This window comes from Streptomyces sp. NPDC046759 (genome assembly GCF_040645475.1).
Lineage (GTDB): Bacteria > Actinomycetota > Actinomycetes > Streptomycetales > Streptomycetaceae > Streptomyces.
The window spans coordinates 184,695-279,682 of record NZ_JBEYYJ010000003.1 but is presented as its reverse complement, the minus strand read 5'-3'; the positions used below and the strand labels follow the sequence as shown (position 1 = coordinate 279,682).

Here is a 94,988-nt window from a genome sequence, read left to right as displayed (position 1 = left end):
ACGCCGCGGGGTGCCCGGTTCGCCGGGGCCGCGCCGTCGGCAGGGCCCGAGCCCGGGGCGGACCGTGTCGCGACGGCGGACGCCGGGGCGGGGGCGGCGGTGGCCGGTGCCGTGGAGCGGCTGGCACGGTTGCGGGCCGAGGGGCGCAGCGGGGAGGCGCACGCCCTGCTGGTGGAGGTCGCGCAGTGGCCCGCCGGGCGTTTCCCGGCGCTCGCGGAAGCGCTGCACCGCGCCGGGCTCGGCGCCGACTGGGCGACGCTGCTGTGGGAGGCGCCCTCGCTGCCCGCGGAGCGGCTCGTGGCCGCCGCCGGCGCGCTCGCCGCCGCCGGCCGGGAGGCCGACGGGCGGCAGATCCTGCGGCAGGGCGTGGCCCGGCCGGCCGAGCAGATCGGCGCGGCCGTGCTGCGGCTGGACGGGGCGGGGCACCGGCGGGAGGCGGAGGCGTTGCTGGACGCCTGTGTGCGGGTCCGTACGGCCGAAGAGGCCGCCCGGAGCGTCGCACCCGATCCGGCCCGTCTCGTGCCGCTGCTGCTGCGGGCCGCGCGCGAGGTCTCCGACGAGCGGCACTGGGACCTGGTGCACGCGTTGCGGGTGGCCGGTCACATGACGTGACCCGTGGCGGGCGCGACTGTCCCGGTATGCTCCGATTCATCCCTTCGAGTGTTCCCCTTGCTCGCCCACCGGGGTGTGAAACGTGATCGACTCCGCGGGTTGACGACGATGGTCTTGGCAAGGGCCTCCCGGAGGCATACTTTCGTCCCTCTACGACCTGCTCTACGGGCGTAGAGGCTCTGACGGTCCCGTCGAAGGAGCAGCTCATGGCCAACGTCGTACGAGCCGCACTGGTCCAGGCCACCTGGACCGGCGACACCCGGTCCATGGTGGCCAAGCACGAGGAGCACGCCCGCGAGGCGGCCCGGCAGGGCGCGAGGGTCATCGGGTTCCAGGAGGTCTTCAACGCCCCCTACTTCTGTCAGGTCCAGGAGCCCGAGCACTACCGCTGGGCCGAGCCGGTGCCCGACGGGCCGACGGTGCGGCGGATGCAGGACCTCGCGCGGGAGACCGGGATGGTCGTCGTGGTTCCCGTCTTCGAGGTCGAGCAGTCCGGTTTCTACTACAACACCGCCGCCGTGATCGACGCCGACGGCAGCTACCTCGGCAAGTACCGCAAGCACCACATCCCGCAGGTCAAGGGCTTCTGGGAGAAGTACTACTTCAAGCCCGGCAACCTGGGCTGGCCCGTCTTCGACACGGCCGTGGGCAAGGTCGGCGTCTACATCTGCTACGACCGCCACTTCCCGGAGGGCTGGCGGCAACTCGGGCTCAACGGAGCCCAGTTGGTCTACAACCCCTCCGCCACCCATCGCGGCCTCTCCGCCTACCTGTGGCAGCTGGAGCAGCCCGCGGCGGCCGTCGCCAACGAGTACTTCGTCGCCGCCATCAACCGGGTGGGGCGGGAGGAGTACGGCGACAACGACTTCTACGGGACCAGTTACTTCGTCGATCCGCGTGGGCAGTTCGTCGGCGAGGCAGCGAGCGACAAGTCCGAGGAACTCCTCGTCCGCGACCTCGATTTCGACCTGATCGAGCACGTGCGGCAGCAGTGGGCCTTCTACCGCGACCGCCGTCCCGACGCCTACGAAGGACTGGTACAGCCGTGAACGATCTCTACTCCCGCCACCGCCAGGTCCTGCCCGACTGGCTCGCCCTCTACTACGACGAGCCGATCGAGATCACGCACGGCGAGGGCCGGCACGTCTGGGACTCCGCGGGCAACAAGTACCTGGACTTCTTCGGCGGCATCCTGACCACGATGACCGCCCACGCGCTGCCCGAGGTGACCAAGGCGGTCAGCGAGCAGGCCGGGCGGATCGTCCACTCCTCGACCCTCTATCTCAACCGGCCCATGGTCGAACTCGCCGAGCGCATCGCCAAGGTGAGCGGCATCCCGGACGCCCGGGTCTTCTTCACCACCTCCGGCACCGAGGCCAACGACACCGCCCTGCTGCTCGCCACCACCTACCGGCGCAGCAACACCGTCCTGGCGATGCGCAACAGCTACCACGGCCGTTCCTTCAGCACGGTCGGCATCACCGGCAACCGCGGCTGGTCGCCGACCTCCCTGTCGCCCCTGCAGACCCTGTACGTGCACGGCGGGGTGCGCACCCGGGGGCCGTTCGCCGAGCTGGACGACCGCGAGTTCATCGACGCGTGTGTCGCCGACCTGCGGGACGTCCTCGGCCACACCCGGCCGCCCGCCGCGCTGATCGCCGAACCGATCCAGGGCGTCGGTGGTTTCACGTCCCCGCCCGACGGGCTCTACGCCGCGTTCCGCGAGGTCCTGAAGGAGCAGGGCATCCTGTGGATCGCCGACGAGGTGCAGACCGGCTGGGGCCGCACCGGCGAACACTTCTGGGGCTGGCAGGCGCACGCCCGCAGCGGCCCTCCCGACCTCGTCACCTTCGCCAAGGGCATCGGCAACGGCATGTCGATCGGCGGCGTGATCGCCCGCGCCGAGATCATGAACTGCCTGGACGCCAACAGCATCTCCACCTTCGGCGGCACCCAGCTGACCATGGCCGCCGGTCTCGCCAACCTCACCTATCTCCTCGAACACGACCTCCAGGGCAACGCCCGCCGGGTCGGCGGACTGCTCATCGAGCGGCTGCGGGCCGTCGCCGCCCAACTGCCCGGCGTGCGCGAGGTGCGCGGGCGCGGCCTGATGATCGGCATCGAGCTGGTCAGGCCCGGCACCGACGAGGCCGACCCGCAGACGGCCGCCACCGTACTGGAGACGGCCCGCGAGGGCGGCCTGCTCATCGGCAAGGGCGGCGGCCACAACACCAGCGCCCTGCGCATCGCACCGCCGCTGTCGCTCACCGTCGCTGAGGCCGAGGAGGGCGCGGCGATCCTCGAACGCGCGCTGAGGAGCACGAACTAGAGAACGGGTGCACGGCCATGACCACCACCTCGGAATCCCGGTACGGCTGGGAACCCGCCCTCTCGGTCCGCCAGGTGCTCACCCTGGAGCGGGTGCTCGCCGGGGAGCCCGAGGTGGTCGCGGGCCGAGCCCAGCTCGACCGCCCGGTGCGCTGGGTGCACGTCGCCGAGGCCGCCGATGTGGGCGTGATGCTCAGCGGCGGCGAGATGGTGCTCACCACCGGCGTCCTGCTCGCCGGCGACGAGGCGAAGCAGGCCGAGTACATCCAGTCCCTGCACCGCGCGGAAGCCGCCGCCGTGGTCCTCGGACTCGGGCGCGCCTTTCCCGCGCCGCCCGAGGTGATGCGCCGGGCCGCCGAGCGGTGCGGGCTGCCGATGGTCGTCCTGCACCGGCCCTTCCCGTTCGCCGAGCTGACCGAAGAGGTCCAGAGCCGGCTGGTGCGGCGGAAGTTCGCCGCCGTCAGCCTCTCGGAGACCGTCCGGACCGAACTGACCGCCCTGATCACCGGGGGCGCGCCGCTGCAGCGCCTGCTCGATGAGGTCGCCCGGCACAGCGGCTGCCCGGTCGTCGTCACCAACCTCGCCCACCGTGTCCTCGCCACGGCCGGAGAGCGGTCCGCGGTGGACGACGTGCTGCGCGACTGGGAGCGGATCGCCCGGCAGGCCTCCGCCCGCGCGGACGGCGGCTGGATCAGCGCCGAACTCGGCGGCCGCGGGGAACGCTGGGGCCGGCTGCTGCTGTGCGGCTACCGGGGCGACACGGCCACCGGGCGGCTGCTCGCCGACCGGGCCGCCGAGGCACTGGTGCTGCACCGCATGCTCGGCGGCGGCTCCGCGCACTCCTGGGAGGAGGAGTCCGCGCAGAGCCTGCTCACCGACCTGGTCTCCGGTGCCGTACCGGCCTGCCGGCTGCTGCCCCGGGCGCGCGCGGCCGGGCTGCCGGTCAACCGGCGCACCTTCGTCCCGCTCGTCGTCCTCGGCCGCGCCGCCGACGAACTCGACCGTGTGCTGCGCCTGCTGGGACTGCCCGGGCTGGTCGCCGAGCTCGCCGACGGCGCGGCCGCCGTGCTGCTCAGCCTCGCCCGCGACCAGGACGCCGAGACGCTCACCGCCCACTTCGCCACCCGGCTGCGCTCCGCCTCGCCGGCCGTGGTCGCCGCCGCCGATCCCCGCACCGCCTGGGACGAGGTGCCCGCCGGGCTGCGCGAGGCCCGGCATGTCGCCGACGCCGTCACCGGCTCCTCGGCCGCACTCGACCTCCCGGCCGTCGTCCGCCTCAAGGACGTACACCTGCGTGGACTGGTCCGGCTGCTGCGCGACGACCCGCAGGTGCAGTCCTTCGCCGAACGGGAGCTCGACGGGCTGCTGCGCGACGCCGAGCCGGAGCTGCTGAACGTCCTGCGCACCTATCTGTCGACCGGCCGCAACAAGTCCCGCACCGCCCAGCTCCACCATGTCTCCCGGCCCGCCCTCTACCGCCGCCTGGAGGCCATACAGGTCCGGCTCGGCGTCGACCTGGACGACTTCGAACAGGCGGCCTCCGTCCACATCGCACTTCTCGCGCACGATGCGCAACAGGGCTGAAACATGCGACGAACTGGGAAAACGGCGGTGAAACATGGGACTGCGCAGACGTGACACGGTGGCACGCCGCACGCCCGCAGACGTGACACGCTGCCAATCGAACGGCCCGCGCGGGCTTCCTAGGCTCACGGCACACCGAGCTACCGGAGGTCCCGATGAGCCGAGTGATCCGTGCCGCCCTGTTCCAGACCGCGTGGACCGGCGACAAGGAATCCATGATCCAGGTCCACGAGCAGGCGGCCCGCGACGCGGCCGCGCAGGGCGCCCAAGTCCTCTGCTTCCAGGAGCTGTTCTACGGCCCCTACTTCTGCCAGGTCCAGGACAAGGCCTTCTACGAGTACGCCGAACGGATCCCCGAAGGCCCGACCGTCCGGCGCTTCCAGTCCCTCGCCCGCGAGCTGGGCATCGTCCTGGTCCTGCCGATGTACGAGGAGGAGCAGCCGGGCGTCCTGTACAACACCGCCGCGGTGATCGACGCGGACGGCTCCTATCTCGGCAAGTACCGCAAGACCCACATCCCCCAGGTGCGGGGCTTCTGGGAGAAGTTCTACTTCCGCCCGGGCAACAGCGGCTGGCCCGTCTTCGACACCGCGGCCGGCCGGATCGGTGTGTACATCTGCTACGACCGTCACTTCCCGGAGGGCTGGCGGGCGCTGGGCCTCGCCGGAGCCGAGATCGTCTTCAACCCCTCGGCCACCTCCCGGGGTCTGTCCCGCTACCTCTGGCAGCTGGAGCAGCCGGCGGCGGCCGTCGCCAACGAGTACTTCGTCGGCGCCATCAACCGGGTCGGCGTGGAGGACCTGGGCGACAACGACTTCTACGGCACGACCTACTTCGTGGACCCGGAGGCCCAGTTCGTCGGCGAGGTCGCGAGCGACAAGGAGACCGAACTCGTCGTCCGCGACCTGGACCTGGCCAAGCTCCGCGAGGTCCGCGACCGCTGGCAGTTCTACCGCGACCGGGCGCCGGGCGCGTACGAGCCGCTGACGGCGCCCTGACCGGAACCGAGTGACTGAGGGAGCAGCATGAGCAGCCGTACCGTCATCCGCGGCGGTCTCGTCGTCACCGCGTCGGACGAGATCCACGCCGACGTCCTGATCGAGGACGGCCGCGTCGCCGCCCTCGCCGCCGCCGGCACCCCCGCCGCCGAGGCGTTCACTGCCGAACGGGTCATCGACGCCACCGGCAAGTACGTCGTTCCGGGCGGTGTCGACGCCCACACCCACATGGAGATGCCGTTCGGCGGCACCACCGCCGCCGACACCTTCGAGACCGGCACGCGCGCCGCCGCCTGGGGCGGTACGACCACCATCGTCGACTTCGCCATCCAGAGCGTCGGCCGCACCCTGCGCGAGGGCCTCGACGCCTGGCACGCCAAGGCGGAGGGCAACTGCGCGATCGACTACGGCTTCCACATGATCGTCTCCGATGTGAACCAGGAGACGCTGAAGGAGATGGACCTGCTGGTGGAGGAGGGCGTCACCTCCTTCAAACAGTTCATGGCCTACCCCGGCGTCTTCTACAGCGACGACGGGCAGATCCTCCGAGCCATGCAGCGCGCCGCCGAGAACGGCGGGCTGATCATGATGCACGCCGAGAACGGGATCGCCATCGACGTCCTGGTCGAGCAGGCGCTCGCCCGGGGCGAGACCGACCCGCGCTTCCACGGCGAGGTCCGCAAGGCCCTGCTGGAGGCCGAGGCCACCCACCGCGCCATCCGGCTCGCCCAGGTCGCGGGCGCCCCGCTGTACGTCGTGCACGTCTCGGCGATGGAGGCGGTGGCAGAGCTGACACGGGCGCGGGACGAGGGGCTCAACGTGTTCGGCGAGACCTGTCCGCAGTACCTCTTCCTGTCCACCGACAACCTCGCCGAGCCCGACTTCGAGGGCGCCAAGTACGTGTGCAGCACCCCGCTGCGCCCCAAGGAGCACCAGGCCAGTCTCTGGCGGGGGCTGCGCACCAACGACCTCCAGGTGGTCTCCACCGACCACTGCCCGTTCTGCTTCACCGGCCAGAAGGAGCTGGGCCGCGGCGACTTCTCCAGGATCCCCAACGGCCTGCCCGGCGTGGAGAACCGTATGGACCTGCTCCACCAGGCCGTCGTCGAGGGGCACATCTCCCGCCGCCGCTGGATCGAGATCGCCTGCGCCACCCCGGCCCGGATGTTCGGCCTCTATCCGAAGAAGGGCACCATCGCCCCGGGCTCCGACGCCGACATCGTGATCTACGACCCGCACGCCGAGCAGGTCATGTCGGCCGGGACCCACCACATGAACGTCGACTACTCCGCCTACGAGGGCAAGCGCACCACCGGCCGGGTCGAGACGGTGTTCTCGCGCGGCGAGACGGTCATCACCGAGCGGGAATACACCGGACACGCCGGTCACGGCGTGTTCACCCCGCGCTCCACCTGTCAGTACCTCAACTAGGAGTGGCGCCCCCATGGACTTCGGACTCGTCCTGCAGACCGACCCGCCGGCCTCACGTGTGATCAGCCTGATGAAACGGGCCGAGCGCAACGGGTTCACCCACGGCTGGACGTTCGACTCCGCCGTGCTCTGGCAGGAGCCGTTCGTGATCTACAGTCAGATCCTGGCGAACACCACCAAGCTGACGGTCGGCCCGATGGTCACCAATCCGGGCACCCGCACCTGGGAGGTCACCGCCTCCACCTTCGCCACCCTCAACGACATGTTCGGCAACCGCACCATCTGCGGCATCGGCCGGGGGGACTCCGCGATGCGGGTCGCGGGCCGCAAACCCAACACCCTGGCGCGCATCAGCGAGGCGATGAAGGTCATCCGGGCGCTCGGCCGCGGTGACGAGGCCGATCTCGGCGGCACCAGCATCCGGCTCCCGTGGGTCGCAGAAGGCGCCGAACTCCCGGTCTGGATGGCCGCGTACGGCCCGAAGGCGCTGAAGATGACCGGCGAGGAGGCCGACGGGTTCATCCTCCAGCTGTCCGACCTGTATCTCACCGAGTACATGGTGAAGGCCGTCAAGGAGGCGGCCGCAGCCGCGGGCCGGGATCCGTCGCAGGTGACGATCTGCGTGGCCGCCCCCGCCTACGTCACCGCCGACGACTCGCCCGAGGCCCTCGCCCACGCCCGCGAGCAGTGCCGCTGGTTCGGCGGCATGGTCGGCAACCACGTCGCCGACCTGGTCGCCAAGTACGGCGAGCACTCGGCCCAGGTTCCCGAGGAACTCACCGACTACATCAAGGCACGGCAGGGCTACGACTACGCCCACCACGGGCGCAGCGGCAACCCGGACACCCAGTTCGTGCCCGACGAGATCGTCGACCGGTTCTGCGTCATCGGGCCGGCCGAGAGGCACATCGAGAAACTGGCCGCGCTGCGCGCGCTGGGCGTGGACCAGTTCGCGGTGTACGACATGCACGACGCGCAGGAGGCCACCATCGACGCCTACGGCGCGAAGGTGATCCCGGCCGTCAACGCCTGAAACCCGTCCCTGTCCCTCCTCTCCACCCCCCACCTCTGGTCACCCCTCCCCGCCGCACCGGGGAGGGGCTGGTGCCGCACGGCCGCTCCCGTCCCCTCTTGTTCGATTGGCCTGCTCATGGCCGGCACGGCTCCCACAGCCATACCACCGACCGCCCAAGTCACCCTCCGCGACGGCCGGGTGACGCTCGCTCCCGGTTCGCCGCAGCCCATCGGCCCTTGCAGGGTGCTGACCGGCGACTTCGTCGTCTGCTCGCGGGTTGGTCGGCTGGTTCGTCGCTCGTCGCACTTCCGGGGATGAGCTGAGCTTCCCGGAGTCCGCAATCGTCACATGAGTCTTGCGATACGAGGTGGTCCTGATGCCCTCCAGTGGAAGAACCCTGGCCGATCCAGCCGTCGCGCAGCAGGTGTATCCGGACGGCCGGGTGGCGTTGTCCGATCCGGCGGTGCTGGATGATTCGCGTTTCGCCAACGCGGACCTGGTGCCGGTCCCGATCGAGCGCCGGACATGGGGGACTTATAACTATCTCGCCCTTTGGGTGGGAATGGCGCATTGTATTCCGTCGTGGACGCTCGCCTCGGGGCTGGTGGCGCTGGGGATGGACTGGAAGCAGGCGGTGTTGACGATCGCGCTGGCGAACGTGATCGTGCTGGTGCCGATGCTGCTGACCGGTCATGCCGGCACCAAGTACGGGATCCCCTTCCCGGTGTTCGCGCGGGCGTCGTTCGGGGTGCGTGGGGCGAACCTGCCGGCGATGGTGCGGGCGGCCGTGGCGTGCTGCTGGTTCGGCATCCAGACGTGGATCGGTGGGGAGGGCATCTTCCTGCTGGCCGGCAAGCTGTTCGGCCACGGATGGCTGCACGCCGGCTCGATCGGGGGCACGCCGTGGACCCAGTGGCTGTCGTTCGGTGTGTTCTGGCTCGTCGAGGTCGCCATCATCACCCGCGGCATGGAGACGCTGCGCAGGGTGGAGAACTGGGCGGCGCCGCTGGTGATCGTCGGTGCGCTGGTGCTGCTGGGGGTCATGGCCGCCAAGGCGGGCGGCTTCGGCCCGCTGCTCGACCAGCCTTCCGGCCTGGGCTGGGGGAGCGGGTTCTGGAAGGTGTTCTTCCCCTCTCTGATGGGCATGATCGGCTTCTGGTCCACGCTGTCGCTGAACATCCCCGACTTCACGCGGTTCGGCGGCAGCCAGCGTGCCCAGCTGTGGGGCCAGGCCCTGGGCCTGCCGACCACGATGACGCTGTTCGCGATCCTGTCGGTGTTGGTGACGTCCGGATCCCAGGCCGTCTACGGGGCGCCGATCTGGGATCCGATCGCACTGAGCGCGAAGATGAGCAACACCGTCGGCGCCCTGTTCGCGCTGCTGATCGTGATGGTGGCGACCTTGTCGGTGAACATCGCCGCCAATGTCGTCTCCCCGGCGTACGACCTGTCGCACCTGCTGCCCCGCCTGGTCAGCTTCCGGACCGGCGCGCTGATCACCGGCGTGGTCGGCATCCTGATCATGCCGTGGAAGCTGATCGCCAACCCGCACGTGTACATCTTCACCTGGCTCGGCTTCGTCGGCGGACTGCTCGGCACCGTGGCAGGCATCCTCGTCGCCGATTACTGGATCGTGCGCCGTACACGCCTGGCACTGGGGGAGTTGTACCAGCCCGACGGCCGCTATTGGTACACCGGCGGCTGGAACCTGCGCGCGGTGGTCGCCTTCCTGATCGGCGGCGTCCTGGCCGTCGGCGGCTCGTACTCGACCGTGGTCAAGGGCGTCAAGCAGGGCCCCTTCCCCCCAGACGGCATCATCCCGTTCCTCAAGCCCCTGGCCGATTACGGCTGGGCCGTGGGCCTCGCCTCTGCCCTGCTGCTCTACACCCTGCTCAGCCTCCCCACGAGGACACGGCGTTAGCTCCCGTCCCGGCCGCCGTCGCCCCACACACCGGGGGCGGGCGTGGTTCCTCGCCCCCAGGTGGAGCGCGCCACTGTCCGCGCGCTTCAGGTCGGTTCGGGTCTTCGCGCCGTAGCCGGCGCACGCGGCCCCGGGGGAGCGGGAGTTCGAAGGCCCGATCACCCGGGGCGCGGGAACCACCACGTACGAGCACGACGCCTGACAGCGGTAACCACCCCGGACGGCAGTCGCCGGCGCTACTCCTACGACCCCTTGCAGAGCGGTCCCGGCGGCAGGAGGACGGCCGGCTCCTCCGTCCCACAGCGGAATGCGGTCAGGACTGCGCCTGCCCGCTCCCCAGAGCTCCGGCCGCCGCCCGCGCCGCCTGGATGGCGCCCTTGTTGATCTCGTCCGTACCGGGCGCCTTCTTCGTGTCGAAGTCGCTGCCGTTGTAGGTGACGATCACCAGGGCGTTGGACACCCGGACCATCACCACACCCTCGCGGGTCTGCTGCTTGTCCTCCGTGGTGAGGTTGACCACGGAGTAGGCGCTGTCCCCGAGCCCCGGCACGGCCCCGCCGCCGCTCTTCTCCTTCACCCGCTGCTCGTACTCCTGCTGCGCCTCCTGGGCCGACTCGCCGATCTCGAACGACACGTCGAGCCAGCGGTAGGAGTAGCCCTGCAGCGCGTTCCACGAGCAGGTGCGGCGCAGTGTGGTGTCCGTCGAGGGGATCTCCTTGCCGGCCGTCTTCGCCCCGGGTACCAGGGACTTGACGGTCGCCGCGGGCACGCTGGTGCAGGGGGAGGGCGCGGCGGAGTACGCCTTCGCGCCGGACGAGGGGCCGGAGGAGGACGAAGAGGAAGAGGAGGAGGACGAGGACTGGGGGGACGTCTTCTGGCCCGCCTCGTGTCCGGCGGCCGCCGGCGCGGCCGGGCCGGACGTCAGCGCCCAGCCGACACAGGCGAGTACCGCGACCGGCGAGATCCGCGCGGTGAGAGCGAGCGGCAGAGGAAGAGATCGCACGGCGCACTTCTCGTGTGGGGGAGGGGTACGGAAGGGGTCCGCAGGGTGGACGGGGACGCCAGTCTCACACGAGTCCCTGTGAGGCGGAAGGGAAAACTCGCTGCGTGCCCGGCCGGTCACGACAACGCGTTCACGGCGTACCGCTCTGTCCTTTTTGCACCTCCAGCCAGCGGCGGGCGCCGACCTCGCTGGGGTATGCGCGGACGGTGAGCATGCCGACGCTCCATCCCACGGCCCAAGCGGCCAACGCAGGCATGACGGGCGCCGCGACGAGCCAGAGGAACCGACCGGCGACCACCAGACCGGTGGAACGGCGGGTCTCGTCCCGTTTGGCGGCACGGAACTCGTCGGGGGCGGGCGGGGCAAGGAGCTTCCTGCGGTGGTCCCGGCGCTGTACCAGCCACCCCCAGACCAGGGCCACGACGGATGCCGCAGCCTGCGCCCAGTCCCACACCGTGCGAACGCCCGGGGACAGGTCGCGGCGGAAGCTTCCGTACAGGACGAGCGCGATGTAGCAGCAGAAGGCCAGGACAGCGAGCCACAGGACCGCGGTCAGTGAACGGCGCAGCCAGTACCGCGGACCGCGGCGGTACCACGTGGTGCCGAGCCCCTGCACTGCGGGGATCCGGACGGCGGCCGTGCAGGCCGCGCCCTCAGAAGATGCTTTTGATGCCATGCCACACGTCATCTTTCAGCCGTACGAAGTCGTCCCCGGTCTTGGACAGGACGTGACCCGAGCCGTGGAGTATCCCGCCGACCACTCCGTGGTCGTGGATGTCCTCGCTCCAGTGCTCGTGGAAGGCGTGGTCGATGATGCCGGTCGCGCCGATGACGATGCCACCGCCCACTCCGGCGACCACGGCGACGGGTACGTCGACGGGCGCAAGGGCCACGAGACCCGCCGTGACGGCCGTGCCGGCGGCCAGGCCGGCAATGTTGGCGCCGCCGTCGACCGTGATCGAGCGCTGCCACGACCAACCGGCGTCATGATCGTCGGACGCCTCCAGCAGCCCGCAGGCACCGGCCGCGGCGACGTCCAGGACCGGGATTTCTTTGAGGAAGTCCGGGACCTTCTCCAGGCTCTCCCCCGCGCGCAACGCGTCTGCGGCATCGGCCAGCTTCACATTGAGCTGACGGTCGTAGGGGAGCTTGGTGCTGCCGTTGTCGGCGCGGGCGATCGCGTCTTCCAAGGAGTCCACCTTGGTCAGCGCGTCACTGTAGGCACTCTTGGCGGGCAGGTCCTTGGGCAGCGCCTTGCCCGCCTTCTGGTACGCCTTGCGCTCCGCCCGGAGTTCCTTCTTGGCGGCCTGTGCTGCGTTCTTGGCGTCGTCGAGCTTGGCGCGGGCCTTCGCTCCGCCGGCCCGGGCGTCCTCGGCGTCATACGCGTACAGGCCACGCAGATAGTCCGCGATGGTGAGCTTGTCCGAGGTGGACGCGCCGTCCGTCGCCGTCACCTGGGCATACAGGTCCGACAACTGCTTCGCCGCCACCAGCCGCGCGTGCTGGGCGGTGTGCAGGATCCCGTCGCGCACCTTGGCGTACTCGTTCATCGCGGCGATCGTCTTCTGGTCCTCCGCACTCGGCGGGTCCGCCGTCATGATCGGCTGCGGCGCGCCCTTGGCGTCCGTCACCACGCCCTTGCCGGCCGCGATGTGCTCTGCGTTCTGCAGCGCCGTCTCGCAGGCCGACAGCGCGTCGGCAAGCGTTCCCAGGTACGTGCCCGCCTCGTGCACCAGTTCGGCGAAGCCGCCGGCCGTGATCTCGTCCTCGCTCCACTTGCCGCGGAAGGTCTTGGCCGCCTCGCCCTGCCAGCCCGAGTCACCCGCCAGCTTCTCGACGGCGCTGCTGAGCGGCTTCACCACGCCGTCGAGTTTGTCCTTGGCGTTCTTGTACGTGTTGGCCATCGTGTGCAGGCCATCGATGTCGCCGCCGACCCAGCTGTCACCCATCAGTGCAGATCCTCCGTGAGGTCCTGGAAGACACCATGGATGTCCACGTCGTGCCGGTGGAAGGAGTCCCGCGCGTACGCGGCCTTGTCCCCGTGCTCGTCCAGCCGGTCCGCGAGGAGGATGTGCAGGCTCTCGATGAGGTCGGCGACCTCCTTGATCGCGCTGTCCAGCCCGGGGTCGCCGCCGCTGACCAACGGCGGAGTCACGTCCGGTTTCAGCTTCCGGTAGTCACCGGCCTGGTCGTGGAAGGTCTTCGCAAGTGTGGAGAGGTCGTCGTAGATGACCTTGAAGTCGGCCGTCATCCGCGCACCTCCCGTGCGTAGGCGGCCAGGTCCTCCGGACGCCAGTTGGCTTCCCCGGGCGCGACCCGCGGATCCAGCAGAACGGTGACGCCCTGCTCATCCATCGCCTCGGCCAGCGGCCCGATCGAGGCGGCGACCCATGGCTGTGCCTCGCCGAGCGCCTCCACCAGCTTGCCCAGCGTGGTGAAGGCGAAAGCCACAGTGCGGTGCGCAGGATGGGCGTACAACTCGCAGAGGATGAACGGCACCCGTGCCGGACGCCCGTTCGTGCCGGTTCCCGCGACGGACCGCTGATGCGCGGGCACGAACACCGGCGTGTGATAGGCGGGCACGCCCGGCTTGGGGCGAGGCCGGTCGTCCTCGGCCGGGTTCGGGGGAGGCGCCGTCTCGACGAGGTCCAATAGAGTCGAACGACGTGTGTCAGGCCCCTGATTCGGGCCCGGGACGTCGGCTTCCGGTGGAGCCGGCTCCACGAAATCGAGCAGGCGTGAACGTATCGGCGCCCCCACCGCCGTCACCTCTTCCCCGTGGTTCTCCATGGCCGATCGGGCCAGACCACGGTAGCCAGCGGGCAAGAGGGCAAATCCGGCTATGTCGGGGAGATGACGCGGGTGCACACGGAACCCATACGACCGCTTGGGCAGACCCGGTGCAGCCCTTGACCCATTGCTGAACCAGGGCTTCCCGCCGGGGCTACGGCACCCGCGCCGTCCATTCCGGCGAGGCGAACTTGGTCCGCGCCAGCTTCTGCGCGCGCGCCAGCTCGTCGTCCGTGATCCTGCCCGGCGCCAGGCCGTACCGGGCGTGGAACGAATCGATCATCCGGTCGATGACCGCCGTACGCGGCAGGCCGGTCTGCCGGCGCAACGGATCGACCCGCTTCTTCGCGCTCGTCGTCCCCTTGTCGGACAGCTTCTCCCGCCCGATCCGCAGCACCTCGGTCATCTTGTCGGCGTCGATGTCGTACGACATGGTCACGTGGTGCAGCACGGCGCCCGGGCCCCCACCGGGGCCGACGATCCGCTTCTGCGCCGCGCCCGCGATCTTGCCCTGGTCCGTGGCGATGTCGTTCAGCGGCTGGTACCAGGCCCGGACGCCCATGTCGCCGAGGGCGCCCAGCACCCAGTCGTCCAGGTAGGCGTAACTGTCCTGGAACGACAGGCCGTGCACCAGGGACTCGGGCACCGACAGCGAGTAGGTGATCGTGTTGCCGGGCTCCACGAACATCGCGCCGCCACCGGAGATCCGCCGCACCACCTCGATGCCGTGCCGGGCGGCGCCCTCCGGGTCCACCTCGTTGCGCAGGGACTGGAAGCTGCCGATGATCACCGCCGGGGCGCCCCACTCCCACACGCGCAGGGTCGGCGGCCGCCGGCCCGTGGCGACCTCGGTGGTCAGCACCTCGTCCAGCGCCATGTGCAGGGCGGGCGGCTGCGGGCCCTCGTGGATCAGCTGCCAGTCGTAGTCCGTCCAGTCCGTGGCGTGCGCGAGGGCCCGGCGCACCGCTATGCCGACGCCTTCCGGCGTCAGGCCGTACATCACCGTCCCCGCCGGCAGCGCCCGGTCGATGCGCGCGGCCAGACCCGCGGCGTCCGTGTCCGCGGGGGCGCCCTCCAGCGCCCGGTTCATCGCGGCCAGCGCCTCGTCCGGCTCCAGGAAGAAGTCGCCCGCCACGCGCACGTGCCGCAGCACGCCGCCCTCGGACTCCACGTCCACGACGACGAGCTTGCCGCCGGGCGCCTTGTACTCACCGTGCACCGTCCGGACCTCCGTTCCTCCGTAGAAGATCAACGCCGCAGCTCGCCGCCGTGTTCCCCGGCCCTGATCACGCTCGTACGATCACCCGGAAGACGTATCCCGAGCCGAGGAGGCGCCCGTGTTCACGACCCGGCCCACCCTGCAGGGCACTTTCGGGATGGTGTCCTCCACGCACTGGCTGGCCTCCCAGTCGGCGATGGCGGTCCTGGAGGGCGGCGGCAACGCCTTCGACGCCGCCGTGGCCGGCGCGTTCGTGCTGCACGTGGTGGAACCGCACCTGAACGGGCCGGCCGGCGAGGTGCCGATCCTGCTCGCCCCGGCGGGCGGCGCGGTGCGCGTGCTGTGCGGGCAGGGCGTGGCCCCGGCCGGCGCCACGGTCGCGCACTACCGGGGGCTCGGCCTGGACCTCGTGCCCGGCACCGGGCCGCTCGCGGCCGCCGTGCCCGGCGCCTTCGACGCCTGGATGGTGCTGCTGCGCGATCACGGCACCAAGTCCCTGGACGACGTCCTGAAGTACGCCGTCGGGTACGCGGAGCACGGGCACGCGCCCGTGGAGAAGCTCGGCGCGACCGTGGAGGCCGTACGGGAGCTGTTCGAGACCGAGTGGACCACGTCGGCCGAGGTCTACCTGCCCGGCGGCCGGGCACCCCGGCCCGGCGAGCGCTTCCGCAACCCCGTTCTCGCCGCCACCTGGAAGCGGTTGCTGGCCGAGACCGCCGGCTGTGGCGACCGGGAGGCCCGGATCGACGCCGCGCGCGAGGTGTGGCGCTCCGGGTTCGTCGCCGAGGCGCTGGTACGGCAGTCCGGCCGGCCCGCGATGGACACCAGCGGCGCCCGGCACACCGGCACGCTCACCGCGGCCGACCTGGCCGGCTGGTCGGCGACCTACGAGACTCCGGTGACCTACGACTGGAACGGCTGGACCGTGTGCAAGGCCGGCCCCTGGAGCCAGGGCCCCGCCTTCCTGCAACAGCTCGCCCTTCTCCCGCCCGAGCTGCCCGCGTACGGCTCCGCCGAGTACGTCCACCTGCTGATCGAGGGCTGCAAGCTCGCCATGGCCGACCGTGAGGCCTGGTACGGGGACGCCGCCGAGGTGCCGCTCGCCGAACTCCTCTCGGACGACTACAACGCCGGCCGACGGGCCCTGATCGGCGCCAAGGCCTCCTTCGAACTGCGGCCCGGCGGGCCCGGCGGACGCACCCCACGGCTGCCGGAGCAGGCGCACGCGCGCGTGGAGACCGGCGACCGCGGATTCGACCCGATGGGCGCGGGCGAGCCGACGGTGGCGGAGATCCGCGGCGAGCCGCACGTGGCCGTCGACGGCACCACCCGCGGCGACACCTGCCACCTGGACGTCGTCGACCGCTGGGGCAACATGATCGCGGCCACGCCCAGCGGTGGCTGGCTGCAGTCCAACCCGGTCGTCCCGGAGCTGGGCTTCCCGCTCGGCACCCGCCTGCAGATGACCTGGCTGGAGCAGGGGCTGCCGAACTCCCTCACCCCGGGGCGCCGCCCCCGCACCACCCTCACCCCGTCCCTCGCGCTGCGCGACGGGGTACCGGTCCTGGCGTTCGGCACGCCCGGCGGCGACCAGCAGGACCAGTGGCAGCTGCACTTCTTCCTCGCCACGGCCCTGCGCGCTCCCGTTCGCGGCGGCCTCGACCTCCAGGGCGCGATCGACGCCCCGAACTGGCACAACGACAGCTTCCCCAGCTCCTTCCACCCGCGCGGCCGCCGCCCCGGTGGCGTCACGGTGGAGTCCCGCATGGCGGCGGCCGTCATCGAGGACCTGCGGCGGCGCGGCCACGACGTCACCGTCGGCCCCGCCTGGTCCGAGGGGCGGCTGTGCGCGGTGGCCCGGGACCCAGGGACCGGCGTGCTGTCCGCGGCGGCCAACCCGCGCGGGATGCAGGGATACGCGGTGGGCCGCTGAGACCGGCTCCGGGCGGCCCCTGTTCTTCATTCCGAATCCACCCGGCGTACACCGGACGGGCGGGGATTGTCAGTGGGACGTGCTCTCATGTAGGCATGATCGAAGAGATGACGGAAACCATCGACGAGTTTCTCACCCGCTGTTCGGCCGGCGTGGAGGAAGCGGTCCGCAAGGCTGCCGCCGCCGAGATCCTGCCCCGCTTCCGGCACCTCGCCGCAGCCGAGGTGGACCAGAAGAGCGGACCGCACGACCTGGTGACGGACGCCGACCGGCTGGCGGAGCTGCGGCTCACCGAGGACCTCGGCGCGCTGCTGCCCGGCTCCGTCGTGGTCGGCGAGGAGGCGGTGCACGCCGACCCGGCGACCTACGCGGCGCTCCAGGGCGACGCGCCGGTCTGGATCGTCGACCCGGTCGACGGCACCCGCCAGTTCGTGCACGGCGACGACGGGTTCTGCACCCTGGTGGCGCTCGCCCACCGGGGTGTCGTCCTCGCCTCCTGGACCTACGCCGCGGCACGGGACCAGATGGCCACGGCGGTCCGCGGTCACGGCGCCTTCCTCGACGGTGAGCGGCTGCTCGCGGGGCCGCCTGCGCCCGGCCGGGACCTCGCCGTCGCCACCTCCCACCCGGACTACACCACCGACGAGCAGAAGCGCGCGCTGCGCGCCCTGTGGACCGACGGCGTCGCCCCCCGCCCCTGTGGTTCGGCGGGCCTGGAGTATCTCGCCGTCGCCCGGGGTGAGTTGGATGCCGTCGCGTTCTCCTGGGAGGCGGCCTGGGACCACGCGGCCGGGCTGCTCCTCGTCGAGGAGGCGGGCGGCGCGCACCTCACCCGCAGCGGCGAGCCGTTCCGCGTGACCGGCGGCAACGTACTGCCGTTCACCGCGGCCCGGGACGCCGCGACCGCCCGCCGGGTGGCCGGACTGCTGCGCACGGGAGCCTGAGCCCAGGGTCACGCAGCACCGGATCCGCGTCCGCGGGCTCACCCACGGGATCCGCGTCCGCGGGTTCACCCACGGGATCCGCGTCCGCGGGTTCACCCACGGGATCTGCGTCCGCGGGTTCACCCACGGGATCCGCGTCCGCGGGTTCACCCACGGGATCCGCGTCCGCGGGCTCACCCACCGGGCCATGGATCCCACCTGCCACCAGGGGGCCACACCCACGGGGGGCCGTTCGGTTGCCGGGCCCCAGCCACCGACGCGTCCCGCCGGGCCACCGGCCACCGGCCCATCCCGCCGGGCCACCCGGCTGGAGGGCCACCCGGCTGGCAGGCCGCCCCGCCGCCAGGCCACCTCGCCGCCGGGCCACCCGGCCCGGGGAGCGTCAGTCCTGCGGCATATCCTGATCCTGAGTGGCCATCGGCTGACGAAGGGGTCCGAAGGTGCCGTCGATGCTCGATGCGGTCGTGGTGGGTGCGGGACCGAACGGACTGACCGCTGCCGTGGAGCTGGCCCGCCGCGGCTTCTCCGTCGCGCTGTTCGAGGCGAAGTCCACCGTGGGCGGCGGCGCCCGCACCGAGGAACTGACCCTCCCCGGCTTCCGGCACGACCCGTGCTCGGCCGCCCACCCCCTCGGCATCAACTCACCGGCGTTCCGGGCCCTGCCCCTCGACCGTTACGGTCTGCAGTGGCTGCACGCCCGGTTGCCGATGGCGCATCCGTTCCCCGACGGCTCCGCGGCCGTGCTGTCCCGTTCGGTGGCCGAGACGGCCGCCTCGTTCGGACCGCGCGACGCGGGCGCGTACCGGAGGCTGGTCGAGCCGTTCCTCGCCCACTGGGACACCCTGGTCGGGGACTTCATGTCCCTGCCGCTGAGCGCGTTGCCGCGCGACCCCGTCACCCTGGCCCGCTTCGGCCTGGCCGGGCTGCCACCGTCCACATGGCTGATGCGCCGCTTCAAGGACGAGCGGGCCAAGGCCCTGTTCGCGGGCCTGGTCGCCCATGTGATCGCGCCGCTGAACGGCCTCGCCACGGGCGCCGTCGGTCTTGTCTTCGCCCTGGCCGCGCACGCCCGCGGCTGGCCGGTGCCCCGCGGCGGCTCGCAGGCGATCTCCGACGCCCTCGCCGGATATCTGAAGGACCTCGGCGGCGCCGTGCACACCGACTACGAGGTCAAGCGCCTGGACGACCTGCCGCCCGCGCGCGCGTACGTCTTCGACACCTCGCCCACCGCGCTCGCCCGCATCGCCGGCTTCGGCGACCACTACGCGCACTACCGCTACGGCCCGAGCGTCTTCAAGATCGACTACGCGCTCGACGGCCCCGTGCCCTGGACCGCGCCCGAGGCTCACGCCGCGACGACCGTGCAGATCGGCGCGAGCCAGGCCGAGATCGGCACCGCCCTGCGCGCCGCCTCCCGGGAGGGCCGCGCCCCCGGCCGCCCCTTCCTGATCACCGTGCAGCCCAGCGTCGTCGACCCGACCCGCGCCCCCGAGGGCAAGCACGTCTTCTGGGCGTACGGCCATGTCCCCAACGGCTGGTCCGGTGACCTGACCGACGCGATGGAACGCCAACTGGAGCGCTTCGCCCCCGGCTTCCGCGACCGCGTCCTCGCCCGCGCCGTCGCCGGCCCCGCCGAACTGGCCGCCCACAACGCCAACTATGTGGGCGGCGACATCGCCTGCGGCGCGGCGTCCGGACTCCAGCTGCTGCTGCGCCCCAGACTCTCCCTGTTCCCGTACCACACCCCGCACCCGGCCGTCTTCATCTGCTCCTCGGCCACCCCTCCGGGACCCGGCGTGCACGGAATGTCGGGGCACAACGCGGCCAAGGCCGTCTGGCGGAGACTGAGGCAGACATGACCCGCATCACCCTCGTGCAGGGCGACATCACCCGGCAGAGCGCCGACGCGATCGTCAACGCGGCCAACTCCTCCCTCCTCGGCGGCGGAGGCGTCGACGGCGCCATCCACCGCCGCGGTGGCCCCGCCATCCTCGAGGAGTGCCGCGCCCTGCGTGCCTCCCGGTACGGCAAGGGCCTGCCCACCGGTCGGGCGGTCGCCACGACGGCGGGCGCGCTCGACGCCCGCTGGGTCATCCACACGGTGGGCCCGGTGTACAGCCAGAGCGAGGATCGCTCCGCCCTGCTGGCCTCCTGCTACCGCGAGTCCCTCCAGGTCGCCGACGAACTCGGCGCCCGCACGGTCGCGTTCCCGGCCGTTTCCACCGGGGTGTACCGGTGGCCGATGGACGACGCGGCCCGGATCGCCGTGGAGGCGGTGCGGCAGGCGGCGACGGCGGTCGAGGAGGTGCGGTTCGTCCTCTTCGACGAGCGCGCGTACGACGCTTTCGCCCGGCAGGTCGGCTGAGCTACTTCCGCGCGCGGGCAGGTCACCGGCCGCCGGCTGCGGCAAGTCCGCGCCGTGGCCCGCCGGTCGGCGCGAGACGGGCGGCACCCCGCGCTCACCATTCCCTCCCCTCTCCCTCCCCTTCCCTCTCCCTCCCCTTCCCTCTCCGCCCTGTACCCGCTGCCACGGTCCGGGTCAGTCGCCGAAGGCGAACTCCGGCGCCGCCCGGGTGAGCACGGCCGCCTCCGTGACGGCTCCCCAGTGGGCCGCCACCTCCGCCCCGACCGTCTTCAGCAGCTCGGGCACGATCTCCGCGCCGCCTTCGTGCATGGCCTCGGCCACCACCAGCACCCGGCGGGTGTGTTCGCCGACCGCCGAGTGGCCGCTCTGCCGGTGGGTCCAGCGGCGGGCGTGCGCGCGTTCCGCGGAGTCGACGAAGGTCACCTCGCCGGGCGCGGGATGCTCCACGGCCCCGCCGAACGCCGTGTACGGCTCGTCGCCGCCGGCCGGCCGCACCTCCAGCAGCGGACCGGTGATCCGGTCGACGTCGAGGACCGCCACCGGGACGGCGTACGCCACCGACAGCGCGCCAGGCGTGCCCGCAGCGCAGGCACACGAAGGAATAGGCTTCGGGTATCGGCTCGGAGGTCATCGTCATCACCTTCGGCACCGGATCCGTCGTGCCCGCTCGGTCGCTCGGTCCGGTGACCCTCAGCTTACTATTGCATTCTGCAATGATCACCGGGGGTGACCGGTGGTGTCCGGATCGTGGCCAGGCGGACGTGGCCAGGCGAGCGTGGCTACGCACCGCGGACAGGTGAAGGGGGACGGGGGAAGGGGAACGTGGACAGGGGCATGGGGAGCGAGGAAGCCATGGCCGAGCAGGACAGCGGCCCGCAGCGCGACACGGCACCGGGGAGTGCGCCGTCCGAGGACGAGGCGCTGGACCGGGAGGCCGAGGAGGTCACCGTCGCCGTGATGGCCGCCTCCCGGCTGGTCGTCGCGCTGTCCGCCCGGGCCCTCGCCTCCGTCGACGTGCCGCTGACCCTGCCTCAGCTGCGCTCCCTGGTCGCCCTGCACACTTGTGGGCCGATCAAACTGGCCGCCATGGCCGCCACGCTGGGCGTCACGCCGTCCACCGCGCTGCGCATGGCCGAGCGCCTGGAGGCCCAGGGGCTCATCGACCGGCGGGTCAACCCGGACAACCGGCGAGAGGTCGTCCTCCGGCTCACCCCGGCCGGCGAGGAACTGGTGGGGCGCGTGCTGAGTCACCGTCGAGCGGAGATCCGGATCCTGGTCGAGCGGCTGCCCGCCCGGGAGCGCGCCGGCCTGCTCCCGGCGCTCACCGCGCTGACGGCCGCCGCGGGCGAGATCGACCCCGGTCTCGCCCCTTCCGCGGAGGCGGGCCGCCTGGCCGGCGTGGTCGACGATCCGCTCAACCCTGCGCCGTAGGGATCCATGGCCCGGCGTGCCCACAGGGACGTCCAGCAGTACACCCGCGCGCCCGCGGCAAGGGCCCACCCGGTGAGCCGGACCCGTTCCCCGGCGAACCCCGGCGAACGGTCGTACGCCCTCGGCACGGGCCCCTCGCGGCGCCGCCGCTCCCCGACGGCGGCGCCGAGCTCGGTCACGTACGGTCCCGTCGCCCAGCGATCGTCCTCGCACCCGTCGAAGACGCGCTCCGCGCGGACGGCCGGAGAGCCGACAGGCCCCCGGACCGGGGCGCCGGCGTCCCGCGTGACATCATCGGCCGGGGTCACGCACGCCGTCGTACGAGGAGCACGATGAACCCCGCTCTCACCCTCACCCCGGCGGTCGGTGCCGCTCTGCTGGACGACTTCTCGCTAGAGATGACCGGCAAGGACGTGCCCCGGCTCCAGGAGGCGCAGGGCAGCATCCCGCGGGGCACCCGGATCAACATCACCTTCCTCGCCGGAGAGGACCTCGGCATGCGGCTGGCCGCCGCCCGCGCGGTCAAGCGGCTCGGATTCGTCCCCGTCCCCCACATCTCAGCACGCCGCCTGCCCTCCCGTGCGGCCCTGGAGGAGTTCCTGTCCGGGCTGGCCGCGGACGGCACCGCCGAGCACGTCTTCGTCGTCGGCGGCGACCCCGCCCGGCCCGAGGGGCCCTACGAGGATGCCCTCGCGGTCCTGCGCACCGGACTGCTCCAGCGCCACGGCGTCCGGCACATCGGCGTCAGCGGCTACCCGGAGGGCCACCCTGCCATAGCCGACGGCACGCTGTGGTCGGCGCTCACCGACAAGGCGGCCGCCATCGCGGCGCACCGGTTCGGCGGCGACGTCATCACCCAGTTCGGCTTCGACGTCGAACCCGTCCTCACCTGGCTGGAGCAGGCCCGCGCCCGGGGCGTGCACCTGCCCGTCCGCATCGGCGTGCCCGGGCCGGCGGGCGTCCGCAGGCTGCTGGGCTACGCCACCCGGTTCGGCGTCGCGACCAGCGCCTCCGTCGCCCGCAAGTACGGCTTCTCGCTGACCAACCTCATGGGCACGACCGGCCCGGACCGCTTCCTGGACCAGCTCGCGCACCGCTACGACCCCGAACGGCACGGCGCCGTCAAGGTGCACTTCTACACGTTCGGCGGACTCCGCCACACCGCCGAGTGGGTCACCGGGTTCCGCCGGGCCACCGCCCGGACCCCAGGGGAGTCTGGACGGCCCGCCGGAGCGTGATCCGCAGGACGCCGGGCCGTCGCGTCGCGCGGGCGCGGGCCGCCGACCACGGAGAGCGGCAGCAGCCGCTCCCGCGTCCGGCGCCGCGGCCGGGGACGCAGCGCGGGGCTTCCGCAGGCCGGTGGACGCTGGTGTCGGATTTCCGCCAGCGTCCGCCACCCCGGGTGGACGATGCTGGACACATGCAGACAGCGACGCACCTCGACCGGGAACACTGCGTACGCGCCGTGCAGTCCAAGGACGCGCGGTTCGACGGATGGTTCTTCACGGCCGTCCTGACCACCCGGATCTACTGCCGGCCCAGCTGTCCCGTCGTCCCGCCCAAGCCGGAGAACATGACGTTCTACCCGAGCGCGGCCGCCTGCCAGCAGGCCGGGTTCCGGGCCTGCAAGCGCTGCCGCCCGGACACCAGCCCCGGCTCCCCGGAGTGGAACCAGCGCGCCGACCTGGTGGCCCGCGCCATGCGGCTGGTCGCCGACGGTGTCGTGGACCGCGAGGGCGTGCCCGGACTCGCCGCCCGGCTCGGCTACAGCACCCGCCAGGTCGAGCGGCAGCTGCTCGCCGAACTGGGCGCCGGCCCCCTCGCGCTGGCCCGGGCCCAGCGCGCCCAGACCGCGCGGCTGCTCATCGAGACCACCGCGCTGCCCATGGCGGAGATCGCCTTCGCGGCCGGTTTCTCCTCCATCCGCACCTTCAACGACACCGTCCGTGAGGTCTTCGCCCTCACCCCGAGCGAGCTGCGCGCCCGCGCGCCGAAGACCGGGGCCGGTACCCCCGGCGGGCTCAGCCTGCGGCTGCCGTTCCGTGCCCCGCTCAACCCCTCCAACCTGTTCGGCCACCTCGCCGCCACGGCCGTACCCGGCGTGGAGGAGTGGCGTGACGGCGCCTACCGGCGCACGCTGCGGCTGCCGTACGGCCACGGGCTCGTCTCGCTCGCCCCGCGTGCCGACCACATCGCCTGCCGCCTCACCCTGAGCGACCTGCGCGACCTGCCCGTGGCGATCAGCCGCTGCCGCCGCCTGCTCGACCTGGACGCCGACCCCGTCGCCGTGGACGACCGGTTGCGCACCGACCCGCTGCTCGCGCCCCTCGTCGACCGGGCCCCGGGCCGCCGGGTGCCACGCACGGTCGACGAGGCCGAGTTCGCCGTCCGCGCCGTACTCGGCCAGCAGGTGTCCACCGTCGCCGCCCGCACCCACGCAGCCCGCCTGGTCGCGGCGCACGGCAAGCCCCTCGACGACCCCGAGGGCGGTCTCACCCACCTCTTCCCGTCCACCGATGCGCTCGCCGCCGTCGATCCCGAGACGCTGGCGATGCCCCGCACCCGGCGCACCACCTTCACCACCCTCGTCCGCGAACTCGCCGACGGCACCCTCCACCTGGGAGTCGAGTCCGACTGGGCGGAAGCCCGCGCCCGTCTGCTCTCCCTGCCCGGCTTCGGGCCCTGGACGGCCGACGTCATCGCCATGCGCGCCCTCGGCGACCCCGACGCCTTCCTCCCCACCGACCTCGGCATCCGGCGCGCGGCGGGGGAGCTGGGCCTGCCCTCCACCCCGGCCGCGCTGACCGCACGCGCCGAGGTCTGGCGGCCCTGGCGGGCGTACGCCGTGCAGTACCTGTGGGCGACCGACAGCCACCCGATCAACTTCGTGCCCGTGTAGGGCCCGACCGAGAAGGTTCCCTCCGTGACGTACACCGTGACCGACAGTCCCTACGGCCCCCTCACCCTGGTCGCCGACGCCGACGGCGCTCTGTGCGGCCTGTACATGGCCGGCCAGCGCCACCGCCCGCCCGAGGAGACCTTCGGCCTCCGCGACGACGGCCTGTCCTGCTTCGCCGCCGCCGAGGAAGAACTGTCGGCGTACTTCGCGGGCGAGCTGACGCGGTTCACCCTCCAACTCGCCCTGAAAGGAACGCCGTTCCAGCGCAGCGTCTGGGAACAGCTCACCCGCATCCCGTACGGCGAGACCCGCACCTACGGCCAGCTCGCCGACGCCCTCGGCAGTCCCCGGGCCTCCCGCGCGGTCGGTCTCGCCAACGGCCGCAACCCCGTCGGCATCGTCGTCCCCTGCCACCGCGTCATCGGCGCGAGCGGCGACCTCACCGGCTACGGCGGCGGCCTGGACCGCAAGCGCCGCCTGCTGGACCTCGAACGGGGAGCGGCGCTGTTCGCGTCATGACCTGCCACCCGCCACCTGCCACCCGCCACCGTCACCCGATGAGCACCGTGCGGTGCTCATTCCTTCGGTGCCCCAGGTTCTAGTCGGTGCCTGCACCGCGCACCGTGTGCAGCAGCTCGGGCAGCACGGTGCCGATCGGTTCCCGGATGACCTCGTGGGCCAGTTCGTCGTACGGCGTCGGCTCCGCGTTGACGACGATCAGGTGGGCACCGTGGTCCGCGGCGACGCCGACCAGGCCGGCGGCGGGCTGCACCTGCAGGCTGCTGCCGACGGCGATGAACAGGGTGCACGCCTTGCTGATCGCCACGGCCTGGCCGAGGACCAGGGGATCGAGCCGTTCGCCGAACATCACGGTCGCCGACTTCAGGATCCCCCCGCAGGCCAGGCAGGCCGGGTCCTCCTCGCCGGCGTCCACCCGGGCGAGGGCGTCCTCCATCGGTCCGCGCGCATGGCACCGGGTGCACACGACACTGCGGGCGCTGCCGTGCAGTTCGAGCACCTTCCGGTCGGGCATCCCGGCGAGCTGGTGCAGCCCGTCCACGTTCTGCGTGATCACCCGCACCGGCGTGCCGGACCTCTCCAGCTCGGCCACGGCCCGGTGGGCGGCGTTCGGCTCGGCCATGAGCGTGCGGTTCTTGCTCCGCATCTGCCAGGACCGCCGCCGGATCTCCGGATCCGCCATGTAGTACTCGTACGTGACGAGTTTCTCGGCCTCGGGATCCCGCCGCCACAGCCCGTTCGGCCCGCGGTAATCGGGGATCCCGGAATCGGTGGAGATACCTGCGCCACTCAGGACGGCGACGAGAGGCTTGTTCATGGGCCGAGAGTAGGACGCCTGCGCGAGCGGAGGCGAACGGATATCAGGTGCGCCCGGGCCGGGGCGCCCTCGGTCGGCGCGGTGCCTCACGGCGTGGCGTGCCATCCGGGTTCGAGGGCGTCGAGGAGGGCGTGGAAGGCCTTGTCGGCCCGGTCCCAGTCGCCGGTGGCCAGCGGGGTGATCATCAGGCCGAAGGAGGCGCCGGACAGGAGGGCGGCCTGGGTCTGGGCCCGCTCCCGGGTCATGCCGAGATCGCGGAAGACCCGGGTCAGCAGGTCCGTCCATTCCGTGATGATGTCGTGGACGACGGGCCCGTAGCGGTCCGGATGAAGGACGCTGACGCTCATGATCTCGAGATAGAGGGGGAGCGAGGCGCGTACGTCGGGGTCGCTGAACTGGCGCCACACCTCCTCCATGAAGCGGCGCAGGCCCGGTGCGTCCGTCGGTGAGCCCAGGGTCTCGAGCAGTTCGCGGCTGCGCCGGAGGGGCCGGCGTTCGTAGACGGCGAGGGCCTCGGCGACGAGGCGTTCCTTGGAGCCGAAGTAGTACAGCAGCATGCGGTCGCTGGTGCCCAGTTCTCGGGCGAGGGGGCGCAGGGAGAGATCCGACAGACCGTTGTGCAGGACGTAGGCGCGAACCCGGTCCAGCAGGTCCCGTCGTTTGGCCGGGTCGGGCGGGCGAGGCATGGGGCTCCTGGGGGCGGTGGCGGACAGCGGGTCCTTTACGTCCGATATAAAACTTTTAGGTAGGTGTTTACCGTAGCACTCGCTACGTCTATATTGGAGGTGTAGCGACCGCTACATGCATGGTTTGCTCAGGAAGGACTGATTCCCATGGCCAGCCGCGCCATCGGCCGCACCGTCACCCCGGGCGGTGCAGATCGGTCCTCCCGCGAAGGCGGCCTCTCCTGGGCCACCCGTCAGTGGGCCCTGTGGTCCCGTGCGCTCGCACCCGTACGACCGCTGGACGCGCCCCGTGGCCGCGCCACGGCCTGGGACGCCTCCTGGCCGCTGCAGCGGGATCTGACCTCGGCGGGCCGAGCCCGGCGGCTGGTCACCGCGCAGCTGGGCGACTGGGCACTGACCGATCTGGCCGACACCGCCGAGCTGCTGGTCAGCGAGGTGGTCACCAACGCCCTGCGCCACACCCGCGGACCGCTCAGGCTCAACCTGCGGGTGCGTGACTCCCGCCTGGCGTGCGAGGTCGAGGACACCGAGCCCGCCGGCCCCCTGCGCAGCGTCGCCGACACCGACGCGGAGGGCGGGCGCGGAACGGAACTCCTCGACCTGCTCGCGGACGCCTGGGGCAACACACGGACCGCCACGGGCAAGACCATCTGGTTCGAACTGCAGTCCCCCGCTCCGGGCAGCGCCGGGAACGCGTGAGGGACGCCCGGAGGGTCGACCAGGCCCTCCGGCGCCCGCCAACGACGGCGCTCGGCGCGGTCACGCCCACCGCGCGGCGGCCATGTCGCCCGCGGCCGGGGCCGGTGCCACTCGTCCCCGCCCGCGACACGCCGGACCGCAGGCCGCAACCGCACCAGGCCGCAGCCGCACCGGATCACAGGCCGCAGCCGCAGCAGCGTCGCGGCCCCCGTCGGCACGACGCAGAAGCCGTACCGGGGTCAGGCGACCCGGTGGCCGTTCTCCAGTTCCGCCGTGCCGGAGGTGTCGGTGAGGACGTCCAGGGCGGTCAGGACGCGGCGGCCGAGGGCGCCGGGCAGGTGGTCGGTGATCTCCTCGCGGGGGACCAGGCGCCAGGAGAGCAGCTCCTCCTCCTGCAGACGGATCGCTTTGAGGTCGGCGTCCGTCAGGACACCGCCGTCGTAGAGGTACGCGACCAGCGGCGGCCGGCCCGCGCCGTGCACCCAGTCCACCGCCAGCAGCCGGCCGAGCTCCCGGTCGAGCCCGATCTCCTCCAGCGTCTCCCGGCGGGCGCCCTGGCGCGGGGTCTCCCCGTCGTCCGACTCGATCGTGCCGCCCGGAAGCGCCCAGCCCTCGCGGTAGTTCGGCTCGACCAGCAGCACGCGTCCCTCGGTGTCCCGGAAGAGCGCGGCGGCACCGGCGAGGACGCGGGGCAGGCTCGCGATGTACGTGGCGAAGTCAGGAGTCGTGGTCATTGGGGAAGGGTAACCAGGCCCGGTGCGGCTACAGGCCGGCCGTCGCCAGGCGCAGGGTGCGTTCGGCCAGCGCACTGATCCGTACTCCGTCGAACCCGAACACCGCGCTCCGTACGGTGTCCTCCAGTGGGTCCTTCCACTGGGCGGGGATGGCGTCCGCGCCGACGAGGACGCCGGCCACCGAGCCGGCGGTCGCCCCGTTGGAGTCGGTGTCCAGGCCGCCGCGCACGGTCAGCGCGACGGTCCGGGTGAAGTCGCCGTCGCCGTACAGCAGCCCGGCGGTCAGGACGGCGGCGTTCGGCACGGTGTGGATCCAGCCGAGCCCGGACGTCTCGGCGGCCAGCGTGGCCAGGGTCTCCTCCCAGGGCAGCCGCGTCTCGTGCAGGGTCATGACCCGCCGTACGGCACGGGCGAGCCGGCTGCTCGCCGGGATCACGCCGAGCGCCCTCTCCAGCGCGTCCTGCACGGTCCGCGCGGTGAACGCCGCCGAGACCAGCGCCGCCGCCCACATCGCGCCGTACACGCCGTTCCCGGTGTGCGACAGCACCGCGTCCCGGCGGGCCAGACCGGCGGCACCGGCCGGGTCGCCGGGGCGGGCCCAGCCGTGGACGTCGGCGCGGATCAGCGCGCCGATCCACTCCTGGTACGGGTTGTCGTACGTCGCCGTCAGCGGCGGCTTCATACCGTTCGCGAGGTTGCGGTACGCCGCCCGTTCCGCGGTGAACGTCTGCAGGTACGGCAGCCGGAGCAGCCACAGGTCGCCGACCTGCTCGGTGCTGAACCCGAAGCCGTGCGTCTCCAGCAGGTGCAGGCCGAGGATCGCGTAGTCGACGTCGTCGTCGCGCACGCTGCCGTGGATCCGGCCGCGCACGCACTGGCGCCACTCCGGGCGCAGTACGGCCGTCTCGGCCGGGTCGGCGGGCTCGGGCAGGTAGTCGGTGAGCGGCAGCGCCTCGGCCCGCCGCAGATAGCGGTCGATGCGCTCGCGGGTCCACACCTCGCCCTGCTCCACCGGCTTGCCGAGCATGTTGCCCGCGATCCGGCCGAGCCAGCCGCCGTGGATGCGGTCGGCGAGGGCGGTGCGGTCAGCGGGCTGCGGGCGCTGGCTGGTCATGGCTGGGGTCTACCCGTTTTCCCCGGGGCGTTCCCAGCAGCTTCCCAGCCTTCGGTCGGGGCATGACGACGGGGGTGTCCTGCGGTTAAGGTCGCAGCGGCGCGACTGGCCCCGACGTGCGCGGGGCCCGGAGAGCAAGGGGAAAGCAAGGTGGCGGACGCTGCAGTGAACGAGACCCGTCGGGTGCTCATCGCCGCGGACAAGTTCAAGGGCTCGCTGACGGCCGTGCAGGTCGCCGAGCGGGTGTCGGCCGGCCTGCGCCGGGTCGTGCCGGATCTTCGCATCGAGGCGCTGCCCGTGGCCGACGGCGGCGACGGAACCGTCGACGCCGCGGTCGCGGCCGGTTTCGAGCGGCGCGAGGTACGGGTCGCCGGACCACTGGGCCGGGAGGTGACCGCCGCGTTCGCGCTGCGCGGCGGCACCGCGGTCGTGGAGATGGCCGAGGCGAGCGGGCTCCAGCGGCTCCCGGCCGGTGTCTTCGCCCCTCTGACGGCTTCGACGTACGGCTCCGGCGAGCTGCTGCGGGCCGCGCTCGACGCGGGCGCGCGGACGATCGTGTTCGGCGTCGGCGGCAGCGCCACGACGGACGGCGGCGCGGGCATGCTGTCGGCGCTGGGCGCCCGGTTCCTGGACGAGGACGGTGAGCCGGTGCCGCCGGGCGGCGGCGGACTCGCCGATCTGGCCCGGGCCGACCTCTCCGGCCTGGACCCCCGCCTGTCCTCGGTGGAGCTGGTGCTGGCCAGCGACGTCGACAATCCGCTGACCGGGCCGAAGGGCGCGTCCGCGGTGTACGGCCCGCAGAAGGGGGCTTCGCCGGACGACGTCGACACCCTGGACGCGGCTCTCGCCCGCTTCGCCAAGGTGCTGGAGGCCGAGGCCGGGCCGCGGGCGGCCGAGTACGCGGCGGCGCCGGGCGCGGGCGCGGCGGGCGGTATCGGGTACGGCGCCCTGCTGCTGGGCGCGCGTTTCCGCCCCGGCATCGAGGTCATGCTGGACGTCCTGGGCTTCGCGCCCGCGCTGCAGCGGGCCTGGCTCGTGATCACCGGTGAGGGCTCCCTGGACGAGCAGACGCTGCACGGGAAGGCGCCGGCGGGGGTGGCCGCCGCGGCCCGGGCGGCGGGCAAGCCGGTCGTGGCGGTGTGCGGGAGGCTGGCCCTGTCACAGGAGGCGCTGCTGGCGGCCGGGATCGAGCGGGCGTACCCGCTGACCTCCGTCGAGCCGGATGTCGCCACGTGCATCGCGGATGCGGGGCCGATCCTGGAGCGGGTCGCCGTGCGCATTGCTGAGGACCACTGGGGCTGAGGTCCCTGGGGTGCCGCCCCGGGTCGGCCGCACAAGCGCAGGGCCCCGGATCCGACACGGATCCGGGGCCCTCGGGCGAAGCGCCGGGCTACGGCAGCTGCGCCGCCCGCGCCTCGCGCCGGTTGTCGCGGAAGTTGTTCACGCGCCGGGCCGTGGCGAACAGCGGAATCACCGCGCCCATGACCAGCTGCAGCGCACAGCCCGTCTGCAGCAGCAGCTGACCGCTGGGCGCGTCGAAGGCCCAGGCCGCCAGGAGGCCCATCGACAGGACGATCCAGGACAGCATGGCCCCGGCGAGGCGTCCCCTCGGCTTCGGGTACTCGACCCGGCTCACCATCAGCCACGCCGTACCCAGGATGGCCAGCAGCGTCGCCACGAAGGGCAGCTCCAGCAGCACGATGGAGACCACCGTCAGCGCGCCGAACGGGCTCGGCATGCCCTGGAACATGCCGTCCTTCATCGTCACGCACGAGAAGCGCGCCAGCCGCAGGACGACGGCCAGGAGCACCACGATTGCCCCGAGCGCCGCCACTCTCTGGTGCGCGTCGTCCGCGACCATGCCGTAGACGAGGACGAAGTACGCGGGCGCGAGCCCGAAGCTGATCAGGTCGGACAGGTTGTCCAGCTCCGCGCCCATCGGCGAGGAGCGCAGCTTCCGTGCGACCAGCCCGTCGAACAGGTCGAAGACGGCCGCGCAGAGCATCAGGATGACGGCCGTGGCGGCGCTGTGCCGGGCCATGCCCGCGGACTCGTCGTTCCCGGTCAGGTGGGGGATCAGGATGCCCGTGGTGGTGAAGTACACCGCCATGAAGCCGCACGTGGCGTTGCCCAGGGTGAGGGTGTCCGCTATCGACAGGCGGAGCGAGAGGGGCATCTCCTCCTCTTCGTCCACCTCGTCGGCCTCGGGCACCCAGCCCGCCTGGGTCTCCGGATCAATCACGGTCAATGCGAGTCACCCCAGCCACGGTCTTCTGTCCGACCTCGACCGCGACCTCCACGCCCTCGGGCAGGTAGAGGTCGACACGCGAGCCGAAGCGGATCAGACCGATCCGGTCGCCCTGCTCGACCTTCGTGCCCTCAGGGAGGTAGGGCACGATGCGGCGGGCCACCGCGCCGGCGATCTGGATCATCTCGATGTCGCCGAGTTCGGTGTCGAAATGCCAGACTACGCGCTCGTTGTTCTCGCTCTCCTTATTGAAAGCAGGAACAAAGCCGCCGGGGATGTGCTCGACGGACGTCACCGTGCCCGCGAGGGGAGCGCGGTTGACGTGGACGTTCAGCGGGCTCATGAAGATCGCGACGCGGGTGCGCCCGTCCTTCCACGGCATGATGCTCTGCACCACGCCGTCGGCCGGCGAGATCACCCGGCCGGAGCCGATCTCGCGCTCGGGGTCGCGGAAGAACCACAGCATGCCCGCGGCGAGCGCGGTGGCGGGCACGGCCACGGCCCGGGCCGCACCGGAGCGGCGGGCGCGGGCCAGGCTGAGGGCTGCGGTGGCGACGGTCGGGAGAAGCCACGGCGATGCTCCGCGCGCGAGGCGTACGCCGGCTCGGCTGTCGCGAGGTGCAGAGGTTTGGCTGTGGGGCATGGATGACCTTCGTAGCGGATGATGCCGCGCAAGACGGGGGACGGCGGCTTTCCGGGGATCGTACCGGTCGCGGGCTGCAACTGGGCAAGCCAGCCAGACGAGTCGGCGACCGAAGACCGTCTACGGGGTGTGATCTTCTTCTCGAAGAAAACACCCCGTATACGGACAATCAGCCCTGGAATCGATACTCTTCGAGCAACCTGCGCCCGATGATCATTTTCTGGATCTCGGCGGTGCCTTCACCGATGAGCAGCATCGGGGCCTCGCGGTACAGGCGCTCGATCTCGTACTCCTTGGAGAAGCCGTAGCCGCCGTGGATCCGGAAGGCGTCCTCCACGACCTCCTTGCAGTACTCGGAGGCGAGGTACTTCGCCATCCCGGCCTCCAGGTCGTTTCGCTCTCCGGAGTCCTTTTTGCGCGCGGCGTTGACCATCATCGCATGGGCGGCCTCGACCTTGGTGGCCATCTCCGCCAGCTTGAACTGGATGGCCTGGTGCTGGGCGATCGGCTTGCCGAAGGTGTGCCGCTGCTGGGCGTACTGGACACCGAGCTCGAAGGCGCGCTGGGCGACGCCACAGCCGCGCGCCGCCACGTTGACCCGGCCGACCTCGACGCCGTCCATCATTTGGTAAAAACCTCGGCCGGTGACGCCGCCGAGCACCCGATCGGCCGGAAGGCGCAGGCCGTCCATGATCAGCTCGGTGGTGTCGACGCCCTTGTAGCCCATCTTCTCGATCTTGCCGGGAATGGTCAGGCCCGGGCGGACCTCACCGAAGCCCGGCTCCTTCTCGATCAGGAAGGTGGTCATGGACTTGTGCGGGGCCGTGCCCTCGGGGTGGCCTTCGTCACTCCGGACGAGGACGGCCACCAGGGACGACGTGCCGCCGTTCGTCAGCCACATCTTCTGGCCGTTCAGGACGTACTCGTCGCCGTCCTTGACCGCTTTCGACGTGATCGCCGAGACATCGGAGCCCAGGGCCGGCTCCGACATCGAGAAGGCGCCCCGGATGTCGCCGGCCGCCATCCTCGGCAGGAAGTGGTCCTTCTGCTCCTGCGTGCCGTGCTGCTTGAGCATGTACGCGACGATGAAGTGGGTGTTGATGATGCCGGACACTGACATCCAGCCGCGGGCGATCTCCTCCACGCACAGCGCGTAGGTGAGCAGCGACTCGCCCAGGCCGCCGTACTCCTCGGGGATCATCAGACCGAACAGGCCGAGCTCCTTGAGCCCGTCCACGATCTGCTGCGGGTACTCGTCGCGGTGCTCCAGCTCGGTCGCGACAGGAATGATCTCCTTGTCGACAAAGTCCCGGACGGTGGAGAGGATCTCCTGCTGGACGTCGGTCAGACCGGCGGTCTGGGCGAGGCGTGCCATTACTTCTCCTGCTGCTTCAGCTCCGGGCGGCCCGGCTGCTCGCCGCCGCGCTCCTTGATGTACGTCTCGGTGGGCACCATGACCTTGCGGCGGAAGACGCACACCAGGGTGCCGTCCTGCTTGTAGCCCTTGGTCTCGACGTAGACGATCCCGCGGTCGTTCTTCGACTTCGACGGCCACTTGTCGAGCACGGTCGTCTCGCCGTAGATCGTGTCGCCGTGGAAGGTCGGCGCCACGTGCTTGAGCGACTCGATCTCCAGGTTGGCGATCGCCTTGCCGGAGATGTCCGGGACGGACATGCCGAGCAGGAGGGAGTAGATGTAGTTCCCGACGACGACGTTCTTGCCGAAGTCCGTCGTCTTCTCCGCGTAGTTCGTGTCCATGTGGAGCGGGTGGTGGTTCATGGTGAGGAGACAGAACAGGTGGTCGTCGTACTCCGTGACCGTCTTGCCCGGCCAGTGCTTGTACGTCGCCCCGACCTCGAACTCCTCGTAGGTGCGTCCGAACTGCATCGCGCTCAGGCCTCCGGGATCTCGAACTTGCTGGTGCGCTGCATGCCGGCGGCCCGGCCCTTGCCCGAGATGACGAGGGCCATCTTGCGGCTGGCCTCGTCGATCATCTCGTCGCCGAGCATCGCGGAGCCCTTCTTGCCGCCCGCCTCGGACGTGTAGTAGTCGTACGCGTCCAGGATCAGCTCGGCGTGGTCGTAGTCCTCCTGGGAGGGCGAGAAGATCTCGTTGGACGCCTCGACCTGGCCCGGGTGCAGCACCCACTTGCCGTCGAAGCCGAGCGCGGCGGCGCGCTGCGCGACCTCGCGGTAGCCCTCGACGTTGCGGATCTGCAGGTAGGGGCCGTCGATCGCCTGGAGGTTGTTGGCGCGGGCGGCCATCAGGATCTTCATCAGGATGTAGTGGTAGGCGTCCGCCGGGTAGCCGGGCGGCTGCTCGCCCACGACCAGCGACTTCATGTTGATGGAGGCCATGAAGTCGGCCGGGCCGAAGATGATCGTCTCGATGCGCGGGGAGGCCTGCGCGATCTCGTTGACGTTGTTGAGGCCCTGAGCGTTCTCGATCTGCGCCTCGATGCCGATCTTGCCGACCTCGAAGCCCATGGTCTTCTCGATCTGGGTCAGCAGCAGGTCCAGGGCGACCACCTGCTGGGCCGTCTGCACCTTCGGCAGCATGATGCAGTCGAGGTTCTGGCCGGCGCCCTCGACGACCGTGACGACGTCCCGGTACGTCCATTCGGTCGTCCAGTCGTTGACGCGCACGACCCGCGTCTTGCCCGTCCAGTCGCCCTCGTTGAGGAACTTGACGATGGTGTGCCGCGCCTCGGGCTTGGCGAGCGGCGCGCACGCGTCCTCCAGGTCCAGGAAGACCTGGTCCGCCGGCAGGCCCTGCGCCTTCTCCAGGAAGCGCGGGTTGCTGCCCGGTACGGCCAGGCAGGAGCGCCGCGGGCGAAGGCGGTTGACGGTCGTCATGCGGGGACCTCCAGGGGGTCGAGCTTGTTCGCTGTCCGGATCTCGTCGACGATGCGGCCGATGATGCCGGTGATGTCGAAGTCCTTCGGGGTGAAGACGGCGGCCACTCCGGCGGCCCTGAGCTGCTCGGCGTCCCCGTTGGGGATGATGCCACCAGCGATCACGGGTATATCTGTGGCACCGGCCACACGGAGGCGCTGGAGCACGTCCGGCACCAGCTGGGCGTGCGAGCCGGACAGGATGGACAGGCCCACCGCGTGGACGTCCTCGGCGAGCGCCGCGTCCACGATCTGCTCGGGGGTGAGCCGGATGCCCTGGTAGACCACCTCGAAGCCGGCGTCGCGGGCCCGGACGGCGATCTGCTCGGCGCCGTTGGAGTGACCGTCCAGGCCCGGCTTGCCGACCAGGAAGCGCAGCTTGCCGACGCCCAGGTCGCGGGCGGTGGCGTCCACCTTGGCGCGGACCTCGCCCAGGGCCGAGCCGGCCTCGGCGGCGACCGCCACCGGGGCGGAGGAGACCCCGGTGGGCGCCCGGTACTCGCCGAACACCTCGCGCAGGGCGCCGGCCCACTCGCCGGTGGTGACCCCGGCGCGGGCGCACTCCAGCGTGGCCTCCATCAGGTTGTCGGTGCCCTTGGCGGCCTCCTTCAGTCGCTCCAGCGCCTTGCAGGGGCGCGGGTGGTTGAAGGGCGGCTGGTAGCGGGTGTCCCGCCAGCGCCGCAGGGACTCAACGACCCGGGCCTCGACCGCCGGGTCGACCGTCTGGATCGCGGTGTCCAGGTCCGCCGTGAGCGGGTTCGGCTCGGTGCCCTCGAAGATGTTGACACCGACGATCTTCTCCTGGCCGGACTCGATCCGGGCCCGGCGCTCGGCGTGCGAGGCGACCAGCTGCGACTTCAGGTAGCCGGACTCCACGGCGGCCATCGCGCCGCCCATCTCCTGGATGCGGTCGATCTCCGCTAGGACGTCCTCGACCAGCTGCTCGACCTTCGCCTCGATCACCTTCGAGCCCTCGAAGATGTCCTCGTACTCCAGCAGGTCGCTCTCATAGGCGAGCACCTGCTGGATGCGCAGCGACCACTGCTGGTCCCAGGGCCGGGGCAGGCCCAGGGCCTCGTTCCAGGCGGGCAGCTGCACGGCACGCGCGCGTGCGTCCTTGGAGAGGGTGACCGCCAGCATCTCCAGCACGATCCGCTGGACGTTGTTCTCCGGCTGCGCCTCGGTCAGCCCGAGGGAGTTGACCTGGACGCCGTAGCGGAAGCGGCGCTGCTTGGGGTCCTCGATGCCGTACCGCTCACGGGTGATCTTGTCCCAGATGCGGCCGAACGCCCGCATCTTGCACATCTCCTCGATGAAGCGGACGCCCGCGTTCACGAAGAAGGAGATGCGGGCGACCACGTCACCCATGCGCTCCTGCGGCACCTGGCCGCTGTCGCGCACGGCGTCCAGGACGGCGATCGCGGTGGACATCGCGTACGCGATCTCCTGCACCGGCGTGGCCCCGGCCTCCTGCAGGTGGTAGCTGCAGATGTTGATCGGGTTCCACTTCGGGATGTGGGAGACCGTGTACGCGATCATGTCCGTCGTCAGGCGGAGCGAGGGCCCCGGCGGGAAGACGTGCGTCCCGCGGGACAGGTACTCCTTGACGATGTCGTTCTGGGTCGTGCCCTGGAGCTTGGTGATGTCCGCGCCCTGCTCCTCGGCGACGACCTGGTAGAGCGCCAGCAGCCACATCGCCGTGGCGTTGATCGTCATCGAGGTGTTCATCTGCTCCAGGGGGATGTCCTGGAACAGCCTGCGCATGTCGCCGAGATGGGCCACGGGCACGCCCACCCGGCCGACCTCGCCGCGGGCGAGGATGTGGTCGGAGTCGTAACCGGTCTGCGTCGGCAGGTCGAACGCCACCGACAGACCGGTCTGCCCCTTGGCGAGGTTGCGCCGGTACAGCTCGTTGGACGCCTCGGCCGTGGAGTGGCCGGCGTACGTCCGCATGAGCCACGGACGGTCCTTCTGACGCTCTGTCATCTATGGCTCTCAGACGTTCCGGAAGCGGTTGATGGCGTCGATGTGCTTGGCCCGCATCTCCTCGTCACGCACGCCGAGGCCTTCCTCGGGGGCGAGGCACAGGACGCCGACCTTGCCCTGGTGCAGGTTGCGGTGGACGTCGTAGGCCGCCTGGCCGGTGTCCTCCAGCGAGTACACCTTCGAGAGGGTCGGGTGGATCTTGCCCTTGGCGATGAGGCGGTTGGCCTCCCAGGCCTCGCGGTAGTTCGCGAAGTGGGAGCCGATGATCCGCTTCAGGGACATCCACAGGTAGCGGTTGTCGTACTCGTGCATGTAGCCCGAGGTCGAGGCGCAGGTGGTGATGGTGCCGCCCTTGCGGGTGACGAAGACGCTCGCGCCGAAGGTCTCGCGGCCGGGGTGCTCGAAGACGATGTCGATGTCCTCGCCGCCGGTGAGCTCGCGGATGCGCTTGCCGAAGCGCTTCCACTCCTTCGGGTCCTGGGTGTTCTCGTCCTTCCAGAACCTGTAGCCCTCGGCGTTGCGGTCGATGATCGACTCGGCGCCCATCGAGCGGCAGATGTCCGCCTTCTGCTCGCTGGAGACGACGCAGATCGGGTGGGCGCCGCCCGCCAGCGCGAACTGCGTGGCGTAGGAGCCGAGGCCGCCACTCGCGCCCCAGATGAGGACGTTGTCGCCCTGCTTCATGCCGGCGCCGTTGCGGGAGACCAGCTGGCGGTAGGCGGTGGAGTTCACCAGGCCGGGGGCGGCGGCCTCCTCCCAGCTGAGGTGGTCCGGCTTCGGCATCAGCTGGTTGGACTTGACCAGCGCGATCTCGGCGAGGCCGCCGAAGTTGGTCTCGAAGCCCCAGATGCGCTGCTCGGGGTCGAGCATCGTGTCGTTGTGCCCGTCGGAGGACTCCAGCTCGACGGACAGGCAGTGCGCGACGACCTCGTCACCGGGCTTCCAGGCGTTGACCCCGGGGCCGGTGCGCAGGACCACGCCCGCGAGGTCGGAGCCGATGATGTGGTACGGCAGGTCGTGGCGCTTGGCAAGCTCGTTGGTGCGGCCGTAGCGCTCCAGGAACCCGAACGTGGACAGCGGCTCGAAGATCGAGGTCCACACCGAGTTGTAGTTGACCGAGGAGGCCATGACGGCCACCAGGGCCTCGCCCGGGCCCAGCTCGGGCACCGGGACCTCGTCCAGGTGGATCGACTTGCGCGGGTCCTTGTCACGGGTCTGCAGGCCCGCGAACATCTCCGTCTCGTCCTTGTGCACGGTGATCGCGCGGTACGAGTCGGGGAGCGGCAGGGCGGCGAAGTCGGCGGACGTGGCGTCCTTCGACTGGATCGCGTCCAGGATGTCCTTCACGGTCACGGTGTTGCCTCCGGCGGTAAGCACCCTGAGGGAGGGGTGCTGGGGGTTCGTCGGTGCTGCGATGAGTGCTGCTGAGGGTTTTTCTGAAGGTGCCGTCGGTTCGGCTCGGTGGTGCTTCGGCAGCGCTTTGTGGCGCGGGAGGTTGCCTGTGACGCAGGCGTCCGGGCGCGCAAGCCGTGGCTTGCTGGGACAGCCGGCGAGCGAACGGTCTCTGCTCGCCGGCCGCCCGGACATCTTCAACGTATGACACCGCGTGTCAGGTGACAAGGCACTGAGTGCCAGAACTTGGCCTCAGATGAAATCTTTACGTAACAAATGAGCGATGATCGATCGAACGGGCTCTGAAATCTGCTAAAAAAACGGGGCCTGACATGGCAAAACGGCCACCCGGTCGGGTGGCCGTCATCACAGCGGTGGAGCGGGGTCAGCGCTCCTTCAGTGCCTGCTCGATGGTCCGCATGACCTCGTCCAGCGGCGCGTCGGTGCGGGCGACCGTGACGAGCACCTCGCCGTGGCCCGAGACCCTCGCCGGCGCCGAGGTTGCCGCGGGCTTCGCGGCGGTCCCGGCGCCGCGCCCCGCTCCGATCCCGGTGCCGAACGTCTTCCGCACGATCGCGAAGGCGTGGTCCAGCTGGGTCTCCACGTCGCCCTGGCCGCCCGCCCGCAGCCAGCGCCTGAGGACGTGGTTGTGGGCGGTGACGACGGCGGAGGCGGCGACCTCGGCCAGCAGCGGGTCGTCGTTGGCGTCGTCGGCGTGCGCGTGCTCGTCGAAGTGGCCCAGCAGGTAACGGGTGAACAGGCGTTCGTAGCGGGCCACCGAGGCGATCTCGGCCTCGCGCAGGGTGGGCACCTCGCGCGTGAGCTTGTAGCGGGCCACCGAGATCTCCGGCGCGGCCGCGTACATCTTCATGACTTCCTTGATGCCGCGGCACACGGTGTCGAGCGGGTGCTCGTGGGCGGGCGCGGCGTTGAGGACCGCCTCGGCGCGGATCAGCGTGTCGTCGTGGTCCGGGAAGATCGCCTCTTCCTTGGAGCGGAAGTGGCGGAAGAAGGTGCGGCGGGCGACGCCGGCGGCGGCCGCGATCTCGTCGACGGTGGTCGCCTCGTACCCCTTGGTCGCGAACAGCTCCATGGCTGCGGCCGCCAGTTCCCGGCGCATCTTGAGCCGCTGGGCGGCGGCGCGACTGCCTGCGGCACTTTCCGGCGCGTCGGGCGTAGCTGGTGTACGTGAGGACTTGGCGGGCTGGGACATGACCCGAACGTACTGCATGTGTGCAGTTCGGTGCGCGGGTGAGGGGTTCCCGCCCCCGCCCCACAGGGGCGGGGGCGCGTCCGCGGGGTCGAGCAGTCCGCCCCAGTCCGGCTCCGCGTGCAGCCAGTCGCCGGCGCCGTCAGCGGCGGGCATACTCGCGGAAGCCGCGGCCCGTCTTGCGGCCGAGGCAGCCCGCGGCCACCAGGTGCTCCAGCAGCGGGGCCGGGGCCAGGCCCGGGTCGCGGAACTCGCGGTGCAGGACCTTCTCGATGGCCAGTGAGACGTCCAGGCCGACCACGTCCAGCAGCTCGAAGGGACCCATCGGGTAGCCGCCCCCCAGCTTCATCGCGGCGTCGATGTCGTCCAGGGACGCGTAGTGCTCCTCGACCATCTTGATCGCGTTGTTGAGGTACGGGAACAGCAGCGCGTTCACGATGAAGCCGGCCCGGTCGCCGCAGTCCACCGCGTGCTTCTTGATCCTGGTGCAGACCTCGCGGACGGTCGCGTGGACGTCGTCGGCCGTCAGCACGGTCCGCACGACCTCGACCAGCTTCATGGCGGGCGCCGGGTTGAAGAAGTGCATGCCGATCACGTCCTGCGGGCGCGAGGTGGCGCGGGCGCAGGCGACGACGGGCAGTGAGGAGGTGGTGGTGGCGAGGATCGCCCCGGGCTTGCAGACCTTGTCCAGCGAGGCGAACAGCTGCCGCTTGATCTCCAGGTCCTCGGCGATCGCCTCGACGGCCAGGTCGACCTCGGCGAATGCGTCGTAGGACCCGGCCGGCGCGATCCGGTCCAGGATCTGCGCGGCGGACTCGGCGGTCAGCCGGCCCTTGTCGACGGAACGCGCGAGCGACTTGCCGATCCGCGCCTTGGCCGCCTGGGCCTTCTCCTCGCTGCGGGCCGCCAGCACGACGTCGTAGCCCGCCTTGGCGAACACCTCGGCGATACCGGAGGCCATCGTGCCGGAGCCGGCCACGCCCACCGAACGGACTTCGCGCCCCTGGACCGTCGCGCCGTCCGCCGCCGGGGTCAGCACGTCCGCCACGACCGTGGCGCTGCCCGGCGCCTCGTAGGTGTAGAAGCCGCGCCCGGACTTGCGGCCGGTCAGGCCCGCCTCGCTGAGCTGCTTCAGGATGGGGGCCGGGGCGTGCAGCCGGTCGCCGGACTCGGCGTACATGGCCTCAAGGACCGTACGCGCGGTGTCGACGCCGATCAGGTCCAGCAGCGCGAGCGGACCCATCGGCAGGCCGCAGCCGAGCCGCATCGCCGCGTCGATGTCCTCCCGGGAGGCGTACCGTGCCTCGTACATCGCGGCGGCCTGGTTCAGGTAGCCGAAGAGCAGGCCGTCCGCGACGAAGCCGGGGCGGTCGCCGACCGCGACCGGCTCCTTGCCCAGCTCGATCGCGAGGTCGGTGACGGCGGCGACGGCCTGCGGCGCGGTCAGCACCGAGGAGACCACCTCGACCAGCTTCATCGCCGGCGCCGGGTTGAAGAAGTGCAGGCCGAGCACGCGCTCGGGGTGCGCCGAGTCGGCGGCGAGGCGGGTCACGGACAGGGCGTTGGTACCGGTCGCGAGGATCGCCTCGGGGCGGACGATGCCGTCCAGCTCGCGGAAGATCTGATGCTTGATGTCGTACGACTCCGGGGTCACCTCGATCACGAGGTCGGCGTCGGCCGCCGCCGTGAGGTCGGTGCCGGTGCGCACCCGGGCCAGGGCGGCGGCGCGCTCCTGGTCGGTGAGCCGGCCCCGCTCGACGCTGCGGGCGGTGGAGGCCTCCAGGGCGGCGAGCGACTTCGCTGCCTGGGCCTCGCTGATGTCGATGCCGATCACCTCGCGGCCCGCCTTGGCGAGAACCTCGGTGATGCCGGTGCCCATGGTGCCGAGGCCGACGACGGCGACCGTCTTGAGCGGGGACAGGGATGAGTCGGAGAGGGGAGTGGCCATCGCGGGACTCCAGGAATGAGGGTGACGACAAGGAGCGCGCCGGGTGCGCCGAGGGCGCACCGCGGAGCGAGGAAGGATGCGGGTGTTGCCGGGCTGCGAGCGCACACGCCCGGTGCTGCCGGTGCCACGGGCGCGCACACGCCCGCGAACGGCTGAGAAACCGACCGGCCCTGTCCCGGAGCCGGGTCGTACTGCGGTACACGGGTACCGAACCGACAACTCCCCCTGCCTCGAAGGCGGGGAGTGCCCCTGACGGCGGCCGCGTCACCAAACCGTCGTCAGCGGAAGCGCGAGTGGGTAACTCGCTCGTCTGAGCTTAACCCGTGAGTAACGAGCGCGCCAGACCTGGGCTCCACCCGACTTTGTGATGTGGCTCCCTCGGGCCGCGCACCCGCATACGCTGGACTTCGTGGACGAAGAGTTGCGATCGCTCACGGAGCGCTTACGGCAGGAGTCGCGCGGCTCGGCGGCGTTCGACCGGCTGCGCGCGACCGAGGACCACGACGAACTCGCGGAGGTGCTGACCGCGCCCGGGCAGCCGCTGTGGGCCAGGGAACTGGCCGCCTTCCGCCTCGGCCTCGCGGGTGACCGGCGCGCCTTCGAGGCCCTGGTGCTCCTGCTCAACCACCGCGACCCCCCGCGCTGCGCCTCCGCCGCACACGCCCTCGCCCGCCTGGCCGACCCGCGCACGGCCCGCGCGGCGGCGGCCCTCGCCACGAACGAACTCCGCGTGGCCTACGCCCTGCATCCGGTACGGCTGCTGGTCGAACTGCGCGCCCCGGAGGCCGTGCCCGCGCTGATCACCACCCTGGAGCGCCGCCTGCACCCGCACGACCCCCACCGCAGGGTCGCCCTCGCCTGCGTGGAGGGTCTCGGCACCCTGGGCGACCCCCGGGCCCGGCGCGTTCTGAAGGAGGCCCTGGCCCATCCGGCCCTGGCGAGGGCGGCCGCGCACGCCCTGACGCGGATGCCGGAGGAACAGCAGGCCCGGTGAGGGAGGCCGGTGGTCAGCCGGGCGTCCTTCGCCCGGAGCTACTCGGGCACGACCGCCAGTGCCTCCACCTCCAGCAGGAACTCGGGCGCCACCAGCCCGGCGACCTGCACGGCGGAGGACGCCGGAAGGCGGTCGTCGGGTATGTGGGCGGCGCGGGCCGCGCGTACGGCCGGCATGTGGGCCATGTCCGTGACGAAGTAGGTCAGTTTGACCACGTGGGCGAAGCCGGCGCCTGCCGCGGCCAGGCAGCGCCCGAGGTTGTCGAACACCTGGCGGGCCTGGGCCGCGGGATCGCCCTCGCCGACCAGCTTGCCGTGCTCGTCCAGGGCCAGTTGGCCGGAGACGGCGACGAGACGGCCGGTCGCCGAGACGACATGGCTGTACTGGGTCGCTGGTGCGACACCGGCGGGGGCGGGGATGCGGGCCGGTTCGGTCGTGACTCCGTGGTGATCACTCATGGCTCCATGGTGGACCAGCCCACCGACAACGCCCCCGAGACGTCGCCGGGTTGCCGGGCCGGCGGACGGCCGTCCTACCGGCGGAAGCGCAGCAGGCCGTGCAGGGCCGAGCCGCGCGAGGACACCGGCGCCGCCTTCACCGACAGCGGCTTCGGCTCGGGCGACTTCTGGCAGACCGCGTCCGCGACACCGGTACCGGCGCCGCGCGGGACCCTGCCGTCGGCCAGATACGCCGTCAGGTACTTGTCCAGGCAGGCGTTTCCGCTCAGCGTGATGCCGTGGTTGCCGCCGCCCTCCTCGACCACCAGGCTGGAGCGGGCCAGCAGGCGGTGCACCGTCACACCGCCGCGGTACGGGGTCGCCGCGTCGTCCGTCGCCTGGAACAGCAGGGCCGGCGGCAGTCCGGCGTTGACGATGTTCACCGGCTTCCGCCTCGCGGTCGGCCAGAACGCGCACGGCGCGTTGTACCAGGCGTTGTTCCAGGCCATGAAGGGAGCCTTGCGGTACACCTCCCAGGTGTCCGCGCGCCACCGGTTCCAGTTGCCGGGCCAGGAGGTGTCGTGGCACTGCACAGCGGAGTAGACGCTGTAGCCGTTGTCCCCCGAGCCGTCCACGGCACCGTACTTCTCGTACGCCTTCACCAACGGCCCGGTGTTCTTCTGCCGCACGTACGCCGCGAACGCCTCGGCGAGATAGGGCCAGTAGCCGTCGTAGTAGCCACCGGGGATGAAGGTGTCCTCCAGTTCGGAGGCGCCCACCATGCCGCCGGCGGGCCGCTTCGCCAGGGCCGCCCGCATCGCGTACCACTCGGCCTCGATCCTCTCCGGGTCCCTGCCGAGGTGGTACGCCGAGTCGTTCCGCGCGATCCACGCCATCAGCGCGCGGTGGCGGTCGTTGAAGGCGTAGTCCTGGCCGAGGTTGTCCTCGTACCAGACGCCGGTCGCGTCGACGACGGAGTCCAGTACCAGACGGCGGACCCGCTGGGGGTACAGCTTCGCGTAGACCGCGCCGAGGTAGGTGCCGTACGAGTAGCCGAAGTAGCTGATCCTCGGCGCGCCGAGTGCCCGCCGCACGGCGTCCATGTCGCGTGCCGCGCTGACCGTGTCCATGTACGGCAGCACGTCGGCGTACTTGCGTCCGCAGGCGGCGGCGAAGGACTTCGCCCGCGTGAGGTTCGTCAGCTCCAGCACGGCCGTGGCGGGCACGGTGTCCGGGCGCACGGGCTTGAAGTGGCGGGGCGCGCAGTCCAGGGCCGGGCCGCTTCTGCCGACCCCGCGCGGGTCGAAGCCGACGACGTCGTACTGCGCGGCGAGGGCCTTCGGCAGTGCCGAGGCGACGACCCCGGCCAGGGTCAGGCCGCTGCCACCGGGCCCGCCGGGATTGACCAGCAGGGGCCCCTGGGAGGTCTTCGCGGTGTGCGGGACCCGGGAGAGGGCGAGCGTGATCTGCCGGCCCGAGGGCTTCGCCTGGTCCAGCGGCACCTTCAGGGACGCGCACTGGAGCGCCGGATAGTCACCGGTGCCGCACTTCTTCCAGGCGAGCCGCGCGGCGGCGGGCGCGGCCTGTGCCCCCTGCGCGGGCAGGGCCGCAAGCGGGCCCGCCAGGACGACTGCGGCTGCGCACAGCACGGCTGCGCGTGTTCTCATGCGTTCTCCCGGGACAGAGGTGTCGGCGGACCGAGAGGCACGCCTCTCTCGCCGCATCGTCCCGGAGCCGAAGCCCTGAAGAACGCGTTATAGGCAGAGTTGACCCGATTGGGTCGCCCGAAGCCCTCGAACGTCCCCACCCGAGGCGGGCGTCGCCCTCACAACAGGGTGAGCTGGGTGGGTTCGGTCGCCGGGGAGGGCTCCGCCGGGCGGATCCGGCGGGCCAGGCCCGCGCGAGTGGGCCCGATGCCGAACTCCTGTGCCAGCTCGTGCACCTGACGGGTGATCCGGCGCTGATACCACTTGGGCGCGTAGGCGCCCTCGGCGTACAGCCGCTCGTAGCGCCGTACCAGATGCGGATGGTGCTGCGCGAGCCAGGCCATGAACCACTCCCGCGCGCCGGGCCGCAGATGCAGGACCAGGGGTGTGACGGAGGTGGCGCCCGCCGCCGCGATCGCCCGCACCGTGGCCCGCAGCCGGTCCGGATGGTCGCTCAGGAACGGGATGACCGGAGCCATCAGCACCCCGCATCCGATGCCGTGCTCGCCGAGGGCGCGTACGACGTCCAGGCGGCGCTCCGGCGCCGGCGTGCCCGGCTCCACCGTGCGCCACAGCTCGGTGTCGAGAAAGCCCACGGAGACCGAGATGCCCACGTCGGTCACCTCGGCCGCCCGGACCAGCAGCTCCAGGTCGCGCAGGATCAGGGTGCCCTTGGTGAGGATCGAGAACGGGTTGGCGTGCTCGGTGAGGGCGGCGATGATGCCCGGCATCAGCTGGTAGCGGCCCTCCGCGCGCTGGTAGCAGTCGACGTTCGTGCCCATCGCCACGTGGTCGCCCTGCCAGCGGCGGGAGGCGAGCTGGCGGCGCAGCACCTCGGGCGCGTTCACCTTGACCACGATCTGGGTGTCGAAGCCGATGCCCGTGTCGAGGTCCAGATAGCTGTGCGTCTTGCGGGCGAAGCAGTACACGCACGCGTGCGTGCAGCCCCGGTAGGGGTTGACGGTCCACTCGAACGGCATGCGCGAGGCGCCCGGCACCCGGTTCAGCACCGAGCGCGCCCGGACCTCGTGGAAGGTGATCCCGCGGAACTCGGGCGTGTCGAAGGTACGGCTGACCACGGCGTCCGCGCCGAACAGCGCCGCCTCGGCGGCCCTGCCGTGCTCGGCGGGCTGCCCGGATTCCCCGGACGCCGCGGATCCGACCGTGAGGTTCTCCCAGCGCATGACGCCTCCTCGGTAGCCCTGCCGCACACAATAGAACATCTGTTCCCATGATCGTGCGGCCCGTGCGAGCGCCCCCCGATTTGGGCGGCCGGGCACCGGGGTGGTTGGCTTGCCCCAACCCCGAGGAACCAGGTCGTGGAGGAACGCAATGGCGCAGGTCGAGGCCACTACGGAGCGGGTCGTCGCGGCGGACGCGGAGAAGGTGTTCGACGCCCTCGCCGACTACCGCGGCACGCGGCAGAAGCTGCTGCCCGAGCACTTCAGCGAGTACGAGGTCCGCGAGGGCGGCGACGGCGAGGGCACCCTCGTCCACTGGAAGCTCCAGGCCACCAGCAAGCGCGTGCGCGACTGCCTGCTGGAGGTCGGCGAGCCCACCGAGGGCGAGCTGGTCGAGAAGGACCGCAACTCCTCCATGGTCACCACCTGGCGTGTCACCCCGGCCGGTGAGGGGAAGTCCCGGGTCGTCGTCACCACCACCTGGAAGGGTGCCGGCGGCATCGGCGGCTTCTTCGAGAAGACCTTCGCGCCCAAGGGGCTCGGCCGGATCTACGACGCCGTGCTCGCCAGGCTCGCGGCCGAGGTCGAGAAGTAACCCCAAGGCTCCACCGGTGAAGGGGTGTTGCGCCTCTTCACCGGTTCGAGTGGATCTCCACCTTGTCCGGAACGATGCCGTAACTCACCGCAGTTGTTCACAGTTGGCGCTTGACGCGGGAATTGTGACAGGTGTGACGAGGGGAGCGGTACGTGCGCGGCACGACACTCGTGGAGCGGGAGCCGGTACTGACACCGGCCGAGGAAAAGGCCGTCGCCGCGCCGCAGGCCCCCGCACCGGACGCCGGGCTCGGCGCGCGCCGCGTGCGGCTGGTGTTCTTCGGGCTGATGCTCGCCCTGCTGCTCGCCGCGCTCGACCAGATGATCGTCGCCACCGCGCTGCCGAAGATCGTCGGTGAGCTGCACGGCCTGGACCGGATGTCCTGGGCCATCACCGCCTATCTGCTCACCTCCACCGTCGGCCTGCCGCTATACGGCAAACTCGGCGACCTCGTCGGCCGCAAGGGCGTCTTCCAGTTCGCCATCGCCGTCTTCGTCGTCGGCTCGGCGCTGGCCGGCCGGTCCCGGTCCATGGACCAGCTGATCGCCTTCCGCGCGCTCCAGGGCGTCGGCGCGGGCGGGCTCATGATCGGCGTGCAGGCGATCATCGCCGACATCGTGCCGCCCCGGCAGCGCGGCCGCTACATGGGCCTGATCGGCGCCGCCTTCGGCCTGGCCTCCGTCGCCGGGCCGCTGCTCGGCGGCTACTTCACCGACCACCTCTCCTGGCGCTGGTGCTTCTACGTCAACGTCCCCTTCGGTCTGGTCACCCTCGCCGTCGTCACCCTCGTCCTGAAGCTGCCCAGGCCGCGCAGCCGCGGCCGCCTCGACGTCCTCGGCACACTGCTGCTCGCCACCGCCTCCACCTGCCTGGTCCTGCTGACCAGTTGGGGCGGCACCGAGTACGCCTGGGACTCACGGCAGATCGTCGGACTCGGCGCCGGGGCGCTCGCCGCGGCCGTCCTCTTCCTCGTCGCCGAGCGCTTCGCCGCCGAACCCCTCATCCCGCTCCGGCTGTTCCGCGACTCCGTCTTCAATGTCTCCGGCCTGGTGGGCCTCGTGGTCGGCGTCGCCCTGTTCGGTGCCGCCAGCTATCTTCCGACGTTCCTGCAGATGGTCGACGGGGCCAGCGCCACCGAGTCGGGCCTGCTGATGCTGCCCCTGATGGCCGGGATCGTCGGGGCCTCCATCATCGGCGGGCAGCTCATCAGCCACACCGGCCGCTACAAGATCTATCCCGTGCTCGGCGGCGCCGTCTCCGCCGTCGGCATGTGGCTGCTGTCCCGGCTCGAAGTGGACACGCCCCGGCTGCACTACAGCATCTGGATGGCCGTGCTCGGCGCCGGGATCGGCATGGTGATGCCCGTCCTCGTCCTCGCCGTCCAGAACTCCGTGCGGCCCGCCGACCTCGGCACCGCCACCAGCGCCAACAACTACTTCCGGCAGATCGGCGGCAGCGTCGGCGCCGCGGTCTTCGGCACCCTCTTCGCGAACCGGCTCACCCACGCCCTGCGCGCGGAGCTGCCCCCGCAGACGGGCGGCCGGCTGCCCGACCCCGACTCCGTCACCCCGCAGCTCGTGCACGCGCTGCCCCCGGCCCTGCGCGACGCCTACATCCGCGCCTACGCCGACGCGATGCCCCGGATCTTCCTCTACCTGGTGCCGGTGCTCGTCCTCGGCCTGCTCATCGCCTTCTTCCTCAAGGAGAAACCACTGGTGTCCCACCACACCGCCGAAACGGAGCCCGAGGCCGTGACCCCCCCGATCCCGCAGGCGCGTTCGCCCCACGCCGCCGGAGTCCCCGTCTGCGGCACGGTGCAGCACGCCGACGGCACCGTCGTGCCCCGCGCCGCGCTCACCCTCATCGACGTCTCCGGACAGCAGATCGGGCGGGGCGCGAGCGGCGAGGACGGACGGTACGCGCTCAGCACGCCCGGCTCGGGGGCGTACGTGCTGATCGCCGCCGCCGGCGGCCACCAGCCGCAGGCCGTCTCCGTCACCGTCGGCGAACGGCCCGTCGAACTCGACGTCGTCCTCGGCGGCGCCGGACGCCTCGCCGGCAGCGTGCTGACCGCCGACGGCAGCCCCGTGCGGGACGCCACCGTCACCCTCACGAACGTGCACGGCGAGGTCGTCGCCGCCACCCGCAGCGGACGCGAGGGCGGCTACGTCATCACCGAACTGGTCGCCGGCGAATACACCCTCGCCGCCAGCGCGCCCGCCTTCCGGCCCGCCGCCCTCCCGGTCAGCGTGCAGGCCGCCCGGGAGACCCGACAGGACGTCGAACTCGCGGGCGGCGCCGTGCTGAGGGGTACCGTCCGGGCCGGCGGCGGACGGCCCGTGGAGGACGCACGCGTGACGCTCCTCGACGCCGCCGGGAACGTGGTCGACACCCTCACCACCGGAGCGGACGGCACGTTCCGGTTCGTCGACCTCTCCTCCGGCGAGTACACCGTCATCGCCGCCGGTTACCCGCCGGTGGCCACCGTGCTCCAGGTGGCGGGCGGCGGCCGTACCGAACGGGACCTGCAACTGGGTCACGAGGACTGACCAGGGCGCGGGGCGGGGGCGCCCGCAGGGCGCTGAGCTGCGCGCCGGTGCGATCCTGTGAAATCAATTCCAGGATTGCCACACATCGCGACCAGCCGTCGCCGTACCGTAGTGGCGGGCGGCACAGATCGTTTTGCGTACAGCCGTGGGGAGAGAGGGCCTGGGCCATGGACCGTGGCAGCGAGCGGGACACACCTCCCGAGCGCGGCGCCGGCGACACCGCGGCGGGCCGGATCCCGCTGGCCGTGGTCGTCGTCGACCGCGACGGCCTGGTGTCCCACTGGAGCAGCGGGGCGCGGCGCCTGTTCGGCGTCGACAGGGAAGAAGCAGTGGGGCACGCCGCGGGCGACCTGCTGCCGGTCTCCGGTGCCCTGCCCGACGACCTGCACGGCGATCCGATGCCGGACGCCTACGAGGAGTACGACGGGCTCGGCCCCGACCTGGAGGCCTCGCTCGGCGGCCACACCGCCTACGCCACCGCAGGCCGCGCCCGGCTCGTCCCGCACGGCCAGGAACCCGACGGCGAGCGCCTCGACGTGCTGTGGTGGGCCTACCCGCTGGTCGGCCCGGGCCCGGCCCGGCTGCTGGTGCTCGCCGCCGACGCCACCCGGCTGCGCGACGAGCGCGGGTACGACGACGAGACCGCCGAGCGCATCTCGCCCGGCTTCGCCCGCCACACCGAGCTGCCCGAACCCGACGAGCTCGAACGACGGCTGCCCGAGATCCTGCCCAACATGGGCCCGGGGCTGAGCGGCCGCATCATCTCCCAGATGCTCGAACTGGGCTACCCGGTCCTGGAGTTCAGCCAGTACGACCGGGTGCCCGTGACCCCGTACTGGGGCGTGCCCCGCCGTCCGGGTCGCCGGCGCGCCGAGGCGGTCGTACCGCAGACCCGGCCGGTGGCCGCCGTGGTCCCGGAGGGGGCCGAGCAGGACCTGGAGTACGCCGCCGCGCGCGAGCGGCTGGAATTCCTCAACGAGGTCAGCTCCGCCATCGGCACCTCCCTCGACCTCGGCGAGACCATCCGTGAGGTCACCAGCGCCGCCGTCCCCCGGTTCGCGGACTTCGCCGGCACCCATCTGCGCGCCGCCGTCCTGGCCGGCGAGGGCTTCCCGGACGGCCCGCCGGACGCCAGCACCGTGATGTTCCGGGTGTGGGTCGAGCACAACGACGAACCGTGCCGCTGGGACGACACCGTGCCGGTCGGCGAGGCCTTCGCCTTCCCCGAACACACCCCGTTCTACAAATGCATGGTCACCGGTGAACCGGTCCTCGTCCCCCGGGTCACCGACGAGCTCAGCGAACGCATCGCCGGCGAGTTCGAGAAGCGCGACCTGAGGCCGCTCATCGGCGGGCGCTCCCTGCTGATCGTGCCGCTCAAGGCCCGCAACGTCGTTCTCGGCTTCATGGTGCTGATGCGCCGCCCGGACCGGCCGCAGTTCGACGACATGGACCGCACGACCGGCGCCGAACTCGCCGCCCGCGCGGGCCTCGTGCTCGACAACGCCCGCATGTACACCTACCAGGAGAACGTCGCCGACACCCTGCAGGACAGCATGCTCCCGCAGGTCAACCCGCGGATGGCCGGCTGCGACGTCGCCACCCGCTATCTGCCGGGCACCCGGCTCGGCCGGATCGGCGGCGACTGGTTCGACACCATCAAACTGCCCGGCTCGCGCACCGCCCTCGTGGTCGGCGACGTCATGGGTCACGGTCTCAACTCGGCCGCCATGATGGGTCAGTTGCGCACCGCCGTGCAGACCATGGCCACCATGGAGACCCCGCCCGCCCAGCTCCTGCGCAACCTGGACGACCTGGCCCGCCGGCTCGGCGACAACTACCTCGCCACCTGTCTGTACGCCGTCTACGACCCCATCCGCGGCGAGCTGCACCTCGCCAACGCCGGGCACATCCCGCCCGTGCTGGTGCGTGCCGAGGACGGCAGCAGCGAACTCCTCGACCTCCCCACCGGCGCTCCCATAGGCGTCGGCGGCGTGCCCTTCGAGGCCATCCGGATCAAGGTCGCGCCCGGCGACCGGCTGGTGCTGTGCACCGACGGCCTGGTCGAGGTGCGCGGCTCCGACATCGGCGAGGGCCTCGCCGCGCTCTGCGAGTCCGCCGCACACCCCGCCGCCTCCATGGACGACGCCTGCGACACCATCATCCGCGCCCTGAACACGCGGGGCGGCCGCAAGGACGACGTCGCGCTGCTCATGGCCCGCCTCAACGGCATCCCGGAGGACCACGTCGCCGAGTGGCGGCTCGACGCCGACCCGCGCGAGGTCGCCCGGGCCCGCCGCCTGGTGCGCGAACGCCTCCTGCGGTGGGGTCTGCCGCAGGCCGTGTCCACCGCCGAACTGCTGGTCAGCGAGGTCGTCACCAACGCCGTACAGCACGCCGTGAGCGAGCCCGTCGGGCTGCGCGTGGTGCGCACCGACGCGCTGCTGTTCGAGGTCACCGACGACGAGCCCGCCCTGCCCGCCATGCTCGCCGCCGAACCCGAAGACGAGTCGGGCCGCGGCCTGCGCGTCGTCAGCCGGCTGGCCCGGGAGTGGGGCGCCAGCGCCAGCGGACACCGCAAGACCGTCTGGTTCGAACAGGCCATCGCCGGAAGGAGATGACCAGGGGGCGCGCGGTCTGCCGGTGCGCGTCCCCTCAGGTTGTCCGGGGTCCGTACATCCGGTGAAGGAGACCTCCGGACCCTTGCCCCGGTCCGGCCCTCCGCGATATTCCGATCACGGAACCGAACCGTGGGGAGATCGCATGAACGTCTCGGACAAATACCGTAGCAATTGGGAGAGTTACTGGAGCGAGACCTCCGACGAAGCCGGCGAGGCGATCTGGGACTGCGATCCCGCCCTCTCCGCCGAACCGCACAGCGCCCTGCTGCTGCCCTATGCGGACCCGGCGCGCACCATCGTCGACCTCGGTTGCGGCAACGGCACACAGACCCGTTACCTCGCCACCCGGTTCGCCCGCGCTGTCGGCGTCGACCTCTCGCACGCCGCCGTCGAGCACGCCCGCCGCGCCACGCGGGACGACGCCGTGGACTTCCAGCAGCTCGACCTCACCGATGCCGACGCCGTACGCGCCCTGCACGAGCGGCTCGGTGACGTCCATGTCTACATGCGGGCCGTCATCCACCAGAGCGAGCCCGCGGCGCGCCCCGCGGTCGCCGCCGCCGTCGCCGAGCTCGTCGGCACCGAGGGCCGTGCCTTCGTCGTCGAGCTGACCTCCGGTTCCCGGGAGGTGCTCAAGGCGGCCGCGTCCCAGCCCGGCGGCCCCGGACCCAAGCTGCAGCGCGTCTTCGACCACGGGCTCAAGCCGGCCGACGCCGACGACGGGGAGATCCCGCGCCTGCTCGGCGCGGCCGGTCTGAAGCTCCTCGCCGAGGGCGAGACGGCCCTGCCGCAGACGGAGTACCTGTCCGACGGCACCCGCATCGACCTGCCCGCTCGCTGGTTCGTCCTCGCCGGCGCATAGGGGCACCACCGTGGAAAGCGGGCGGGGCCCCCGGCCGCTCCTCCCGGGAGCGGGCGGGGTCCTCGCGGTGGTCGGGGTGGTGCGGGTCGGTGCAGGGCGCTCTCGTCACCTCGGGCCGCTGGTCTCGGACGGGGCCGGTGAAGGGTTCGTGGTCCGTGGCTCCTTGCGCGTCGTCAGGGAGTGAGCAGGAACCCGACGCGGCCACGGGTGCCGTGGTCCGGTGCCCGTTCTGCGCGTAACGTGACCTGGCATGAAGATCCTCATCAGTGCCGACATGGAGGGGGCCACGGGCGTCACCTGGCCGGCCGACGTGCTGCCGGGGACGCCCCAGTGGGAGCGCTGCCGGGCGATGTTCACGTCGGACGTGAACGCCGCCGCGGAGGGCTTCTTCGACGGCGGTGCCGACCAGGTGCTCGTCAACGAGGCCCACTGGAGCATGCGCAACCTGCTGCTGGAGCGGCTCGACGAGCGGGTGGAGATGCTCACCGGACGGCACAAGTCCCTGTCCATGGTGGAGGGCGTCCAGCACGGTGACGTCGACGGCATCGCCTTCGTGGGTTACCACGCGGGCGCCGGGATGGAGGGCGTCCTCGCCCACACCTACCTCGCCAACCAGATCACCGGGGTGTGGCTGAACGACGTCCGCGCCAGCGAGGGCCTGCTGAACGCACAGGTCGTCGCCGAGTACGGCGTCCCCGTCGTCCTCGTCACCGGCGACGACGTGGCCTGCGAGGACGCGCTCGGCTACGCGCCGGAGGCGCTGAAGGTCGCCGTCAAGGACCATGTGTCGCGGTACGCGGCGGTGTGCCGGACGCCCGCGCGCACCGCCGCCGGCATCCGCGCCGCCGCCAAGGAGGCCGCCCGGCTGGCGGTGCGCCGGGAACCGGTGGACGCCGGGCCGTTCACGGTCGCGGTGGAGTTCGACGCCGAGCATCTGGCACAGGCCGCCACCGTCGTGCCCGGGGTCACCCGGATCGGCGAGCGGAAGGTGGCGTACACCGCCGCCACCATGTACGAGGGCATCAGGACGTTCAAGGCGGTCACCACGATCGTCTCGGCCGCCGTGGAGGAGCAGTATGGCTGACCAGCAGGCTCTGGACGAGGTCGTGGAGTTCACCTCCGGGCTGATCCGCATCGACACCACGAACCGGGGCGGCGGGGACTGCCGGGAGCGGCCGGCCGCCGAGTACGCGGCGGAGCGACTGGCCGGCGCGGGCCTGGAACCGCTGCTGCTGGAGCGGACCCCGGGCCGCACCAACGTGGTCGCCCGGTTCGAGGGCACCGACCCGTCGGCCGACGCGCTGCTGCTGCACGGCCACCTCGACGTGGTGCCCGCCGAGGCCGCCGACTGGAGCGTGCACCCCTTCTCGGGCGAGATCCGCGACGGGGTGGTGTGGGGGCGGGGCGCCGTCGACATGAAGAACATGGACGCGATGATCCTCGCCGTCGTGCGTGCGTGGGCCCGGCTCGGGGTGCGGCCGCGCCGGGACATCGTCATCGCGTTCACCGCCGACGAGGAGGCCAGCGCCGAGGACGGATCCGAGTTCCTCGCCGGCCACCACCCCGAGCTGTTCGAGGGCTGCACCGAGGGCGTCAGCGAATCCGGTGCCTTCACCTTCCACGACGGCGCCGGACGCCGGCTCTACCCCATCGCGGCGGGGGAGCGGGGCACCGGCTGGCTGAAGCTCACCGCGCGCGGCCGGGCCGGACACGGCTCCAAGGTGAACCAGGAGAACGCGGTGACCCGGCTCGCCGCCGCCGTCACCCGTATCGGCGAGCACGAGTGGCCGCTCCGGCTCACCCCGACCGTCCGGGCCGCACTCACCGAACTCGCCGCGCTGTACGGCGTCGACCCGGACTTCCGGGACGTGGACCGGCTGCTGGACAAGCTCGGCCCGGCGGCCGGGCTGGTCGAGGCGACCGTCCGCAACAGCGCCAACCCGACCATGCTGAATGCCGGTTACAAGCTCAACGTCATCCCCGGCGAGGCGGTCGCCCACGTGGACGGCCGCTTTCTCGCGGGCGCGGAGGAGGAGTTCGCCGCGACGCTGGACGCGTTGACGGGCCCGGACGTGACGTGGGAGTTCGTCCACCGGACGCAGGCCCTGCAGGCGCCGGTGGACTCGCCGACGTACGCGAAGATGCGCGCCGCGGTGGAGGAGTTCGCGCCGGAGGGACACGTGGTGCCGTACTGCATGTCCGGCGGGACGGACGCCAAGCAGTTCTCCCGGCTCGGTATCACCGGATATGGTTTCACCCCGTTGAAGCTGCCTGAAGGCCTCGACTACCAGGCGCTGTTCCACGGCGTGGACGAGCGTGTGCCCGTCGAGGCACTGCACTTCGGCGTCCGGGTGCTCGACCGCTTCCTGCGGACGGCCTAGGGGAGGGGGACGAGGTGCTGACGTCGCCGTACGGATCGTGGCCTTCGCCCATCGACGCGGCGCTGGCCGCCGCGCACGACGGGCAACCGGAGTGGGTCGGTTTCGTCGGGGACGAGGTGTGGTGGACCGAGCCCCGGCCGGCCGAGGGCGGGCGCCGGACACTGGTGCGGCGCACGGCCGAGGGCGCGGAGGAGGTCGTGCTGCCCGCGCCGTGGAACGTGCGCAACCGGGTGGTGGAGTACGGCGGCCGGCCCTGGACCGGCGCGGTGCGGGCCGGCACACCGTTCGTCGTGTTCACGCACTTCCCCGACCAGCGCCTCTACCGGTACGAGCCCGGCGGCGCCCCGCGGCCGCTGACCCCCGTGTCCCCGGTGGGCGGGGGACTGCGCTGGGCGGACCCGCACCTGGACCTCGCACGCGGCGAGGTGTGGTGCGTGCTGGAGGAGTTCACCGGGGACGGCCCCTCGGACGTGCGGCGGGTCCTCGCGGCCGTGCCGCTGGACGGCTCCGCGGCCGAGGACCGGTCCGCGGTACGGGAACTCACCGACGCCCGGCACCGGTTCGTCACCGGGCCCCGGGTCTCGCCGGACGGCCGCCGGGCCGCCTGGCTCGCCTGGGACCATCCGCGCATGCCCTGGGACGGGACGGAACTGCTCGTCGGCGAGATCGGCGGCGACGGCCTGCTGCACGCCGTCGACACGGTGGCCGGCGGGCCGGACGAGGCGATCGCGCAGGCCGAATGGTCCACCGACAACCGTCTGCTGTACGCGAGCGACCGCAGCGGCTGGTGGAACCTGTACCGGGACGGCGTGCCGCTGTGCCCGCGCGAGGAGGAGTTCGCCGGCCCGCTGTGGAAGCCCGGACTGCGCTGGTTCGCACCGCTGGGCAACGGCCTGGTGGCGGTCGTGCACGGCCGGGGCTCGACCGTACTCGGAGTGCTGGACCCGGAGTCCGGGGAGATCGTCGACGCCGCCGGGCCGTGGACCGAGTTCGCCGCCACCCTCGCCGTTCAGGGCGAGCGGACCCCGGCCGGGGGCTCGGGGAGGGTTCTCGGTGTCGGCGCCAGCCCGCGCACCGGGTTCGAGGTGGTCGAGCTGGACACCGCCACCGGCCGGGCCCGCGTCCTCGGCGCCCGGCACCGGGATTCCGTCGACCCCGCGTACTGTCCGGAGCCGCAGATCCGCGTCTTCACCGGTCCGGACGGCCGCGAGGTGCACGCCCACGTCTACCCCCCGCACCATCCCGGACGGACCGCACCCGACGGCGAGTTGCCGCCCTACGTCATCTGGGCACACGGCGGCCCCACCAGCCGTGCGCCGCTCGTGCTGGACCTGGAGATCGCCTACTTCACCTCGCGCGGCATCGGGGTCGCCGAGGTGAACTACGGCGGCTCCACCGGATACGGGCGGGCCTACCGCGAGCGGCTGCGCGAGCAGTGGGGCGTGGTCGACGTCGAGGACTGCGCGGCCGTCGCCCGTGCCCTCGCCGACGAGGGCACCGCGGACCGCGCCCGGCTCGCGATCCGCGGCGGCAGCGCGGGCGGCTGGACCGCCGCCGCCTCCCTGACCACGACCGACGTGTACGCCTGCGGCACCATCATCTACCCGGTCCTGGACCTGGCCACCTGGGGGCCCGGGGAGACCCACGACTTCGAGTCCCGCTACCTGGACACCCTGATCGGCCCGCTCGCCGAGGTGCCCACCCGGTACGCCGAGCGCTCCCCGGTCACCCACGCCGACCGGCTCACCGTGCCGTTCCTGCTGCTCCAGGGGCTGGACGACGTGATCTGCCCGCCCGCCCAGTGCGAACGCTTCCTCGCCCGGATCGCGGGCCGGGACGTGCCGCACGCCTACCTGACCTTCGCCGGAGAGGGGCACGGGTTCCGGCGGGCCGAGACCATGGTGCGCGCTCTGGAGGCCGAACTGTCCCTGTACGCCCAGGTGTTCAAGCTGGACGTGCGCGGTGTCCCGAGACTGGAGCTGCACACGTGAACGCGCTCACCCGTCCGAAGCGGCTGGCCCCGGGTGCCCGGGTGGCCGTCGTCGCCCCGAGCGGACCGGTGCCCGAGGAACGGCTCCAGGCGGGCCTCGACGTGCTGCGCGGCTGGGACCTCGACCCGGTCGTGGCGCCCCATGTGCTGGACCGGCACCCCGAGTTCGGCTACCTGGCCGGCCGCGACACCGACCGCGCGGCCGACTTCCAGAACGCCTGGTGCGACCCGTCCGTCGACGCGGTGCTGTGCGCCCGCGGCGGGTACGGGGTGCAACGCGTGATCGACCTGCTGGACTGGGACGCCATGCGGGCGGCCGGGCCCAAGGTGTTCGTGGGCTTCAGCGACATCACCGTCCTGCACGAGGCGTTCGCCACCCGCCTCGGCCTCGCCACCCTGCACGGCCCGATGGCGGCCGGCATCGACTTCGTCAAGAACGCCCGGGCCCAGGAGCACCTGCGGGCCACGCTGTTCGCTCCCGAGACGGTCCGTGTCCTCGCCTCCGCCGGCACGGCCCTGGTGCCCGGCCGGGCCCGCGGCGTCACCCTCGGCGGCTGTCTGTGCCTGCTCGCCGCGGAACTCGGCACCCCGTACGCGCGCGCCTCGGCGGCCGGCGGGCTGCTGTGCCTGGAGGACGTGGGCGAGGAGACGTACCGGCTGGACCGGTATCTCACCCAACTCCTGCGTGCGGGCTGGCTGGACGGGGTGCGTGGGGTGCTGCTCGGCTCGTGGGAGCGCTGTCCGGACTACGCCGAGGTACGGCCGCTGCTCGCCGACCGGCTCGGCGGACTGGGGGTGCCCGTGGTGGAGGCGTTCGGGTTCGGGCACTGCGAGGGTGCGCTGACGATCCCGTTCGGGGTCGCGGCGCAGCTCGACGCCGAAGCCGCGACGCTGACGCTGGACGAGCCGGCACTGCGCTGACGAGCCGGCACTGCGCTGACGCACCGGGTGGTCTGGTGCACGGGCTGCGCTGACGCTCCAGCCGGCCTGGTGCACGGGCTGGGCCGGCGCTCCGGCTGGGCTCGCGCGCCGGTTCCGGTTCCTGGGCGCGGCGCGCGGCTGGGCCACCACCGGCGCAGTCGTGGCAGACGGCGCCGGCAGGTGCGCCGTACGCTGGTCCGATGCCGCACACTGCGCCCCACTACCTCGCCGAGGGCCCCCGCGTCGCCATCCGCCACTTCACCCTCGAGGACGGCCCGGAGTTCACCGCCCGCGCCCGGGAGAGCAAGGACCTGCACCGGCCGTGGTTGTTCCCCCCGGACAACGAGCAGGCCTACGCCGACTACGCCGGCCGGCTGATCGAGGATCCGGCGAAGGCCGGCTTCCTGGTGTGCGAGAAGGACAGCGGAGGCATCGCGGGATTCATCAACATCAACAACATCGTGCGCGGTGGCTTCCAGTGCGGCGCGCTCGGCTACGGGGCCTTCGCGCACGCCGCCGGGCGCGGTCTGATGCGCGAGGGCCTCGACCTGGTCATCGGGTACGCCTTCGGCCCGCTCGGGCTGCACCGGCTGGAGATCAACGCGCAGCCCGAGAACACCGCCTCCGTCGCGATGGCCCGCGGCGCCGGATTCCGCCTGGAGGGCTTCTCCCCGGCCATGATCCACATCGACGGCGCCTGGCGCGACCACGAACGCTGGGCGCTCACCGCCGAGATGCGCACCACCGGCTGAAGCGGCCCCGCAGGGTCCGCTTCCCCGGCCTTTGCGCAATCCTGACCGGCACATCCCCTGGCCGACTCCACCTGCGCCGGGTTCCATGGTGATCGTGACGCGCATCCGACGTGAGGTACTGACGCTGCCCGCCGCGCAGTTGGGCCCCGACAACCCCCTGCCCCCGCTGCGCCCTCTCGACGAGGTCCCCCGCGTCGAGAGCCGCGACCGGGACGGCATGCCGCGGGACATGGCCCGCCAGCTCGGCCACGAGCCGCTGCGCAGTCTGCTTCCGGTCCGCGTGCGCGACGGCTACGACAGAACCCGCGAGCCCCGCGCCTTCGACGCCCTGGTGATCGAGAACGACCGGTTGCGCGCCACCGTCCTGCCCGGTCTCGGGGGCCGTATCGCCTCCCTGGTCCACCTGCCCACCGGACGCGAACTCCTCTACCGCAATCCGGTGTTCCAGCCCGCCAACTTCGCCCTCAACGGCGCCTGGTACTCCGGCGGCATCGAATGGAACATCGGCGCCACCGGCCACACGACGTTGTCCTGCGCTCCCCTGCACGCCGCCCGCGTCCCCGCCCCCGACGGCGGCGAGATGCTGCGCCTGTGGGAGTGGGAGCGGCTGCGCGACCTGCCCTTCCAGGTCGACCTGTGGCTGCCCGACGGCTCAGACTTCCTCCATGTCGGCGTCCGCATCCGCAACCCGCACGAGCGGCCGGTGGCGACGTACTGGTGGTCCAACGTCGCCGTGCCCGAGGAGGTCCGGGTCCTCGCCCCGGCGGACGAGGCCTGGCTGCCCCACTGCCTCGAGGGCGTGGGAGGTACCCCCACCGGCTCCGAACGCCGGCTGCGCCGCATCCCCGTTCCCACGTACGACGGCATCGACCGCACCCATCCCCTCAACAGCCCCTACGCCGCCGACTACTTCTACGAGGTGCCGGAGGGCCGCCGCCGCTGGATCGCCGCGCTGGACGCCGAGGGCCACGGGCTGGTGCAGACCTCCACCGACGTCCTGCGCGGCCGCAAGCTCTTCGTGTGGGGCCACCTGCCCGGCGGCCGGCGCTGGCAGCAGTGGCTGACCGAACCCGGCACCGGCGGCTACTGCGAGATCCAGGCCGGACTCGCCCGCACCCAGCTGGAGCATGTCCGGCTGGAGGCGGAGAGCGAGGTGTCCTGGCTGGAGGCGTACGGGCCGCTCGACGCGCCGCCCGCGGGGGAGTGGACCCAGGTGGTCCGGGGCGCCGGGGAACGGCTCGAGGACGCCCTGCCCCGCACCCGGGTCGACGAGGCCTACGCGGCGTGGCGGCCGTGCGCCGACACCGAACCCGCCGAGATCCTGGCCGCCGGATCCGGCTGGGGTGCGCTCGAAGTGCTGCGCGCCGACTGGAAACTGCCCGGCACCCCTTTCCCCGAGTCCACCCTCGGCGTGGCCCAGAAGCCCTGGCGGGAACTGCTGCGCACCGGCTCGCTGCCGGAGCCGCGCCGGGTACGCCCGCCCGGCGAGACCCTCGTCGCCCCGCACTGGCGCGACATGCTGGAGACCGCGCCCGCCACCCCGCACACCGAGTACCACCTCGGCGTCGCCCAGTGGCACGCCGGCGACCGCGCCCAGGCCGTCCGCAGCTGGGAGCGCGCCCTCCACCTCGCCCCGTCCCTCTGGCCGTTGCTGCGCTGCCTGGCCGTCGCCGACCAGGAGTCCGGCCACCACGAGCGGGCCGCCGAGCGGTACGCGGACGCCTTCGACGACCTGTGCCGCGAGCGGCGCGACGACGGCGCGGCGTGGACCGCTGCCGTGGCCGCGCTCGGCCGGGAGACCCTGGAGGCGTTGCTGAGGGTGCGGCGCACGGCGGACGCCCGGGCCGTCTGGGACCGGCTGCTGCCCGCCGTCCGCCGGCGCGGCCGGTTCCGGCTGCTGGAGGCCGAACTGCTGCTCGCCGAGGGGCGGGTCGCCGAGGCACGGGCCGTCCTCGACACCGGCTTCGAGGTCGCCGACCTCCGCGAAGGGGAGGAGACGATCGGCCGGCTGTGGGCCCGGCTCACCGACGAGCCGCTGCCCGCCCGTCACGACTTCCGGATGCGGCCCGGTCCGACCTGACCGGCTCAGCCCCGCTGGTCGACGTACTCGAAGACCGACCCGTCCGGATGCATCGCGAGGAGATTGCGGCCCGCCGGTGTCGGCACCGGTCCGGCGATGATCCGGGCGCCGAGTTCCGTCAGCAGCCGGTGGGCCTCGTCCACGTCCTTCACCGCGATGGTCGCGGCGACCCTGCGCAGGATCTCCAGTTCCTCCTCAGGGCCGCTCATGAGCAGAAAGGATCCGATCGCGGCGACCTGCACCCCGCCGCGCTCGAAACGCAGCGCTCTGCCACCCGCCAGCCGCTCGTAGAAGGGGACCGCGGTCTCGAGGTCGTCGACGCAGATGCGCAGCGAGGCGCCCACAATGTCCATGCGTCCGAGCCTAGTTGGGGCGGCCGGGGCCGTGCAGGACGCCCGCGTTACCGGCTGTGTCCGGCGGGTACCCGCACGTCATGAACGGTTCTGACCATCTGGAACATCTGGACAAGCACCTCGTCGAAGAGCTCGCGCAGGTGGCGCGGGAGACGGTGCGCGACGAGCTGCGCGAGCAGACCCGCAAACAGCGCCGCACCGCCTTGCTCTACGCCGGGTCAGCCGCCGCCGCCCTGTACGCGGGTGCCGCGGTGGCCCTCGCCGTGGGCCTGGCCCTGGCGATCGGTCTGCCCGGCTGGGCGGCCGCGCTGATCACGGCGGCGATCATGGGGGTGGCGGCCTGTCTGCTGCGCGGTGCCGCCCGTCCGAAGCACGCTCACCCGTCGGCGCCCGGTCCCGCCATCGGCGCCACCGGCCCGGCCGGGCTGGGCGTGCCGTACCCGCCGATGCCGACGGAGCCCCCGGAGACCGGCCACCACAGGGCCTGAAGCAACCTGAAGCCACGGGGCTTGAAGCACCTGGAGCGCCGGAGCACTGGAGCAGCGGGGGGTGCCCGCACCAGCGGTGGGCGGGCATCCGCGCCCGGGGACGCGCGGGTACCGCCCCCGCTTCACCCGCCGAGCCCCTCACCCGCCGAGCCCCTCACCCGCCGAGTCCCTCACCCGCCGAGTCCCTCACCCGCCGAGCTGCGGCAGCACCTTGGTCCGGTAGAAGTCGAAGAAGCCGCGCTGGTCCTTCCCGATCTGGTTCACGTACACCCGGTCGAACCCGGCGTCCGCGAACGCCTTCAGCGTGGACACGTGCTGCTCGGCGTCGTCCCCGCACACGACCTTCTCCCGCACCATGTCCTCGGTGACCAGCTCCTGCAGCTGCTCGAAGTGCCGCGGCGAGGGCAGCACCTGTCCCATCTCCCCGGGCAGCAGCTCGTTGTACCAGAGCGAGCGCACCGTCCGGACGCACTCCTGGCGATCGGTGCCGAAGCAGACCTTCGTCCCGCCGTTGACCGGTTTCGTCCCGCCACCGCCCTTGCGGAACTGCGTGACCATCTCCTCCTCAGGCATCATCGTGATGTAGCCGTCGCCCACCCGGGCGGCCAGGGACGTGGCCTTCGGCCCGAAGCCGGAGATGTCGATCGGGACGGGCTCGTCGGGGACGGTGTAGAGGCGGGCGTTCTCCACGGTGTAGTGCGTGCCGTGGTGGTTGACCTCCTCGCCGGTGAACAGCCGGCGCATCACCTGGATGGCCTCTTCCAGCATTTCCAGACGCACGTGCACCGGCGGCCAGCGGTCGCCGAGGATGTGCTCGTTCAGTGCCTCGCCGGTGCCGACGCCGAGCCGGAAGCGGCCCTCGGTCATCACCGCGCTCGTCGCCGCCGCCTGCGCGGTCACCGCCGGGTGCATCCGCACGGTCGGGCAGGTGACCGCCGTCTCGATCGGCAGCGACACCGCCTCCGACAGGGCGCCGATCACCGACCACACGAACGCGCTCTGCCCCTGCGCGTCGTTCCAGGGGTGGAAGTGGTCGGAGATCCACAGCGCCTGGAACCCGGCCTGCTCGGCCATCCGGGCCTGTTCGACGAGCGCCGCGGGGTCGTGCTCCTCGCTCGCCAGGAAATAGCCGTACTCAGGCATGGGGAAACCTCCGCGCGGGCGCAGCTGTGATCCGGTCCCGCGCCGGGTAACCGGTGCGGGACCGGGCGAAACACCCCGGTACGGCGCGGCGTTCGGGTGCTCCGACCGGCGTACGGGTGACCCGCGCGGCGTTTGGGTGCCCCCGCCCCGGTTACGCGGAAGACCTCGGACGAGCCACACCCGCCGGAGGCGCACCGTGAGCCGACCCCACGTCGTGATCGTCGGCGCCGGTTTCGCCGGGTACCGGGCTGCCCGCACACTGGCCCGTCTCACCCGGAACCGGGCCGACATCACCCTGCTGAACCCGACCGACTACTTCCTGTACCTGCCCCTGCTGCCCCAGGTCGCGGCCGGCATCCTGGAGGCGCGCAGGGTCACCGTCTCGCTGCCCGGCACCCTGCGCGGGGTACGGCTGGTGCTCGGCGAGGCGGACCACGTCGACCTCGACGGACGCGCGGTCCACTACAGCGATCCCGAGGGCCGCGTCGGCGCCCTCCGCTACGACCGGCTGGTGCTGGCCGTCGGCAGCGTCAACAAGCTGCTGCCCGTCCCCGGTGTCGCCGAGCACGCGCACGGCTTCCGCGGGCTGCCCGAGGCGCTGTACCTGCGCGACCACGTGACCCGGCAGGTGGAGCTGGCCGCCACGGAGGACGATGCCGAGCTGCGCGCGGCCCGGTGCACCTTCGTCGTCGTCGGTGCCGGCTACACCGGCACCGAGGTGGCCGCACAGATGCAGTTGCTCACCGACCGGCTGGTCCGACGGCATCCGCTGCCCGGCGGGCTCCGGCCGCGCTGGCTGCTGCTCGACGTGGCAGGGCGCGTGCTGCCGGAGATGGACGAGCGGCTGTCCCGTACGGCCGGCCGCGTGCTGCGGGGGCGGGGCGTCGACGTGCGGATGGGCACCTCGGTGAAGGAGGCCACCCGTGACGGGGTGCTCCTCACCGACGGGGAGTTCGTCTCCTCCCGGACGCTGGTGTGGTGCGTCGGGGTACGGCCCGATCCGCTGGTGGAGGCGGTCGGCCGGCCGCTCGAGCGCGGCCGTCTGATCGTCGACCCGTACCTGCGGGTGCCGGGCCGCGAGGACGTGTACGGCTGCGGGGACGCGGCCGCCGTACCCGACCTGGAACACCCGGGGAGCGGGGAGTCCGGGGGACCTCCCCCGGAAAGGCGCAGCACGCCGATGACCGCCCAGCACGCCTGGCGGCAGGGCCGGGTGGCCGCGGAGAACGTGGCCGCCTCGCTCGGTCTGGGCAGGCGCCGGCGGCCCTACCGCCATCGCGACCTGGGTTTCGCGGTCGACCTCGGCGGGGCCCGGGCCGCCGCCAACCCGTTCGGCGTACCGCTGTCCGGGCCGGCGGCCGGCGCGGTCACCCGCGGCTACCACCTGGCCGCGCTGCCGGGCAACCGGATCCGGGTCGCCGCGGACTGGCTGCTGGACGCCGTACTGCCCCGTCAGGGCGTCCAGTTGGGCCTCGTCCGCTCCTGGTCGGTCCCCCTGGACACCGCCTCCCCCGAGCTGCCGCGCGTACCGGGCGGGCCGCGACGCCCGGACGCACCGGAGCAGCCGGAGCAGCCGGCCGAACCGGAACGCACCAGCGCACCGCGAGCCACCGGACGCGAGGACCACCCCGCCCCCGGCCCCGTCAGGCGGACCGATCCACCGGACCCCGCCGCCCGGTGACCCTGCGGTCCGCCCCCCTTCGAATCACCGCAAGGAGACTCATGAACACCGACGAACTGGCCGAACTGGGACAGCAGTTGCGCGTGGACAGCGTGCGGGCGTCCGCCGCCGCCGGATCCGGGCACCCCACGTCGTCCATGTCCGCCGCCGACTTGATGGCCGTGCTCCTCGCCAACCATCTGCGCTACGACTTCGAACGCCCCGAGCACCCCGCCAACGACCGTTTCGTGCTGTCCAAGGGACACGCATCACCCCTGCTGTACGCCGCGTACAAGGCGGCCGGCGCCATCGAGGACGGCGAGCTGCTCACCTTCCGCAAGATCGGCAGCCGGCTGGAGGGACATCCGACGCCCCGCCGGCTGCCCTGGGTGGAGACGGCCACCGGATCCCTCGGCCAGGGTCTGCCGGTCGGGGTCGGCATCGCCCTCGCCGGCAAGCGGCTGGAGCGCACCGGTCACCGGGTGTGGGTGCTGTGCGGTGACAGCGAACTGGCGGAGGGCTCGGTGTGGGAGGCGGCGGAACACGCCGGGTTCGAGCACCTGGACAACCTGATCGCGATCGTGGACGTCAACCGGCTCGGCCAGCGCGGACCCACCCGGCACGGCCACGACCTGGACGCCTACGCCCGCCGTTTCCAGGCCTTCGACTGGCACACCATCGAGATCGACGGCCATGACGTCGACAAGATCGACCGGGCCTACGGCGAGGCTCTGTCCACGACCGGGCAGCCCGTGGTGATCCTCGCCCGCACCCTCAAGGGCAAGGGCGTCGCCGCCGTCGAGGACCTCGAGGGCCACCACGGCAAGCCGCTCCCGGACGCCGACGAGGCCGTCGCCGAGCTCGGCGGCCCGCGCACGCTGCACGTCCGAGTCGGCGAGCCGCCGGCCGCCGCGGCGCTGCGCGACCGGACGACCGAGGTGCTGCAGCTGCCGCGGTACGACGAGGGTGACGAGGTGGCGACCCGGGACGCCTTCGGCGCGGCGCTCGCCGCGCTCGGCTCCGCCCGCGGGGATGTCGTGGCCCTGGACGGCGAGGTCGGCGACTCGACCCGTACCGAGGAGTTCGCCAAGGCCCACCCCGACCGGTTCTTCGAGTGCTATATCGCCGAGCAGCAACTGGTCGCCGCGGCCGTCGGGATGGCCGCACGGGGCTGGCTGCCGTACGCGTCGACGTTCGCCGCGTTCCTCACCCGCGCCTACGACTTCGTGCGGATGGCGTCCATCAGCGGCTCCGGCATCAACCTGGTCGGCTCGCACGCCGGAGTCGCGATCGGACAGGACGGGCCCTCGCAGATGGGTCTGGAGGACCTGGCGATGTTCCGTGCCGTGCACGGCTCGACGGTGCTGTATCCGTGCGACGGCAACCAGACCGCCAAGCTGGTCGCGGCCATGGCCGGTCTCGACGGAGTCCGCTACCTGCGCACCTCGCGCGGCAAGACACCGGTGATCTACGGCCCCGACGAGGACTTCCCGGTGGGCGGCAGCAAGACGCTCCTGTCCAGTGAGGAGGACCGGCTGACCGTCGTCGCGGCCGGGGTCACCGTGCCGGAGGCGCTCGCCGCGGCCGACCGGCTCGCCGAGGACGGCATCCGGGTGCGGTTGATCGACCTGTACTCCGTCAAACCCGTCGACGTGGACACGCTGCGCCGGGCCGCCGAGGAGACCGGCTGTCTGCTCACCGTGGAGGACCACCACGCCGAGGGCGGCCTCGGTGACGCGGTCGCCGAGGCCTTCGGCGACGGCCGGCCGGTGCCCCGGCTGGTCCGGCTGGCGGTGCGCACCATGCCGGGCTCCGCCGCTCCGGACGAGCAGCTGCACGCGGCCGGCATCGACGCCGCGGGCATCGCGGCGGCCGCCAAGCTGCTGGTGGAGGAGGCGGTCGTGCGATGAGCGGCGCGGACGCCCGGGAGATACGGGCGGGGCGCCGCACGGTGGAGATCCAGCGGCCCGGGAAGGTGCTCTTCCCGGGCGGCGCGGACACCGGGGAGTACACCAAGGGCGACCTCGCCGAGTACTACAGGCGTGTCGCTCCCCACCTGCTGCCGCACCTGCGAGGCCGTCCGCTGATGCTGGAGCGCCGTCCGGACGGCCTGGACGGGCAGCGGTTCATGCAGAAGAACACCCCCGACCACTACCCGGAGTGGATCACCCGGGCGAAGGTCGCCAAGGAGGGCGGCACAGTCACCCATGTCGTCTGCGACGACACCGCCACCCTCCTCTACCTGGCCGACCAGGCATGCATCACCCTGCACCGCTGGCTCTCGCGCACCGACCGGGCCGGCGGCGTCGACCACCCCGACCAGCTCGTGTTCGACCTGGATCCGGCCGACGGCGACTTCGCCCGGGTCCGCGAGGCGGCGGGCTGGGTGAGGGAGCTGCTGGACGAGCTGGGACTGCCCGCCGCCCCCATGACCACCGGCTCGCGCGGCCTCCATCTGGTGGTCCACCTCGACGGCCGGCACGACTTCGACGAGGTGCGGCAGTTCGCTCACGACGTGGCCGGCCTGGCGGCGGCCCGGCATCCGGACCGGCTCACCACGGCCGCCCGCAAGCAGGACCGAGACGACCGCCTTTACCTCGACGTGCAGCGCAACGCCTACGCGCAGACAGCCGTCGCTCCCTACACCGTCCGGGCTCTGCCGGGCGCGCCCGTCGCGGTGCCCCTAGCCTGGGAACAGGTGGACGATCCCGGCACCGACGCCCGGCGCTGGACGATCGGCGACGCCGTGGACCAGGCGCGCACCGATCCCTGGGCCGGGGTGCCCAGCCGCGGCCGCTCCCTGAGGGCCGCTCGCAGCAGGCTCGCCGCACTGAATGGCTGACACAGGTACCCCTTCCGACCAGGCATGACGGGCAGACCGCCGCATGCGATGGCTCTCGGAGGTTTGGCCCCGGACGTGGCGGCCACACGCAGGGGAGAGGTGGCCATGTCGAACGCAAAAGACACATCCCAGACACAGAGTTCACGCGAGTCACAGGACTCGCACGACTCACAGCCCAAGACGGACCACGCGGCGGACGACCACCGTGCGACCCCGATGGAGGTCCTGCGCCAGGCCCGCGCCCAGCTCGCCGAACTCACCGGCCTCGTACCGGAGTCGGTGTCCTCGTTCGAGCAGACGGAGGACGGCTGGTCGCTGGAGGTGGAGGTCCTCGAACTGGCGAGGGTGCCCGACACGATGAGCCTCATGGCGAGCTACCAGGTCGAACTCGACCCGGAGGGACAGCTCAGCGGCTACCGGCGTGTCCGCCGCTACGAACGCGGGAGGGCCGACCCGCGCGGCGGCCACTAGGCCCCCCGCGTCGCCCAGAGAACCGTGTACGACCACGTACCGACTACTCAGGAGGAGGAATCGCCGGCATGACTGTTGTTCCGGCGCAGCAGACCGGAGGCGGAGGCGGCAGCAGCGGTCTCTACGACGTGCTCGAGCTGGTTCTCGACAGGGGGCTCGTGATCGACGCGTTCGTGCGCGTTTCCCTGGTCGGCATCGAGATCCTGAAGATCGACGTCCGTGTGGTGGTGGCCAGCGTCGACACCTATCTGCGCTTCGCCGAGGCGTGCAACCGGCTCGACCTGGAGGCCGGGCCCCGCAAGAGCCCCGGGCTGCCCGACCTCGTCGGCGAGGTCACCGAGTCGGGCGCCCGCGGCAAGTCCAAGGGCGCGCTGTCCGGCGCGGCGGAGACCATCTCCGACGCCTTCAAGCAGGCACGCCAGGAGGGTGAGGGCGAGTCCCGGCCGCGCCCCCGCAAGGCCACGACGCGCCGTAAGGAGGAGCAGGAGTGAGCACCTACGTCTACGGGATCACCACGCGTGCGCACCCGGCCCTTCCCGAGGGCATGGCCGGAGTCGGGGAGCCGCCCCGGCCGGTGCGGGTCCTCACCGCCGGTGAGCTGGCCGCCGTGGTCAGCGACGCCCCCGAGGACCTGCGTCCCAAGCGGCGTGACCTGCTCGCGCACCAGAACGTGCTCGCCGAGTCCGGCGCGGCCGGCTGTGTGCTGCCCATGCGCTTCGGCAGTATCGCCCCCGACGACGACGCCGTCACCCAGGTGCTCAGCGAGCGGGCCGACCACTACCAGGAGCGGCTGCGCGAACTCGACGGCAAGATCGAGTACAACGTCAAGGCCACCCACGTCGAAGAAGCCGTCCTGCACATGGTGATGGCGGAGAACGCCGGCATGCGCGAACTCGCCGAGGCCAACCGCCGCGCCGGCGGCGGCAGCTACGACGACAAGATCCGCCTCGGCGAGATGGTCGCGGCCGCCGTCAAGGCCAAGGAGGCCGAGGACGCCGCCGAGGTGCGGCGCCTGCTGACGCCGGCCGCGGCCGCGATCAGCGTGGGCCCCGAGTCCACCGGATGGCTGGTCAACGTCTCGTTCCTGGTCGCCCGGGACACGGCCGAGGACTTCCTGGCCGCGGTGGAGGAGGTCCGCAAGAGCCACCCCCACCTCGACCTGCGCGTCAACGGCCCGCTCCCGCCGTACAGCTTCGTCGAGCCCGGGCCCGCCGAGCCCGCGGGCACCACGGCCGGTGCGGACGCCGGAGCTCACTAGCAGGGCTTCTCGGCCCGAGCGGAAGGAGGACACCGTGGGACTGATCGGTGAGGTGCTGATGCTGCCGTTCGCCCCCGTGCGCGGCAGCGCCTGGGCCATCAGACAGGTACTCCGCGAGGCGGAACGGATCTACTACGACCCCGCCACCGTCAGGGCCGAACTCGCCCGCCTCGAGGAGAAGTTGGAGGCGGGCGAGATCACTGAGGAGGAGTTCGACCGGCAGGAGGACGAACTGCTCGACCGGCTGGAGATCGCGCTGCGCTCCGGCGACACGACAGGTAACGGGACGTGACATGAACCGAACCGCACTGGGCCTCGCCGTAGGGGCCGGATACTTTCTGGGACGCACGAAGAAGCTGAAAATGGCGCTCGCGGTCGGCTCCCTGGTGGCCGGCAAGAAGCTCAACCTCAGCCCGCGCATGGTCGCCGATCTGGTGAACCAGCAGCTGAAGAACAACCCGCAGTTCAAGGAGATCGGCGACCAGCTGCGCCAGGATCTGAGGGGGGTCGGCAAGGCCGCCTCCGGCGCCATGGTCGAACGGCAGATGAACTCCCTCGCCGACCGGCTGCACGGGCGTACCGAGCAGGTCCGCGACCAGCTCTCCGGCGGGCTGCCCACGGACTCCGGCGAGCGGGACGACCGCGACGACGAGGACGCCTACGACGACGATCACGAGGACCGGGCGGACCGGCGCCGCGAGGACCGCGAGGACGAGGACGGAGCCGACGACCGCGAGGGCGAGCAGCGCGGCCGCAAGCCCGCCGGGAAGGCCCCGGCGAAGAAGGCTCCCGCCAAGAAGGCCGGAGGCGGCAAGGCCCCGGCGAAGAAGGCGGCCCCCGGCAAGAAAGCGGCCGCCAAGAAGACGAGTACGGCCCGGAAGAAGGCTGCCAGGACGACGACCGCCGTCGGCGGCGCCGCCCGCGGTGGCGAGTCCCGGCAGTCGAAGGACGGCGATGACCGATGACCGAGACCCTCGGATCGGCCACCTCCGCGGCCGACAAGGCCGCGGGCGCGGCCAAGGAGAATCCGCTGGCTGACCTGGCCCACAGCGAGGCCGCCGACCGGCTCAAGGCCGAGGCGCAGGAATACCTCGCCGCGCAGGCCACGAAGCTGCTCACCGGCCTGGGACGCAAGCTGGGCGAGACCACCCTGAAGCTCAACGACATAGCCGAGGGCAACAGCCCGGGCTTCGCCAAGCTGGCTCTGGAGGGTGGCCGCAAGCTCGCCGAGGGCAAGGGGCCGGTGCGCTCCGCCCTGGAACTCGGCGCCTCCCGCGCCAAGGACAGCGTCATGGGCGCGGTCAAGAACCTCGGGGGCGGCAAGGGGAGAAAGAAGGGCGGCGGAGGCAACAAACCCACGGTCATCATGGAGTCCGTCGACGTCGGAGTGCCGCTGCGCACGGCTTACGACCAGTGGACCCAGTACCAGGACTTCTCCACCTTCGCCAAGGGCGTCAAGAGCGCGAGCCGCGCCGACGACACGCATTCGGACTGGCAGGCGAAGATCTTCTGGTCCAACCGCAGCTGGAAGGCGCACACCACCGAGCAGGTCCCCGACCAGCGCATCCAGTGGACGTCCGAGGGCGCCAAGGGCACCACCAAGGGCGTCGTCACCTTCCACGCCCTCGAAGAGAACCTGACCCGGATCCTGCTGGTCATCGAGTACTACCCGAGCGGTCTCTTCGAGAAGACCGGCAACATCTGGCGCGCCCAGGGCCGCCGGGTCAGGCTGGATCTGAAGCACTTCGCCCGCCACATCACCTTCAAGGCCGAGGCGGATGACGGCTGGCGCGGCGAGATCCGCGACGGCGAGGTGGTCCGCAGTCACGAGGACGCCCTTGCGGAGGAGGAGTCCGAGGCGCAGGAGGAGTCCGAGGAGCCCCGGGACGAGAACGAGGAGGAGCCCGAGGGGTACGAGGACGAGAACGAGGAGGGGGAAGGCGAAGAGGAGGAGTCCGAGGAGCCCGAGGAGTACGAGGACGAGGAAGAGGGGCCGTACGAGGACGAGGAAGAACCTGAGGGCGCGGACGAACCCGAGGACGAGGGCGAGCCCGAGCGCGAGGACGAGGAGGAGTACGAGGACGAGGAGGACGAGCCGGAGTACGCCGGGCGCGGGAGTCGTCGATGACGACGCCCAGCCGGTTCCCCGAGCCGTACGGTCACAGCAGCGGAGCCAACCTCGCCGACATCCTGGAGCGCGTGCTCGACAAGGGTGTGGTGATCGCGGGTGACATCCGGATCAATCTGCTCGACATCGAACTGCTCACCGTCAAGCTGCGGCTCATCGTCGCCTCGGTGGACAAGGCCAAGGAGATGGGGATCGACTGGTGGGAGAGCGACCCGGCCCTCTCCTCCCGTGCCCGCCGCGACGAGCTGACCCGGGAGAACGCCGAGCTGAGAGAGCGGCTGGCCCGGCTGGAGGAGCTGGAGCCGGGCCGTGCGCCGAAGGAGGCACCATGACCGGACTGCGCTACGTCTACGCCGTCTGCCGCCCCTTCGGGACACCCCTGCAGTCCCAGCTCACGGGCGTCGGGGGCGCCCCGCCGGCGTTGCTGCGCCACCACGGGCTGGTCGCGGTCGTCAGTCAGGTACCTGCGGCCGACTTCTGCGAGGAGGCGCTGAAGTCGCACCTGGAGGACCTGGACTGGCTGTCCGCGACCGCCCGTGCCCACCAAGGCGTGATCGACGCACTCACCACGGTCACCACCCCGCTGCCGCTCCGTCTGGCGACCGTCTTCCGCGACGACAGTGGGGTGCGCTCCATGATCGAGGCCCGTGAGGAGGACTTCTGCCGCACCCTGGACCGGCTGGACGGCCGGGTGGAGTGGGGCGTGAAGCTGTACCTGGAGGCCGAGCCCGCCGAGCCGGCCCCCGCCGCCCCCGCGAAGCCGGCGAGCGGCCGGGACTATCTGCGCCGGCGCCGCGAGAGTACGCACGCGCAGGAGGAGCAGTGGCAGCACGCCGAGGCGTTCGCCCACTCGCTGCACGAGCGGCTGTCCCGGCACGCGGAGGATTCCCGGCTGCACGCCCCGCAGAATTCCGCGCTTTCCACCGCGGCCGGCCGGAACATTTTGAACGCTGCTTATCTGGTACCCCGTGCGCATTCCGAGGAATTTGTGGAACTGGTGGATCGCACAAAGGACGAGGCGCCCGGAATTCGGGTGGAACTCACCGGCCCCTGGGCCGCCTATTCGTTTACGGGGGAGGCGTCGTGACCGTCATCGAACGGCGCGAGATCGCACTCGTCGACCTGCTCGACCGGCTGCTCGCCGGCGGAGTCGTGATCACCGGCGACATCACGCTGCGCATCGCGGACGTCGACCTGGTCCGTATCGATCTGAACGCGCTGATCAGCTCGGTGAACGCGTCCGTCCCCTCGCCCTTCGAGGAGATCGTGTGACCCCCCGCAACCGGCTCGACCTGGAACCCGACACGGTCGAGCGCGACCTGGTGAAACTCGTGCTCACGGTGGTGGAACTGCTCCGGCAGCTGATGGAGCGGCAGGCCGTGCGCCGCTTCGACACCGGCGACCTGACCGAGGAGCAGGAGGAGCGGATCGGGCTCACCCTGATGCTCCTGGAGGACCGCATGGCCGAGCTGCGCGAGCGCTACGGACTGCGGCCCGAGGACCTCAACCTGGACCTCGGGCCGCTCGGACCGCTGCTTCCCCGCGACTAGCGCACGGTGGCCGGCCGGCCCGCCACCGGCTCACGGTGGCCGGCCGGCTCACGTCACCACCGGTATGAGTGCCAGAAGCAGTACCAGCAGAATGGGAACCACAGTCGCCGACCTCCTGCCGGCAGGGTTTCCCGGATTCCGCGGATCAGGGTTCTTTACGGCACAGAATCTCCCCGTGCAGGACCGCGAACCAGCCGTCCTCGCTCCGGCCCCACGCCCGCCACGCCTCGGACACGGCCCGCAACTCGTCCCCCGTCGCGTGCCCGCCCCGCGTGGCCCGGTCGGCGTACGCGGAGGCCAGGGTGCGGTCCGCCCACAGCCCGCTCCACCAGGACCGTTCCTCGGGCGTGGCGAACGTCCAGTTGCTTGAGGTGGCGGTGATGTCGGCCAGCCCCGCGGCCAGCGCCCACGACTTCAGCCGGCGCCCGGCGTCGGGCTCGCCCCCGTTGGCGCGGGCGACCCGCTCGTACAGGTCCAGCCAGTCGTCCAGCCCGGGCACCTCCGGGTACCAGGTCATGGCCGCGTAGTCCGCGTCGCGTACGGCGATGTACCCGCCCGGCTTGGTCACCCGGTGCATCTCGCGCAGCGCCTGCACCGGGTCGCCGACGTGCTGCAGCACCTGGTGGGCGTGGACCACGCAGAAGGAGTCGTCCGGAAAGTCCAGGGCGTGCACGTCGGCGACCGCGAAGTCCACGTTGGTCAGCCCGCGCCCGGCGGCGGTGGCCCGGGCCTGTTCCAGGATGCCGGGCGCGTGGTCGACGCCGGTGACCCGGCCGTCCGGGACCCGTTCGGCCAGGTCGGCCGTGATGGTGCCCGGCCCGCAGCCGATGTCGAGGATCCTCATGTGGGGCTTCAGGGAGCCGAGCAGATAGGCCGCGGAGTTCTCGGCGGTCCGCCAGAGGTGCGACCGCAGCACCGACTCGTGGTGCCCGTGCGTGTAGACGGCGGTCTCCTGCGCTTTCGGCATGACTTTCCCCTTCGACCCTCGGCGCCGGTGGTGCACCTCACCGTACGCGCGCAGGCCGAATAATGAGACCGGTGTTTCACATGTTGGATCTCGTGGGTGTCCCGGCGGTGCGTCAGAAGACCGTGCGCACCGGACGGTAGACCGTCAGCGCCTGCGGCAGCTTCTCCACGGTCACCTCGCCCGACACGGACGTCACCTCACCGTCGTACGCCAGCGGGGTGCCCGGCGCGAGACCGGTCAGCCGGAGCCGGTCGACCTGCACCGCCGCGTGTGCCGGGGAACGGGTCAGAGGACCGGCCGCGGCAGCCGCCAGCAGCCGCAGCGCGGGCCGGCGGCTGCCGTGCACCACCCGCACGTCCAGCAGCCCGTCCGCGAGATCGGTACGACGGCCCGGAGCCAGCCCCATACGGTGGTAGACGCCGTTGCCGACGAACAGCAGCCACAGCGGCCATCGTTCCCCGCCGACCTCCACCTCCAGCGGATGCCGGTCCGCGCGCAGCACCCGCAGCGCGCCCAGCAGCCCGGCCGGCCAGCCGCCGATCCGGTGCGACCAGCTCTCCCGCACACGGACCAGTTCCGGGTAGACACCCAGGCTGAGCGTGTTCAGGAACAGGCCCTCACCGCAGTCGCCCGCATAGCGGCCCGCGTCCACCAGGACCGCCTCGCCGTGCCGCACCGCACGAGCCAGATCGCGCTCGTCCTCCACGCCCAGGTCCAGGGCGAAGTGGTTGAGGGTGCCGCCGGGCAGCACCGCGAGCGGCAGCCCGTGCCGGAGCGCGATCCCGGCGGCCGCGTTCACCGTGCCGTCGCCTCCGCACACACCCAGCACCCGTGCGCGGGCCGCCGCCTTCGCCAGCTCGTCACCCACCTCCTCCGCCGCGCACTCGACGATCTCCGCCTTCGGCAGCGCGCCCTGCAGCGCACGGACCCGGTCCGCGGTGCCCGAGTCCCGGTTGGCGACCACCACCAGACCCTCGCCCTCCGGCAGCGCGGGCGCCTCCGCACGCACCCGGGCCGGGCGCCGCACCTGCGCGCGGGTCGGCATCAGCCGCCGCACCAGGAAGGCCGCGCCCGCCCCGAGCGCCGCCCCGGCCAGTACATCGCTCGGGAAGTGCACACCCGTGTAGACCCGGGAGGCCGCCACCGAGAACGCCACCGGCGCCACCGCCGCGCCCCACGCCGGGGACTCCAGCGCGACCCCCGTCGCGAACGCGGCGGCCGACGCGGCGTGCCCGGACGGGAAGGAGGTAGTGATCGGCTGCCGCTTCAGCTGCCGCACCAGCGGAACCGGGTCCAGCACCGGCCGCGCGCGGCGCACCGAGCGCTTGCCGATCGTGTTGATGGCCAGCGAGGCCACGGTCAGAGAGGCCAAGCCCCGGGCGGCCGCCCGACGGGCCCTCGGGGTGCGGACCGCCGCCATCGCGGCGGCCGTCGCGAACCACAGCACCCCGTGGTTCGCGCTGCGGCTGAGGCGGGGCAGCAACCGCTCGGCGCCCGGCCAGTGCCAGGCGGCGGCAGCCTCGAACAAGCGGCCGTCCGCATCGAGCAGCCGGCACAGGGGGTTGCGGCCGGTCGTGCGGGCCGTCAGGTCCAGATCTGGGCTCATGCTGGTCCGGTTACCCTGAAGTACCCGTTTCTTGTGCCCGCCCGCTGCGGCGGGCGCCCGGCCGGCCGGTAAGGAGATCCCCCGGATGCGCCTCCTCCTCGTCCGACACGGTGAGACCCCGTCCAACGTGGACCATCTGCTGGACACCGCCGTACCGGGCCCGGCGCTGACCGCGCTCGGCGAGGCACAGGCCGCCGCACTGCCCGGGGCACTCGCCGACGAGGACATCGAGGCCCTCTACGCCTCCACCCTGCTGCGCACCCAGCTCACCGCCGCCCCGCTGGCCGCCGCCCGCGGCCTCCCCTTGATCGTCCGCGACGGCATCCGCGAGCTGTCCGCCGGCGACCTGGAGATGCTGCCCGGCGCAACCCCCGAGGGCCGGGAGTACCTGCGCACGGTGTTCGCGTGGGCGGCCGGCGACACCGCGCTGCGCGTTCCGGGCGGAGAGAGCGGCGCGGAGGCCCTGGCCCGGTACGACGCCGTGGTGGCCGAGGCCGCCGCGAGCGGCGCCCGCACCGTCGCGATGATCAGCCACGGCGCCGCGATCCGCGTGTGGACCGCGGCCCGCGCCGACAACGTCGACGTCGCCTTCGCCGCCGCCCGCCCCTTGGCCAACACCGGCGTGATCGTCCTGGAGGGCTCGCCGTCCGACGGGTGGAAGGCCCTGGCGTGGGAGGGCGCCACGGTGGAGCCGGCCGGGGAGGGCGGCCCGGCGGGGGAGCCGGTCCAGGCGGCCGGATAGCGGGCGCTAACGCTCGAGGAACGGGAGCAGGACCGAGACGAGGTCGGTGGGCGCGTCCACCGCGATCAGGTGACCTGCGGCGGGGAACTCGGCCAGGCAGGCGCCGGGAATCGCGGCGGCGTACCGCCGGCCGATGTCCTGGAAGTCGGGGACGTCCAGGTTGCCGATGCCGACCAGGGTGGGGACGCGGACGGCGGCCAGGTCGCCGGTCGCGGGGCCCTGGGAATGCTCCGCCACGACGTCCTGGTTCACCAGCGACGCCCGCATCGGGCCACGGAGCCGGTCGGCCAGGCCGGCAGCGACGTCCTCCCACTCCCGCGCCGGTCCGCGCAGCCACATGTCCAGGTTGACGCGGACGGCGGCGTCCAGGTCGCCCGCGGCCAGGGCCGCGGTCTCCGCCTCGTCGTACGCGATCATCTCCGCGGACCAGTCGTATCCGGGCCATGGCGGCGCGAGCAGCGCCAGGGAGTGCAGCCGGTCCGGGGCGGTGAGGGCGAGGTCCAGAGCCACGCGCCCGCCCCAGGAGGCGCCCACGAGCCTGGCGCGTTCGTGCCCGAGGTGGTCCAGCAGGCGGCGCAGGTCGTCGGCGTCGCCGTACGGTCCGGTCGGGGCCGCGGACTCACCGAAGCCGCGCAGGTCGTAGCGGATGACGGTGTGCCGCGCGGCGAGGGACGGCACGACGTCGTCCCACATACGGTGGTCGGCGACACCGGCGTGCACGAGGACGACGGGAGGTCCGTCCCCCGCCACGTCGTAGGAGAGGTGACCGCGGTCATCGGAGTAGGCGAGCATCCGCAGATGATCACAGCATCCCGGCGCACGTGCCACCCCATAACCGGTGCCGTTCCATGACCGGTGCCACCGCATGACCGCCGGATAACGGTTTGCCCGCAGGGAGGCCGCCCCGGAGAATGCCGCCTCATGGGACATCTGGAAGCCGCGCACCTCGAGTACCACCTCCCCGACGGGAGGACCCTGCTGGGGGACGTGTCCTTCCGGGTCGGCGAAGGCGCCGCCGTCGCCCTGGTGGGCCCCAACGGTGCCGGCAAGACCACCCTGCTCCGGCTGATCTCCGGCGAGCTGAAGCCGCACGCCGGCACCGTCACCGTCAGCGGCGGCCTCGGTGTGATGCGCCAGTTCGTGGGCTCCGTGCGCGACGAGACGACCGTGCGGGACCTGCTCGTCTCCGTCGCCCCGCCCCGCATCCGCGAGGCCGCCCGGGCCGTCGACGAGGCCGAGCACGCCATCATGACCGTCGACGACGAGGCCGCCCAGCTGGCGTACGCGCAGGCCCTCGCCGACTGGGCGGAGGTGCGCGGCTACGAGTCCGAGACCCTGTGGGACATCTGCACCACCGCCGCTCTGGGCATGCCCTACGAGCGTGCCCAGTGGCGGCAGGTGCGCACCCTCTCCGGCGGCGAGCAGAAACGCCTGGTCCTGGAGGCGCTGCTGCGCGGCACCGACGAGGTACTGCTGCTGGACGAGCCGGACAACTACCTGGACGTGCCCGGCAAACGGTGGCTGGAGGAGCAGCTCGGCGAGACGCGGAAGACGGTCCTGTTCGTCTCCCACGACCGGGAACTCCTGGCCCGCGCCGCCGAGAAGATCGTCTCCGTGGAGCCCGGACCGGCCGGCGCCGACGCCTGGGTGCACGGCGGCGGCTTCGCCACCTACCACGAGGCCCGCCGGGAACGCTTCGCCCGCTTCGAGGAGCTGCGCCGCCGCTGGGACGAGAAGCACGCCCAGCTGAAGAAGCTCGTCCTGAACCTCCGCCAGGCCGCCTCCGTCAGCCATGAGCTGGCCTCCCGGTACGCCGCCGCCCAGACCCGCCTGCGCAAGTTCGAGGAGGCGGGGCCGCCCCCGGAGCCGCCGCGCGAGCAGGACATCAGCATGCGCCTGAAGGGCGGCCGTACCGGCGTGCGAGCCGTCACCTGCAAGGGACTCGAACTGACCGGCCTGATGAAACCCTTCGACCTGGAGGTCTTCTACGGCGAGCGGGTCGCCGTCCTCGGCTCCAACGGCTCCGGCAAGTCGCACTTCCTGCGCCTGCTCGCCGGTGAGGACGTGGCGCACACGGGGGAGTGGAAGCTGGGCGCCCGCGTCGTACCCGGGCACTTCGCGCAGACCCATTCCCATCCCGGACTCCAGGGCCGGACCCTGCTCGACATCCTGTGGAAGGAACACTCCCAGGACCGCGGGGCCGCCATGTCCCGGCTGCGCCGTTACGAGCTGACCCAGCAGGCCGAGCAGGCCTTCGACCGGCTCTCCGGCGGCCAGCAGGCCCGCTTCCAGATCCTGCTGCTGGAACTGGAGGGCGCCACCGCACTGCTGCTGGACGAGCCGACCGACAACCTCGACCTGGAGTCGGCCGAGGCCCTGCAGGAAGGGCTGGAGGCGTTCGACGGCACGGTCCTCGCGGTCACCCACGACCGCTGGTTCGCCCGCTCCTTCGACCGCTATCTGGTCTTCGGCAGCGACGGCCGCGTCCGCGAGACCCCGGAACCGGTCTGGGACGAACGCCGCGTCGAGCGCGCCCGCTAGGCCTGCCGTAGAACTCCCGTCGTCCGCCCGGCGGGCCGGTCAGGTCCAGCAGCGGTCTCACCCCTCGTCGGGGCCGGGCCGACCCATGCGGAGGCCCAGGACCCCGGATGTTCGTACAGTGGACTCAGGAACGCGAGCTCCATGGATTCCCCCCGGAAACCGCTCGGGGCAGTACGTGCCGGGCGGGGTACCCGGGCCGGGACCAGGACACGGACACGACGAGCGGGGCACCACATGACCGGAGTCGACCCCAGCCGGCTGGACGACCAGCAGCTCATGAAGGAACTCGAGACGATCCACCGCACGCGCCACGACACCCTCCTGTACGGCTCGAACGACGCACTGCGGACCCACAACGAGCGCATGGCGCAGCTGGAGGGCGAGTACCTGCGCCGCAACCCGCGCCGCGTGGTCAGCGCGGCCCGTACCCGTGAGGGCGCCCGTGACCGGCGGTGCGGCGAGGCGGCGACTCCGGAGGCGTCCGGCACCTGACCCGAGGAGCGGCCCGGGTCCGCAGAGCCGGCAGGTGAGGAAGCGGTCCGTGCGGCCCCGGGGAACCGGGGGGTCGGACCCGGCGGCCCGGGCGCACGAGAAGGGCCGGCCCGCCTGGGCCGGCCCTCCGCCGGGCGCCGTGCTCGGGCCGGTCAGCCGGCCTCTCCGGCGAACACGTGCAGGAACGCGTCGCAGAACGCCTTCAGATCGTCCGGCTTCCGGCTCGTGATCAGCTGGTTGGAGCCGTGGTCGCAGATCTTCACCCGCTCGTCCACCCAGGTGCCGCCCGCGTTGCGGATGTCCGTCCGCAGACTCGGCCACGACGTCAGCACCCGGCCGCGTACGACGTCCGCCTCCACCAGCACCCACGGGCCGTGGCAGATCGCCGCGACCGGCCGGCCCTGGTCGAAGAAGTCCTTCACGAACGCCACGGCCTTGTCATCCATCCGCAGAAAGTCCGGATTGGCCACCCCGCCGGGCAGCACCAGCCCGCCGAACGACCCCGCCGAAGCCTCGCCGACCACCTCGTTCACATCGAACGTGTCCGCCTTGTCCAGATGGTTGAACGCCTGGACCTTCCCCGGCTCCGTCGACACCAGCACCGGCTCGTGCCCGGCGTCGGAGGCGGCCTTCCACGGCTCGGTCAGCTCGACCTGCTCGACACCCTCGGGCGCCATGAGAAACGCGATACGCATGACTTCACACTCTCCTTCCGGCTCTCTCCCGGCTCTCCCTTCGCGGCCTCGGGGACGCCCCGCTCGGCCCGCGCGCGGCCCCTGCGCCCCCGGGCCGTCCGCCCGCAGCGCAGCAGCTCCTCGCCGTACGGCAGCAGCACGCACAGCCCGATCGCCGCACCGATGCCGGCCAGATAGCCGGGCGACAACGGGCGCCGACGCGGCAGCAGCCGCCAGGCGTCAGGATCGCCGCGCCCGCCACGCAGCAGTGACCGCACCTGGTCGGCGTGCAGGCACATCAGCGAGGCGATCCCGCCGAACGGCAGCGACTCCAGGAAGCTGTGGATGTGCTGCTCGACCGGCTTGACCTCCCGGTCGCTGTCGACGGCCGTCCGCACGTCCCACAGCGCCGTCGCCTCGTGCACCGCCGCGGCGCCGAGCTGCAGGCTCAGCAGCAGCGGATTGATCCGGTAGCGCAGGGTCAGCGCGATCGGCAGACCCACCTCCGCCATCATCAGCGCGTGGATCGCGGACTCCTTCGTCCCCGAGGTGTCCTCGATCCGGGTGCGCCGGTGCATCACCCAGTCCGCGAGTCCGGGCACGAACCAGCCGGGCAGCAGGCCGTACAGCAGGAACCGTGTGGTCGCCTCCTCGACGTCCACGCCGGCCCCGTTCGCGAGAGCGGCCGCCTGGCCCCGGCTCATGCGCCCCCCACCAGCGCCTCGGCCAGCTGCTGCACGTTCTCGTAACGCGCCGAGTGCGGCAGTGCCGCCACCGAGTCGACCAGCGTGCCCGGCGCGTTCTGCCGGCGCAGAATCCGGGCCACGTCCCGGGCGGTCGCCGGGAACGAGCCGCGGCTCAGGGTGCGGGCCAGCTCCGAGCGCACCCGTTCCAGCGACGCCGGCGACCCCAGGCCGCCCACGGGCCCGCTCCACACCTCCGGATCGTCGTCCGCGGCCGGCTCCGGATCGTGCCACTCCTCTGCGCGTGTCGGATGCCCGGACCTCAGCAGTCCCTTCAGCTCGTGTTTCATCTCGTCGTCCCGGTGGACGCTCAGCCGGTCACTGCCTCGCTGCATGTCTTCCTCCAGGGTGTTGAACGACGCGAAAGAGTCCAGTGGCCAAGCCTGTGACCTGGGGCGGAACTCTTTTCCGCGCATGCGCGACCTCCCGCCTGCGCGCTGAACCGTTCCGTGGGCAGACGCGTACCCGGTAGGGCCGACGCATAACAGCCCGCGGTCGACGTGGAGGCGCGGACGGCGTGACGCGGGCGTGAGGCGGGCGTTAGACGCGGCTGGGAGCGTGGCGGGCCGGAGGGCCTCGTGTGGGCCCAGTGAATCCCGGCGAGTGCCAAGCGAAAGGGGAGCCGGATGACCGTAGTGACCGAACCGGCCGGATCAGCAGCCACCGGGGCGGTGCCGGCCCCGCTCACGTTCGAGCGGACCGTGCCACGTGGCCTCGTCCACCGGCACGCCCTGTCCGAGGTGTTCCTCACGGACAGCGCGCGCGTGGACGAGCACCGCTTCGTCGCCGCCGCCCAACTGCCGCCGTCCCACGCCTACTACACCGACCACATCACCCCGCCGGCCGTCGACCCGCTGCTGCTGCTCGAGTGCTGCCGCCAGGCGGAGACCCACGCCGTGCACACACATTTCGGTGCGCCGCTCGGTACGAAGTTCGTGCTGCAGGAGTGGTCGATGACCCTGTCGGACGCGGCTCGGACGCCGGCGGCGGGCGGCCCGGTGCCGGTGATCATCGAGGCAGGGACGCAGGACGCGCAGTGGATCGCCGGAACGCTGCGCGGACTCGGCTATCGCATGCGGGTGTCGGCATCAGGGCGCACCCTGGGCGAAGTGACCATGCGGGTGAAGTATGTGACCGAGGGCGTCTACGCGAAGCTCCGCGGCCGCGCCGCCGGCACGGCGCCGACGTCGGAGTCGTACCGCGGGGTGGAGAGCTCGGGCCTTGTGGAGCCGGGGCACGTGGGGCGTGGGCGGCCCGAGAACGTGGTGCTGCTCGACCCCGTGCGCACCGAGGACGCGGTGACCGCACGGCTGCGCGTGGCGGGCGGGCATCCGAGCCTGTTCGACCATCCGCAGGACCATGTGCCGGGCATGGTGCTCATGGAGGCGGGGCGGCAGGCGGCCCTGCTGTCGGCCCGGACGTTCACCGGTGACGGCCCGGACCGGTGGAGGGTCGGGGGACTGCGTGCGTCGTTCGGTGCGTACGCCGAGCTCGACGAGCCGCTGACCGTGCGCGCCCACCGGCCGGAGGGCGAGGAGACGCCCGGGCGGCCGACCGTCCGGATCGGCTTCGAGCAGGCCGGCCGCGATGTGGCGCAGGCCGTGTTCTCGCTGGAGCGCGCCGGGGACGGCACCGGGGAATGAGGGAGGCGGTGGCGGACCGGTGACGGTTCCGTGGCCCCGGCCGCGCCCGGCTCACCTCCCGGACGCGGCGGCGGATCACCGGGGCAGACGCGCTGCGGACCGTGTGGCGGGCGATCGGCCCGCCCCCATGCCTGTCACCGTCAGGGGGAGCGTGAGCAGCAGCAGGGCCGTCAGGGGCCAGGTCCAGCCGCCCGTGGCGTCGTGCAGCACACCCAGGGACAGCGGACCGCAGGCCGCCAGGCAGTAGCCCACGCTCTGGGCCATGCCGGACAGCGCGGCGGTCTGCGCGGGGTGCGAAGACCTGAGGTTGATCAGGGTGAGGGCGAGGCCGAGTTCCCCGCCCTGGCCCAGGCCGAGCAGAACGGCCCACACCAGCGCCCCGGTCACCGGTGCCAGGAGCAAACCGGTGAGCCCGGCTGCTGAGCACAGCACCACCGCGAGCGCCACCGGCGCCTGACCGCGCACACGGGCGGCGACCATCGGCACGAGCAGTGAGCTCGGGATGCTGGCCAGGCTGAGCACGGCCAGGACGCCGCCCGCTGCCGCTGCGCTCTCCCCCTGGTCCCGGTAGAACTGCGGCAGCCAGGCCATCAGCGCGTAGGCCAGCAGGGACTGCAGCCCCATGAAGAGGGTGAGCTGCCAGGCGAGGCCGCTGCGCCGGAGCCGGTGGCCGGCGGACGGGCCGTGCGGCCGCCCGGCCGGCCCCGGCAGCGTGGCCGGGCGGCCGGTGCGGCGGGACGGCCGCACCCAGAGAGCAGCGGCCGCAAGCGCGGGAACCGCCCAGACGGCGAGAGCGGGCCGCCAGTCCCCGCCCAGCGTCCGCTCGAGCGCAGCCGCTCCGCCCGCCGCGAGAGCGGCTCCGCCGCTGACGAGCATCGTGCTGACGCCGGTCAGCGTGCCGATGCGGTCGGGGAAGGCGCCGCGCACCACGCTGGGCAGCAGGACGTTGGCCACGGCGATGCAACAACCCGCCAGGACGGTGCCCGCGAAGAGCCAGCCGGAGCCGGGCAGGCAGCGCAGCGCGGCCCCGGCCGCGAGCCCGGTCAGGCAGCCCAGCAGGACCCGTGGCGCGCCGAAGCGGGCCGCGAGCGCCGGGGCGGCGGGCGCGAGCAGGCCGAGGCACAGCACGGGCACGGTGGTGAGGGCGCCCGACCCGGCGGTCGACAGTCCGCGGGCGTGCCTGATCTCCGGCAGCAGCGGGGACACCCCGGCCAGTACCAGGCGCAGGTTGACCGCCAGCAGCACGAGCGCGAGCACGGTGACGGTCCGGTCCGCCGGTGCCCTGACGGGCGGGGCGGAACCGGGTGCGGGTGGGGTGGCGGTGGGGGTCGAGCGCTGGGCGTTCGGCTCGCCGGACGGGGCGCTCATCGGGCTGCTCGCATCGGGGCGGGGCCGGTCGTGGACCGGCGGTCGTCCGGTGAGGGGTGCGGCGACGGCTGCGCCAGTGCGGCCGCCAGCTCCTGCCGTACCGTGGCCTGGTGCCGGGCGGTGAACGGGAACCAGTGGTCACCGTCGACGGCGTGGTGGCGGAAGGGACCCGTGGTGTGCCGGGCCCAGCCGGCCACGGCGGGCGCGTCCACCAGCCGGTCCCGGTCACCGGCGAGGGCGGTCACCGGAACGCTCAGCAGGACGTCCCCGGTGGCGGCCGCGGCGGCGCGGGTGAGCCGCAGGTCGGCGGCGAGCAGCCGGTCGGCGTGGTCCAGCAGCCCGGGATCGTCGAGTACCTCCTGGGGCACACCCTGGGACTCGAGCAGAGCACGCCGGCCCTCGGCATGGTCGAGCGCGTGCGGTACGGCGTGCGGGTCGCCGCCCGGTGGCGCCGCCGAGACCACCAGTGCGGTGCACAGGTCCGGGCGGGCGCCCGCCGCGGCCAGCGCGAGCAGGGCGCCGAGGCTGTGCCCGTGGAAGACGGTACGCACCGCGCGGGGCCCGTCCTGGGCGGCGCGGTCCGCCAGTTCGGTGACGATGCCGTCCACCACCTCGTCCAGCCCGACCACGGGCTCCTCACCGAAGCGGCGCTCGCGACCGGGGAGCGTCACGCCCACGAGTTCGCAGTCCGCGTGCAGCGGCGCGAGCAGGGGCAGGAACGCGTTGGGACCGGATGCCGCGTGCGGGAAGACGACGAGCCGGCGGCGCGGGGGCACGGTGCGGGGACGCAGGAGTGACGTCCACGGGCCGGGCCGGGCGGGCAACGGCGCGTGGTGGGACGGGGGAGGAGGGGAGGTACGGCAGCCGGATCGCACAGCCGGTCACGGTTCCTTTCCGGGCGGGGCTCCTGGGACGGGTTCGGCAGGGGCCGGCCCCTGAAGGGCGGGTAAAGGGCGGGGCCGGACGGCCCTCAGGAGGTCGCCGCCAAGAGCTCCGGCGTGAACAGGTCCTCCGCGGGCACCACACCCGCCACCGTGCCGAAGTAGCGGTCGGTCAGTTCCCGGTCCCCGGAGATCAGCCGCAGCAGTTCCAGCCGGTCGCGCTGGACCTCGAGCCGGGCGACGATCAGCGTGGAGCGGTACACGGGGTCCAGTGCCTCGTCGCGCTCTCGTGCGTACCGGGCGAGGGCGGCGTCGAGGGCCGCCCGGTCGCCCGGGTCGCGCAGCGGGCCGTCGACCCGGTCGGCGAGCAGATCGGCCTGGTAGAAGGCGTCGGTGATGCCGCGAGCGGTGATCGAGTCCTTGTGGTGGCCGGCGTCGCCCACCAGTGCCCATCCGGGTCCGGCCGCACGGCGGAAGTAGTTCTGCTGGTCACCGGTGCCGTAGAGCCGTTCCACGCGCCGGGCGTCGGCGAGGCGCCGGTACAGGCCGGGCGCGGTGTGGCGCACGGTGTCCAGGTAGGCCGCCTCCGGGTCGGCGCGGACCTGTCCGAACAGGCGCTGCGGGAAGTAGCTGACGACCACGGTGGCGTCGTCGTGGGTCCGCAGGGCGCCGACCCAGCTGCCCGGCCGCTCGTACAGCTCGAAGTCGGCCGGCAGATCCGTCCAGTAGCCGTAGTAGGCGCAGGTGGCCTTGGGGTCCTGGGCGATGTACGGGGCCTGCGCCAGGCGGGCCACGGTGGAGCGCATGCCGTCCGCCCCGACCACCAGGGTGGCCCGGGCCCGCACCGTGCGGCCGTCGTCCGCGTCCCGGTAGGCGACGCCGGTGACGCGGCCGTCCTCGTCCCGGAGGAGGCCGGTGACCGTGCATCCCTCGCGCAGCTCGGCGCCGGACTCGGCGGCCGCCCGCGCCAGCAGGGTGTCCAGCACGTGACGGCGAGGTCCGTAGGCGGCGCTCTGGCCGAGGTGCGGCGGGGCGGCGCCCTCCAGACGCACGCCGGACACCTCGTAGACGCTGCGGGCCAGAGGCGGGCAGCCGGTGGCACGCAGGCGGTCCAGCAGGCCCCAGGCCGCGAGGCGGGCGACGGCGGGCAGGTGCAGGTAGTGGGTGGACAGGGTGTCGCGGGGGAAGCGGGCCCGTTCCAGCAGCAGGACGCGGTGGCCCGCGCGGGCCAGGCGCATCGCGGTGGGGGCTCCGGCGCACCGGGCGCCGACGACGATCGCGTCGTACACAGGGTTCTCCATGGGGTCGGACTGCGAGTGGGGGCTGTACCGCGGACCGGGCCTACTGGGAGGTGCTGTCCAGGAGTTCGGCGATGCGGGCGGGGGTGCGCGCTCGCATGACGGCGGCGGCGGATACGGTGCTGTCCCGCTCCTGGCCGAGGCGAACGGCCAGACGGATCGCCGTGATGGAGGTGGCCCCATCTCGAACAGGTCGTCGTCCGCGCCGACCGTCACGCCGAGCAGCTCCCCGGCTTGGCGCACCACGCTGTCCCGGAGCGCGGTGCGGCCGTCTGCCGGGACCGTGACGTGAGGATCCGCGGGCCGGCCGGCTGTGTCGCCGCCCGCCGGGAACGCGTTCCGCGGGTCCGTGCCGGTGGCCCGGTCGGCCGCGAGGGCGAGCAGGCGCCGGGTGTCCGTCTTGCCGGTGGGCGTCAGGGGAAGGCCGGGCAGCAGATGGACGCGGTCCGGCACCGAAGCCGACGGGAGCACGGCGGCGACCGCCGCCCGCACCTCCTCGGGTGCGGGCGCCGCCTCCGGATCCCGGGGGACGCAGAAGGCCTCCAGGTGTACGCCGTCCGGTCCGCCGTCGACGGGCAGGACCACCGCCTGCCGGACGCCGGCGGCGGCTGTCTCCTCCAGACGGCGCTCGGTCTCGGCGGGGTCCACACGTACCCCGCGGATCTTGAGCTGCCGGTCCCGCCGGCCGAGGATCTCCAGCTCACCGTCCTCGGTCATACGGCCGAGGTCGCCGGTCAGGTACAGGCGCAGCGGAGCGCCGCCGGGCCCGGACGGCAGCACGGGGTAGCGGTCGGCCGTGCCCGCCGGATCGCCGAGGTACCCGATGGCGAGTCCGCTGCCCGCCAGGGCGATCTCACCGGTGGCGCCGCGCGGCACCGTCCGCAGGCGGTCGTCGAGGACGTACACCGATGTGCCCGCCATGGGACGGCCGACGGGCAGGTCACGGGCCGGATCGGGGGCGAAGCCCACCTCGTGGGCGGTGGCGAACACGGTGCACTCGACGGGCCCGTAGCCGTCGAGCAGCCGTAGACCGGGGTGGGCGGCGCGGCAGGCGGCCATGCGGCGCGGTGAGACCCGGTCGCCGCCGGTCATCAGCAGGGTGAGGCCGGTGAAGCAACCGGGGTCCTCGTCGGTGAAGGCGTGGAACAGACCGGTTGTCAGGAACAGGGTGTTGACGCCCGCCGCCACCGCCGCACGCACGTCGGCCGAGGTGGGCAGCCGGCCGTCGTGCAGCACCGTGCTTCCGCCCACGACCAGAGGCGCCCACAGTTCCAGCGAGAAGGCGTCCCACGGCACCGGCGCCGTCTGGAACATGCGCGTGGTGGCGTCGAGGGCCAGCAGGGGGTCGCGGGCGATCCGGATCAGACCGGCATGCGTCGACAGGACGGCCTTGGGCGAACCCGTCGTTCCCGACGTGAAGAACACCGCACACGGCGGGCGCCCGTCGCGGGGCAGGGGCTTCCCGGGACGCGAGTGCCCCGTGGGCCGCAGCCCCTCGGGGCCGATCAGCAGGCGGGCGCCGCATCGGCGCACGGCCTCCGCCCGGCGGGCCGGGGGCCACTCCTCGTCCAGCGCCAGGTAGGCGGCGTCGCGGGCGAGCACGGCCAGCAGGGTGGCCACCAGTTCCGCTCCGCGCGGCAGGTGCACGGCGATCACGTCGCCGGGTCGGACGCCCCGTGCGGCGAGGTCCCCGGCCACCTCCTCGGCGCGGCACCACAGCTCTCGGTACGTCACCAACCGGCCGCGGTCCACCACCGCGACGGCCTCGGGCGTGACCTGGGCCCAGTTCCTGACGATCCGGTCGATCCGGTCGCCCTCGCCGGTGAACTCGGGTCCATGGGCGACGGACGGCGCCACCGGGGCGGCCGGGCCGTCGGTGTGTTCGGACGTGGACGCGGACAAGGGTGCGGTGGTCATCGCGGTCCTTTCTCGGCGCTGCGCGGCAGCATGGGGGAGGGGCCGAGCCGTCGGGGTGCGGGTGGGTGCCCGGGGAGCCGCCGGGCCGGTGCCGGACGTGGGAGGGAACGGACCAGGCCCCGGGGGACCTCCCGGCGTGTGGGTGTGCCCCGGACCGCCGGGCCGGCACCGGGCGTGGTGGTGGGTGTGGTGGGGCGCGGGGCCCGCGGTCCGCCCGGTCGGTCATTGCGGCTGCCGCGCGGGCGGCCGGGCGGGTAGGCGGCCGAAAGGCCGCCGGACCCGCGGCATCGCCCCGTCGCCGTGTGCGTCTGTCCGGCTCGAGCCGCCGGGCCGCTGCCGAGCGGGAGGGCCGCCGGGTTCATGACCGCCCGCCGGCGTCCGGGGCGTGTGCCCCGTGAGCCGCTCGGCGTACGGGGCCGGAGGGTTGCCGGGCCCGCACAACCTCCGGTGCGGGCGCCGTCGTTCCTCGCTCGAGGGCCGAAGCCGGCGGACCGCGCCGGCGCCCGCGGGTGTTCAGGCGTCCTGGTCCGCGGTCGCCGCCTCCAGGTCGCGGTCGCGTACCAGGGTGAAGATGGCGACAGCACCGGCGAAGGCGACGCAGGCGAGGACGACGTACACCACGCTCCAGCCGTGCTCGAGGCCCTGCACGGCCCGCTGCACCAGGTTCTCCCCTCCGCTGCGGCGCACCGAGGACAGCCTGCCCTGCACCACGTCGTCGGCCAGCGTGCCGCTGTCCGGTCCGCCGGCGCCGGACAGCCGCTGCCGCGTCGCGGTGAGCAGCAACCCGCCGACGCAGGCCACGCCTATCGTCTCGCCCGCCACGCGCAGCGTGTTGAACATGCCCGACGCCATGCCGGCGCGGTCCGGTTCCACCACACTGACGGCCGCGTTGTCCATCACGCCGAACGCGAGGCCGATGCCGACGCCCGCGAGCAGCAGTGCGGCGTACATTCCGGTGCGCGAGGAGACCGGGTCGGTGAGGGTCATCAGCAGCAGGGCCACGGCGAGCACGGCGGGACCGACGGCCAGCAGGGTGCGCACCGACAGCCTTTTGACGAGCGCCCCGGAGAACAGCGGCAGCACGAACACCGGCAGGGTGAGCGGCAGCAGCATCGCGCCGGACATCGTGGAGCCGGCACCGCCCGCTCCCTGGAAGTAGGGCGGCAGGTAGACCAGCAGCGCGGCGAAGGCGAAGACGATGCTGACGGGCTGCCAGATGATGGCGACGAAGGTGGGGCGGCGCAGCAGGCTCAGGTCGAACATCGGCTCGCCGCTGCGCAGTTCCACGGCGACGAACGCGGCGAGGAAGACCGCGGCACCCGCGAACGAGCCGAGCGTCTGCGGACCGGTCCAGCCGTGCGAGGGCCCCTCGACGAAGGCGAGAGCGAGCAGCAGCAGAGCGAGGGTGAAGGTGACGACGCCCGGCTTGTCGATCCGCCGGGCTTCGGGGTTGCGGGACTCGGGCAGGGGCCGCGCCAGCACGAGGACGACGGCGCCGAGGACCACGTTGACGAGGAAGACCGCGTGCCAGGAGGCCGCGCCCACGAGCAGGCCGGAGAGGAAGGGACCCATCGCCAGGCCGAAACCGATCGAGGCGCCGAAGATGCCGAAGGCCCGGGCCCGCGCGGCCCCGCCGAAGGTGTGCGCGAGCAGGGTCGAGCCGCTGGTGAGGACAGCCGCGGCGCCCATGCCCTGGAGGAACCGGGCACCGTCCACGAGCGCGATGGCGGGGGCGATGCCGGCCACCAGCGAGGCCAGCGCGAAGACGGTGGTGCCGGCCAGGAACATGCGGCGCCGCCCGTACAGGTCGGCGGCCGACCCGGCGGCCAGCATGAAGGCCGTGAAGGCGACGTTGTAGGCGTTGAGGACCCATTGGGTGGACGCGGCCGAGGCGTGCAGCGCGCCGGACATCTCGGCGAGCGCGACGCCGGGTCCGGTCACGGAGATGGGGAGCATGACGGCCGCCAGGGCGATGGCCGCCAGGACGCGGGTGGGGCCGGGTGCGGGCTTGCCGCCGTCGGCGGCGGCCGGCCCGACTCGGGTGGCGGCCCGTGCGGCAGCCGGCTCTGCTTCGGCAGGTGTCTGGGACATCGGGAGGCTTCCTGTGTCGGTGCCTGGGGGTGGGGGCAGGACGGGCGCGGTCAGGCGGGCAGCGCCGCCCGACCGGACCGCAGTACGTCGCCGAGCTCGGCGAAGGAGGCGACCCGCGCGTCGATGTAGGAGCCGAACGGCGCCACATCGGCGTCGGTGAAGACCTCCCCGCGCATCAGGACGGTGCGCAGTCCGGCGATCTTGGCGGCGCGCAGTGCCAGCGGGGAGTCGTCGACGAGCAGCCAGCGTTCCGGGTGCGCCTCGTGCTCCGCGGCGAGCAACGCGGTGTAGGTGTCCGGATCGGCCTTGGAGGCGTGGTCGAGGGAGACGAAGTCCCGCTCCTCGAAGAGACCGTCGAGCAGGGCGCGGCGCGCCGTCGTGCGGTCCATGGTGGAGAAGACCCGCAGGCGCACGCCGTGGGCGCGCTGTTCGGCGCAGAACTCCTCCACTCCCTGGCCGAGCGTGAGCGGGATGCCGGCGACCGAGGTGAGCGAGCGCAGCGCCGCGATCTCGGCCGCGAGGTGCTGCTCGATGCCGAGTCCGGCGAACAGCACCCGCAGGCTGTCGCGCTGCGGGAAGGTGCTGATGGCCTTGAACTGGGCGGCGGTGGCGGCGTGGGGAAGGTCGGTGTGGCGGTTGATGCCCTCGTGCAGGGCTCGCAGCAGCAGGCTGGACGCGTTGAGGCTCAGCACACCGTCGAAATCCAGTAGCACGGTGTGCGCGCGGGTGTCGCGGTCCACGGCATGGCTCCTTCCGGGTGGGGAGGGTACCGACCCGACGCGGGGGAAGGGCCGGGTCGGTACGTCAGGGGCGCCGGCTCAGCCGCGCCAGACGGCGTGCGCGGCGGCCTCGGCGTCGAGGGTGCGCAGCAGTTCCTCGTCGATGGCGTGCAGCGAGTCGACGATGTGGCGGGTGCCGGCCTCGCGCATCAGCTGCGGCTGGAAGCTGTGCTCGAAGGAGCTGGGGTGCCCGATGAAGGGGATGTCGAGGGCGCGGGCCACCTCTGCGACCCGGGCCACGTCGTCGATGAAGAGCACCTGGTCGTACTCGAGGCCGAACACCTCGGTGGTGATCTCGCGCAGCCCGGGGCGGAAGTCGTTGGTGCAGACGTAGCGGGGCTCGTCGAACAGGTCGGCGTGCTCGCCCAGATAGCGGTCGAAGTGGGAGGCGTCCAGACCGCCGTAGCTCACCGTCTTCAGGCCGAGCGCGCGCAGCCGGCGCAGCAGGTCGACGGCGCCGTCGAGAAGCCGGACCGGGTGGTCCTGGACGTACTCCTCGCGTTCCTTGAAGTAGACGTCGATGGCCTCCTGCGCCGTCCAGGGCATCCGGGCCGCGTTGGCCATGCCCTGGCCGCCCACCAGCTGCGGCTGGGAGAAGATGCTGCGCTCGACATCGGCGGTGTACGTGCCGCCCCGGCTGACGATGAAGTTGTGGATGACGGGGCTGAACGTGTCGTTGAGCAGGACGCCGTCGATGTTGACGGCGGCCAGCTGCAGCTGCTGGAGCTTGTCTGCCACGGGTGTTTCCGTTTCTGGGTGTCGTCGGGGGTGGTGTGTTCGGTGTGCCGGTGGCGGTCAGTGGCCGACGGTGGCCATGCCCGCGGGGTCGTACCGCTCACCGGACACGGCACCCGGCGGGACGGCGGCCTCGACGGCGGCCAACTGATCGGCGGTCAGTTCGACATCGGCTGCGGCGAGGTTCTCCCGCAGGTAGGTCTCACGGCGGGTGCCGGGGATGGGCACGATGTCCTCACCGCGGGACAGCAGCCAGGCGAGCGCGAGCTGGACGGGCGTGCAGCCGGCGTCGCGGGCGACCTCGCGCAGCCGCTCGACCATCCGGGCATTGCGCTCCAGGTGCTCCTCCTGGAACCGCGGGTGCGAGTGCCGGAAGTCGGCGGGGTCCAGGTCCTCGGGCCGTGTGATGGCCCCGGTCAGGAAGCCCCGGCCGATCGGTGAGTAGGCCACGAGGGCGGTCCCGAGTTCCCGCGCGGCGGGCAGGATCTCCTGCTCGACCTCGCGGGTCCACAGGGAGTACTCGGTCTGCAGGGCCGCGATCGGGTGCACGGCGTGCGCCCTGCGCAGCGTCTCGGCACTGACCTCCGACAGGCCGAGGTGACGGACCTTGCCGGCGGTCACCAGTTCCGCCATGGCGCCGACGGTCTCCTCGATGGGGATGTCGGGGCTGCGCCGGTGGAGGTAGTAGAGGTCCACGTGGTCGACGCCGAGCCGCTTCAGCGAGGCGTCGATGGCCTGCCGGCAGTACTCGGGGCTCGAGTCGACCTGGCGGCCCTGCCGGGGGTCGCGTTCGTCGCGCCGGATGCCGAACTTGGTGGCGAGGACCACCTGGTCCCGGCGGCCGGCCACCGCTCGCCCGACGAGCCGCTCGTTGTGGCCCTTGCCGTACATGTCGGCGGTGTCGAGCAGGGTGACGCCCAGATCCAGCGCCGCCTCGAGCGTGCGCAGGCTCTGCGCCTCGTCGGTGGGGCCGTAGAACTCCGACATGCCCATACAGCCGAGGCCGATGGCCGATACCGACGGACCGTCCGTACCCATCCTGCGTTGCCGCACTGGTGTGTCTCCTCGTACGCGTTTGCGAACCGGGTGGCCGGTGCGTCGCCGTGTGCACGGCGCGCTCCCACGGGCGCCAACTGCCGGTGATTCGGCCGCCGGTGCCTCGACCATGGTGGCAACCCGGGCTCCCGCAGGGCTCATTTGGCACTCACGGCCCGACGTGAGCGGCGTATGGGCGTGCGGTGAGCGGAAGTGGAGCAGCCGTTGCCACAGTGAAGTTCTGCGATCGGTTCCGGGATCAGCGACCCGGCACCGGTCGGCGGACGGCACGGCAGTGAGAAGGAGTGTGCAGTGATCGCTAGGGCAGGCGAGGGCCTGAGGACGGCCGGGGGCGGCGCCCGGCTGCGACCGGGCAGCGGCGACGGAGGAGTCGGATGAGCGGGAGCGGCCGCGCGGCGGTGGTGGCCGGGCTCGGCGCCTGGGTGCCGCCGACCGCGGTCACCAACGACGCGCTCGCCCGGCAGTTGGACACCTCCGACGAGTGGATCCGCAGCCGTACCGGGATCGCGTCCCGGCACGTGGTGGATCCCGGTACGGCCACCGGTGACCTCGCCGTGGAAGCGGGACGCCGGGCGCTGAAGTCCGCCGCGACGGACGCCGCCGACGTGGTGGTGCTCGCCACCAGCACCCCGGACCGCCCCTGCCCGGCGACGGCCCCGGAGGTGGCGAGCCGGCTCGGGCTGGGCGAGGTCTGCGCCTTCGACGTCGCCGCGGTGTGCACCGGCTTCGTCTACGCCCTCGGCGTCTCGGCGGGGCTGGTGGCGTCCGGGTTCGCCCGGACGGTGCTGGTCGTCGGCGCGGACACGTTCTCGACCATCCTCGACCCGGCCGACCGGACCACCCGGGCGATCTTCGGCGACGGGGCCGGCGCCATGGTGCTGCGCGCCGGGGACCCGGACGAACCCGGGGCCCTGCGGGGGCTGCACCTGGGCAGCGACGGCAGCCGCAGCGACCTCATCCAGGTCGCCGCCGGCGGCTCCCGGCAACGGTCCACCGGCCTGCCCGCCGACGAGGCGGCCACCTACTTCACGATGGAGGGCCGCCCGGTCTTCGCCGAGGCCGTACGGCACATGGCCAAGTCCGTGGAGGTGACGGCCGCCGCGCTGGGCGGGACGCCCGCGGACCTCGACCGGATCGTGCTGCACCAGGCCAACGCCCGGATCCTCGCTGCGGTCGCCGAACGGGTAGGGGTGCCGCTCGAGCGTTTCCCTTCCAACATCGAACGGGTCGGCAACACGGTGGCCGCCTCCGTCCCGCTCGCACTCGCCGACGCGATCAGCGACGGGACCCTGCTTCCCGGCCAGCGGGTTGTGCTAGGCGGCTTCGGCGGCGGTCTGACCTGGGGGTCGGTGGGCCTGGTGTGGCCGGAGGTCCTCCCGGCCTGAGGCCCCTCCCCTCGTGCACACCCGACGCCCCCGTCACGTCGTCATCGGAGGCCTTCCGGCCGGCCCCGGTGACCCTTTCCCCACGACACGGCGGCCCGCCCGACGGCCGGGCGCCTTTCCACCCTCAGGAGCACACCATGCAGGACATCCAGGAGCACACCGCCTCGCAGCCCGCCGCACAGCGCATCTCGGCGCTCCTGTCGGGACACTTCAAGGTCAAGCCCGAGGCGATCACCCCGGGCGTGACCCTGGGCGAGCTGTCCTTCGACTCGCTGGTCCTCATCGAGCTCGGGCTCGTCCTGGACAAGGAGTTCGGCGTCCGTATCGAGGACGGCGAGCTGACCGAGGAGCAGACGCTGGACGACGTCGTCGGCCTGCTCGCCGCCAAGGGAGCGTCGGTCTGATGGCGGGCGGCAACGACGCCATAGCCGTCACCGGCCTCGGACTGGTGACCCCGGCCGGGATCGGCGTCGAGGAGAACTGGGAGCGCCTTCTCACCGGCCGCTCCTGCGCCACGCGCGACGACACCCTCGGCGACCTGTCGGCCGACTTCTCCTGCCGGGTGCCGGGCTTCGACGCGCAGGAACTGCTGGGCGGATTCGCCTCCTGGCAGCTGGAGCGGTTCGTTCAGCTCGCGCTCGTGGCCTCCCGCATGGCCGTCCGGGACGCCGGCCTCGATCCCGAGAGCTGGGACGGCACTCGCGTCGGTGTGGTGCTCGGCAACTCGCTGGGCGGTGCCGCGACTCTGGAGGAGCAGTACCGGACGCTGTCCGAGGACGGTCCGGCCCGGGTCTCCCCGTTGCTGGTGACCAAGTACATGCCGAACATGCTCGCCGGGTATGTGGCCATCGACTGCGGCGCCCGCGGTCCCAGCCTGGTGACCGCCACCGCCTGCGCCTCCGGTGCCACGGCCGTCGGCACGGCCCGGGACCTGTTGCGCGCGGGCGCCTGCGACATCGTGCTGGCCGGTGCCGGCGAGTCGGCGCTCACCCCGACGGTGATGGCCGGACTGTGCCGGATGGGGGCTCTGTCCAAGTCCGGACAGGAACCCGAGTACGCGGGCAGGCCGTTCGACGCCGAACGGGACGGCTTCGTGGCCGCCGAGGCCGCCGGTGTCCTGGTACTGGAGCGGGCCGCCGACGCCCGCGCCCGTGGTGGCCGGATCCGCTCGCTGGTCAGCGGCTACGCGGCCGCCTCCGACGCACACCACGCGACGGCCCCCCATCCCGACGGCGAGGGCATCGAGCGGGCGCTGAGGGCGGCACTCGCGGACGCCGAGGTGGCACCGTCCGAGGTGCGGCACGTCAACGCGCACGGCACCGCGACGCCGATGAACGACCTCGTCGAGGGCACCATGCTGGGGCGGGTCGTCGGCGGCGGGGCCGCGGTGACCTCCACCAAGGGGGTCACCGGCCACGCCCTGGCCGCGGCCGGCGCGATCGAGGCCGCGTACACGGTCCTGGCCGTGCAACACGGGGTGATCCCGCCCACGGCCAACCTGAAGAACCCCGACCCGGCCCTCGACCTGGACCTGGTCGCCGGCGAACCCCGTACGGCCCGCGTGGACGTGGCCGTGAGCACATCGCTGGGCTTCGGCGGCCACAACGCCGCGCTGGTCTTCACCGCGGCCTGAACCTTGCCGAACCGCGCCGTGGGGGGGGGGCGGGCGGCGCGGGGCGGCGGCGCGGCCGGGGCCCCCGCCCCCCGCGCCCCCCCCCCCCGCCGCCCCCGCAACCCACAAAACCA

Annotated in this window: 87 protein-coding genes and 4 pseudogenes; 51 read left to right on the top strand and 40 right to left on the bottom strand. The window is 72.5% G+C overall.

The window, feature by feature from the left end:
* The 9 genes and pseudogenes from ABZ919_RS06030 to ABZ919_RS05990 all read left to right on the top strand — a co-directional run.
* Positions 1 to 612, top strand: a pseudogene (locus ABZ919_RS06030) (hypothetical protein); the annotation flags it as partial.
* Between the two features lie 206 nt (positions 613 to 818).
* Positions 819 to 1,661, top strand: a complete 843-nt coding sequence (locus ABZ919_RS06025; protein WP_361243273.1) for a nitrilase-related carbon-nitrogen hydrolase — start codon at positions 819 to 821, stop codon at positions 1,659 to 1,661.
* Positions 1,658 to 2,941: an aspartate aminotransferase family protein gene (locus tag ABZ919_RS06020; protein ID WP_361243271.1), complete on the top strand. Its 1,284-nt coding sequence runs from the start codon at positions 1,658 to 1,660 to the stop codon at positions 2,939 to 2,941. Before ABZ919_RS06025 ends, ABZ919_RS06020 begins: the two co-directional genes overlap by 4 nt.
* 17 nt (positions 2,942 to 2,958) lie before the next feature.
* Positions 2,959 to 4,524, top strand: coding sequence for a PucR family transcriptional regulator (locus ABZ919_RS06015; protein WP_361243270.1), 1,566 nt, complete (start codon positions 2,959 to 2,961; stop codon positions 4,522 to 4,524).
* Positions 4,525 to 4,679: 155 nt separating this feature from the next.
* A complete protein-coding gene (locus ABZ919_RS06010) occupies positions 4,680 to 5,522 on the top strand; it encodes a nitrilase-related carbon-nitrogen hydrolase (protein ID WP_361243268.1) in 843 nt (280 codons plus the stop codon).
* Between the two features lie 27 nt (positions 5,523 to 5,549).
* Positions 5,550 to 6,953, top strand: coding sequence for a dihydropyrimidinase (hydA, locus tag ABZ919_RS06005; protein ID WP_361243266.1), 1,404 nt, complete (start codon positions 5,550 to 5,552; stop codon positions 6,951 to 6,953).
* A gap of 13 nt (positions 6,954 to 6,966) precedes the next feature.
* Positions 6,967 to 7,986, top strand: coding sequence for a TIGR03842 family LLM class F420-dependent oxidoreductase (locus ABZ919_RS06000; protein ID WP_361243264.1), 1,020 nt, complete (start codon positions 6,967 to 6,969; stop codon positions 7,984 to 7,986).
* Positions 7,987 to 8,344: 358 nt separating this feature from the next.
* The gene (locus tag ABZ919_RS05995) at positions 8,345 to 9,889 is read left to right on the top strand and encodes an NCS1 family nucleobase:cation symporter-1 (protein WP_361243262.1); all 1,545 of its coding nucleotides are present in this window, start codon (positions 8,345 to 8,347) and stop codon (positions 9,887 to 9,889) included.
* A 42-nt stretch (positions 9,890 to 9,931) separates the two neighbouring features.
* The gene (locus ABZ919_RS05990) at positions 9,932 to 10,273 is read left to right on the top strand and encodes an RHS repeat domain-containing protein (protein ID WP_361243260.1); all 342 of its coding nucleotides are present in this window, start codon (positions 9,932 to 9,934) and stop codon (positions 10,271 to 10,273) included.
* On the opposite strand, the gene ABZ919_RS05985 is transcribed toward ABZ919_RS05990, so the two are convergent.
* The 6 genes from ABZ919_RS05985 to ABZ919_RS05960 all read right to left on the bottom strand — a co-directional run bounded on the left by ABZ919_RS05985 (position 10,203) and on the right by ABZ919_RS05960 (position 14,901).
* Entirely contained in the window at positions 10,203 to 10,892 is a 690-nt protein-coding gene (locus ABZ919_RS05985; protein ID WP_361243259.1) for a hypothetical protein, read from the bottom strand. The two genes, ABZ919_RS05990 and ABZ919_RS05985, sit on opposite strands and share 71 nt — an antisense overlap.
* 130 nt (positions 10,893 to 11,022) lie before the next feature.
* Positions 11,023 to 11,568 carry a hypothetical protein gene (locus ABZ919_RS05980; RefSeq protein ID WP_361243257.1) on the bottom strand — a complete coding sequence of 182 codons (546 nt, stop codon included), beginning with the start codon at positions 11,566 to 11,568 and terminating at the stop codon, positions 11,023 to 11,025.
* Positions 11,546 to 12,841 carry a WXG100 family type VII secretion target gene (locus tag ABZ919_RS05975; protein WP_361243256.1) on the bottom strand — a complete coding sequence of 432 codons (1,296 nt, stop codon included), beginning with the start codon at positions 12,839 to 12,841 and terminating at the stop codon, positions 11,546 to 11,548. The genes ABZ919_RS05980 and ABZ919_RS05975 overlap by 23 nt, the downstream gene beginning before the upstream one ends.
* Positions 12,841 to 13,143 (bottom strand): DUF6317 family protein, encoded by a 303-nt coding sequence (locus tag ABZ919_RS05970; RefSeq protein WP_361243254.1) that lies wholly within the window; start codon positions 13,141 to 13,143, stop codon positions 12,841 to 12,843. Before ABZ919_RS05970 ends, ABZ919_RS05975 begins: the two co-directional genes overlap by 1 nt.
* A complete protein-coding gene (locus ABZ919_RS05965; RefSeq protein ID WP_361243252.1) occupies positions 13,140 to 13,682 on the bottom strand; it encodes an SAV_915 family protein in 543 nt (180 codons plus the stop codon). Before ABZ919_RS05965 ends, ABZ919_RS05970 begins: the two co-directional genes overlap by 4 nt.
* A gap of 154 nt (positions 13,683 to 13,836) precedes the next feature.
* Positions 13,837 to 14,901 carry a biotin/lipoate A/B protein ligase family protein gene (locus ABZ919_RS05960; RefSeq protein WP_361243250.1) on the bottom strand — a complete coding sequence of 355 codons (1,065 nt, stop codon included), beginning with the start codon at positions 14,899 to 14,901 and terminating at the stop codon, positions 13,837 to 13,839.
* Positions 14,902 to 15,019: 118 nt separating this feature from the next.
* On the opposite strand from ABZ919_RS05960, the gene ABZ919_RS05955 reads away from it, so the two are divergent.
* The 4 genes from ABZ919_RS05955 (at position 15,020) to ABZ919_RS05940 (ending at position 20,143) form a co-directional block, all read left to right on the top strand.
* Positions 15,020 to 16,834 (top strand): gamma-glutamyltransferase, encoded by a 1,815-nt coding sequence (locus ABZ919_RS05955; RefSeq protein WP_361243248.1) that lies wholly within the window; start codon positions 15,020 to 15,022, stop codon positions 16,832 to 16,834.
* Positions 16,835 to 16,929: 95 nt separating this feature from the next.
* Positions 16,930 to 17,778: an inositol monophosphatase family protein gene (locus tag ABZ919_RS05950; protein WP_361243246.1), complete on the top strand. Its 849-nt coding sequence runs from the start codon at positions 16,930 to 16,932 to the stop codon at positions 17,776 to 17,778.
* A gap of 440 nt (positions 17,779 to 18,218) precedes the next feature.
* Positions 18,219 to 19,637 carry an NAD(P)/FAD-dependent oxidoreductase gene (locus tag ABZ919_RS05945; RefSeq protein WP_361243245.1) on the top strand — a complete coding sequence of 473 codons (1,419 nt, stop codon included), beginning with the start codon at positions 18,219 to 18,221 and terminating at the stop codon, positions 19,635 to 19,637.
* On the top strand, positions 19,634 to 20,143 hold the full coding sequence (locus ABZ919_RS05940; RefSeq protein WP_361243243.1) for an O-acetyl-ADP-ribose deacetylase: 510 nt from the start codon (positions 19,634 to 19,636) through the stop codon (positions 20,141 to 20,143). The genes ABZ919_RS05945 and ABZ919_RS05940 overlap by 4 nt, the downstream gene beginning before the upstream one ends.
* Before the next feature lie 174 nt (positions 20,144 to 20,317).
* Here ABZ919_RS05940 and ABZ919_RS05935 read toward each other — a convergent pair whose 3' ends face one another.
* On the bottom strand, positions 20,318 to 20,701 hold the full coding sequence (locus ABZ919_RS05935; protein WP_361243241.1) for a phenylalanine--tRNA ligase beta subunit-related protein: 384 nt from the start codon (positions 20,699 to 20,701) through the stop codon (positions 20,318 to 20,320).
* A gap of 399 nt (positions 20,702 to 21,100) precedes the next feature.
* Between ABZ919_RS05935 and ABZ919_RS05930 the strand changes: the two genes are divergently transcribed.
* From ABZ919_RS05930 to ABZ919_RS05915, 4 genes are all read left to right on the top strand, one after another.
* Positions 21,101 to 21,574, top strand: coding sequence for a MarR family transcriptional regulator (locus tag ABZ919_RS05930; RefSeq protein WP_361243494.1), 474 nt, complete (start codon positions 21,101 to 21,103; stop codon positions 21,572 to 21,574).
* A 332-nt stretch (positions 21,575 to 21,906) separates the two neighbouring features.
* Positions 21,907 to 22,812 (top strand): methylenetetrahydrofolate reductase, encoded by a 906-nt coding sequence (locus ABZ919_RS05925; protein WP_361243239.1) that lies wholly within the window; start codon positions 21,907 to 21,909, stop codon positions 22,810 to 22,812.
* A gap of 182 nt (positions 22,813 to 22,994) precedes the next feature.
* Positions 22,995 to 24,473: a DNA-3-methyladenine glycosylase 2 family protein gene (locus tag ABZ919_RS05920; protein WP_361243237.1), complete on the top strand. Its 1,479-nt coding sequence runs from the start codon at positions 22,995 to 22,997 to the stop codon at positions 24,471 to 24,473.
* Positions 24,474 to 24,497: 24 nt separating this feature from the next.
* Positions 24,498 to 24,992, top strand: a complete 495-nt coding sequence (locus ABZ919_RS05915; RefSeq protein WP_361243236.1) for a methylated-DNA--[protein]-cysteine S-methyltransferase — start codon at positions 24,498 to 24,500, stop codon at positions 24,990 to 24,992.
* A 79-nt stretch (positions 24,993 to 25,071) separates the two neighbouring features.
* On the opposite strand, the gene ABZ919_RS05910 is transcribed toward ABZ919_RS05915, so the two are convergent.
* Together ABZ919_RS05910 and ABZ919_RS05905 are read right to left on the bottom strand one after the other, a co-directional pair.
* The gene (locus ABZ919_RS05910) at positions 25,072 to 25,809 is read right to left on the bottom strand and encodes a Sir2 family NAD-dependent protein deacetylase (RefSeq protein ID WP_361243234.1); all 738 of its coding nucleotides are present in this window, start codon (positions 25,807 to 25,809) and stop codon (positions 25,072 to 25,074) included.
* A gap of 86 nt (positions 25,810 to 25,895) precedes the next feature.
* Complete coding sequence (locus ABZ919_RS05905) at positions 25,896 to 26,495, bottom strand: TetR/AcrR family transcriptional regulator (protein WP_361243232.1); 600 nt, start codon at positions 26,493 to 26,495, stop codon at positions 25,896 to 25,898.
* A 147-nt stretch (positions 26,496 to 26,642) separates the two neighbouring features.
* Between ABZ919_RS05905 and ABZ919_RS05900 the strand changes: the two genes are divergently transcribed.
* Positions 26,643 to 27,194 carry an ATP-binding protein gene (locus ABZ919_RS05900; protein WP_361243230.1) on the top strand — a complete coding sequence of 184 codons (552 nt, stop codon included), beginning with the start codon at positions 26,643 to 26,645 and terminating at the stop codon, positions 27,192 to 27,194.
* A gap of 239 nt (positions 27,195 to 27,433) precedes the next feature.
* Here ABZ919_RS05900 and ABZ919_RS05895 read toward each other — a convergent pair whose 3' ends face one another.
* Positions 27,434 to 27,928 carry an NUDIX hydrolase gene (locus ABZ919_RS05895; protein ID WP_361243228.1) on the bottom strand — a complete coding sequence of 165 codons (495 nt, stop codon included), beginning with the start codon at positions 27,926 to 27,928 and terminating at the stop codon, positions 27,434 to 27,436.
* A 28-nt stretch (positions 27,929 to 27,956) separates the two neighbouring features.
* Complete coding sequence (locus ABZ919_RS05890) at positions 27,957 to 29,042, bottom strand: ADP-ribosylglycohydrolase family protein (protein ID WP_361243226.1); 1,086 nt, start codon at positions 29,040 to 29,042, stop codon at positions 27,957 to 27,959.
* A 165-nt stretch (positions 29,043 to 29,207) separates the two neighbouring features.
* Here ABZ919_RS05890 and ABZ919_RS05885 point away from each other — a divergent pair, with 165 nt between their 5' ends.
* Complete coding sequence (locus ABZ919_RS05885) at positions 29,208 to 30,344, top strand: glycerate kinase (RefSeq protein ID WP_361243224.1); 1,137 nt, start codon at positions 29,208 to 29,210, stop codon at positions 30,342 to 30,344.
* A gap of 88 nt (positions 30,345 to 30,432) precedes the next feature.
* Here the strand turns inward: ABZ919_RS05885 and pssA are convergent, their stop codons facing one another.
* The 9 genes from pssA to ABZ919_RS05840 all read right to left on the bottom strand — a co-directional run bounded on the left by pssA (position 30,433) and on the right by ABZ919_RS05840 (position 41,362).
* Positions 30,433 to 31,254 carry a CDP-diacylglycerol--serine O-phosphatidyltransferase gene (gene pssA, locus ABZ919_RS05880; protein WP_361243492.1) on the bottom strand — a complete coding sequence of 274 codons (822 nt, stop codon included), beginning with the start codon at positions 31,252 to 31,254 and terminating at the stop codon, positions 30,433 to 30,435.
* Between the two features lie 22 nt (positions 31,255 to 31,276).
* The gene (locus ABZ919_RS05875) at positions 31,277 to 31,933 is read right to left on the bottom strand and encodes a phosphatidylserine decarboxylase (protein WP_069777828.1); all 657 of its coding nucleotides are present in this window, start codon (positions 31,931 to 31,933) and stop codon (positions 31,277 to 31,279) included.
* 169 nt (positions 31,934 to 32,102) lie between these two features.
* Positions 32,103 to 33,308, bottom strand: a complete 1,206-nt coding sequence (locus tag ABZ919_RS05870) for an acyl-CoA dehydrogenase family protein (protein WP_076094290.1) — start codon at positions 33,306 to 33,308, stop codon at positions 32,103 to 32,105.
* On the bottom strand, positions 33,308 to 33,820 hold the full coding sequence (locus tag ABZ919_RS05865; RefSeq protein ID WP_019757884.1) for a MaoC family dehydratase: 513 nt from the start codon (positions 33,818 to 33,820) through the stop codon (positions 33,308 to 33,310). Before ABZ919_RS05865 ends, ABZ919_RS05870 begins: the two co-directional genes overlap by 1 nt.
* A 5-nt stretch (positions 33,821 to 33,825) precedes the next feature.
* On the bottom strand, positions 33,826 to 34,788 hold the full coding sequence (locus ABZ919_RS05860; RefSeq protein ID WP_361243221.1) for a CoA ester lyase: 963 nt from the start codon (positions 34,786 to 34,788) through the stop codon (positions 33,826 to 33,828).
* A complete protein-coding gene (locus ABZ919_RS05855) occupies positions 34,785 to 36,812 on the bottom strand; it encodes a protein meaA (RefSeq protein ID WP_361243219.1) in 2,028 nt (675 codons plus the stop codon). The genes ABZ919_RS05860 and ABZ919_RS05855 overlap by 4 nt, the downstream gene beginning before the upstream one ends.
* Positions 36,813 to 36,821: 9 nt before the next feature.
* Positions 36,822 to 38,159, bottom strand: coding sequence for a crotonyl-CoA carboxylase/reductase (gene ccrA, locus ABZ919_RS05850; RefSeq protein WP_361243490.1), 1,338 nt, complete (start codon positions 38,157 to 38,159; stop codon positions 36,822 to 36,824).
* A 430-nt stretch (positions 38,160 to 38,589) separates the two neighbouring features.
* Positions 38,590 to 39,417, bottom strand: coding sequence for a TetR family transcriptional regulator (locus tag ABZ919_RS05845; protein ID WP_361243217.1), 828 nt, complete (start codon positions 39,415 to 39,417; stop codon positions 38,590 to 38,592).
* A gap of 139 nt (positions 39,418 to 39,556) precedes the next feature.
* Positions 39,557 to 41,362: a 3-hydroxyacyl-CoA dehydrogenase family protein gene (locus ABZ919_RS05840; RefSeq protein ID WP_361243215.1), complete on the bottom strand. Its 1,806-nt coding sequence runs from the start codon at positions 41,360 to 41,362 to the stop codon at positions 39,557 to 39,559.
* 409 nt (positions 41,363 to 41,771) lie between these two features.
* On the opposite strand from ABZ919_RS05840, the gene ABZ919_RS05835 reads away from it, so the two are divergent.
* Positions 41,772 to 42,356 (top strand): adenylosuccinate lyase, encoded by a 585-nt coding sequence (locus ABZ919_RS05835; RefSeq protein WP_361243213.1) that lies wholly within the window; start codon positions 41,772 to 41,774, stop codon positions 42,354 to 42,356.
* 38 nt (positions 42,357 to 42,394) lie between these two features.
* On the opposite strand, the gene ABZ919_RS05830 is transcribed toward ABZ919_RS05835, so the two are convergent.
* The 3 genes from ABZ919_RS05830 to ABZ919_RS05820 form a co-directional block, all read right to left on the bottom strand.
* Positions 42,395 to 42,814, bottom strand: coding sequence for a RidA family protein (locus ABZ919_RS05830; RefSeq protein ID WP_361243211.1), 420 nt, complete (start codon positions 42,812 to 42,814; stop codon positions 42,395 to 42,397).
* 74 nt (positions 42,815 to 42,888) lie between these two features.
* The gene (locus ABZ919_RS05825) at positions 42,889 to 44,460 is read right to left on the bottom strand and encodes an alpha/beta hydrolase (protein ID WP_361243209.1); all 1,572 of its coding nucleotides are present in this window, start codon (positions 44,458 to 44,460) and stop codon (positions 42,889 to 42,891) included.
* Between the two features lie 158 nt (positions 44,461 to 44,618).
* Entirely contained in the window at positions 44,619 to 45,683 is a 1,065-nt protein-coding gene (locus ABZ919_RS05820; RefSeq protein ID WP_361243207.1) for an Rv2578c family radical SAM protein, read from the bottom strand.
* 148 nt (positions 45,684 to 45,831) lie between these two features.
* Between ABZ919_RS05820 and ABZ919_RS05815 the strand changes: the two genes are divergently transcribed.
* From ABZ919_RS05815 to ABZ919_RS05770, 10 genes are all read left to right on the top strand, one after another.
* On the top strand, positions 45,832 to 46,275 hold the full coding sequence (locus tag ABZ919_RS05815) for an SRPBCC family protein (protein WP_361243205.1): 444 nt from the start codon (positions 45,832 to 45,834) through the stop codon (positions 46,273 to 46,275).
* Between the two features lie 152 nt (positions 46,276 to 46,427).
* Positions 46,428 to 48,824 (top strand): MFS transporter, encoded by a 2,397-nt coding sequence (locus ABZ919_RS05810; RefSeq protein WP_361243203.1) that lies wholly within the window; start codon positions 46,428 to 46,430, stop codon positions 48,822 to 48,824.
* A gap of 167 nt (positions 48,825 to 48,991) precedes the next feature.
* On the top strand, positions 48,992 to 51,445 hold the full coding sequence (locus ABZ919_RS05805; protein ID WP_361243201.1) for a SpoIIE family protein phosphatase: 2,454 nt from the start codon (positions 48,992 to 48,994) through the stop codon (positions 51,443 to 51,445).
* A 142-nt stretch (positions 51,446 to 51,587) separates the two neighbouring features.
* On the top strand, positions 51,588 to 52,307 hold the full coding sequence (locus ABZ919_RS05800; protein WP_361243199.1) for a methyltransferase domain-containing protein: 720 nt from the start codon (positions 51,588 to 51,590) through the stop codon (positions 52,305 to 52,307).
* Between the two features lie 250 nt (positions 52,308 to 52,557).
* On the top strand, positions 52,558 to 53,391 hold the full coding sequence (locus tag ABZ919_RS05795) for a M55 family metallopeptidase (RefSeq protein ID WP_361243197.1): 834 nt from the start codon (positions 52,558 to 52,560) through the stop codon (positions 53,389 to 53,391).
* On the top strand, positions 53,384 to 54,688 hold the full coding sequence (locus tag ABZ919_RS05790) for a M20/M25/M40 family metallo-hydrolase (protein WP_361243196.1): 1,305 nt from the start codon (positions 53,384 to 53,386) through the stop codon (positions 54,686 to 54,688). The genes ABZ919_RS05795 and ABZ919_RS05790 overlap by 8 nt, the downstream gene beginning before the upstream one ends.
* 14 nt (positions 54,689 to 54,702) lie before the next feature.
* The gene (locus tag ABZ919_RS05785; protein ID WP_361243194.1) at positions 54,703 to 56,679 is read left to right on the top strand and encodes a prolyl oligopeptidase family serine peptidase; all 1,977 of its coding nucleotides are present in this window, start codon (positions 54,703 to 54,705) and stop codon (positions 56,677 to 56,679) included.
* Positions 56,676 to 57,599 carry an LD-carboxypeptidase gene (locus ABZ919_RS05780; protein ID WP_361243192.1) on the top strand — a complete coding sequence of 308 codons (924 nt, stop codon included), beginning with the start codon at positions 56,676 to 56,678 and terminating at the stop codon, positions 57,597 to 57,599. Before ABZ919_RS05785 ends, ABZ919_RS05780 begins: the two co-directional genes overlap by 4 nt.
* A 200-nt stretch (positions 57,600 to 57,799) precedes the next feature.
* Positions 57,800 to 58,351 (top strand): GNAT family N-acetyltransferase, encoded by a 552-nt coding sequence (locus ABZ919_RS05775; protein WP_361243191.1) that lies wholly within the window; start codon positions 57,800 to 57,802, stop codon positions 58,349 to 58,351.
* Positions 58,352 to 58,436: 85 nt separating this feature from the next.
* Positions 58,437 to 60,431, top strand: coding sequence for a DUF5107 domain-containing protein (locus ABZ919_RS05770; protein ID WP_361243189.1), 1,995 nt, complete (start codon positions 58,437 to 58,439; stop codon positions 60,429 to 60,431).
* A gap of 5 nt (positions 60,432 to 60,436) precedes the next feature.
* On the opposite strand, the gene ABZ919_RS05765 is transcribed toward ABZ919_RS05770, so the two are convergent.
* On the bottom strand, positions 60,437 to 60,784 hold the full coding sequence (locus ABZ919_RS05765) for a VOC family protein (RefSeq protein WP_361243187.1): 348 nt from the start codon (positions 60,782 to 60,784) through the stop codon (positions 60,437 to 60,439).
* An 80-nt stretch (positions 60,785 to 60,864) separates the two neighbouring features.
* Between ABZ919_RS05765 and ABZ919_RS05760 the strand changes: the two genes are divergently transcribed.
* Positions 60,865 to 61,272: a phage holin family protein gene (locus tag ABZ919_RS05760; RefSeq protein ID WP_361243186.1), complete on the top strand. Its 408-nt coding sequence runs from the start codon at positions 60,865 to 60,867 to the stop codon at positions 61,270 to 61,272.
* Between the two features lie 186 nt (positions 61,273 to 61,458).
* Here the strand turns inward: ABZ919_RS05760 and ABZ919_RS05755 are convergent, their stop codons facing one another.
* Complete coding sequence (locus tag ABZ919_RS05755) at positions 61,459 to 62,415, bottom strand: LLM class F420-dependent oxidoreductase (protein WP_361243184.1); 957 nt, start codon at positions 62,413 to 62,415, stop codon at positions 61,459 to 61,461.
* 196 nt (positions 62,416 to 62,611) lie between these two features.
* Here ABZ919_RS05755 and ABZ919_RS05750 point away from each other — a divergent pair, with 196 nt between their 5' ends.
* The 13 genes from ABZ919_RS05750 (at position 62,612) to ABZ919_RS05690 (ending at position 72,324) form a co-directional block, all read left to right on the top strand.
* Positions 62,612 to 64,096, top strand: a complete 1,485-nt coding sequence (locus ABZ919_RS05750; RefSeq protein WP_361243182.1) for an FAD-dependent oxidoreductase — start codon at positions 62,612 to 62,614, stop codon at positions 64,094 to 64,096.
* A gap of 41 nt (positions 64,097 to 64,137) precedes the next feature.
* Complete coding sequence (locus ABZ919_RS05745; RefSeq protein ID WP_361243180.1) at positions 64,138 to 65,985, top strand: transketolase; 1,848 nt, start codon at positions 64,138 to 64,140, stop codon at positions 65,983 to 65,985.
* The gene (gene ligD, locus ABZ919_RS05740; RefSeq protein WP_361243178.1) at positions 65,982 to 66,917 is read left to right on the top strand and encodes a non-homologous end-joining DNA ligase; all 936 of its coding nucleotides are present in this window, start codon (positions 65,982 to 65,984) and stop codon (positions 66,915 to 66,917) included. The genes ABZ919_RS05745 and ligD overlap by 4 nt, the downstream gene beginning before the upstream one ends.
* 105 nt (positions 66,918 to 67,022) lie before the next feature.
* The gene (locus tag ABZ919_RS05735) at positions 67,023 to 67,388 is read left to right on the top strand and encodes a gas vesicle protein (RefSeq protein ID WP_361243176.1); all 366 of its coding nucleotides are present in this window, start codon (positions 67,023 to 67,025) and stop codon (positions 67,386 to 67,388) included.
* Positions 67,389 to 67,456: 68 nt separating this feature from the next.
* Positions 67,457 to 67,879, top strand: coding sequence for a gas vesicle structural protein GvpA (locus ABZ919_RS05730; RefSeq protein ID WP_361243174.1), 423 nt, complete (start codon positions 67,457 to 67,459; stop codon positions 67,877 to 67,879).
* Positions 67,876 to 68,646 carry a GvpL/GvpF family gas vesicle protein gene (locus ABZ919_RS05725; RefSeq protein ID WP_361243172.1) on the top strand — a complete coding sequence of 257 codons (771 nt, stop codon included), beginning with the start codon at positions 67,876 to 67,878 and terminating at the stop codon, positions 68,644 to 68,646. The genes ABZ919_RS05730 and ABZ919_RS05725 overlap by 4 nt, the downstream gene beginning before the upstream one ends.
* A 34-nt stretch (positions 68,647 to 68,680) precedes the next feature.
* Positions 68,681 to 68,938, top strand: coding sequence for a gas vesicle protein GvpG (locus tag ABZ919_RS05720; protein ID WP_361243171.1), 258 nt, complete (start codon positions 68,681 to 68,683; stop codon positions 68,936 to 68,938).
* 1 nt (position 68,939) lies between these two features.
* On the top strand, positions 68,940 to 69,611 hold the full coding sequence (locus ABZ919_RS05715; protein WP_361243169.1) for a DNA primase: 672 nt from the start codon (positions 68,940 to 68,942) through the stop codon (positions 69,609 to 69,611).
* Positions 69,608 to 70,774, top strand: a complete 1,167-nt coding sequence (locus ABZ919_RS05710) for an SRPBCC family protein (protein WP_361243167.1) — start codon at positions 69,608 to 69,610, stop codon at positions 70,772 to 70,774. The genes ABZ919_RS05715 and ABZ919_RS05710 overlap by 4 nt, the downstream gene beginning before the upstream one ends.
* Positions 70,771 to 71,106, top strand: coding sequence for a gas vesicle protein (locus ABZ919_RS05705; protein WP_361243165.1), 336 nt, complete (start codon positions 70,771 to 70,773; stop codon positions 71,104 to 71,106). Before ABZ919_RS05710 ends, ABZ919_RS05705 begins: the two co-directional genes overlap by 4 nt.
* Complete coding sequence (locus tag ABZ919_RS05700) at positions 71,103 to 71,861, top strand: GvpL/GvpF family gas vesicle protein (protein WP_361243163.1); 759 nt, start codon at positions 71,103 to 71,105, stop codon at positions 71,859 to 71,861. The genes ABZ919_RS05705 and ABZ919_RS05700 overlap by 4 nt, the downstream gene beginning before the upstream one ends.
* Positions 71,858 to 72,046, top strand: coding sequence for a gas vesicle protein (locus tag ABZ919_RS05695; RefSeq protein ID WP_361243161.1), 189 nt, complete (start codon positions 71,858 to 71,860; stop codon positions 72,044 to 72,046). The genes ABZ919_RS05700 and ABZ919_RS05695 overlap by 4 nt, the downstream gene beginning before the upstream one ends.
* Complete coding sequence (locus ABZ919_RS05690; protein ID WP_361243159.1) at positions 72,043 to 72,324, top strand: gas vesicle protein K; 282 nt, start codon at positions 72,043 to 72,045, stop codon at positions 72,322 to 72,324. Before ABZ919_RS05695 ends, ABZ919_RS05690 begins: the two co-directional genes overlap by 4 nt.
* A gap of 145 nt (positions 72,325 to 72,469) precedes the next feature.
* Here ABZ919_RS05690 and ABZ919_RS05685 read toward each other — a convergent pair whose 3' ends face one another.
* Together ABZ919_RS05685 and ABZ919_RS05680 are read right to left on the bottom strand one after the other, a co-directional pair.
* Positions 72,470 to 73,291 carry a class I SAM-dependent methyltransferase gene (locus tag ABZ919_RS05685; RefSeq protein WP_361243157.1) on the bottom strand — a complete coding sequence of 274 codons (822 nt, stop codon included), beginning with the start codon at positions 73,289 to 73,291 and terminating at the stop codon, positions 72,470 to 72,472.
* 112 nt (positions 73,292 to 73,403) lie between these two features.
* A complete protein-coding gene (locus ABZ919_RS05680) occupies positions 73,404 to 74,897 on the bottom strand; it encodes a phosphatase PAP2 family protein (RefSeq protein ID WP_361243155.1) in 1,494 nt (497 codons plus the stop codon).
* 85 nt (positions 74,898 to 74,982) lie between these two features.
* Here ABZ919_RS05680 and ABZ919_RS05675 point away from each other — a divergent pair, with 85 nt between their 5' ends.
* On the top strand, positions 74,983 to 75,639 hold the full coding sequence (locus tag ABZ919_RS05675; protein WP_361243153.1) for a histidine phosphatase family protein: 657 nt from the start codon (positions 74,983 to 74,985) through the stop codon (positions 75,637 to 75,639).
* Between the two features lie 6 nt (positions 75,640 to 75,645).
* Here the strand turns inward: ABZ919_RS05675 and ABZ919_RS05670 are convergent, their stop codons facing one another.
* Positions 75,646 to 76,431, bottom strand: coding sequence for an alpha/beta fold hydrolase (locus ABZ919_RS05670; RefSeq protein WP_361243151.1), 786 nt, complete (start codon positions 76,429 to 76,431; stop codon positions 75,646 to 75,648).
* 129 nt (positions 76,432 to 76,560) lie between these two features.
* Between ABZ919_RS05670 and ABZ919_RS05665 the strand changes: the two genes are divergently transcribed.
* A complete protein-coding gene (locus ABZ919_RS05665) occupies positions 76,561 to 78,180 on the top strand; it encodes an ATP-binding cassette domain-containing protein (protein ID WP_361243149.1) in 1,620 nt (539 codons plus the stop codon).
* Between the two features lie 175 nt (positions 78,181 to 78,355).
* A pseudogene (locus tag ABZ919_RS05660) lies at positions 78,356 to 78,672 on the top strand (DUF6158 family protein).
* Between the two features lie 152 nt (positions 78,673 to 78,824).
* On the opposite strand, the gene ABZ919_RS05655 reads toward ABZ919_RS05660, so the two are convergent.
* The 3 genes from ABZ919_RS05655 to ABZ919_RS05645 are packed head-to-tail and all read right to left on the bottom strand — an operon-like array spanning position 78,825 to position 80,424.
* Positions 78,825 to 79,367 (bottom strand): type 1 glutamine amidotransferase domain-containing protein, encoded by a 543-nt coding sequence (locus ABZ919_RS05655; protein ID WP_361243147.1) that lies wholly within the window; start codon positions 79,365 to 79,367, stop codon positions 78,825 to 78,827.
* Positions 79,316 to 80,050 carry a diguanylate cyclase gene (locus tag ABZ919_RS05650; protein ID WP_361243145.1) on the bottom strand — a complete coding sequence of 245 codons (735 nt, stop codon included), beginning with the start codon at positions 80,048 to 80,050 and terminating at the stop codon, positions 79,316 to 79,318. Before ABZ919_RS05650 ends, ABZ919_RS05655 begins: the two co-directional genes overlap by 52 nt.
* The gene (locus ABZ919_RS05645) at positions 80,047 to 80,424 is read right to left on the bottom strand and encodes a DUF2795 domain-containing protein (protein WP_361243144.1); all 378 of its coding nucleotides are present in this window, start codon (positions 80,422 to 80,424) and stop codon (positions 80,047 to 80,049) included. The genes ABZ919_RS05650 and ABZ919_RS05645 overlap by 4 nt, the downstream gene beginning before the upstream one ends.
* 291 nt (positions 80,425 to 80,715) lie before the next feature.
* Between ABZ919_RS05645 and ABZ919_RS05640 the strand changes: the two genes are divergently transcribed.
* Positions 80,716 to 81,732 (top strand): ScbA/BarX family gamma-butyrolactone biosynthesis protein, encoded by a 1,017-nt coding sequence (locus ABZ919_RS05640; protein ID WP_361243142.1) that lies wholly within the window; start codon positions 80,716 to 80,718, stop codon positions 81,730 to 81,732.
* A 75-nt stretch (positions 81,733 to 81,807) separates the two neighbouring features.
* Here ABZ919_RS05640 and ABZ919_RS05635 read toward each other — a convergent pair whose 3' ends face one another.
* From ABZ919_RS05635 to ABZ919_RS05595, 9 genes and pseudogenes are all read right to left on the bottom strand, one after another.
* Positions 81,808 to 83,100, bottom strand: coding sequence for an MFS transporter (locus ABZ919_RS05635; RefSeq protein ID WP_361243140.1), 1,293 nt, complete (start codon positions 83,098 to 83,100; stop codon positions 81,808 to 81,810).
* Complete coding sequence (locus ABZ919_RS05630; RefSeq protein ID WP_361243138.1) at positions 83,097 to 83,924, bottom strand: alpha/beta fold hydrolase; 828 nt, start codon at positions 83,922 to 83,924, stop codon at positions 83,097 to 83,099. The genes ABZ919_RS05635 and ABZ919_RS05630 overlap by 4 nt, the downstream gene beginning before the upstream one ends.
* A 146-nt stretch (positions 83,925 to 84,070) precedes the next feature.
* Positions 84,071 to 85,252 (bottom strand): annotated as a pseudogene (locus ABZ919_RS05625) (FAD-dependent oxidoreductase); the annotation flags it as partial.
* Positions 85,253 to 85,322: 70 nt separating this feature from the next.
* Positions 85,323 to 85,433: a hypothetical protein gene (locus ABZ919_RS05620; RefSeq protein WP_361243489.1), complete on the bottom strand. Its 111-nt coding sequence runs from the start codon at positions 85,431 to 85,433 to the stop codon at positions 85,323 to 85,325.
* A gap of 257 nt (positions 85,434 to 85,690) precedes the next feature.
* A pseudogene (locus ABZ919_RS05615) lies at positions 85,691 to 87,196 on the bottom strand (AMP-binding protein); the annotation flags it as partial.
* A gap of 513 nt (positions 87,197 to 87,709) precedes the next feature.
* On the bottom strand, positions 87,710 to 89,287 hold the full coding sequence (locus ABZ919_RS05610) for an MFS transporter (protein ID WP_361243136.1): 1,578 nt from the start codon (positions 89,285 to 89,287) through the stop codon (positions 87,710 to 87,712).
* A gap of 50 nt (positions 89,288 to 89,337) precedes the next feature.
* Positions 89,338 to 90,027 (bottom strand): HAD-IA family hydrolase, encoded by a 690-nt coding sequence (locus ABZ919_RS05605; protein ID WP_361243134.1) that lies wholly within the window; start codon positions 90,025 to 90,027, stop codon positions 89,338 to 89,340.
* Positions 90,028 to 90,105: 78 nt separating this feature from the next.
* A complete protein-coding gene (locus ABZ919_RS05600) occupies positions 90,106 to 90,804 on the bottom strand; it encodes an HAD family phosphatase (protein ID WP_361243132.1) in 699 nt (232 codons plus the stop codon).
* Between the two features lie 57 nt (positions 90,805 to 90,861).
* Positions 90,862 to 91,839, bottom strand: coding sequence for an aldo/keto reductase (locus tag ABZ919_RS05595; RefSeq protein WP_361243487.1), 978 nt, complete (start codon positions 91,837 to 91,839; stop codon positions 90,862 to 90,864).
* 392 nt (positions 91,840 to 92,231) lie between these two features.
* Here ABZ919_RS05595 and ABZ919_RS05590 point away from each other — a divergent pair, with 392 nt between their 5' ends.
* The 3 genes from ABZ919_RS05590 (at position 92,232) to ABZ919_RS05580 (ending at position 94,875) form a co-directional block, all read left to right on the top strand.
* Positions 92,232 to 93,242 carry a beta-ketoacyl-ACP synthase III gene (locus tag ABZ919_RS05590; protein ID WP_361243130.1) on the top strand — a complete coding sequence of 337 codons (1,011 nt, stop codon included), beginning with the start codon at positions 92,232 to 92,234 and terminating at the stop codon, positions 93,240 to 93,242.
* Positions 93,243 to 93,379: 137 nt separating this feature from the next.
* Complete coding sequence (locus ABZ919_RS05585; protein WP_361243129.1) at positions 93,380 to 93,646, top strand: acyl carrier protein; 267 nt, start codon at positions 93,380 to 93,382, stop codon at positions 93,644 to 93,646.
* Complete coding sequence (locus tag ABZ919_RS05580; protein WP_361243127.1) at positions 93,646 to 94,875, top strand: beta-ketoacyl-[acyl-carrier-protein] synthase family protein; 1,230 nt, start codon at positions 93,646 to 93,648, stop codon at positions 94,873 to 94,875. The genes ABZ919_RS05585 and ABZ919_RS05580 overlap by 1 nt, the downstream gene beginning before the upstream one ends.
* Positions 94,876 to 94,988 lie beyond the last annotated feature (113 nt).

Bases quoted from the DNA above. Each gene is read 5' to 3' on its own strand.
- ABZ919_RS06025 (WP_361243273.1), top strand. From the start codon at position 819: ATGGCCAACGTCGTACGAGCCGCACTGGTCCAGGCCACCTGGACCGGC.
- ABZ919_RS06015 (WP_361243270.1), top strand. From the start codon at position 2,959: ATGACCACCACCTCGGAATCCCGGTACGGCTGGGAACCCGCCCTCTCG.
- ABZ919_RS06010 (WP_361243268.1), top strand. From the start codon at position 4,680: ATGAGCCGAGTGATCCGTGCCGCCCTGTTCCAGACCGCGTGGACCGGC.
- hydA (WP_361243266.1), top strand. From the start codon at position 5,550: ATGAGCAGCCGTACCGTCATCCGCGGCGGTCTCGTCGTCACCGCGTCG.
- ABZ919_RS06000 (WP_361243264.1), top strand. From the start codon at position 6,967: ATGGACTTCGGACTCGTCCTGCAGACCGACCCGCCGGCCTCACGTGTG.
- ABZ919_RS05995 (WP_361243262.1), top strand. From the start codon at position 8,345: ATGCCCTCCAGTGGAAGAACCCTGGCCGATCCAGCCGTCGCGCAGCAG.
- ABZ919_RS05980 (WP_361243257.1), bottom strand. From the start codon at position 11,568: ATGGCATCAAAAGCATCTTCTGAGGGCGCGGCCTGCACGGCCGCCGTC.
- ABZ919_RS05975 (WP_361243256.1), bottom strand. From the start codon at position 12,841: ATGGGTGACAGCTGGGTCGGCGGCGACATCGATGGCCTGCACACGATG.
- ABZ919_RS05970 (WP_361243254.1), bottom strand. From the start codon at position 13,143: ATGACGGCCGACTTCAAGGTCATCTACGACGACCTCTCCACACTTGCG.
- ABZ919_RS05965 (WP_361243252.1), bottom strand. From the start codon at position 13,682: ATGGAGAACCACGGGGAAGAGGTGACGGCGGTGGGGGCGCCGATACGT.
- ABZ919_RS05950 (WP_361243246.1), top strand. From the start codon at position 16,930: ATGATCGAAGAGATGACGGAAACCATCGACGAGTTTCTCACCCGCTGT.
- ABZ919_RS05940 (WP_361243243.1), top strand. From the start codon at position 19,634: ATGACCCGCATCACCCTCGTGCAGGGCGACATCACCCGGCAGAGCGCC.
- ABZ919_RS05930 (WP_361243494.1), top strand. From the start codon at position 21,101: ATGGCCGCCTCCCGGCTGGTCGTCGCGCTGTCCGCCCGGGCCCTCGCC.
- ABZ919_RS05925 (WP_361243239.1), top strand. From the start codon at position 21,907: ATGAACCCCGCTCTCACCCTCACCCCGGCGGTCGGTGCCGCTCTGCTG.
- ABZ919_RS05920 (WP_361243237.1), top strand. From the start codon at position 22,995: ATGCAGACAGCGACGCACCTCGACCGGGAACACTGCGTACGCGCCGTG.
- ABZ919_RS05910 (WP_361243234.1), bottom strand. From the start codon at position 25,809: ATGAACAAGCCTCTCGTCGCCGTCCTGAGTGGCGCAGGTATCTCCACC.
- ABZ919_RS05905 (WP_361243232.1), bottom strand. From the start codon at position 26,495: ATGCCTCGCCCGCCCGACCCGGCCAAACGACGGGACCTGCTGGACCGG.
- ABZ919_RS05900 (WP_361243230.1), top strand. From the start codon at position 26,643: ATGGCCAGCCGCGCCATCGGCCGCACCGTCACCCCGGGCGGTGCAGAT.
- ABZ919_RS05895 (WP_361243228.1), bottom strand. From the start codon at position 27,928: ATGACCACGACTCCTGACTTCGCCACGTACATCGCGAGCCTGCCCCGC.
- ABZ919_RS05890 (WP_361243226.1), bottom strand. From the start codon at position 29,042: ATGACCAGCCAGCGCCCGCAGCCCGCTGACCGCACCGCCCTCGCCGAC.
- ABZ919_RS05875 (WP_069777828.1), bottom strand. From the start codon at position 31,933: ATGCCCCACAGCCAAACCTCTGCACCTCGCGACAGCCGAGCCGGCGTA.
- ABZ919_RS05870 (WP_076094290.1), bottom strand. From the start codon at position 33,308: ATGGCACGCCTCGCCCAGACCGCCGGTCTGACCGACGTCCAGCAGGAG.
- ABZ919_RS05865 (WP_019757884.1), bottom strand. From the start codon at position 33,820: ATGCAGTTCGGACGCACCTACGAGGAGTTCGAGGTCGGGGCGACGTAC.
- ABZ919_RS05860 (WP_361243221.1), bottom strand. From the start codon at position 34,788: ATGACGACCGTCAACCGCCTTCGCCCGCGGCGCTCCTGCCTGGCCGTA.
- ABZ919_RS05855 (WP_361243219.1), bottom strand. From the start codon at position 36,812: ATGACAGAGCGTCAGAAGGACCGTCCGTGGCTCATGCGGACGTACGCC.
- ABZ919_RS05845 (WP_361243217.1), bottom strand. From the start codon at position 39,417: ATGTCCCAGCCCGCCAAGTCCTCACGTACACCAGCTACGCCCGACGCG.
- ABZ919_RS05840 (WP_361243215.1), bottom strand. From the start codon at position 41,362: ATGGCCACTCCCCTCTCCGACTCATCCCTGTCCCCGCTCAAGACGGTC.
- ABZ919_RS05830 (WP_361243211.1), bottom strand. From the start codon at position 42,814: ATGAGTGATCACCACGGAGTCACGACCGAACCGGCCCGCATCCCCGCC.
- ABZ919_RS05825 (WP_361243209.1), bottom strand. From the start codon at position 44,460: ATGAGAACACGCGCAGCCGTGCTGTGCGCAGCCGCAGTCGTCCTGGCG.
- ABZ919_RS05820 (WP_361243207.1), bottom strand. From the start codon at position 45,683: ATGCGCTGGGAGAACCTCACGGTCGGATCCGCGGCGTCCGGGGAATCC.
- ABZ919_RS05815 (WP_361243205.1), top strand. From the start codon at position 45,832: ATGGCGCAGGTCGAGGCCACTACGGAGCGGGTCGTCGCGGCGGACGCG.
- ABZ919_RS05805 (WP_361243201.1), top strand. From the start codon at position 48,992: ATGGACCGTGGCAGCGAGCGGGACACACCTCCCGAGCGCGGCGCCGGC.
- ABZ919_RS05800 (WP_361243199.1), top strand. From the start codon at position 51,588: ATGAACGTCTCGGACAAATACCGTAGCAATTGGGAGAGTTACTGGAGC.
- ABZ919_RS05795 (WP_361243197.1), top strand. From the start codon at position 52,558: ATGAAGATCCTCATCAGTGCCGACATGGAGGGGGCCACGGGCGTCACC.
- ABZ919_RS05790 (WP_361243196.1), top strand. From the start codon at position 53,384: ATGGCTGACCAGCAGGCTCTGGACGAGGTCGTGGAGTTCACCTCCGGG.
- ABZ919_RS05775 (WP_361243191.1), top strand. From the start codon at position 57,800: ATGCCGCACACTGCGCCCCACTACCTCGCCGAGGGCCCCCGCGTCGCC.
- ABZ919_RS05770 (WP_361243189.1), top strand. From the start codon at position 58,437: ATGGTGATCGTGACGCGCATCCGACGTGAGGTACTGACGCTGCCCGCC.
- ABZ919_RS05765 (WP_361243187.1), bottom strand. From the start codon at position 60,784: ATGGACATTGTGGGCGCCTCGCTGCGCATCTGCGTCGACGACCTCGAG.
- ABZ919_RS05760 (WP_361243186.1), top strand. From the start codon at position 60,865: ATGAACGGTTCTGACCATCTGGAACATCTGGACAAGCACCTCGTCGAA.
- ABZ919_RS05755 (WP_361243184.1), bottom strand. From the start codon at position 62,415: ATGCCTGAGTACGGCTATTTCCTGGCGAGCGAGGAGCACGACCCCGCG.
- ABZ919_RS05745 (WP_361243180.1), top strand. From the start codon at position 64,138: ATGAACACCGACGAACTGGCCGAACTGGGACAGCAGTTGCGCGTGGAC.
- ligD (WP_361243178.1), top strand. From the start codon at position 65,982: ATGAGCGGCGCGGACGCCCGGGAGATACGGGCGGGGCGCCGCACGGTG.
- ABZ919_RS05735 (WP_361243176.1), top strand. From the start codon at position 67,023: ATGTCGAACGCAAAAGACACATCCCAGACACAGAGTTCACGCGAGTCA.
- ABZ919_RS05730 (WP_361243174.1), top strand. From the start codon at position 67,457: ATGACTGTTGTTCCGGCGCAGCAGACCGGAGGCGGAGGCGGCAGCAGC.
- ABZ919_RS05715 (WP_361243169.1), top strand. From the start codon at position 68,940: ATGAACCGAACCGCACTGGGCCTCGCCGTAGGGGCCGGATACTTTCTG.
- ABZ919_RS05710 (WP_361243167.1), top strand. From the start codon at position 69,608: ATGACCGAGACCCTCGGATCGGCCACCTCCGCGGCCGACAAGGCCGCG.
- ABZ919_RS05705 (WP_361243165.1), top strand. From the start codon at position 70,771: ATGACGACGCCCAGCCGGTTCCCCGAGCCGTACGGTCACAGCAGCGGA.
- ABZ919_RS05700 (WP_361243163.1), top strand. From the start codon at position 71,103: ATGACCGGACTGCGCTACGTCTACGCCGTCTGCCGCCCCTTCGGGACA.
- ABZ919_RS05685 (WP_361243157.1), bottom strand. From the start codon at position 73,291: ATGCCGAAAGCGCAGGAGACCGCCGTCTACACGCACGGGCACCACGAG.
- ABZ919_RS05680 (WP_361243155.1), bottom strand. From the start codon at position 74,897: ATGAGCCCAGATCTGGACCTGACGGCCCGCACGACCGGCCGCAACCCC.
- ABZ919_RS05675 (WP_361243153.1), top strand. From the start codon at position 74,983: ATGCGCCTCCTCCTCGTCCGACACGGTGAGACCCCGTCCAACGTGGAC.
- ABZ919_RS05670 (WP_361243151.1), bottom strand. From the start codon at position 76,431: ATGCTCGCCTACTCCGATGACCGCGGTCACCTCTCCTACGACGTGGCG.
- ABZ919_RS05665 (WP_361243149.1), top strand. From the start codon at position 76,561: ATGGGACATCTGGAAGCCGCGCACCTCGAGTACCACCTCCCCGACGGG.
- ABZ919_RS05655 (WP_361243147.1), bottom strand. From the start codon at position 79,367: ATGCGTATCGCGTTTCTCATGGCGCCCGAGGGTGTCGAGCAGGTCGAG.
- ABZ919_RS05650 (WP_361243145.1), bottom strand. From the start codon at position 80,050: ATGAGCCGGGGCCAGGCGGCCGCTCTCGCGAACGGGGCCGGCGTGGAC.
- ABZ919_RS05645 (WP_361243144.1), bottom strand. From the start codon at position 80,424: ATGCAGCGAGGCAGTGACCGGCTGAGCGTCCACCGGGACGACGAGATG.
- ABZ919_RS05640 (WP_361243142.1), top strand. From the start codon at position 80,716: ATGACCGTAGTGACCGAACCGGCCGGATCAGCAGCCACCGGGGCGGTG.
- ABZ919_RS05635 (WP_361243140.1), bottom strand. From the start codon at position 83,100: ATGAGCGCCCCGTCCGGCGAGCCGAACGCCCAGCGCTCGACCCCCACC.
- ABZ919_RS05610 (WP_361243136.1), bottom strand. From the start codon at position 89,287: ATGTCCCAGACACCTGCCGAAGCAGAGCCGGCTGCCGCACGGGCCGCC.
- ABZ919_RS05595 (WP_361243487.1), bottom strand. From the start codon at position 91,839: ATGGGTACGGACGGTCCGTCGGTATCGGCCATCGGCCTCGGCTGTATG.
- ABZ919_RS05590 (WP_361243130.1), top strand. From the start codon at position 92,232: ATGAGCGGGAGCGGCCGCGCGGCGGTGGTGGCCGGGCTCGGCGCCTGG.
- ABZ919_RS05585 (WP_361243129.1), top strand. From the start codon at position 93,380: ATGCAGGACATCCAGGAGCACACCGCCTCGCAGCCCGCCGCACAGCGC.
- ABZ919_RS05580 (WP_361243127.1), top strand. From the start codon at position 93,646: ATGGCGGGCGGCAACGACGCCATAGCCGTCACCGGCCTCGGACTGGTG.